The organism is Methylococcus mesophilus (genome assembly GCF_026247885.1).
Classification (GTDB): domain Bacteria; phylum Pseudomonadota; class Gammaproteobacteria; order Methylococcales; family Methylococcaceae; genus Methylococcus; species Methylococcus mesophilus.
On sequence record NZ_CP110921.1, the window covers coordinates 1262760 to 1378102 of the forward strand.

Annotated in this window: 111 protein-coding genes, 1 tRNA gene and 3 pseudogenes (2 of these 115 cut by a window edge); 63 read left to right on the top strand and 52 right to left on the bottom strand. The window is 61.4% G+C overall.

The features are described 5' to 3' along the window. The 12 genes from hslU to OOT43_RS05745 form a co-directional block, all read left to right on the top strand. Positions 1-1192, top strand: the 3' portion of a protein-coding gene (gene hslU / locus OOT43_RS05690) for an ATP-dependent protease ATPase subunit HslU (protein WP_266023840.1). The gene continues 131 nt to the left of window position 1, outside the view; the window shows 1192 of its 1323 coding nt (coding positions 132-1323); the start codon falls outside the window, past its left edge; its stop codon occupies positions 1190-1192. Between the two features lie 2 nt (positions 1193-1194). Next, the gene (locus OOT43_RS05695) at positions 1195-1560 is read left to right on the top strand and encodes a DUF971 domain-containing protein (RefSeq protein ID WP_266023841.1); all 366 of its coding nucleotides are present in this window, start codon (positions 1195-1197) and stop codon (positions 1558-1560) included. 32 nt (positions 1561-1592) lie between these two features. After that, on the top strand, positions 1593-2339 hold the full coding sequence (ubiE, locus tag OOT43_RS05700; RefSeq protein ID WP_266023842.1) for a bifunctional demethylmenaquinone methyltransferase/2-methoxy-6-polyprenyl-1,4-benzoquinol methylase UbiE: 747 nt from the start codon (positions 1593-1595) through the stop codon (positions 2337-2339). 2 nt (positions 2340-2341) lie between these two features. Further along, positions 2342-3004 carry a ubiquinone biosynthesis accessory factor UbiJ gene (locus tag OOT43_RS05705; protein WP_266023843.1) on the top strand — a complete coding sequence of 221 codons (663 nt, stop codon included), beginning with the start codon at positions 2342-2344 and terminating at the stop codon, positions 3002-3004. Continuing rightward, on the top strand, positions 3001-4629 hold the full coding sequence (ubiB, locus tag OOT43_RS05710; RefSeq protein ID WP_266023844.1) for a ubiquinone biosynthesis regulatory protein kinase UbiB: 1629 nt from the start codon (positions 3001-3003) through the stop codon (positions 4627-4629). Before OOT43_RS05705 ends, ubiB begins: the two co-directional genes overlap by 4 nt. A gap of 66 nt (positions 4630-4695) precedes the next feature. Continuing rightward, positions 4696-5253 (top strand): thioredoxin family protein, encoded by a 558-nt coding sequence (locus OOT43_RS05715; protein ID WP_266023846.1) that lies wholly within the window; start codon positions 4696-4698, stop codon positions 5251-5253. A gap of 37 nt (positions 5254-5290) precedes the next feature. Beyond that, positions 5291-6466, top strand: coding sequence for a phosphoglycerate kinase (locus OOT43_RS05720; protein ID WP_266023847.1), 1176 nt, complete (start codon positions 5291-5293; stop codon positions 6464-6466). 135 nt (positions 6467-6601) lie between these two features. Beyond that, complete coding sequence (gene rpoZ, locus OOT43_RS05725) at positions 6602-6883, top strand: DNA-directed RNA polymerase subunit omega (protein WP_266023848.1); 282 nt, start codon at positions 6602-6604, stop codon at positions 6881-6883. A 30-nt stretch (positions 6884-6913) separates the two neighbouring features. Continuing rightward, positions 6914-9130 carry a RelA/SpoT family protein gene (locus OOT43_RS05730; RefSeq protein ID WP_266023849.1) on the top strand — a complete coding sequence of 739 codons (2217 nt, stop codon included), beginning with the start codon at positions 6914-6916 and terminating at the stop codon, positions 9128-9130. Beyond that, entirely contained in the window at positions 9127-9513 is a 387-nt protein-coding gene (locus OOT43_RS05735; RefSeq protein ID WP_266023850.1) for a RidA family protein, read from the top strand. Before OOT43_RS05730 ends, OOT43_RS05735 begins: the two co-directional genes overlap by 4 nt. 12 nt (positions 9514-9525) lie before the next feature. After that, a complete protein-coding gene (gene recG / locus OOT43_RS05740; RefSeq protein ID WP_266023852.1) occupies positions 9526-11601 on the top strand; it encodes an ATP-dependent DNA helicase RecG in 2076 nt (691 codons plus the stop codon). A gap of 79 nt (positions 11602-11680) precedes the next feature. Next, positions 11681-12028: a YMGG-like glycine zipper-containing protein gene (locus OOT43_RS05745; protein WP_266023853.1), complete on the top strand. Its 348-nt coding sequence runs from the start codon at positions 11681-11683 to the stop codon at positions 12026-12028. A 29-nt stretch (positions 12029-12057) separates the two neighbouring features. Here the strand turns inward: OOT43_RS05745 and rsfS are convergent, their stop codons facing one another. Further along, entirely contained in the window at positions 12058-12402 is a 345-nt protein-coding gene (gene rsfS, locus OOT43_RS05750) for a ribosome silencing factor (RefSeq protein WP_266023854.1), read from the bottom strand. A 267-nt stretch (positions 12403-12669) separates the two neighbouring features. After that, positions 12670-14352 carry a lytic transglycosylase gene (locus tag OOT43_RS05755; RefSeq protein ID WP_266023856.1) on the bottom strand — a complete coding sequence of 561 codons (1683 nt, stop codon included), beginning with the start codon at positions 14350-14352 and terminating at the stop codon, positions 12670-12672. A 59-nt stretch (positions 14353-14411) separates the two neighbouring features. On the opposite strand from OOT43_RS05755, the gene OOT43_RS05760 reads away from it, so the two are divergent. Next, a complete protein-coding gene (locus OOT43_RS05760; RefSeq protein ID WP_266023857.1) occupies positions 14412-15200 on the top strand; it encodes a methyltransferase domain-containing protein in 789 nt (262 codons plus the stop codon). Between the two features lie 257 nt (positions 15201-15457). On the opposite strand, the gene OOT43_RS05765 is transcribed toward OOT43_RS05760, so the two are convergent. The 8 genes from OOT43_RS05765 to rpsF form a co-directional block, all read right to left on the bottom strand. Further along, a complete protein-coding gene (locus OOT43_RS05765; RefSeq protein ID WP_266023858.1) occupies positions 15458-15637 on the bottom strand; it encodes a hypothetical protein in 180 nt (59 codons plus the stop codon). A 330-nt stretch (positions 15638-15967) separates the two neighbouring features. Beyond that, complete coding sequence (ychF, locus tag OOT43_RS05770) at positions 15968-17059, bottom strand: redox-regulated ATPase YchF (protein WP_266023860.1); 1092 nt, start codon at positions 17057-17059, stop codon at positions 15968-15970. 12 nt (positions 17060-17071) lie between these two features. Continuing rightward, positions 17072-18529, bottom strand: coding sequence for a mannose-1-phosphate guanylyltransferase/mannose-6-phosphate isomerase (locus OOT43_RS05775; protein ID WP_266023862.1), 1458 nt, complete (start codon positions 18527-18529; stop codon positions 17072-17074). Positions 18530-18549: 20 nt separating this feature from the next. Continuing rightward, positions 18550-19827, bottom strand: a complete 1278-nt coding sequence (waaA, locus tag OOT43_RS05780) for a lipid IV(A) 3-deoxy-D-manno-octulosonic acid transferase (RefSeq protein WP_266023863.1) — start codon at positions 19825-19827, stop codon at positions 18550-18552. A gap of 25 nt (positions 19828-19852) precedes the next feature. Then, positions 19853-20299: a 50S ribosomal protein L9 gene (gene rplI, locus OOT43_RS05785; RefSeq protein ID WP_266023865.1), complete on the bottom strand. Its 447-nt coding sequence runs from the start codon at positions 20297-20299 to the stop codon at positions 19853-19855. A 58-nt stretch (positions 20300-20357) separates the two neighbouring features. Continuing rightward, a complete protein-coding gene (locus tag OOT43_RS05790; RefSeq protein ID WP_266023866.1) occupies positions 20358-21245 on the bottom strand; it encodes a YybS family protein in 888 nt (295 codons plus the stop codon). A 62-nt stretch (positions 21246-21307) separates the two neighbouring features. After that, positions 21308-21538 (bottom strand): 30S ribosomal protein S18, encoded by a 231-nt coding sequence (rpsR, locus tag OOT43_RS05795; protein ID WP_266023867.1) that lies wholly within the window; start codon positions 21536-21538, stop codon positions 21308-21310. Positions 21539-21594: 56 nt separating this feature from the next. Then, positions 21595-22008 (bottom strand): 30S ribosomal protein S6, encoded by a 414-nt coding sequence (rpsF, locus tag OOT43_RS05800; RefSeq protein WP_266023868.1) that lies wholly within the window; start codon positions 22006-22008, stop codon positions 21595-21597. Between the two features lie 382 nt (positions 22009-22390). Here rpsF and gltB point away from each other — a divergent pair, with 382 nt between their 5' ends. The 3 genes from gltB to OOT43_RS05815 all read left to right on the top strand — a co-directional run bounded on the left by gltB (position 22391) and on the right by OOT43_RS05815 (position 30122). Further along, the gene (gene gltB / locus OOT43_RS05805; RefSeq protein WP_266023870.1) at positions 22391-27019 is read left to right on the top strand and encodes a glutamate synthase large subunit; all 4629 of its coding nucleotides are present in this window, start codon (positions 22391-22393) and stop codon (positions 27017-27019) included. A gap of 37 nt (positions 27020-27056) precedes the next feature. Further along, positions 27057-28496, top strand: a complete 1440-nt coding sequence (locus tag OOT43_RS05810) for a glutamate synthase subunit beta (RefSeq protein ID WP_266023871.1) — start codon at positions 27057-27059, stop codon at positions 28494-28496. Between the two features lie 168 nt (positions 28497-28664). Continuing rightward, the gene (locus OOT43_RS05815; RefSeq protein ID WP_266024839.1) at positions 28665-30122 is read left to right on the top strand and encodes a TrkH family potassium uptake protein; all 1458 of its coding nucleotides are present in this window, start codon (positions 28665-28667) and stop codon (positions 30120-30122) included. Between the two features lie 82 nt (positions 30123-30204). On the opposite strand, the gene OOT43_RS05820 is transcribed toward OOT43_RS05815, so the two are convergent. Together OOT43_RS05820 and rpoS are read right to left on the bottom strand one after the other, a co-directional pair. Beyond that, positions 30205-30594 carry a hypothetical protein gene (locus OOT43_RS05820; protein WP_266023873.1) on the bottom strand — a complete coding sequence of 130 codons (390 nt, stop codon included), beginning with the start codon at positions 30592-30594 and terminating at the stop codon, positions 30205-30207. Between the two features lie 68 nt (positions 30595-30662). Further along, on the bottom strand, positions 30663-31571 hold the full coding sequence (gene rpoS, locus OOT43_RS05825; protein WP_266023874.1) for an RNA polymerase sigma factor RpoS: 909 nt from the start codon (positions 31569-31571) through the stop codon (positions 30663-30665). 543 nt (positions 31572-32114) lie between these two features. Here rpoS and acs point away from each other — a divergent pair. Together acs and glnK are read left to right on the top strand one after the other, a co-directional pair. Next, the gene (gene acs, locus OOT43_RS05830) at positions 32115-34049 is read left to right on the top strand and encodes an acetate--CoA ligase (protein ID WP_266023875.1); all 1935 of its coding nucleotides are present in this window, start codon (positions 32115-32117) and stop codon (positions 34047-34049) included. A gap of 54 nt (positions 34050-34103) precedes the next feature. Continuing rightward, positions 34104-34442, top strand: coding sequence for a P-II family nitrogen regulator (gene glnK / locus OOT43_RS05835; RefSeq protein ID WP_169603010.1), 339 nt, complete (start codon positions 34104-34106; stop codon positions 34440-34442). A gap of 41 nt (positions 34443-34483) precedes the next feature. On the opposite strand, the gene OOT43_RS05840 is transcribed toward glnK, so the two are convergent. Both OOT43_RS05840 and speE read right to left on the bottom strand, forming a co-directional pair. Then, a complete protein-coding gene (locus tag OOT43_RS05840; protein ID WP_266023876.1) occupies positions 34484-35056 on the bottom strand; it encodes a MarR family winged helix-turn-helix transcriptional regulator in 573 nt (190 codons plus the stop codon). Between the two features lie 56 nt (positions 35057-35112). Further along, entirely contained in the window at positions 35113-35970 is an 858-nt protein-coding gene (speE, locus tag OOT43_RS05845; protein WP_266023877.1) for a polyamine aminopropyltransferase, read from the bottom strand. 69 nt (positions 35971-36039) lie between these two features. On the opposite strand from speE, the gene speA reads away from it, so the two are divergent. Genes speA through OOT43_RS05875 form a run of 6 tightly spaced genes read left to right on the top strand, consistent with a single transcriptional unit; the run spans position 36040 to position 43105 of the window. Further along, on the top strand, positions 36040-37917 hold the full coding sequence (gene speA / locus OOT43_RS05850) for a biosynthetic arginine decarboxylase (protein ID WP_266023878.1): 1878 nt from the start codon (positions 36040-36042) through the stop codon (positions 37915-37917). Between the two features lie 2 nt (positions 37918-37919). After that, positions 37920-38789 carry an NAD(P)-dependent oxidoreductase gene (locus OOT43_RS05855; protein ID WP_266023879.1) on the top strand — a complete coding sequence of 290 codons (870 nt, stop codon included), beginning with the start codon at positions 37920-37922 and terminating at the stop codon, positions 38787-38789. 53 nt (positions 38790-38842) lie between these two features. Further along, positions 38843-39778 carry a glycine--tRNA ligase subunit alpha gene (gene glyQ / locus OOT43_RS05860; protein ID WP_266023880.1) on the top strand — a complete coding sequence of 312 codons (936 nt, stop codon included), beginning with the start codon at positions 38843-38845 and terminating at the stop codon, positions 39776-39778. After that, positions 39771-41852, top strand: coding sequence for a glycine--tRNA ligase subunit beta (gene glyS, locus OOT43_RS05865; RefSeq protein ID WP_266023881.1), 2082 nt, complete (start codon positions 39771-39773; stop codon positions 41850-41852). Before glyQ ends, glyS begins: the two co-directional genes overlap by 8 nt. Position 41853: 1 nt before the next feature. Beyond that, on the top strand, positions 41854-42393 hold the full coding sequence (gene gmhB, locus OOT43_RS05870; protein ID WP_266023882.1) for a D-glycero-beta-D-manno-heptose 1,7-bisphosphate 7-phosphatase: 540 nt from the start codon (positions 41854-41856) through the stop codon (positions 42391-42393). Then, positions 42356-43105 (top strand): lysophospholipid acyltransferase family protein, encoded by a 750-nt coding sequence (locus OOT43_RS05875; protein ID WP_266023883.1) that lies wholly within the window; start codon positions 42356-42358, stop codon positions 43103-43105. The genes gmhB and OOT43_RS05875 overlap by 38 nt, the downstream gene beginning before the upstream one ends. Here the strand turns inward: OOT43_RS05875 and OOT43_RS05880 are convergent. After that, complete coding sequence (locus OOT43_RS05880) at positions 43089-44318, bottom strand: aminotransferase class I/II-fold pyridoxal phosphate-dependent enzyme (RefSeq protein WP_266023884.1); 1230 nt, start codon at positions 44316-44318, stop codon at positions 43089-43091. The genes OOT43_RS05875 and OOT43_RS05880 overlap by 17 nt on opposite strands. Before the next feature lie 138 nt (positions 44319-44456). Here OOT43_RS05880 and OOT43_RS05885 point away from each other — a divergent pair, with 138 nt between their 5' ends. Further along, positions 44457-44852 (top strand): hypothetical protein, encoded by a 396-nt coding sequence (locus OOT43_RS05885; protein WP_266023885.1) that lies wholly within the window; start codon positions 44457-44459, stop codon positions 44850-44852. On the opposite strand, the gene OOT43_RS05890 is transcribed toward OOT43_RS05885, so the two are convergent. Then, complete coding sequence (locus OOT43_RS05890; RefSeq protein ID WP_266023886.1) at positions 44835-45599, bottom strand: proteasome-type protease; 765 nt, start codon at positions 45597-45599, stop codon at positions 44835-44837. The genes OOT43_RS05885 and OOT43_RS05890 overlap by 18 nt on opposite strands. Positions 45600-45917: 318 nt before the next feature. On the opposite strand from OOT43_RS05890, the gene OOT43_RS05895 reads away from it, so the two are divergent. Together OOT43_RS05895 and OOT43_RS05900 are read left to right on the top strand one after the other, a co-directional pair. Further along, positions 45918-47366, top strand: a complete 1449-nt coding sequence (locus OOT43_RS05895; protein WP_266023887.1) for a circularly permuted type 2 ATP-grasp protein — start codon at positions 45918-45920, stop codon at positions 47364-47366. A gap of 1 nt (position 47367) precedes the next feature. Continuing rightward, the gene (locus OOT43_RS05900) at positions 47368-48339 is read left to right on the top strand and encodes an alpha-E domain-containing protein (RefSeq protein WP_266023888.1); all 972 of its coding nucleotides are present in this window, start codon (positions 47368-47370) and stop codon (positions 48337-48339) included. 99 nt (positions 48340-48438) lie between these two features. Here the strand turns inward: OOT43_RS05900 and nhaD are convergent, their stop codons facing one another. Continuing rightward, positions 48439-49806, bottom strand: a complete 1368-nt coding sequence (nhaD, locus tag OOT43_RS05905) for a sodium:proton antiporter NhaD (protein WP_266023889.1) — start codon at positions 49804-49806, stop codon at positions 48439-48441. A gap of 277 nt (positions 49807-50083) precedes the next feature. Here nhaD and OOT43_RS05910 point away from each other — a divergent pair, with 277 nt between their 5' ends. Continuing rightward, positions 50084-51730 carry a nitrite/sulfite reductase gene (locus OOT43_RS05910; protein WP_266023890.1) on the top strand — a complete coding sequence of 549 codons (1647 nt, stop codon included), beginning with the start codon at positions 50084-50086 and terminating at the stop codon, positions 51728-51730. After that, positions 51717-52202, top strand: a complete 486-nt coding sequence (locus OOT43_RS05915; protein ID WP_266023892.1) for a DUF934 domain-containing protein — start codon at positions 51717-51719, stop codon at positions 52200-52202. Before OOT43_RS05910 ends, OOT43_RS05915 begins: the two co-directional genes overlap by 14 nt. A 65-nt stretch (positions 52203-52267) precedes the next feature. Here the strand turns inward: OOT43_RS05915 and OOT43_RS05920 are convergent, their stop codons facing one another. From OOT43_RS05920 to OOT43_RS05960, 9 genes and pseudogenes are all read right to left on the bottom strand, one after another. Further along, the gene (locus OOT43_RS05920; protein ID WP_266023893.1) at positions 52268-54805 is read right to left on the bottom strand and encodes a FimV/HubP family polar landmark protein; all 2538 of its coding nucleotides are present in this window, start codon (positions 54803-54805) and stop codon (positions 52268-52270) included. Between the two features lie 36 nt (positions 54806-54841). Next, complete coding sequence (locus tag OOT43_RS05925) at positions 54842-55864, bottom strand: aspartate-semialdehyde dehydrogenase (RefSeq protein WP_266023894.1); 1023 nt, start codon at positions 55862-55864, stop codon at positions 54842-54844. Between the two features lie 29 nt (positions 55865-55893). After that, complete coding sequence (leuB, locus tag OOT43_RS05930; RefSeq protein ID WP_266023897.1) at positions 55894-56976, bottom strand: 3-isopropylmalate dehydrogenase; 1083 nt, start codon at positions 56974-56976, stop codon at positions 55894-55896. 29 nt (positions 56977-57005) lie between these two features. Beyond that, positions 57006-57644 carry a 3-isopropylmalate dehydratase small subunit gene (leuD, locus tag OOT43_RS05935; protein WP_266023898.1) on the bottom strand — a complete coding sequence of 213 codons (639 nt, stop codon included), beginning with the start codon at positions 57642-57644 and terminating at the stop codon, positions 57006-57008. Then, on the bottom strand, positions 57641-59047 hold the full coding sequence (gene leuC / locus OOT43_RS05940) for a 3-isopropylmalate dehydratase large subunit (protein WP_266023899.1): 1407 nt from the start codon (positions 59045-59047) through the stop codon (positions 57641-57643). Before leuC ends, leuD begins: the two co-directional genes overlap by 4 nt. Before the next feature lie 34 nt (positions 59048-59081). After that, on the bottom strand, positions 59082-59726 hold the full coding sequence (adk, locus tag OOT43_RS05945) for an adenylate kinase (RefSeq protein WP_266023900.1): 645 nt from the start codon (positions 59724-59726) through the stop codon (positions 59082-59084). A gap of 346 nt (positions 59727-60072) precedes the next feature. Continuing rightward, positions 60073-60699 (bottom strand): superoxide dismutase, encoded by a 627-nt coding sequence (locus tag OOT43_RS05950; RefSeq protein WP_266024840.1) that lies wholly within the window; start codon positions 60697-60699, stop codon positions 60073-60075. 147 nt (positions 60700-60846) lie between these two features. Beyond that, entirely contained in the window at positions 60847-61188 is a 342-nt protein-coding gene (locus OOT43_RS05955) for a zinc ribbon domain-containing protein YjdM (protein ID WP_266023901.1), read from the bottom strand. A gap of 272 nt (positions 61189-61460) precedes the next feature. Then, positions 61461-61835 (bottom strand): annotated as a pseudogene (locus OOT43_RS05960) (transposase); the annotation flags it as partial. Positions 61836-62105: 270 nt separating this feature from the next. Here OOT43_RS05960 and OOT43_RS05965 point away from each other — a divergent pair. Beyond that, the gene (locus OOT43_RS05965; protein ID WP_266023903.1) at positions 62106-62807 is read left to right on the top strand and encodes a hypothetical protein; all 702 of its coding nucleotides are present in this window, start codon (positions 62106-62108) and stop codon (positions 62805-62807) included. 17 nt (positions 62808-62824) lie between these two features. Here the strand turns inward: OOT43_RS05965 and OOT43_RS05970 are convergent, their stop codons facing one another. Next, entirely contained in the window at positions 62825-63283 is a 459-nt protein-coding gene (locus OOT43_RS05970; RefSeq protein WP_266023904.1) for a hypothetical protein, read from the bottom strand. A gap of 224 nt (positions 63284-63507) precedes the next feature. After that, a protein-coding gene (locus tag OOT43_RS05975; protein WP_394358008.1) for an IS3 family transposase occupies positions 63508-64613 on the bottom strand; the annotation gives its coding sequence in 2 pieces (ribosomal slippage) (positions 63508-64355 and positions 64355-64613; 1107 coding nt in all). Between the two features lie 107 nt (positions 64614-64720). Between OOT43_RS05975 and OOT43_RS05980 the strand changes: the two are divergent. Continuing rightward, positions 64721-64834, top strand: a pseudogene (locus tag OOT43_RS05980) (IS5/IS1182 family transposase); the annotation flags it as partial. Between the two features lie 425 nt (positions 64835-65259). Here the strand turns inward: OOT43_RS05980 and OOT43_RS05985 are convergent. From OOT43_RS05985 to OOT43_RS05995, 3 genes are all read right to left on the bottom strand, one after another. Then, positions 65260-65523: a Txe/YoeB family addiction module toxin gene (locus OOT43_RS05985; RefSeq protein WP_266023905.1), complete on the bottom strand. Its 264-nt coding sequence runs from the start codon at positions 65521-65523 to the stop codon at positions 65260-65262. Further along, on the bottom strand, positions 65520-65762 hold the full coding sequence (locus tag OOT43_RS05990; protein ID WP_266023906.1) for a type II toxin-antitoxin system Phd/YefM family antitoxin: 243 nt from the start codon (positions 65760-65762) through the stop codon (positions 65520-65522). The genes OOT43_RS05985 and OOT43_RS05990 overlap by 4 nt, the downstream gene beginning before the upstream one ends. Positions 65763-65828: 66 nt before the next feature. After that, the gene (locus OOT43_RS05995; RefSeq protein WP_266023908.1) at positions 65829-65999 is read right to left on the bottom strand and encodes a type II toxin-antitoxin system HicB family antitoxin; all 171 of its coding nucleotides are present in this window, start codon (positions 65997-65999) and stop codon (positions 65829-65831) included. A 326-nt stretch (positions 66000-66325) separates the two neighbouring features. Between OOT43_RS05995 and OOT43_RS06000 the strand changes: the two genes are divergently transcribed. Next, complete coding sequence (locus tag OOT43_RS06000) at positions 66326-67267, top strand: pentapeptide repeat-containing protein (RefSeq protein WP_266023910.1); 942 nt, start codon at positions 66326-66328, stop codon at positions 67265-67267. Positions 67268-67545: 278 nt separating this feature from the next. On the opposite strand, the gene OOT43_RS06005 is transcribed toward OOT43_RS06000, so the two are convergent. Next, on the bottom strand, positions 67546-68085 hold the full coding sequence (locus OOT43_RS06005) for a class I SAM-dependent methyltransferase (RefSeq protein ID WP_266023911.1): 540 nt from the start codon (positions 68083-68085) through the stop codon (positions 67546-67548). A gap of 337 nt (positions 68086-68422) precedes the next feature. Here OOT43_RS06005 and OOT43_RS06010 point away from each other — a divergent pair, with 337 nt between their 5' ends. From OOT43_RS06010 to OOT43_RS06030, 5 genes are all read left to right on the top strand, one after another. Beyond that, positions 68423-69142, top strand: a complete 720-nt coding sequence (locus OOT43_RS06010; protein ID WP_266023914.1) for an alpha/beta hydrolase — start codon at positions 68423-68425, stop codon at positions 69140-69142. A gap of 113 nt (positions 69143-69255) precedes the next feature. Further along, positions 69256-69507 (top strand): type II toxin-antitoxin system Phd/YefM family antitoxin, encoded by a 252-nt coding sequence (locus tag OOT43_RS06015; protein ID WP_266023915.1) that lies wholly within the window; start codon positions 69256-69258, stop codon positions 69505-69507. After that, complete coding sequence (locus OOT43_RS06020) at positions 69504-69758, top strand: Txe/YoeB family addiction module toxin (protein WP_266023917.1); 255 nt, start codon at positions 69504-69506, stop codon at positions 69756-69758. The genes OOT43_RS06015 and OOT43_RS06020 overlap by 4 nt, the downstream gene beginning before the upstream one ends. Before the next feature lie 904 nt (positions 69759-70662). Beyond that, positions 70663-71229: a CHRD domain-containing protein gene (locus OOT43_RS06025; protein WP_266023919.1), complete on the top strand. Its 567-nt coding sequence runs from the start codon at positions 70663-70665 to the stop codon at positions 71227-71229. Positions 71230-71404: 175 nt separating this feature from the next. Continuing rightward, positions 71405-72529 (top strand): hypothetical protein, encoded by a 1125-nt coding sequence (locus OOT43_RS06030; protein ID WP_266023920.1) that lies wholly within the window; start codon positions 71405-71407, stop codon positions 72527-72529. A 93-nt stretch (positions 72530-72622) separates the two neighbouring features. On the opposite strand, the gene OOT43_RS06035 is transcribed toward OOT43_RS06030, so the two are convergent. The 4 genes from OOT43_RS06035 to OOT43_RS06050 form a co-directional block, all read right to left on the bottom strand. After that, positions 72623-72763 (bottom strand): hypothetical protein, encoded by a 141-nt coding sequence (locus OOT43_RS06035; RefSeq protein WP_266023921.1) that lies wholly within the window; start codon positions 72761-72763, stop codon positions 72623-72625. 64 nt (positions 72764-72827) lie between these two features. Continuing rightward, a complete protein-coding gene (locus tag OOT43_RS06040; RefSeq protein WP_266023923.1) occupies positions 72828-73088 on the bottom strand; it encodes a DUF2442 domain-containing protein in 261 nt (86 codons plus the stop codon). A 63-nt stretch (positions 73089-73151) separates the two neighbouring features. Next, positions 73152-73805: a nuclease-related domain-containing protein gene (locus tag OOT43_RS06045; RefSeq protein ID WP_266023925.1), complete on the bottom strand. Its 654-nt coding sequence runs from the start codon at positions 73803-73805 to the stop codon at positions 73152-73154. A 115-nt stretch (positions 73806-73920) separates the two neighbouring features. Next, complete coding sequence (locus OOT43_RS06050) at positions 73921-76035, bottom strand: molybdopterin-containing oxidoreductase family protein (RefSeq protein WP_266023926.1); 2115 nt, start codon at positions 76033-76035, stop codon at positions 73921-73923. A gap of 878 nt (positions 76036-76913) precedes the next feature. Here OOT43_RS06050 and OOT43_RS06055 point away from each other — a divergent pair. From OOT43_RS06055 to OOT43_RS06065, 3 genes are read left to right on the top strand one after another with little or no spacing between them, the layout of a single operon-like run. Then, positions 76914-77138 (top strand): hypothetical protein, encoded by a 225-nt coding sequence (locus tag OOT43_RS06055; protein ID WP_266023927.1) that lies wholly within the window; start codon positions 76914-76916, stop codon positions 77136-77138. Next, positions 77135-77590, top strand: coding sequence for a hypothetical protein (locus tag OOT43_RS06060; protein WP_266023929.1), 456 nt, complete (start codon positions 77135-77137; stop codon positions 77588-77590). Before OOT43_RS06055 ends, OOT43_RS06060 begins: the two co-directional genes overlap by 4 nt. A gap of 1 nt (position 77591) precedes the next feature. After that, positions 77592-77903 (top strand): hypothetical protein, encoded by a 312-nt coding sequence (locus OOT43_RS06065; RefSeq protein WP_266023930.1) that lies wholly within the window; start codon positions 77592-77594, stop codon positions 77901-77903. Positions 77904-78171: 268 nt separating this feature from the next. Here the strand turns inward: OOT43_RS06065 and OOT43_RS06070 are convergent, their stop codons facing one another. After that, positions 78172-78357 carry a hypothetical protein gene (locus tag OOT43_RS06070; RefSeq protein WP_266023931.1) on the bottom strand — a complete coding sequence of 62 codons (186 nt, stop codon included), beginning with the start codon at positions 78355-78357 and terminating at the stop codon, positions 78172-78174. Between the two features lie 1373 nt (positions 78358-79730). On the opposite strand from OOT43_RS06070, the gene OOT43_RS06075 reads away from it, so the two are divergent. From OOT43_RS06075 to OOT43_RS06120, 10 genes are all read left to right on the top strand, one after another. Then, on the top strand, positions 79731-79919 hold the full coding sequence (locus tag OOT43_RS06075; protein ID WP_266023932.1) for a hypothetical protein: 189 nt from the start codon (positions 79731-79733) through the stop codon (positions 79917-79919). Continuing rightward, positions 79909-80601, top strand: a complete 693-nt coding sequence (locus tag OOT43_RS06080; RefSeq protein ID WP_266023933.1) for a hypothetical protein — start codon at positions 79909-79911, stop codon at positions 80599-80601. Before OOT43_RS06075 ends, OOT43_RS06080 begins: the two co-directional genes overlap by 11 nt. A 20-nt stretch (positions 80602-80621) precedes the next feature. After that, positions 80622-81479, top strand: a complete 858-nt coding sequence (locus tag OOT43_RS06085; protein ID WP_266023934.1) for a hypothetical protein — start codon at positions 80622-80624, stop codon at positions 81477-81479. 56 nt (positions 81480-81535) lie between these two features. Beyond that, the gene (locus tag OOT43_RS06090) at positions 81536-81808 is read left to right on the top strand and encodes a hypothetical protein (protein WP_266023935.1); all 273 of its coding nucleotides are present in this window, start codon (positions 81536-81538) and stop codon (positions 81806-81808) included. A 57-nt stretch (positions 81809-81865) separates the two neighbouring features. Continuing rightward, positions 81866-82138: a hypothetical protein gene (locus OOT43_RS06095; protein WP_266023936.1), complete on the top strand. Its 273-nt coding sequence runs from the start codon at positions 81866-81868 to the stop codon at positions 82136-82138. Positions 82139-82689: 551 nt separating this feature from the next. Next, entirely contained in the window at positions 82690-83964 is a 1275-nt protein-coding gene (locus tag OOT43_RS06100; protein WP_266023937.1) for a hypothetical protein, read from the top strand. Continuing rightward, positions 83961-84317 (top strand): DUF2523 family protein, encoded by a 357-nt coding sequence (locus OOT43_RS06105; protein ID WP_266023938.1) that lies wholly within the window; start codon positions 83961-83963, stop codon positions 84315-84317. Before OOT43_RS06100 ends, OOT43_RS06105 begins: the two co-directional genes overlap by 4 nt. Continuing rightward, entirely contained in the window at positions 84314-85573 is a 1260-nt protein-coding gene (locus OOT43_RS06110) for a zonular occludens toxin family protein (RefSeq protein ID WP_266023939.1), read from the top strand. The genes OOT43_RS06105 and OOT43_RS06110 overlap by 4 nt, the downstream gene beginning before the upstream one ends. Before the next feature lie 133 nt (positions 85574-85706). Next, positions 85707-86996 (top strand): hypothetical protein, encoded by a 1290-nt coding sequence (locus OOT43_RS06115; protein ID WP_266023940.1) that lies wholly within the window; start codon positions 85707-85709, stop codon positions 86994-86996. A 9-nt stretch (positions 86997-87005) separates the two neighbouring features. Next, complete coding sequence (locus OOT43_RS06120) at positions 87006-88004, top strand: phage integrase (RefSeq protein ID WP_266023941.1); 999 nt, start codon at positions 87006-87008, stop codon at positions 88002-88004. A 50-nt stretch (positions 88005-88054) separates the two neighbouring features. On the opposite strand, the gene OOT43_RS06125 is transcribed toward OOT43_RS06120, so the two are convergent. From OOT43_RS06125 to OOT43_RS06145, 5 genes are all read right to left on the bottom strand, one after another. Continuing rightward, positions 88055-88128 (bottom strand) — tRNA-Gln (locus tag OOT43_RS06125). 11 nt (positions 88129-88139) lie between these two features. Continuing rightward, complete coding sequence (gene rpsI, locus OOT43_RS06130) at positions 88140-88532, bottom strand: 30S ribosomal protein S9 (RefSeq protein WP_266023942.1); 393 nt, start codon at positions 88530-88532, stop codon at positions 88140-88142. A gap of 16 nt (positions 88533-88548) precedes the next feature. After that, positions 88549-88977 (bottom strand): 50S ribosomal protein L13, encoded by a 429-nt coding sequence (gene rplM / locus OOT43_RS06135; protein ID WP_266023943.1) that lies wholly within the window; start codon positions 88975-88977, stop codon positions 88549-88551. 77 nt (positions 88978-89054) lie between these two features. After that, the gene (locus OOT43_RS06140; protein WP_266023945.1) at positions 89055-90902 is read right to left on the bottom strand and encodes a polysaccharide biosynthesis protein; all 1848 of its coding nucleotides are present in this window, start codon (positions 90900-90902) and stop codon (positions 89055-89057) included. A 3-nt stretch (positions 90903-90905) separates the two neighbouring features. Continuing rightward, positions 90906-91928 (bottom strand): MraY family glycosyltransferase, encoded by a 1023-nt coding sequence (locus OOT43_RS06145; protein ID WP_266023947.1) that lies wholly within the window; start codon positions 91926-91928, stop codon positions 90906-90908. Between the two features lie 163 nt (positions 91929-92091). Between OOT43_RS06145 and OOT43_RS06150 the strand changes: the two genes are divergently transcribed. The 3 genes from OOT43_RS06150 (at position 92092) to OOT43_RS06160 (ending at position 95553) form a co-directional block, all read left to right on the top strand. Beyond that, a complete protein-coding gene (locus tag OOT43_RS06150; RefSeq protein WP_266023948.1) occupies positions 92092-92277 on the top strand; it encodes a YezD family protein in 186 nt (61 codons plus the stop codon). A 407-nt stretch (positions 92278-92684) separates the two neighbouring features. Then, complete coding sequence (locus OOT43_RS06155) at positions 92685-93956, top strand: PKD domain-containing protein (RefSeq protein ID WP_266023949.1); 1272 nt, start codon at positions 92685-92687, stop codon at positions 93954-93956. Positions 93957-94056: 100 nt separating this feature from the next. Beyond that, entirely contained in the window at positions 94057-95553 is a 1497-nt protein-coding gene (locus OOT43_RS06160; RefSeq protein ID WP_266023950.1) for a hypothetical protein, read from the top strand. Here the strand turns inward: OOT43_RS06160 and OOT43_RS06165 are convergent. Continuing rightward, a complete protein-coding gene (locus tag OOT43_RS06165; protein WP_266024983.1) occupies positions 95550-95780 on the bottom strand; it encodes a hypothetical protein in 231 nt (76 codons plus the stop codon). The genes OOT43_RS06160 and OOT43_RS06165 overlap by 4 nt on opposite strands. On the opposite strand from OOT43_RS06165, the pseudogene OOT43_RS20530 reads away from it, so the two are divergent. The 7 genes and pseudogenes from OOT43_RS20530 to cysN all read left to right on the top strand — a co-directional run. After that, positions 95766-95972, top strand: a pseudogene (locus OOT43_RS20530) (hypothetical protein); the annotation flags it as partial. The gene OOT43_RS06165 and the pseudogene OOT43_RS20530 overlap by 15 nt on opposite strands. 186 nt (positions 95973-96158) lie before the next feature. Next, the gene (locus OOT43_RS06175; RefSeq protein WP_266023951.1) at positions 96159-96368 is read left to right on the top strand and encodes a YezD family protein; all 210 of its coding nucleotides are present in this window, start codon (positions 96159-96161) and stop codon (positions 96366-96368) included. Positions 96369-96484: 116 nt separating this feature from the next. Then, positions 96485-98119 (top strand): OprO/OprP family phosphate-selective porin, encoded by a 1635-nt coding sequence (locus OOT43_RS06180; protein ID WP_266023952.1) that lies wholly within the window; start codon positions 96485-96487, stop codon positions 98117-98119. Positions 98120-98180: 61 nt separating this feature from the next. Further along, the gene (locus OOT43_RS06185; RefSeq protein WP_266023953.1) at positions 98181-99197 is read left to right on the top strand and encodes a sulfate ABC transporter substrate-binding protein; all 1017 of its coding nucleotides are present in this window, start codon (positions 98181-98183) and stop codon (positions 99195-99197) included. A gap of 221 nt (positions 99198-99418) precedes the next feature. After that, positions 99419-100273: an EAL domain-containing protein gene (locus OOT43_RS06190; RefSeq protein ID WP_266023954.1), complete on the top strand. Its 855-nt coding sequence runs from the start codon at positions 99419-99421 to the stop codon at positions 100271-100273. A gap of 33 nt (positions 100274-100306) precedes the next feature. Further along, positions 100307-101302 carry a sulfate adenylyltransferase subunit CysD gene (cysD, locus tag OOT43_RS06195; protein ID WP_266023956.1) on the top strand — a complete coding sequence of 332 codons (996 nt, stop codon included), beginning with the start codon at positions 100307-100309 and terminating at the stop codon, positions 101300-101302. A gap of 3 nt (positions 101303-101305) precedes the next feature. Next, complete coding sequence (gene cysN / locus OOT43_RS06200; protein WP_266023957.1) at positions 101306-102964, top strand: sulfate adenylyltransferase subunit CysN; 1659 nt, start codon at positions 101306-101308, stop codon at positions 102962-102964. A 188-nt stretch (positions 102965-103152) separates the two neighbouring features. Here the strand turns inward: cysN and OOT43_RS06205 are convergent, their stop codons facing one another. The 5 genes from OOT43_RS06205 to OOT43_RS06225 all read right to left on the bottom strand — a co-directional run bounded on the left by OOT43_RS06205 (position 103153) and on the right by OOT43_RS06225 (position 108067). After that, positions 103153-104019: a cytochrome c oxidase subunit 3 gene (locus tag OOT43_RS06205; protein ID WP_266023958.1), complete on the bottom strand. Its 867-nt coding sequence runs from the start codon at positions 104017-104019 to the stop codon at positions 103153-103155. 36 nt (positions 104020-104055) lie between these two features. Continuing rightward, positions 104056-104604 (bottom strand): cytochrome c oxidase assembly protein, encoded by a 549-nt coding sequence (locus tag OOT43_RS06210; protein ID WP_266023959.1) that lies wholly within the window; start codon positions 104602-104604, stop codon positions 104056-104058. Positions 104605-104762: 158 nt separating this feature from the next. After that, on the bottom strand, positions 104763-106388 hold the full coding sequence (gene ctaD / locus OOT43_RS06215; RefSeq protein WP_266023960.1) for a cytochrome c oxidase subunit I: 1626 nt from the start codon (positions 106386-106388) through the stop codon (positions 104763-104765). A gap of 32 nt (positions 106389-106420) precedes the next feature. Further along, entirely contained in the window at positions 106421-107542 is a 1122-nt protein-coding gene (gene coxB, locus OOT43_RS06220) for a cytochrome c oxidase subunit II (RefSeq protein ID WP_266023961.1), read from the bottom strand. 48 nt (positions 107543-107590) lie between these two features. Beyond that, on the bottom strand, positions 107591-108067 hold the full coding sequence (locus OOT43_RS06225) for a DUF2244 domain-containing protein (protein ID WP_266023962.1): 477 nt from the start codon (positions 108065-108067) through the stop codon (positions 107591-107593). A gap of 238 nt (positions 108068-108305) precedes the next feature. On the opposite strand from OOT43_RS06225, the gene OOT43_RS06230 reads away from it, so the two are divergent. Further along, positions 108306-108884 carry an exonuclease domain-containing protein gene (locus OOT43_RS06230; RefSeq protein ID WP_266023964.1) on the top strand — a complete coding sequence of 193 codons (579 nt, stop codon included), beginning with the start codon at positions 108306-108308 and terminating at the stop codon, positions 108882-108884. A 17-nt stretch (positions 108885-108901) separates the two neighbouring features. Here OOT43_RS06230 and OOT43_RS06235 read toward each other — a convergent pair whose 3' ends face one another. The 4 genes from OOT43_RS06235 to OOT43_RS06255 all read right to left on the bottom strand — a co-directional run bounded on the left by OOT43_RS06235 (position 108902) and on the right by OOT43_RS06255 (position 113444). Then, the gene (locus OOT43_RS06235) at positions 108902-109378 is read right to left on the bottom strand and encodes a protease complex subunit PrcB family protein (protein WP_266023966.1); all 477 of its coding nucleotides are present in this window, start codon (positions 109376-109378) and stop codon (positions 108902-108904) included. 61 nt (positions 109379-109439) lie between these two features. Continuing rightward, positions 109440-111431 carry a S8 family serine peptidase gene (locus OOT43_RS06240; protein WP_266023967.1) on the bottom strand — a complete coding sequence of 664 codons (1992 nt, stop codon included), beginning with the start codon at positions 111429-111431 and terminating at the stop codon, positions 109440-109442. A gap of 135 nt (positions 111432-111566) precedes the next feature. Further along, a complete protein-coding gene (locus OOT43_RS06250; protein ID WP_317134052.1) occupies positions 111567-112697 on the bottom strand; it encodes an SEL1-like repeat protein in 1131 nt (376 codons plus the stop codon). Between the two features lie 87 nt (positions 112698-112784). Further along, on the bottom strand, positions 112785-113444 hold the full coding sequence (locus OOT43_RS06255; RefSeq protein ID WP_266023968.1) for an LON peptidase substrate-binding domain-containing protein: 660 nt from the start codon (positions 113442-113444) through the stop codon (positions 112785-112787). 152 nt (positions 113445-113596) lie between these two features. Between OOT43_RS06255 and potA the strand changes: the two genes are divergently transcribed. Further along, on the top strand, positions 113597-114694 hold the full coding sequence (gene potA, locus OOT43_RS06260) for a spermidine/putrescine ABC transporter ATP-binding protein PotA (RefSeq protein ID WP_266023969.1): 1098 nt from the start codon (positions 113597-113599) through the stop codon (positions 114692-114694). Beyond that, a protein-coding gene (potB, locus tag OOT43_RS06265; protein ID WP_266023971.1) for a spermidine/putrescine ABC transporter permease PotB crosses the window boundary here: on the top strand, positions 114678-115343 show its 5' portion. 186 nt of this gene lie beyond the right edge of the window; the window shows 666 of its 852 coding nt (coding positions 1-666); it begins with the start codon at positions 114678-114680; its stop codon lies beyond the right edge, outside the window. The genes potA and potB overlap by 17 nt, the downstream gene beginning before the upstream one ends.

The following is a 115343-nucleotide window of genomic DNA, read 5'->3' on the forward strand; positions in this document are numbered from 1 at the left end:
GAGGGACGAGATCACTCCCAAGAACATCCTGATGATCGGCCCGACCGGCGTCGGCAAGACCGAGATCGCCCGCCGCCTGGCCCGGCTGGCCAACGCGCCGTTCATCAAGATCGAGGCGACCAAGTTCACTGAAGTCGGCTACGTCGGCCGCGACGTCGAGTCCATCATCCGCGACCTGATCGACGCGGCGATCAAGATGACCCGCCAGGCCGAAATGGCGAAGGTGCAGAGCCGGGCCGAGGCCGCCGCCGAAGAGCGCGTGCTCGACGTGCTGGTGCCGCACGCCAGCACCTGGAACGCCGACGAGGAGGGCGATTCGCCGGCGCGGCAGAAATTCCGGCTGAAGCTGCGCAGCGGCGAACTGGACGACAAGGAGATCGAAATCGACGTCTCGGCCGCCCCGATCGGCGTGGAGATCATGGCGCCGCCCGGCCTCGAAGAAATGAGCAGCCAGTTGCAGAACCTGTTCCAGAACATGCAGTCGGGGCGCACGAAGAGCCGCAAGCTGCGGGTCGGGGATGCGCTCAAGCTCCTTAAGGAAGAAGAGGCGGGGAAAATGGTCAACGAGGAGGAGATCAAGCTGCGGGCCGTCCAGGCGGTGGAGCAGAACGGCATCGTCTTCCTCGACGAGTTGGACAAGATCTGCAAGCGCGGCGAATACGGCGGTCCGGACATTTCCCGCGAAGGCGTGCAGCGCGACTTGCTGCCGCTGGTCGAAGGCAGCACCGTCAGCACCAAGTACGGCGCCATCCGCACCGACCATATCCTGTTCATCGCTTCCGGAGCCTTCCATCTGGCCAAGCCGTCCGATCTGATCCCGGAGCTGCAGGGGCGGTTCCCGATCCGGGTGGAGCTGAATCCGCTGTCGGCCGACGACTTCGTGCGCATCCTCACCGAGCCGGACGCCTCGCTGACCGCGCAATACACCGCCTTGCTGGCGACCGAAGGCGTCAACCTGGAATTCGCCGACAGCGCCATCCGCCGTATCGCCCAGATCAGCTGGGAGGTGAACGAGCGCACCGAGAACATCGGCGCCCGCCGGCTGCACACGGTGCTGGAGCGCCTGCTGGAAGAAATCTCCTTCGACGCGCCGGACCGCGCGGGCAACAGCATCACGATCGACGCAGCCTACGTCGACGCCCACCTGGGCTCCCTGGCTCAGGACGAAGACCTCAGCCGCTACATTCTGTGACCATGAGCGATCCGACACCCTTAGCCATCACCCTGCACCGGGAGAGCCGGGTGCTCGAGGTATCCTTCGACGACGGCAGCCGCTTCGAACTGCCTTGCGAATACCTGCGCGTGTATTCGCCCTCGGCGGAAGTGCGCGGCCACGGTCCCGGGCAGGAAACCCTGCAGCTGGACAAGGAAGAAGTGACCATCACGGCCATCGATCCGGTCGGCAACTACGGCATCAAGCCGACCTTCAGCGACGGCCACGACACCGGCATCTATACCTGGAAGCTGCTCTACGACCTCGGCCGGCACTACACCGCCCTATGGCACGAGTACCTCGGCAAAGTCTCGGCGGCGGGTTGCAGCCGCAAAGCCGGCCACTGACCTAACGCCTTCCGCCATTTTCGAGAACACTCATGAGCGACAATACCACCCACTTCGGCTTCCGCACCGTGCCCGAGGGCGACAAAGCGAGCATGGTCCGCGCCGTGTTCGACTCCGTCGCCGGCAAGTACGACGTCATGAACGATCTGATGTCGATGGGCGTCCACCGGATATGGAAACGGATCGCGGTCGATCTGGCACATGTCCGCTACGGCGAGAAGGTGCTGGACCTGGCCGGCGGCACCGGCGACCTGACGGCCCTGTTCCGCAAGCGCGTCGGCGCCAAGGGATTCGTGGTGCTGTCCGACATCAACGCGGAAATGCTGGGGCGCGGCCGCGACCGCATCATCGACGAAGGCATAGCCGAATCGGTGGCTTACGCCCAGATCGACGCGGAAAAACTGCCCTTTCCTGACAACAGCTTCGACTGTATCAGCATCGGCTTCGGCCTGCGCAACGTCACCCACAAGGACGAAGCCTTGAAATCCATGCACCGCGCCCTGAAGCCGGGGGGACGGGTCATCGTGCTGGAATTCTCCGAGGTCCACAACGAACTGCTCAAGAAGGCCTACGACCTGTACTCGTTCAAGGTGCTGCCGTTCCTGGGCAAGCTCGTCGCGAACGACAGCGAGAGCTACCGCTACCTGGCCGAATCGATCCGCATGCACCCCAACCAGGAAAAACTCAAGGCCATGATGCAGCAGGCCGGCTTCGAGCGCTGCGAATACTTCGACCTGATGCAGGGCATCGTCGCCGTGCACCGGGGCTACAAGCTCTGAGCATGGCCCGGACCCTGAAACTCCTGTTCGCGGCCGCCTTGAGCGGCGCCCTGGAGAAGGCCTTGTCGCGCTATGTTGCCTTGGGTACCTCGAGCCGCATGCGGCTGGAGGCACTCGCCGGCAAATCCGTTGCTTTGGTGCTGACGCCCCCCGGCATCGGCCTCTTGTTCTGCCCCACCCCCGACGGCATCCAGGTGCTGCGGGAAAGCACGGCCACGCCCGACGCCGTGATCGCAGGCTCCCCCCTGACTCTGGCGCGGATGGCGTTAAGCCGGGACAAGATCGGCCCCGGCACCGCCGGATCGCTGGTGCTGGAGGGCGATACCGAGACCGCGCGGAAGTTTTCCGAATTATTGAAAGACCTCGATATCCCCTGGGAGGCGATCATCGGACGCTATCTGGGACCACCGGCGGCCAGGGAAATCGCCGGCGCGGGGCAGACGCTCCAGAGCTGGAGCGCCGACGTCGGCACCAGCGTGCGCCTGGACCTCCGCGAACTGCTGCAGGAGGAGACCCGGATCGTACCCGCCGGCCCCGAGGCCGATGCCATGTACACGGCGGTCGACCAGTTGCGCGACGGCATCGCACGGTTGGAAACCCGGCTTGCCCGTCTCGAAAAAACGCTGCCTGCCGCCCCCCGCAACCTTCAGCCGAAAACGCCGTGATCCCGATCCGACTCGTCAGCCGCTTATTGCACATCCAGCAGGTCCTGGTCCGCCATGGGCTCGACGAACTGGTCGAAGCCACCCATCTGTATCGCCCGTTGCGCTACGCCGCCCGGTTCCCCGCGGGGCTGCGCGCTCGCAACCTCGAAGCGCCGCGCGCCGCGCGCATCCGCCAGGCACTGGAGGAACTGGGACCGATTTTCGTCAAGTTCGGCCAGACCCTGTCTACCCGCCGGGACCTGCTGCCCGACGACATAGGCGAGGAACTGGTCAAGCTGCAGGACCGCGTGCCCCCGTTTCCCGGCACCGAGGCCCGCCGGACGGTCGAATCTGCGCTGGGCCAGTCGGTCGGGACGCTGTTCCGGTCCTTCGACGAGGAGCCGCTGGCTTCGGCGTCGGTCGCCCAGGTCCATGCCGCCCGGCTGCACAGCGGCGAAGAGGTCGTGGTCAAGGTGCTGCGGCCCGGCGTCCAGGCACGGATCGAGGCCGACATCGAACTTCTCTATGCCCTGGCAGGCATGGCGCACCGGTTCTGGCCGGATGCCCGGCGGCTCCGCCCGGCGGAAGTGGTGGCCGAATTCGAAAAGACGATCCTCGACGAGCTGGACCTGGTGCGGGAGGCAGCCAATGCCGCCGAGATCCGGCGCCGCTTCGAGACTTCCGAGATTCTCTACATCCCCAAGATCTACTGGGACTACACCCGCCGCGACGTGATGGTGATGGAGCGCATCTCCGGCATTCCCATCGGCGACGTCGCCCAGCTCAGGCGTGAAGGTGTCGACCTCAAGCTGCTGGCCGAACGCGGCGTGGAAATCTTTTTCACCCAGGTGTTCCGCGACAGCTTCTTCCATGCCGACATGCATCCCGGCAACATCTTCGCCACCCCGGACGCCCGCTACATCGCGGTCGACTTCGGCATCGTCGGCAGCATCTCCAAGGCCGACCAGTACTACGTGGCCGAGAATTTCCTGGCTTTTTTCAACCGGGACTACCGCCGCGTCGCCGAGATGCACGTCGAGTCCGGCTGGGTGCCGCGCACCACCCGGGTCGAGGAATTCGAATCGGCCATCCGCAGCGTCAGCGAACCGATCTTCGAAAAGCCGCTGAAGGAAATCTCCTACGGCCAGGTGCTGCTGCGGCTGTTCCAGGTGGCACGGCGCTTCGACATGGAAGTGCAGCCGCAACTGGTGCTGCTGCAGAAGACTCTGCTCAACATCGAAGGCTTAGGACGCGAACTCTACCCCGAACTCGACCTCTGGCAGACCGCCAAGCCTTTCCTCGAACACTGGTTCCAGGAAGACAGGGGACCGAAGTCCGCGGTCAAGAAGCTGGGCGCCAAGCTGCCGGAATGGGCCCAGCAGTGGCCGGAAGTGCCGGGCCTGGGCTACCAGGCGCTGGACCGCGCGGTCAACGGCAGGCTCGAACTCAGCATCCGCTCGGACGAACTGCGCGCCCTGAGCCGGGAAGTCCGCCAGGGGCAGCGCCGCATCCTGGGCGGCATCGGCGGCGGCTCGCTGATCCTGAGCGCCGCCATCCTGGGCACCACCTTCGCCCAATCGGCACTGGTCTGGCTGCTGGCAGCCCTCGGCTTAGGCCTGTTCGCCTACGCCTGGACCCTGCGCTGAAACGGTGCAAGCGACTCGCGCGATGTCTGTTATGATGCGGCAGTCCCCGGCTCTGAGCGCGCAAGCATGGTAAGCACCGAAACCCCTGTATGCGAATTCGGTCTGAAAGCCGTCAATTTCGCCCTGCCAGGCGTCGACGGGAAGACCTGGACGCTGGAGCAATGCCGCGGCCCCAGGGGCCTCCTGGTCATGTTCATCTGCAACCATTGCCCCTACGTCAAGGCCGTGCAGGAGCGCCTGGTGCGCGACGCCAGGGACCTCCAGGCGCTGGGCATCGGCGTGGTGGCGATCCTGTCCAACGATCCGACCGACTATCCGGAGGATTCGTTCGAGAACATGAAGAAGATCGCCTCGGAAGTGGGCTATCCCTTTCCCTATCTGCTGGACGAAACCCAGGCGGTCGCCAAAGCCTATGGCGCCGTGTGCACCCCGGATTTCTTCGGCTACAACGCCGATCTCGAACTGCAGTACCGCGGCCGGCTCGACGCCAGCCGCAGGGAAGCCGCCCCGCCCGACTGCCGCCGGGACCTGTACGAGGCCATGAAACAGGTGGCCGAGACCGGCAAGGGCCCGGCCGAGCAGATTCCCAGCGTGGGCTGTTCGATCAAGTGGCGTGACGCCTGACGGCGATTTCAAGACTATAAGAACCAAGGAGCATCTCATGGCCTTCAAACGCATGACCGACATCGATCTCGCGGGCAAGCGCGTCCTGATCCGGGAAGACTTCAACGTGCCCGTCAAGGACGGCAAGGTCGCCAGCGACGCCCGCATCCGCGCCGCGCTGCCGACCATTCGCCATGCGCTGGACGCCGGCGCCGCACTGATGCTGATGTCGCATCTCGGCCGCCCCACCGAGGGGCAGAACGCCGAAGAATTTTCCATGCGCCCCGTGGCCGACCGGCTGTCCGAACTGCTGGGCCAGCCGGTGGCGCTGGTCAAGGACTACCTTGACGGCGTGGAAGCTGCGCCCGGCTCGGTCGTACTGTTCGAGAACGTCCGCTTCAACAAGGGCGAGAAGAAGGACGACGAGACCCTGTCGCGCAAGCTCGCCGCGCTGTGCGACGTTTACGTGATGGATGCCTTCGGCACGGCGCATCGCGCCGAAGCCTCAACTCACGGCGTCGGTAAGCTCGCTCCCGTCGCCTGCGCCGGCCTGCTGCTGGCGGCGGAATTGGATGCGCTGGGCAAAGCGCTCCATGACCCGGCACGGCCGCTGGTCGCCATCGTCGGCGGCTCGAAAGTGTCGACCAAGCTGACGGTTCTGGACTCCCTTTCTCAGGTGGTCGACCAGCTCATCGTCGGTGGCGGCATCGCCAACACCTTCATCAAGGCCGCCGGGTTCAACATCGGAAAATCGCTGTACGAGGAGGACCTGGTCGCCGAAGCCAAGCGCCTGATGGAAGCCGCGAAAGCCAAGGGTGGCGAGATTCCGGTGCCGGTCGACGTCGTCGTCGGGAAACAGTTCAACGCGGCCGAACCGGCTGTGGTCAAGAACGTTGCGGACGTCGCCGACGACGAGATGATCTTCGACATTGGCCCCGAGACCGCCAGGCGCTATGCCGACTATGTCGGCCGCGCCGGGACGGTGGTCTGGAACGGCCCGGTGGGTGTCTTCGAGTTCGACCAGTTCGGCAACGGCACCCGCGCTTTGGGGCTCGCCATCGCCGACAGCCGCGCGTTTTCTATCGCCGGCGGTGGCGACACGCTGGCCGCCATCGACAAGTACGGCATCGCCGACCGCATCTCCTATGTCTCCACCGGCGGTGGGGCTTTTCTGGAGTTTCTCGAGGGTAAGCCACTGCCGGCGGTCGCCATGCTGGAGGGCCGCGCGGCCTGAATCCCGCTGCGGTGGAAACTCGCTGTTTCTCGCCCGCAACAAATTGCCGCTTCCACAGTCAAACGAACTGTACACGGCCCCAAATTGCGATACATACTATCCATTTTTTCCCAAAACCACCGATCGAGGATTTTAATGGCGCGCATCACCGTCGAAGATTGTCTGGACAAAGTCGAAAACCGTTTTCAGCTCGTGCTGCTTGCCAGCAAACGGGCCCGCGTGCTGGCACGCCATCCCGATGAAGCCAAGGTGGGCTGGAACAACGACAAACCGACGGTGGCGGCGCTGCGCGAAATCGCGGAGGGGCACATTACTCAGGCCTACATGAAGGAGAAGGTGAAAACCGACCGTTATCCGATCGAACGCCCGATGCCAGCCCCCAGAGACGACCTCTCCGACCTGGACGACGAAATCTAGGCGATTCGGAGACATCCTTAAAGAGCCGCAATGAGCCCGTACGCAGTCGCCGATGCCCCCCCGCCGCAAGAGCCGGCGGAACTGCCCCAGGAAAAGCTGGCGCGCCGGCTAGGCAGTCTGGCATCGGGCTACCTTGAGCCGGCCCAGGTTTCGGAAATCCACCAAGCTTACCAAGTCGCCGCCAAAGCGCATGACGGGCAGCTACGCCTCAGCGGCGAGCCTTACGTCTGCCATCCCCTTTCGGTCGCGATCATCCTGGCCGAGATGCGGATGGACGCCAAAGGCATCATGGCTGCTCTGCTCCACGACGTCATCGAAGACACCCCTTTGACCAAGGAAGACCTGAGCGCCCGTTTCGGGGTCGAAGTGGCGGAACTGGTCGATGGCGTCAGCAAGCTGACGCAGCTCGACTGCAAGTCGCGCGCCGAAGCCCAGGCGGAGAACGTGCGCAAAATGGTCCTGGCGATGGTCAAGGACCTGCGCGTCATCATGGTCAAGCTGGCCGACCGCCTGCACAACATGCGCACGCTGGACGTGATGAATCCAGGAAGGCGCTGCCGCATCGCTAAGGAAACCCTGGACATCTACGCCCCCATCGCTCATCGGCTGGGTATGAACGAAGTCCGGCTGGAGTTGGAGAATCTGGGGTTCTCCGCCATGTATCCAATGCGGCACCGGGTGCTCGAACAGTGCGTAAAAAAGGCGCGAGGCAACCGCAAGGAAGTCCTGGCCACCATCGAATCGACTCTCAAGGCACGCCTCAAGGACTGCGGCATACCTGACGCCAGGATCATCGGCCGGGAGAAGCACCTGTACAGCCTTTACCAGAAGATGCGCGGCAAGCGCCTCCCCTTCGCCCAGGTCTACGACGTCTACGCCTTCCGTATCGTGGTCGACTCGCCCGACGAGTGCTACCGCGCGCTGGGCGCAGTGCACAATCTTTACAAGCCGATCCCCGGCCGATTCAAGGACTACATCGCCCTGCCCAAGGCCAACGGCTACCAGTCGCTGCATACCGTGCTGATCGGACCCTTCGGCCTGCCACTGGAAATCCAGATCCGCACCCATGCGATGCACCACATGGCGGAGTCGGGCATCGCCGCCCATTGGCTGTATAAATCGGAAACCGACCCCGCCGCCGGCAGTCAGGCGCGGGCCCGGGAATGGCTGCGAGACCTGCTGGAAATCCAAAAGAGCGCCGGCGACTCCATGGAATTCCTCGATAACCTCAAGGTCGACCTGTTCCAGCACGAATGCTACGTCTTCACGCCCAAGGGCCGCATCATCAAGCTGCCGCGCGGCGCCACCATCGTCGACTTCGCCTATGCCGTGCATACCGACATCGGCAATTCCTGCGTTTCGGCCCGGGTCAACCGCGTCCTGGCGCCTCTGCACAGCGTGCTCGAAAACGGCCAGACGATCGAAATCATAACCGCGCCCTGGGCCCGGCCCAATCCACTTTGGCTGAACTATGTCGTGACAGCCAAGGCGCGGGCTGCGATCCGCAGTCATTTGAGGAATTTCAAGAGGCAGGAGGCGGTCAGCCTGGGCCGGCGCCTGCTGGAGAAGGAACTGGCCAATCACGGCCTGAACCTGGATACGATTCCCCAACACCGCCTGGAAAACTTCACCCGCGCCCTGGATTTATCCTCGTTCGAATCCCTGCTGGAGGATCTCGGACTCGGCAACCGGCTACCCTTCCTCGTGGTTCAGCAAATGCTGCAGGGCGATCAGGAAATAAACAAAGGCGCACCGCCACTGCCCGACGACAAACGCGCCAGAACACCGCTCGTCATCAAAGGAACCGAGGGCGTCGTGGTCAGCCTGGCGAAGTGCTGCCGGCCGATTCCGGGAGACCCCATCGTGGGCTTCTTCAACCCTGGCAAGGGCATCGTGGTGCACGTCACCGACTGCAAGAACGCCGCCGAGTTGCGGCGCAAGCAGATCAACAGCCTGGACGTGGAATGGGATCGCGCGGCGAGCGGGATGTTCCCGGCGATGATCCGCCTTGAACTGATGAACCGTGTCGGCACCCTCGCCCAGATCGCTTCGGCGATCTCGCGCATGGAAGCCGACATCGAAAACGTTCAGATCACCAACCAGGACGATCAGATATCCACCGACATCCTCACCATCGGGGTCAAAGATCGCGTTCACCTCGCACGGGTGATGCGGGAATTGCGGAAATTGAGCATCGTCCTGAAAATATCCAGAGTCAAATCGGAACTGAGAAAGAAAGAATCATGACACGCCAAGTCATCCACACCGATCATGCACCCAGGGCCATCGGCACCTATTCCCAGGCGATCAAGGTAGGCAACACCGTCTACCTGTCCGGCCAGATCCCGCTCGATCCGGCCACCATGACGCTCGTCGACGACAACATGGAAGTCCAGATCCGGCGGGTTTTCGACAATCTCGGCGCGGTTGCCGAAGCCGCCGGGGGCACGCTGGGGGACATCGTGAAACTCAACGTTTTCCTGACCGATCTCGGGCATTTTCCGCTGGTCAACGAAATCATGGCGAACTATTTTTCGGAGCCTTACCCGGCACGCGCTGCCGTCGGCGTCGCCGCCCTACCGCGGGGTGCCGGCGTGGAAATGGACGCAGTCCTCGTGTTGCCGGAATAGCACCATAGAACGATGCCGAAATGGCGGAGACTGGATCAGTTCTCCCTGGACAACCTGCAGGGGGCGGGCGAAAAGACCATAGGCCGCCTCAACAAGCTCGGCATCTTCAACCTGCAGGATATCCTGCTCCACCTGCCGATCCGCTATGAGGACCGGACCCGACTCACGCCGCTGGGCGCACTGCAGCCTGGCCAGTCCGCTCTGGTGGAGGGCGAGGTGGAACTCGCCGATGTCGCTGGATCCGGCCGGCGGTCGCTGATCTGCCGGATCAGCGACGGTACCGGCTTCCTCAATCTTCGTTTCTTCCATTTTCGGCCTGAGCAGCTCCGGGCGCTGAACAACCTTCGGCGGATCCGCTGTTTCGGCGAGGTGCGTCCCGGTATGCATGGGCTGGAAATGGTCCACCCGGAGTATGAGGCACTGCATGGATCTACCCCCCTCCCCCTGGAATCGGGGCTGACGCCGGTCTACCCGACCACGGACGGATTGCGCCAGCAAAGCCTGCGGCGGTTCGTGGCCCAGGCCCTGCGCTCAGCCGACCCGGACCAGGAAGACTCGGTCAGGCTTCCTCCGCGGCTGGCTCCCGAGCTCGACGCGATGTCATGGTGGGATGCCGTGCGCAGCCTGCACCGCCCCCCCGACGCCCACCCGGAAACCCTGGAGCGTGCCCGCCGCCGCCTGGCTTATGAGGAACTGCTCGCCCATCATCTGAGCTTGGCCCGCTTTCGGCAGGAGATCCGCCGGCGATCCGCGCCCGGGCTGTGCGTGGATGAATCTGTCAAGGAGACTTTCCGGGCCGGGCTGCCTTTCTTCCTGACTGGGGCTCAGAGACGGGTGATTGGCGAGATCGAATCGGACCTGCGTAGCGGCCGCCCCATGATGCGGCTGCTGCAAGGTGACGTGGGCTCCGGAAAGACGGTCATTGCGGCACACGCGGCGCTGGCGGCTGCGTCCAATGGCTGGCAGGCGGCCCTTATGGCTCCCACCGAGTTGCTAGCCGAACAGCATTTTCACACCTTCAGCGACTGGCTGGCTTCCTCCGGCGTGCCAACGACGCTGCTTACCGGAAGGCTCAAGGGCCAGAGCCGTAGGGAGGCTTTGGCTGCGATAGCGAGTGGTGATACAGCGCTGGTCATAGGAACCCATGCGCTGTTCCAGGAGACCGTCGAGTTCCACCGGCTCGGCCTTACCATCATCGACGAACAGCATCGCTTCGGCGTCCACCAGCGTCTGGCCTTGCGCGACAAAGCCCACCCGGACGCCGCACTGCCCCATCAACTGGTCATGACCGCCACACCCATTCCCCGCACGCTGGCGATTCTCGGCTACGCCGATCTGGACTGCTCGATCATCGACGAACTTCCGCCAGGGCGAACACCCGTCGTCACCAGCGTGATACCCTCGACCCGCCGCGGGGAAATCATTGACCGGATCGCCAGTTGGGTCGCCAACGGCAGGCAAGCCTACTGGGTCTGCACACTGATCGAAGAATCGGAGGCCCTGCAATGCGAAGCCGCCGCGAATACGGCCGCCAGCCTCGCCCAAGCGCTGCCCGGCCTTCGCGTCCGGCTGCTGCATGGACGCATGTCCGCGCCGGAAAAACATTCCGTCATGCAGGAGTTCAAAGGCAGTGGATCCGATATCCTCGTCGCGACGACGGTGATCGAAGTGGGCGTCGACGTGCCCAACGCCGGCCTGATGATCATCGAGAATCCGGAGCGGCTGGGACTCGCCCAGATCCACCAGCTTCGGGGCCGGGTCGGCCGTGGACCGGGCGACGCCTATTGCATTCTCCTGTACCAACCGCCCTTGTCCGCCAGCGGCAGAGAGCGGCTGAAAATCCTGAAGGAATCCTCGGACGGCTTCGTCATCGCGGAGAAAGACCTCCAGTTGCGGGGACCTGGCGAATTTCTAGGGGTCCGCCAGACTGGGCTGGCCCGATTCCGGATTGCGGATCTGGCCCGCGACGCCGATCTGATCGAACGGGTAGGCGCAAGCACCGAGCACTTGTTTGAGTGCCACACTGAACTGATCACTCCATTGATCGACCGCTGGGTAGGACAAGGGTTTCATTACGCCGGTGCATAACGCATGGATACTGGCGCATCAAGTTGGTAGACTGCAACGCGTCCTTATGACCTGGTAACGAAAAAAGGAGAGGTTCGCCATGACCAGCTACCCCGCCGTTCGCCCATTTCCCCTTTCAGCCAATTTCACTCGCATCTGCGGCGCATTGATCATTACTCTTGGGATGGCCGGGTGCGCCGGGATGACCCCTACCCAGCAGCGTATGACGTCCGGCACGCTGATCGGCGCCGGAGGCGGAGCGGTCATCGGGGCGCTGGCGGGCAATGCCGCTATGGGGGCGGGTATCGGTGCCGCAGCGGGACTCGCCGGCGGATACCTGTATCAGAAATACAAGGAAAACCAAGCCGAGACCTACGCCGAAGGCTACCGGCAAGGCCAAGCCAGCACGCAATCGAAGAAGAAGCAGAAAAATACGCAGCCGCAGTAGTCGCCGCGGTCGGACAACACCGTAGCCGATCAGGCAGCAGCGGGAAACGTCTCGGCCCAGAGCTTCTCGAGCTGGTAAAACTCGCGTACCGGCGGCTTCATCACGTGCACGACTACGTCTCCGAGATCCACCACCACCCACTCGCCGGAATCTTCGCCTTCCAACCCGAAGGGCTGAAGCGCATTCGCTTTGGCGCTGGCTTCAACATTCCCCGCCAGCGACCTGACGTGGCGATCGGAGGTTCCGCTAGCGATCACGAAAAAATCGGCGATCGCCGTTTTTCCGCGCAGATCGATGATTTTGACGTCACGCCCTTTTCCCTCATCCAGCGCCGCGACGACGATTTCGAGCAACGAGTCAATGTGCATAGGCATCTAAGTGGGTAACTCCAAAGAACTTTTGAGAATTAAGCATGGACGAAATCGTACATCTGTCGTCCGACAACCTTCTTCGAATGCGAAGGGCGGGTGAATGCGAAGAAAATTTGAGGAAGGCGGGATGGATCCACTCGGGATCGGAGAATACTGAAGATCAGAACAACCATGTTGTCTGACTTGAGGCCGCCTGGGCCAAATTGCAAGAACCGTTGCAAGGTCAAAGATTATCGTAGCTCCCCACCCGCCAAGCTTGGCACTCTTGACTCAATCTTTCCCGGCCGAAACCTTGATGTTCCTGCCTGCTTCGAGCTTGTTTTCCTTCACTCCGTTCCATTTCCGGAGATCCGCGACACTGACGCCGAACCGTTGGGAAATGGCAAACAGGGTTTCGCCGGGCTTAACGGTATGGCGAATGGATTGCGACGCCTTGATCCCCCCGCCATGCCTTTCATCGGACAATCTCGATACGGCGCGCTTCTCCTTGCTTCGGATGTTCCGTTCGTCATGAGGCGTCTCTGCCCGGGAACGGGCCGAGTCTGCCGCGACATTCCAGTCCTCATCCTTACGTCCATGTTTTCCTTTCTTCGAATGGCCAGAGTCTTCATCACGACCCCGCCTACCCTTTACCGTCTTGTCTTCGTGTTCCCGTCCCAAAGCGTCCCGGAGGCGGGTTCCGTCCCGCAAGTGAGCGACCACCCCGGAACTTTCCCGGCGTCCGAGTTCACCAGGCTGCCAGCGCTCGCTCCGATTCAAATCCTTGCCTGAGCCCCGCTCGCCATAGCTCGACGGATAGGTATCCTCGGACCCGTAACGAAAGGTAGCCGGCTTTCGCTCGGACCCGCCGCGAGCCGAGTCCAAAACATCTTCCGAGACGGCTGCGTCGGGTGAATTCCGATTGCCGAATTCGCGTCGTCCAGTCTCATCATAACCAGAGGGACGGGAATCGAATTGTCCGCCCATAGCCAACCTAGCCAGTTCCTTCTTGAATTTGCGCGATTTGTCCGCGGGCACGAAAAGACGATAGGAGCCTTCGATATCGGTATGCTGATGCTTGAAGCCGGGATTCAATTCGAGCATCCGTTCCAGACTCATGTCAGCCGCATCCGCCGCCAGCGCAAGATCCAGCTGAGAGCTCACTTTCACCGGCTTGAAAATGGCTTCGTTCGGAATGTAATGCAGGTCGACCGCATATCTGTCGGCATTCGCGAAAACCTTCGATACGGCCAACAACCGGGGCACATAGGCCTTCGTCTCTTCCGGCAGGTCCAACGACCAGAAGTCGGTAGGCAGATTCCGTGCCTCGTTGCGCTGTATCGCTTTGGCAACCGCTCCTTCGCCGCAGTTGTAAGCAGCTACCGCCAGAAGCCAGTCGCCATCGAAGTCATTGTTGAGTTTTTTCAAGTACTTGATTGCAGCCCGCGTCGAGGCGTAAACATCGCGGCGTCCATCGTAGGAACGGCTCCGTTTCAAGCCGTACCGGCGTCCGGTTTCCGGGATGAACTGCCATATCCCGGCGGCCCGGGCGGGAGAAACCGCATGCGGCTGAAATGCGCTTTCGACGATGGGCAACAGCGCCAACTCTCCCGGCATCTTGTGTTTCTCGAGCTGCCGAACGATGGTATATAGGAAGGGTTCAGCGCGCCTCTGAGCGCGCTTCAGGTATTCGGGGTGGTTGATGAACCACGACACCTCACGGTCCACGGAACGGTGTTCCACCTTGGGCAAGGCGTAGAGCGAGAACATTCGCTCCCACAAGGTGTCGTACTGGGAACCCGGCGATGCCTGCTTCCCCTTCTTGGGCTTGCCAGGGTCTTCGGAAACGGCCCCAAGGCGGGGCTCCGGAATCGACGCTTTGAGGTTATTCGGCTTACTGGTACAGGCGGGAAGAAGCAGCGCCACCAGGGACATGGTGACAAGTAATCGCGGACGGGGCGGAAAACGCTTCATAAAATACTCCCTCAGTTAGGCAGCTGGCTGAGGCTAGCTACAACAGGCCGCTCAACTCTATGAGTACGAATAAAGGCTTTGCTCAACACCCTCACGAGATATTCTCTGAATGGTATCGAGGCACGACGCCGGGGCAGGCACTCAAGCGATTGGAATTCCATTATTTGTCGAGTGGGCTAAAGCTTACTTACAATCAGATTACATTACAAGTTGGCTGCCCTGGCGACGCCCCCCCGCTCGAAGGCTTGCCGCATGGCACCTCATGCCTCGTCACTGCTGGCCTGAAGGCGGCCAATCGGGCGCCCACCCCGCTTTTTGCCGCGCCTGACGAAATTCCGTTCGGCGCCCAGAGCGTCGACATCGTCTACCTCGTCCACGTCCTCGAGTTTTCGCCGGAGCCGTGTTGGATCTTGAAAGAGTGTGAGCGTATTCTCAAGCCTCAGGGACAACTTCACGTTCTCGCGCTGAACCCATGGAATCCGAAGAACCTGCCGCGTTGTGTCCCCATGCTTCTGAAAAGCGCCGAGATCAGCCTCATCACGCCGGCCCGCGTGATTGCCTGGCTGAAAAACCTCAACCTGGACACCTGTCTGGTCGCCGGCTTCAGCCTGACCCCCGAATGCTGCCTGCCCAACAGCGGTTCTCTATTAAGCCGTTCCCGCGCCCATTTAGCGGCGGCCTATGCGGTTCGAGCGATCAAACGTCGCCAGCGGCTGATTCCAACTGCATCATCCTGGTCTTCGATTCCCGAATTGATCGGCGGCTGCGGCTCAATCGAAACTGCTTTCCGCATGCTTGAAGACTTGAAATCGGGCCACTGGACACTACGCAAGCGAAGCGGTACGTAGATGGCGGCAAGGAAGGTAAAATCTTCGCAAAGATAAGCGGCGCTTCCGAAGGCGGAAGCTGCGATCGGGTGGGATTTGATGCGCAGAAAAGATGAAGTTCCCGGACCTCAGCCTAAGAACTCATCCTTTCTACGCACCAAACAAACAGCGAGCATTTGCTCCTAATAGGCTTTCCTGCCCTCGTTCAAGCGGTCTTAATACCGGGAATGAACGATCCGTATTGTAAAAACAATCCCATTCAAGGAATTGCGAAAGTTCTACTTGCCTTTTTGCTTCGTAATTTGAGCGTCGACTTCCTTATTTGCTTCTTGAGCAGCACCGCTCTGCCAACCACTCACTTCGTTCTCCCTTGCCTTGAACAAGACGACCAGGACAATGGTTCCAACGATCAGCGCACCGATCCACAACCAGAAGTTGTCTTTTTCTTGATTTTCCATTCTATCCTCCTATCGTTGCCGATGTTGCAGGGATTATGCTTCGAGCCTCAGGCTGCCCGCCTCCCCATCGTATAGTTGATTGTTACACTCTGAAGCGGGATTGATCTCGATGTGCCGCTTCATTGATAGCAAGTTTACCTCTACAAAATAATGAAAAACAATAGTTGACCTGGATCAAACTTTAAAAAAATTTTCCGACCCCACGCCTCGCTCCCCTTGCGTTCGCTCCACCTCTATGCAGCGAACCGGACGGCGGCCTTACTGCGGGCAAGCGACCGGCGAGTTCCTTCCGGTATCGCTCGCCCCCAAACTGGTTCGGCAGGCAGACGCTTAGACATTGAAGCGGAAATGCACGACGTCCCCATCGCGCATGACGTAATCCTTGCCTTCCAGACGCCATTTCCCGGCGTCTTTCGCGCCCTGCTCGCCATTGCAGACGACGAAGTCTTCGTAGGCAATCACTTCCGCGCGGATGAACCCTTTTTCGAAGTCGGTATGGATGACGCCGGCCGCCTGGGGAGCGGTCGCGCCCGCGGGAATGGTCCAGGCGCGGACTTCCTTGACGCCGGCGGTAAAGTAAGTGAAGAGGTTCAGCAGGCGGTACCCTGCCCGCACCACCCGGTTGAGTCCCGGTTCGTCGAAGCCGATTTCCGCAAGGAAATCCGCCTTGTCCTCGTCTTCGAGTTGGGATAGTTCGGCCTCGAAGGCGGCACAGACCGGCACGACCACCGAACCTTCATCGCGCGCGAAGGCTTCGACCTGCTCCAATAACGGATTGTTCTCAAAGCCGCCTTCCTGGACGTTGGCGATGTACATCGTCGGCTTGGCGGTAAGCAGGTGCAGTTCCCGCAACAGGGCCACGTCCTCCGGAGGCAGCGGAATCGCCCGCACCGGCGTCCCCGAGTTCAGACCCTTGATGACGAGCTCCAGCACCCGAACCCGCTCGATCTCGTCCTTGTTCCCGGACTTTGCGGCCTTCTGGGCCCGCTGCAGGACTCTCTCAACGGTCGCCATGTCGGCGAGGATGAGTTCCATCCCGATCACTTCGATGTCGGAAAGCGGATCGACCTTTCCGGCGACGTGCACGATGTCGTCATTCTCGAAGCAACGGACGACGTGCGCGATCGCGTCGGTCTCGCGGATGTGGGCGAGAAACTGGTTGCCCAGACCCTCTCCCTTCGACGCACCGGCTACCAGGCCCGCAATGTCGACGAACTCGATAGCAGTCGGGACCACCCGCTCGGGTTTCACGATCCCGGCCAGCACGTCAAGCCGCGGATCGGGCACGGGCACCACGCCCACGTTGGGATCAATGGTGCAGAACGGATAATTCTCGGCCGCAATGGCGGCCTTGGTGAGCGCATTGAAAAGCGTGGACTTGCCGACGTTGGGCAAGCCGACGATGCCGACGTGTAATGCCATGTGGGAATGTTCCTAGCGTTCTTCGGTACGGTGATACTGATCCTGGAAGCGGACGATGTCGTCCTCGCCGAGGTAACTGCCGGATTGCACCTCGATGATTTCCAACGGAATGGTTCCTGGATTTTCCAGGCGATGGTGGACCCCGATGGGGATGTAAGTGGATTGGTTCTCGGTCAGCAGAAACGACTCTTCCCCTCGGACGACACGCGCGGTGCCCCGTACGACGATCCAGTGCTCCGCCCGGTGGTGATGCATCTGCAGCGAAAGGGCCGAGCCCGGCGTCACCGTGATCCGCTTGACCTGATAACGCTGGCCGGTGTCGATCGACTCGTAGGTTCCCCAGGGGCGGTGCACCCGGCGATGGACCTTGTGTTCCGTGCGGTTCGCTGCTTTGAGATGTTCGGCAATCTGCTTGATGTCCTGAGCCTTTGACTTGTGGGCGACCAGCACCGCGTCCGCGGTATCCACCACCAGCAGGTCGCGTACCCCGATGGCCGCGAGGAACCGGCTGTCGGAATACAACAGGGAATTCGCCGTGTCGCGGGCATAAACGTCGCCTTCGACCACGTTGCCGTTGTCGTCCCTCGGCTTGACTTCGGATAGCGATGCCCAGGAACCCAGATCGCACCAGCCCACGTCGATCGGGATGACGGCCGCCTGTCCCGTGCCATTCAGCTTTTCCATCACGGCGTAGTCGATGGAATCGGACGGGCAGCGCAGGAAACCGGTCCGGTCGACCCGGATGAAATTGCCGTCCCTGCAGGATTTTTCGTACGCTGCGGCACAGGACTCCAGGATGTCGGGCCGATACAAACCAATCCGCTCCAGCCAGACGCTTGTACGCAGCACGAACAGCCCGCTGTTCCAAAGGTAGTCGCCGGAACTCAGGTAACGCGAGGCGGTTTCGGCATCCGGCTTTTCAACGAAGGCTTCCAGATCGAAAACCGCGCCGTCCTCCAGAACCCTTCCCTTGCGGATATAGCCGTAACCCGTCTCCGGCCGGTCCGGTACGATGCCGAACGTCCCGATCAGTCCACGCCCCGCAAGCCCCAGCGCCCTCGCCAAGCCGGCACGGAAGCCCTCCACGTCGGCGATGTGGTGATCCGCCGGCATCACCGCCAGAATGCATTCCTCCCCGAGGTGCTCGCGAACGTGCAGCGCCGCAATCGTCAACGCAGGAGCCGTGTTGCGGCCGCTCGGCTCGAGGAGAATATCGGCGTTTTCATACCCCATCTGCCGAAGCTGCTCGGCCACCAGGAAACGATGCTGTTCGTTGCACACGACCAGTGGTGAGCGGATGTCGAAGCGGGGCTCCGTCATTCCGCCGATGCGGTCGGCGGTTTCCTGAAACAAGGTGCGCTCGCCCAGCAACGGAAGAAACTGCTTGGGATAGGCTTCGCGGGAATGGGGCCAGAGGCGGGACCCCACCCCGCCCGAGAGAATGAGCGGCTTGATCGTTACGCTACCCATGGTGCGCGCCTCCCAAAAAATCAATGAGACTGGAGAGATTCCCCAAGATGAGGTGCGACGAGTCGCCAATGGAGCTCCGACGCCCCTCGGTTGCGTTCCACGAAGGCAAGAGCCCGCCGCCCAAGATCACCGCGCATCGTTCCGTCCGCAGCCAGCCGGTCGACCGCAGCGGCCAGTTGCTCGATGCCATGGACCCGAACAGCAGCCTCCCCAAGCTCGAGATCATCACATATCTGCTTGAAATTCCGCGTATGCGGCCCGAACACAATGGCCGTCTCCGCCAAGGCGGGTTCCAATACGTTGTGGCCGCCGACGTCGACCAGGCTGCCGCCGACGAATGCGACGTCGCTCGCGACATAGAAACGCATGAGGTCCCCCAGCGTGTCGAGCAGAAAAACGTCGAAACTCCCGGGCGCAGCCTCCCCGGCTTGCGTTTGCCGTGCGAGACGGTAGCCGCCCCCCAACACCAGGCGCGCGACGTCTTCGAAACGCTCGGGATGACGCGGCGCGATCACCAGCAGCAATTCCGGATGCCGCGATCGGACCCCGGCGAAAGCCTCCAGCACCGCCTTTTCCTCCCCTGAATGGGTGCTCGCCGCCAGCCAAACCGGTCGCTCCTGAAACAAGCGCTGCTTGATGGCATCACCGCCCGCCCGGACCGAAGCGTCCAGTTCCGTATCGAATTTTAGATTGCCGGTGACGGTAATGGCGGAGGCATCTGCGCCGATGGCAAGGAAGCGCTGTGCGTCGGCCTCCGTCTGTGCGGCGATGTCGACCCCGGCCAGGAGGTTTCTCAGCGTACCGCGGACACGGGCGTACCGGCGGGCCGAGCGCTCCGACAAGCGGGCGTTGGCGATGAGAAGCGGAATACCCTGTCTCCGGCAGGCAGTGAACAGATTAGGCCAGATTTCCGTTTCCATGATGATGGCCATACGCGGAGAGAAATGACCCAGAAAACGACCGACACCGTCCGGCAGGTCGTAGGGCAGAAAAACATGCTCGACCGTGTCGCCGAGTAGTTTGCGCACTCGCGCCGAGCCGGTCGGCGTGGTAGTAGTGACCAGAATGGACGCCGGCGCATGCCGCCGGATGGTGGCGACCAACGAAAATGCGGCTTCCGCTTCACCCACGGAAACCGCATGAATCCAGACGTCTACCGGCCTGGGCGGGCCGGGATATAACGCAAACCGCTCGGCTACCCGCTCCCGATAGCCGGGATTCGCCCGGCTGCGCCAGAACAGGCGCGCCAGCACCAAAGGGAGGGACGCGTAAAACAGGCTCGTATAAACGGACCTCACGCTCCGCCCCCGGCGCTTGGTCTGACTACTCCGCGACGACCTTCAGGTTCAGCGTCGCGTTCACGTCGCTGTGCAGATGCAAAGTGACTTCGTAATCTCCGGCGAGACGGATCGGGCCGTGAGGCAGCCGCACTTCGTGCCGTTCGACCGCCACGCCGGCCGCGGTCACCGCTTCGGCGATGTCCTTGGTGCCGACCGAGCCGTACAGCTTGCCTTCCTCGCCGGCCTTCTGAGCGATGGAAACGCTCAGCCCCGAGATGGCCTCGGCGCGGGCCTGCGCGGCTGCAAGCTCATCGGACGCCTTTTTCTCCAACTCCGCCCGGCGCTGCTCGAACTCGGCCAGCTTAACCGCCGTTGCTGCAACCGCCTTCCCTTTCGGAATGAGGAAATTGCGGCCGTATCCCGGACGCACCGAAACCTTGTCACCCAAGTTGCCGAGATTCGGCACCTTTTCAAGAAGAATCACATCCATCTTCCAGACCTCGAAAAAACTGATTTAAGAAATGAATTATTGCCGGCCCATGCGCGATTCAGGCGCCTGCAATCCGCCTGTGGCGCCAGTCCATCCAGACGTCGGTAAACCCCATCAGCACCACGGGGATGGCGACCTGGGGAATTACGAACAGCAGCAGATAAACCCCTACCAGCCAGAACTTTCCGGCGGGACGACGGGACAGCAGCGCGTGGATCACGGCAATTCCCACCATGAGGTACAGCACGAAAAACACGAGCCCGAGATTCCACATCAATTCGGCCAGTGCTGGCGACGGCAATAACATGGCGACGCCAATGCTGGCCAACGCTGCATACGCAAACGCAGGGCTTGGCCGCAGTTCGAGAAACTCGGCACGAAACCCACCGGGGTTATACAACAGGGATTGCCACCATCGCGCCAACACCAGCGTCATGAAAACGCTCAGGGCAGAACCCGCGGTCACGAACCCCGTCGCGTAGTGCGCCGCCACACGCAGTCCCGACCGCGCGCCGTCCGCGTCGAAACCGGCCGGGGCCTGATCCAGCAGCGGCTGAACCATCAGCGTGAGTTTGTCGGTCCAGAACTCCGCCGGATCACCGACCAGACCGTAAACCGCCAGCACCGCCAATAGCGCGGTTACGACGACGGATGCCAGCGCCCAGTCGATCCGGCGGGAAATCCGCAGCACCCACGCCACGGCGGACGTAGGAAGCCAGAGCAGCAGCGCATACATCAAAGGCGCCGCCACACTGCCTAGAACCACGCTGCCAAAAACAGCAACCGCGACCGCCGACAGAACCAGCACCGTGGATGCAGCCGGTAAACCCTGCCGCAACACGACAAGTCCGAGAGCGGCGGAGCTCAGCAAACCGACCAGCGGGATCATGAAAGAGAGACAAACAAGGCCGCCGATGACCAGCACTGCCTGCCATCGGCCCTTCATGGCGAAAGCCGCAAGCCCCTTCACGAACCCTCAGCCCTTCAGCGAGAACGGCCTAAGGACGCTTATTGCTCGTGCGCGTCGCAGAACGGGAGCAGCGCGAGGAAGCGCGCGCGCTTGATGGCCGTAGCCAACTGGCGCTGATACTTCGCGCTGGTCCCTGTAATGCGGCTGGGAACGATCTTTCCCGTCTCCGAAACGTATTCCCGCAGGGTGTCCAAATCCTTGTAATCGATTTCCTTGGTGTCTTCCGCAGTAAAGCGGCAATACCTTCTACGTTTAAATTGACGAACCATCGATGAACTCCAAAATCTGATTGGCGACTATGTCTTTCGGTTGGCCGGCAGCGGGGTCAAGCCTCTGCTTCCGCCTCGTTGCTCGGCTCGGCGCCAGCGGCGGCTTCATCCCCACCGTCCTCCGTCGACGTGCGCTCGGTCTCGGCCTCGCCTCCGGACCTCGCCAGCGCGGACGGCTCGGTCACCGCCTCGTCGCGCTTGATCGTCAGGTTGCGCAAGACAGCGTCGTTGAACCGGAAACCACTTTCCAGTTCCTCCAGGGTCGCCTGATCACATTCGATGTTCATCAACACATAATGTGCCTTATGCAGCTTGGCGATGGGATAGGCCAGTTGACGGCGCCCCCAGTCTTCCAGGCGATGGATGCTCCCAGCCGCGCCCTCGATGATGGAACGATACCGTTCGATCATCGCCGGCACCTGTCCGCTCTGGTCCGGATGGACCATGAACACTATTTCGTAATGTCGCATAGCAATGCTCCTTTCGGTTTGAGTCAGCTTTCCGCCAAGCGGTAAAGCAAGGAGAAGGGACCGATGCCCCGCCAAAAAACGGTGCACTATACCCCTTTAGCGGGTCCCGAACAATATGACGCCCTGTCGCCGATCGGCCCTGCCGGGTGGCGAGGGGCGTATGATGTTGCAAATACATGCCCGATTCCATATAGTGTCCAGCCATTTTTTTGCGGGCGGACCCACGTCCCTATGCGATGAAACTGTCCCCATCCGTCGATCACCGAGCCCCGGCAAACCGCGACCGTCCGATGCGGGAGGGAATCAGGTATCGCAACGGATGGGGCGCCAATCCAGACGCGTTCGCTCGTTGACCCGGCGCGCTCCCCAAGAGGTAACCCCAATGAGCCACCATACATTGCCCCACAAGCAGGGTTTGTACGATCCACGCCACGAACACGACGCCTGCGGCGTCGGCTTCATCGCCCACATCAAGGGCAGGAAAAGCCACGACATCGTTCTCCAGGGGCTGGAAATACTGAAAAACCTCACGCATCGGGGCGCGGTGGGGGCCGATCCTCTGGCAGGCGACGGCGCCGGCCTCCTGCTGCAGCTGCCCGATGCATTCCTGCGCAGACAGTGTGCGGGACTCGGCATCACGCTTCCCGAACCTGGACACTATGGGGTGGGAATGCTGTTCATGCCGCGCGATGCGGAAAAGCGGCGCCGCTGCGAAGAGATACTGACCCGCCATGTGACTGCCGAGGGACAGACGGTCCTCGGCTGGCGCGACGTCCCCGTGGATAACACAGGCATCGGCGAAACGGTCAAGGCCGTGGAACCGGTCGTCCGCCAGGTGTTTATCGGCCGCGGCACCGGCTGCGCCGACCAAAACGCCTTCGAGCGCAAGCTGTTCATCATCCGCAAACAGGCCGAAAACACCGTCCGCGATGGGAGAATCGCCGCCGGTGAGATGTTCTATCTGCCCTCCCTGTCGTCGCGCACCATCGTCTATAAAGGTATGCTGCTGGCCGACCAGGTTGGCTCGTATTACCTCGACCTCCGCGACGAGAGCCTGGTTTCGGCCCTGGCCCTGGTTCACCAGCGCTTTTCGACCAACACCTTCCCGACTTGGGACCTCGCCCACCCGTTCCGGATGATCGCCCATAACGGCGAGATCAACACGATTCGCGGCAACATCAACTGGATGGCCGCGCGCCGCCAGTCGATGAAGTCCGCGCTGCTGGGCGAAGACCTGGACAAAATCTGGCCACTGATCGCCGAAGGCCAGTCCGACTCGGCCTGCTTCGACAATGCGCTGGAGCTGCTGGTAGCCGGGGGCTACTCGCTGGTCCATGCCATGATGCTGCTGATTCCCGAAGCCTGGGCCGGCAACCCGCTGATGGACCCCAAGCGCCGCGCGTTCTACGAGTATTACTCAGCGCTGATGGAACCCTGGGACGGCCCCGCCGCCGTGGCGTTCACCGACGGACGCCAGATCGGCGCGACGCTCGACCGCAACGGATTGCGCCCGGCACGCTACCTGATCACCGACGACGACTACGTCATCATGGGCTCGGAAATGGGCGTCCTGAACGTCCCGCAGCACAAGATCGTCAAGAAGTGGCGCCTGCAGCCCGGCAGGATGTTCCTGATCGACCTGGAGCAAGGCCGCATCATCGAGGACCAGGAAATCAAGGACGAACTGGCCCGGCGCAATCCGTACCAGGAATGGCTGGACAAGACTCAGATCAACGTCGAGAACCTGCCTCCGGAAGTCGCCGCGATGGCGCCGGATCACGGCACCCTGCTCGACCGGCAGCAGGCGTTCGGCTACACCCAGGAAGACATCAAGGTCTTCTTCAAGCCGATCGCCCTGAGCGGGCAGGAACCGGTGGGTTCCATGGGGACCGACGCCGCCCTGGCCGTGCTGTCGAACCGGCCGCGGATGCTTTACGACTACTTCAAGCAGGGTTTCGCCCAGGTGACCAACCCGGCGATCGACCCGATCCGCGAAGAGCTGGTGATGTCGCTGGTGTCGCACATCGGTCCGCGCCCCAACCTGCTGGCGCTGGACAACGGCGGCAACAACAAGCGGCTCGAGGTGCACCAGCCGATCCTCAGCAACAGCGATCTTGAAAAAATCCGCCGCATCGAGGCACGGACCCAGGGCGCGTTCAAGACCAAGACCCTGAGCATCTGCTTTCCGGCCGATGCCGGCGCACCGGGGATGGAGCCGGCGCTCGACGCCGTGTGCCGCCGCGCCGAACAGGCGGTGCTGGAAGGCAACAACATTCTGATCCTGTCCGACCGCGGCATGGATGCGGGCCATATCGCCATCCCCGCCCTGCTCGCCACCTCGGCGGTTCATCACCACCTGATCCGCGCCGGCCTGCGCACGCATTCGGGCCTGGTGGTGGAAACCGGCGAAGCGCGCGAGGTTCATCATTTCGCCCTGCTCGCCGGCTACGGCGCCGAGGCCGTCAACCCCTACCTCGCCTTCGACACCTTGTCGGACCTGCTCGACTCGCTGCCGGAAAAGCTCGGCGAAGAGGAAGCCCATAAGCGCTACATCAAGGCCGTGGGCAAGGCCTTGCTCAAGATCATGTCGAAGATGGGCATCTCCACCTACCAGTCCTATTGCGGCGCACAGATATTCAATGCCGTGGGGCTGGGCGAGAGCTTCCTCGACCGCTATTTCCACGGCACCGAATGCACCACGGGCGGCATCGAACTCAAGGAAGTCGCGGAGGAAACCGTCCGCCGCCACCGCCAGGCCTTCGGCAATGCGCCGCTGTACCGGAGTGCGCTCGACGTCGGCGGCGAATACGCCTTCCGGGTGCGCGGCGAGGATCACATGTGGACGCCGGAAACGATCTCCAAGCTGCAGCACGCGACCCGCGCGAACGACGCCAAGACCTATGCCGAATACGCCAGGCTGGTCAACGAGCAGAACGAGCACCTGCTGACCCTGCGCGGCCTGATGGATTTCCGCTTCGCCGCCGAGCCGGTGCCGCTGGACGAGGTCGAGCCGGCGAAGGACATCGTCAAGCGCTTCGTCACCGGCGCCATGTCGTTCGGATCGATCTCCTACGAGGCGCACACCACCCTGGCGATCGCCATGAACCGGATCGGCGGCAAGTCGAACACCGGCGAAGGCGGCGAGCTGCCGGAGCGCTTCGTGCCGCTGGCGAACGGCGACTCCCTGCGCTCGGCGATCAAACAGGTCGCGTCCGGGCGCTTCGGCGTCACCGCCGAATACCTGGTCAACGCCGACGACATCCAGATCAAAATCTCACAGGGTGCCAAGCCCGGCGAGGGCGGCCAGCTGCCCGGCCACAAGGTCGACGCGGTCATCGCCAAGGTGCGCCATTCGACTCCCGGCGTCGGCCTGATTTCGCCGCCGCCGCATCACGACATCTATTCGATCGAAGATTTGGCCCAGCTGATCCACGACCTGAAGAACGTGAATCCGGCGGCCCGCATCAGCGTCAAGCTGGTGTCGGAAGTCGGCGTCGGCACGGTGGCGGCGGGCGTCGCCAAAGCCCACGCAGACCACGTCACCATCTCCGGCTACGACGGCGGCACCGGCGCCAGCCCAATCACTTCGATCAAGCACGCCGGCCTGCCTTGGGAAATCGGCCTGGCTGAAACCCACCAGACCCTGGTGCTGAACCGCCTGCGCGGACGCATCTGTGTCCAGGCCGACGGCGGCATGCGCACCGGCCGCGACGTGGTGATCGCCGCCCTGCTCGGTGCGGACGAGGTCGGCTTCGCCACTGCTCCGCTGATCGTCGAGGGCTGCATCATGATGCGCAAATGCCACCTCAACACCTGCCCGGTGGGCGTGGCGACGCAGGATCCGGAGTTGCGCAAGCGCTTCACCGGCCAGCCGGAACACGTGGTGAACTATTTCTTCTTCGTCGCCGAGGAAGTCCGCCAGCTCATGGCCCGGCTCGGCTTCCGGCGCTACGAGGACATGGTCGGCCGCTCCGAACGGCTCGACATGCGCAAGGCCGTCGACCACTGGAAAGCCTCCCGAATCGACCTGTCGAAGATCCTGTACAAGCCGCAAGCCGGCCCCGGCGTCGCCATCTCCAACTGCGAGCAGCAGGACCACGGCCTGGACAAGGCACTGGACCGCAAGCTGATCGAATTCGCCCGGCCTGCGCTGGAAGAGAAGAAGCCGGTCCATATCGACATCGGCGTGCGCAACTACAACCGCACCCTGGGCGCCATGCTCTCGGGCGAGGTTGCCAAACGCTACGGCCATGCCGGCCTGCCGGAAGACACGATCTACATCAAGGCCCACGGCACCGCCGGCCAAAGCTTCGGCGCCTTCCTCGCGGCAGGCGTGACGCTGGAACTGGAAGGCGAGGCCAACGACTATGTCGGCAAGGGGCTGTCCGGCGGCCGTCTGGCGATCTACCCGCCGGCCGACTGCCCCATCACGCCGGAACAGAACATCATCGTCGGCAACACCGTGCTGTACGGCGCCATCAGCGGCGAATGCTATTTCCGCGGCGTGGCCGGGGAGCGCTTCGCGGTCCGCAACTCCGGCGCGATCGCGGTGGTGGAAGGCGTCGGCGATCACGGCTGCGAGTACATGACCGGCGGCGTGGTGGTGGTGCTGGGCGCGACCGGACGCAACTTCGCGGCCGGCATGTCCGGCGGCGTCGCCTATGTGCTGGACGAATCCGGCGACTTCGACCAGCGCTGCAACCTGGCCATGGTGGAACTCGAGCCGGTGCCGGCGGAAGACGATGCGCTGGAGCATTTCGAGCACCAGGGTGGCGATCTGGAGACCCACGGCAGGGTCGACATCATGCACGACATGACCCGCAACGATATGCGCCGCCTGCGTTTCCTGATCGAGAAGCACCGCCGCTATACCGGCAGCGAGCGCGCCGGGCTGATCCTGGATAACTGGGCGGTTTACGCACCCAAGTTCGTCAAGATCATGCCGGTCGATTACCGCAAGGCGCTGGAAAAGATGCAGCAGACCCGGACCGGTGCGGCCGCGCATCATTGAACCCGGCCCACAAAACAAGAACGAGGTATTGAGAAAGATGGGAAAACCCACCGGTTTCATGGAGATTGCGCGGCAGGACCGGCGCTACACCCTGGTCGCCGACCGGATCCAGCACTACCGCGAATTCGTCGTACCGCTCAGCGAGGACGAAATCAGCCGCCAGGGCGCTCGCTGCATGGATTGCGGAATTCCCTATTGCCACCAAGGCTGCCCGATCAACAATATCATTCCGGACTGGAACGATCTGGTGTACCAGGGCAACTGGGAGGAAGCGATCGAGGTGCTCCACAGCACCAACAACTTCCCGGAATTCACCGGCCGTATCTGCCCGGCCCCTTGCGAGGCGGCATGCACACTGAATCTGAACGACGAGCCGGTCACCATCAAGACCATCGAATGCTCGATCGTGGACAAAGCGTGGGAGGAGCACCGGATCCGGCCGCAGATTCCGCTCAAGCGGACCGACAAGCGGGTCGCGGTCGTCGGCTCCGGGCCAGCCGGTCTGGCCTGTGCCCAGCAACTGGCGCGCGCCGGTCATGGGGTGGTGGTCTATGAGAAGGCCGACCGCATCGGCGGCCTGCTACGCTATGGCATTCCCGATTTCAAGATGGAGAAACACCTGATCGACCGCCGCATCGCACAGATGCAGGCCGAAGGCGTGATCTTCCGTCCCAACAGCCACATCGGAGCCAATATTCCGATAAGCCGGCTGATGGCCGATTTCGACGCCATCGTGCTGGCGGGCGGATCGGAAAAGCCGCGCGACCTGCCCGTCCCCGGCCGCGAATTGGGCGGCATCCATTTCGCCATGGCATTCCTGAAGCAGCAGAACCAGCGCGTCGCCGGCGATCCGCTCGACGAAGCGGAAGGCATCCTGGCAACGGATAAGCACGTCATCGTCATCGGCGGCGGCGATACCGGTTCCGACTGCATCGGTACCTCGATTCGCCAGGGAGCCGCCTCAGTGGTGCAGTTGGAAATCCTGCCCCGGCCTCCGGCCAAGGAAGACAAAGGCCTCACCTGGCCGAACTGGCCCAACCGGTTGCGCACCTCCTCGTCGCAGGAGGAAGGCTGCGAACGGCGCTGGAGCGTCGCGACCAAGAGTTTCAGCGGCGAAAACGGCGCTGTGACCGAGATCCATTGCATCGAAGTGAGCTGGAAGCAGGAAGGCGGGCGCTGGGTCATGGAGGAAATCCCCGGAAGCGAATTCACACTCAAGGCGGATCTGGTCCTCCTCGCCATGGGCTTCGTACACCCGGTGCAGGAAGGGCTGCTGCAAGAAGCCGGCGTGCGGCTGGACGAGCGCGGCAATGTCCAGGCGGATATCCAGAGCTACCGGACTTCCGTGGACAAGATATTCGCGGCCGGAGACATGAGGCGGGGACAATCGCTGGTCGTCTGGGCCATACGCGAGGGACGCCAGGCGGCTCGCGCCGTCGACGAGTTCCTGATGGGCCGCTCCGACTTGCCGCGGTAACCGCGGCGACGCCATGAATCGCCCAACATCGTCGGCGAATCGGGGCTGGGTGCCCGATACCGTCTGGTGGCACGTCTGCCGGCGCCGGCAGATGCGGCGCCCCCCTTCGATGCCCGGCGTCCACCACCTCCGCCGCTGACCATGCCCCAGTTTGCGTCCCGCAGCACCGTGAAGCGCCTGCTGTCTCTTGCCCGCGTATTCGGGCTGATGCTGGTAGTCTTCAGTCTGACCTACCTGCTACCGATCACGACTTCACTGCTAGCAGCCGACGGCACCGCGCTCCTTTTCATCGAAGACATGCTCTTCACCGTCGGCGCCGGCGCACTACTCTGGATCGCGACCAGACAGTACCGGTACGACCTGAAGTCCAAAGACGGCTTCATCCTCGTGGTGCTGGCCTGGACCGGGATGGCCGCCTTCGCTACGTTCCCGCTGATGTCGTACATCGACGGACTGTCGTTCACCGATGCCTATTTCGAAGCCATGTCGGGGCTGACGACTACAGGATCCACCGTCCTGGCAGGTCTGGATCAGTTGCCGCCCGCAATCAACCTTTGGCGTCACGAGTTGAACTGGCTGGGCGGCATGGGAATCATCGTATTGGCGGTGGCTATTCTTCCCGTCCTCGGCATCGGCGGACGCCAGCTGTTCATGGCGGAAACACCCGGCCCCATGAAGGAAAATAAGCTGACGCCGCGGATCACCGAAACCGCAAAAAATCTTTGGCTGGTTTACGCCTATATCACGCTGGCCTGCATTCTGTGTCTCAAGGCGGCCGGCATGAGTTGGCTTGACGCCGTCTGTCATGCTTTCGCCGCCATGAGCCTGGGCGGGTTTTCAACCCATGACGCCAGTGTCGGTTATTTCGACTCGCCGGTGATAGAAGCGATTCTGATGGTCTTCATGCTGATCGCTGGAATGAACTTCGCCACCCATTTCCTGGCAATCCGCACCAGGAGCCTCAAGGCATACCAGCACGACGTCGAGGCAATTCCCTACCTGGTTCTGGCGCTCGGAAGCAGCGTGGGCATCGCCCTGTTCCTGGTCGCGCACCGCACTTATCCGGATCTCTGGACCGCTTTGCGGCATGCGAGCTTCAACTTGGTGTCGATCGCCACCGACTGTGGTTTCGCCTCCGTGGACTATAATCAGTGGCCCTTGTTCGCACCGCTGTGGATGCTGTTCCTGAGTAGCGTCCTGGTGTGCACGGGTTCGACCGGCGGCGGTATCAAGATGATGCGCACCCTGATCCTGATGAAGCAGAGTCAATTGCAGATGCTGCTGCTGACCCATCCGACAGCGGTCAATCCGCTCAAGATCGGACACATGGTGATTCCGTCGAACATCATCCTGTCGGTGCTCGGATTTATCTTCGTCTACTTCATGAGCATCGTCATCCTGACGATGCTGTTGGTGGTCAGCGGGCTGGACATGGTGTCCTCGTTCTCTGCCATCATCGCCAGCATCAACAATGCAGGCCCCGGTCTCAACGTGGTGGGACCTGCCGGCAATTACGCGTCCCTTTCCGATTTCCAGACCTGGACGTGCACCATTGCGATGTTCCTGGGCCGCATTGAGGTCTTCACCGCCCTGATCATCTTCACGCCTGCATTCTGGCGCAAGTGACTTGCACAAAAAAGCGCCCCGAAAAAGGGCGCTTCGTAATACCAATTAGTGCGAGGAAACGGCTACTACAAGCGGTAGCCGGTCAGGGCCACCATAATCCAGGCCCCCACATGCCCCAGTTCATGGTGGCGTCGAGGTTGGTCTCCGCCGCCTGCCTCTGCTCGTCGGCGATTTCTTTTTCAACGGCGAGCTTCTGGAAACGGGCGTAGGCATCCGCATCGCCTACGTAAACGCACTGACAGATGTTGGCATCCGCATAGACGTACATCACTTTGTCGCCCTTCGGGTGTGCCACAAGCTTCTGCTGCGTCATCCCCTTGACGTTGGCCTGCTGCTCCGCGGTCTGGGCATAGTTGATCTTGAATCCGGCAGCCGCCAGCAATTGTTCCGTATCCTGAACCTTCTCCTCCAGAGAAGCACACGCCGCCACTTGGGAAGCGAGCCACAGGATTCCGAGTCTACGAAGCGTCATGATTCTCTCTTGAGTCCGTTGCGTTCCGGTTAATTTAACGCGGATCGGACGGGGCGTCGACAGGGAGCTCAATTCAGCAAGACAGCGTCTGCGGTGTAACCTTCCGCCTCCAGGATACAACGGAGCTTGAGCTGCGCCTCCCGTTGAATCTGACGCACCCTTTCCCGTGTCACACCCATATCCGCGGCTACCTCCTCGAGCGTCGCAACCTCATGCCCGCCGAGCCCGAAGCGGCGCTGGAGAACCTCCCGCTGGCGCGAGTTCAGCCGGCCCAGCCATTCATCGATTCTCTGCTCGATCCGTTCGGTAAGCAGCACATCCGTGACCGGACTCTGACCGTCATCCGGCGCCATATCGAGCAGGGACTTGGAGGAGTCGGCGGTCATCGGCGCATCGGCCGACAAATCCTTTTCGCTCAGCCGCAGAAGTTGCTCGACTCGCTCGGACGATTTATCGAGCAACCGAGCCACGTCCTGGGCCGTTGGCGTTCCCTGCATTTTTACCGAAAGGCTCCGATAGGCTTTCAATACGGCGTTCATTTCCTTGGCGACATGGACCGGCAGCCGGATGGTCCGGACCTGGCTCATCAGAGCCCGCTCGATCGTCTGCCTTATCCACCACGTTGCATAGGTGGAGAATCGGAATCCGCGCTCCGGTTCGAACTTCTCGACGGCCCGGATCAGACCGAGATTCCCCTCCTCGATCAGGTCGAGCAAAGGCAGGCCGCGGTTCAGATAGCGGCGCGCGATCTTGACGACAAGGCGCAGATTGCTTTCGATCATGATGCGGCGGGCATCATCGTCGCCTTCGAGGGCGAGACGCCCGAAATGCTTTTCCTCTTCAGCCGTCAGCAGCCTCCATCTTCCCAATTGGTTCAGATAGATGCGTGTCGCATCGAGCTCTGAGCCAACCTCGGCCCTTTCTCTGCCTTCTTCGGGAACTTCATCGCACCAGACTTGGGGACCGCAGCCATCCATGGCATCTCCTTCGATATCACAACCGGCGTTTATTTCGATCGCCGCTGTCTCATCGACGCAACCCAAACCTTCAACGAGGCCCCCGTCCAACTCAAAAACGACTTCAGACGACATCAGTTTCACCCTCAACAGACACGCCGCCAGCGGCCTTTTGAGCCGGAGGCAGCATTCGCACTCCACGTTATTGCGACTTTCGCAATAACGCCCCTTCCGTAAACCTTGGACCTAATTGTATACCTTTCCGGCAAAGAAAAACCCTATTCTTTCGAAGGAAACAAGCAGATCATTTGTGTCGGTCCAGGCCTTGGCGCGCGCGGGCGCCCCGCCCGCTGAAGAAGCGGTCAAGTTGGCCGCGATCCCAGCACCAAAGCAGGGGTATCGACAGTTACGATCATGCTTATGCTCGTACCGCATCTGGAATGGTCCAGATACCTGAGTCTTCTGGTTTCATTGTCGCCGAAGCCGTCCTAAAATTCACCAGATTCGATTACCGTTTCATGAGTATAATTCTCAATTCGGAGCCGACGGACAAGCGACAATTAAATGAAAACAGAACATGTCTACCCCGTGCCTGCGGATATCGCGGCATCCGCCACAATAACCGACGGAAATTATCGGGAAATGTATGACAGGTCCATAAAGGACCCGGAAGGGTTCTGGGCCCGCTTAGCTCAGGAATTCGTCAGTTGGAGCGCTCCGTGGAACCGGGTGGCGCGATGGAACTTCGATACGCCAGCCATCGAATGGTTCTCCGGCGCCCGCTTGAACGTGTCTTACAACTGTCTGGACCGCCATCTGGACCATCGGGGCACTCAGACGGCCATTCTGTGGGAAGGCGACCAGCCCGGCGATCAGCGCAGCCTGACCTACAGGGAGTTGCACGACCGGGTCTGCCGGTTTGCCAATGTGCTCAAATCCCACGGCGTAGGCAAAGGCGACCGGGTCTGCATCTATCTGCCGATGATCCCCGAAGCCGCCGTGGCCATGCTGGCCTGTGCCCGCATAGGCGCCATACATTCGATAGTATTCGGCGGATTCTCCTCCGAGGCGTTGAAGGACCGCATCCTGGACGCCGACTGCCACGTCGTCGTCTGCGCCGACGAGGGCCGGCGGGGCGGCAAGTTCGTGCCGCTCAAGCATAACGTCGACGTTGCGCTGACCGAATGCCCCAATGTCGAAACCGTGCTTGTGGTGCGCCATACTGCCCGCCCGGTAGACTGGACCGAAGGACGCGACCACTGGTTTCACGAGGCCTTGGAATCCGCATCGCCCGCCTGCCCCCCCGAAGACATGGACGCGGAAGACCCGCTGTTCATTCTCTATACCTCCGGTTCGACCGGCAAACCGAAAGGTGTGGTCCACACGACCGGCGGCTATCTGCTGTACGCCGCGGTCACGCATAAGTACGTGTTCGACTACCGCGATGGTGAAGTGTACTGGTGCACCGCGGACATCGGCTGGATCACCGGCCACAGCTACGTGGTCTACGGCCCCTTGTGCAACGGCGCAACCACCCTGATGTTCGAGGGCGTGCCGACCTACCCCACGCCGGCGCGGCTCTGGCAGGTCATCGACAAGTACAAAGTCAGCATTTTTTACACGGCGCCCACCGTCATCCGGGCACTCATGGGGCTGGGCGAAGACTGGGTGAAGCAGGCCGAACGGAGCAGCCTGCGAATACTGGGCTCGGTCGGCGAACCCATCAATCCGGAAGCCTGGGAGTGGTACTACCAGGAAATCGGCGAAAAGCGCTGCCCGGTGCTCGACACTTGGTGGCAAACCGAGACCGGAGGCATCATGATCACGCCGCTTCCAGGCGCCACGCCGCTCAAACCCGGGTCCGCCACCCGTCCCTTCTTCGGCATCGTCCCCGCGATCCTGGACGCCCAGGGCAACGAACTGGCCGGCCCGGCCGAAGGCGTCCTCGCCATCACCGCTTCCTGGCCGGGCCAGGCGCGCACCGTATTCCGCAATCACGACCGTTTCCGCGAGACTTATTTCGCCCTCTATCCGGGGAAATACTTCACGGGCGACGGGGCGCGCCGGGACACGGACGGCTTTTACTGGATCACCGGCCGGGTAGACGACGTCATCAACGTCTCGGGGCACCGGATGGGGACCGCCGAGATCGAGAGCGCACTGGTGCTGCACGACAGCGTGGCGGAAGCTGCGGTGGTCGGCTACCCGCACAACATCAAGGGCCAGGGCATCTATGCCTATGTCACCCTGGTTGCCGATGCGGCTCCGAGCGAAGCGCTGAAGCGCGAACTGATCGACTTGGTCAAGCAGGAAATCGGCGCGATTGCGACCCCGGACATCATCCAGTGGACACCGGCCCTGCCGAAGACGAGATCGGGTAAAATCATGCGGCGAATCCTGAGGAAAATCGCCGCCAACGACCTGGATCAACTGGGGGATACCTCGACGCTGGCCGACCCTGCGGTCGTCGACGACATCATCCGGAACAAACCGGCCTAGTGGCTGTTATCACGCTTCACCCACTTGAAAAAACAACGATCCGCGGAGACGATCATGAAACTCATCACTGCAATCATCAAACCCTTCAAGCTCGACGATGTGCGCGAAGCGCTTTCCGATATCGGCGTGAGTGGACTGACGGTCACCGAAGTCAAGGGGTTTGGGCGGCAAAAAGGCCATACCGAACTCTATCGCGGAGCCGAATACGTCGTGGATTTCCTGCCGAAAGTGAAGTTGGAAATCGCAGTCGCCGACAATCTGGTGGACACGGCGGTCGATGCGATCGTCAAAGCGGCCAATACCGGAAAGATCGGCGACGGCAAGATCTTCATCACCGCCATCGACCAGGCGATCCGCATTCGCACGGGGGAAACCGGAGACCAGGCGCTGTAATGGCGCACTCCCGCGGACGAGTTCCCCGGCTGTCCGCCCCCTCAATCCCCGGCGGGCAGCTGATGTTCTCGGCAGATCATCTCGGCGTCCTTCTCGAACAATTGTTCGCCGGTCAATCCACATCGGCGGCTGGCGTCTTCCAACACAATGTGATGGCGGCAGCTCTTGCAGGCACCGAAGGTCTTGAGCTGATTGGCGACCTGCATCGCCTGGAGCACATTGGCGAGCACTGATTCCAGCAACGGACGCTGGTCTTTCGGGATCGCGCGCAGCGCGGTGCGCAGCACGCGGGGCGGAATCGACGCATCCAGCAGCCGTCTGCCCGCCTCGGTCAACAGCATGTGCACCACGCGCCGGTCGCGCACATCGCTCTCCTTGACGATCAAGCCGTTGTTTTCAAGGACGGCCAAGGTCTGCGAGACCGTCCCCTTGGTCAAACCGAGATATTCGGCGACGGCCAGCGGCGTGTTGCTGTAACGGTTGCAACTGGCCAGATAATGGAGGGCCTCGAGTTGCACCGGCTGCAACCCTTTGAAGCTTTCGGACCGGCGCGCATCCATGCGGATCAGGTTCGAAATCCGCTCCAGATAGTCGTATACGCGATCAGCTTCCATGGCAATCAATAGTATCGGACCGATGGCATCTTGACAAATCGCCGCCGAGCATCGGTTCAGTCCAGCTGCCGCAGGGCGTTGCGAAAGAACTCAGGCACGGCGAACGCGGCCCGATGGATGTCCGCGTTGTAATACTGTGTAGGGAACGGCTTCGCCGCTGCGGCGTCCGCTCGGAACCGGCTCAGGTCCCCTTTGCCGGCCATCGTGGCGCTCCACCAGCCCGAGGGATAGATGAATTGCGGGAAGAACAGCGTGCGTGTTTGCGAAAAGCCCGCCTGCCGCATGATCCGATGCATCGAGGTGATGAGCGGCAGGTGGAACAGCGGCGATTCGCTCTGTTGCACCAGGATGCCATCGGCACGCAGGCAGCGGTGGCACTCGCGGAAAAACGCCTCGTTGAACAGCCCCTCCGCCGGACCGACCGGGTCGGTGCTGTCGACGATGATGACGTCGACGCACGCATCTGGCGCATCTTTCACCCACCGGATGCCGTCGATGAACAGCAGCTCCGCGCGGGGATCTTCGTTGGATTCGCAGAGTTCGGGAAAATACCGTTCCGCCAGCCGCGTCACCCGCTCGTCGATGTCGATCTGCACCGCCTTCTCGACTTCCGCGTGCCTCAACACCTCCCGCAGGCTACCGCAGTCGCCGCCGCCGATGATCCACACGGTCTTCGGCGCGGGGTGGGTATACAGCACGGGATGCGTCATCATTTCGTGATAGAGGAAGTTGTCGCGGTCGCTCACCATGGTGCAGCCGTCGATCACCATGAGCTTGCCGAACCATTCAGTGTCGTAGATCTCGATGCGCTGGAACGGGGTCTGCTCCTCGTGCAGCTTCGCCGTGATTTTCAGGGACAGCGCACTGCCGTGCTGTGGATAGGATTCGGTAAACCAGTCCTGTGCGTCGCGCATGGAAGTCCTCCTGCGTGGAAAAAATGTTGCATTCTCCCCATAATTGGAAGTTTTTGAAAGACGGGCCCCATGACCAAGGTGAACTGGACGCTGAGCGAAGCGCGCGATACTTACGCGATCGAGCACTGGAGCGACGGCTATTTCAACATCGCACCCGACGGCGAAGCCGTAGTCTGCCCGCTGCGGGGGAGCGTCGAGGGAGGCGTTAGCATCGCCGCCATCGCCCGCAGCGTCCGTGCCGAGGGCCTGTCCCTGCCTGTGCTGATGCGCTTTCCCCATATCCTGCGCGACCGGGTAGGACTCCTGACATCCGCGTTCGGCAGGGCGCGGGCCGCATACCAGTACAAGGCGGGTTACACGCCGGTCTACCCGATCAAGGTCAACCAGCAACGCAACGTCGTCGAGAACATTCTCCGCGCCGGCGGTGTCGGCCTGGAAGCCGGCAGCAAATCGGAGCTGCTCGCCATCCTCGCCCTGGCGGAATCCGGCACCATCGTCTGCAACGGCTACAAGGACCGTGCCTACATCCGGCTGGCCCTGATCGGCAGCCAACTGGGGCTGCGCGTCTTCATCGTGGTCGAAAAGCTGTCCGAGCTCGAACTGGTGCTGAGCGAATCCGACGCCCTCGGCATCGCCCCGCAGCTCGGCGTCCGCGTGCGACTCTCCAGCATCAGCACCGGCAAATGGCAGAACAGCGGGGGCGAGAAATCCAAATTCGGCCTGCATGCGGGCGAAATCCTGAAGTTCCTCAAACGGCTCGAGGGCGCCGGTGGGCTCGGCTGGGTCCGGCTGATGCACTTCCACATGGGATCGCAAGTGGCCAACATCAACGACGTCAAGACCGCCCTGCGCGAAGCCGGCCGCTACTACGCGGAACTGCGGCGGCTGGGCGCGCCGGTGGATCATGTCGACGTCGGTGGGGGCCTCGGCATCGACTACGAGGGCACGCATTCGGTCAGCGACTGCTCGATCAACTACAGCGTGGACGAATACGCTCACAGCATCGTCCGGGCCTTCTCCGAACTCTGTACCGAACAGGGACTGCCCCAGCCCAACCTGATCACCGAAGCCGGGCGGGCGATGAGCGCGCACCATGCCGTGCTGGTGACCAACGTCGTCGATATCGAAGCGGCCACCTATGACGCCAGCCCGGTCTCCGCCTCGGTGGCTCAGCCATTGAAGGATCTGGAAGACCTGCTCCGCCGGGTGGACAGCGAATCGGTACTGGGCATCTACCACGACGCCGAGTTCGACCTGTCCGAAGCCCGGACCATGTACGTCCAGGGCAAGATCGGCCTGGACCAGTTGGCGGAAGCCGAGCGGCTCCACGCCACCCTATGCCACGAAGTGCAGCAGCGTCTCGACATCCGGCTGAGAGCCCACCGTGCCGTGCTGGATGAACTCAACGAACGCCTGGCCGACAAGCTGTTCTGCAACTTCTCGGTCTTCCAGTCGATTCCCGATGCCTGGGCGATCGACCAGATCTTTCCGGTCATGCCGCTGCAACGGCTTGGCGAAGAGCCGACCCGCCGTGCCGTGATCCAGGACATGACCTGCGATTCCGACGGCCGGATCAACGCCTACATCGACCGCCAGAGCATCGAGAACACCCTCCGGATGCACGCGCAGGTACCGGGCGAGCCCTATCTGATCGGCTTCTTCCTGGTCGGCGCCTATCAGGAAATCCTGGGCGACATGCACAACCTGTTCGGGGACACCCACTCGGTGAACGTCGAACTGGACGGGGCGGGCGGCTATACCTTCAGTCAAACCCGTCGCGGTGACGGCGCCGACGACCTGCTGCGCTACGTCCACATCGACCCGGACGAGCTGGAGCGTTCCTACCGCAAGAAGCTGATCGAAGCCGACATCCCGATGCACCAGCGCAAGCAATACGAAAGCGAGCTGATCGCGGGACTCAGCAACTACACCTACCTGGAGGAATGAGCATGAAGACCGGCTTCGTCGGGCTCGGGGCCATGGGACTGGGCATGGCCCGCAACCTCCAGCGTGCGGGCCTGCTGGCCGGCGTCTGGAACCGTACGCCGGAAAAAGCCAGGGCATTCGCCGCCGAAACCGGGACCATGGCCTACACCAGCCTCGCTGACCTGGCCACGGCCTGCGATGTGGTCGTGACATGCGTTTCGGCGGATGCCGATGTGCTGGAGGTCATCGCAGCCCTCACACCCGGACTCCGGCCGGGCGCGGTCATCGTCGACTGCTCGACGGTTGGCGTAGCCACCGCCCGCCGCGCCGCCGAGGTCGTCCGCCAGGCGAGCGGCGATTTTCTCGATGCCCCCGTCAGCGGCGGCGTCGAGGGCGCCCGCAACGGCACCTTGGCCCTGATGATCGGCGGCCGGGCCGAAACCGTGGAAAAAGTCCGGCCGGTGCTGGAAGCAATGGGCAACCGCATCATGCACATGGGCGACACCGGCGCCGGCCAGGCCACCAAGGCGGTGAACCAGGTGATGTGCGCCGGTATCAACCAAGCCGTCACCGAGGCCATGGCATTCGGGCAAGCCTTGGACCTGGACCTGGACAAGGTCATCGACGTGGTTTCCGGCGGCGCCGCCGGAAACTGGTTCCTGGACAAACGCGGCAAAACCATGATCCGCGGCAGCTTCCAGCCCGGCTTCAAGCTGGCCTTGCACCACAAGGACCTGAACATCTGCCTGGAGATGGCGGAAAGATTAGGCATCTCCCTGCCGCTGAGCGCCCAGACCCGGGACGACTATGCCGAACTCATGGCCCGCGACCACGGCGAGGACGACATTTCCGGCCTATTCCGGCTGAAATCGGCCGCTCCCCCCAAGGGCTGACCCTATACTTTCAGATATAATTCCCGCCCGCACGAAAACCTGCCGGATCGCTTGTGCCTACATCGAACTCCCCCGCCGCCGAAACCTTGAGCTTCCAGGATTTGATCCTGACCCTTCAACGCTATTGGGCCGAGCAAGGCTGCGTGATCCTCCAACCGCTGGATCTGGAGGTCGGCGCCGGAACCTTTCACCCGGCGACCTTCCTCCGCGCCATCGGCCCGGAACCGTGGAACACCGCCTACGTTCAGCCCTCGCGCCGCCCCACCGACGGCCGCTATGGCGACAACCCCAACCGGCTGCAGCATTACTACCAGTTCCAGGTGGTGCTGAAACCTTCGCCGCCCGACATCCAGGAACTCTATCTCGGCTCGCTGCGCCTGCTCGGCTTCGACCTCCTCGAACACGACGTCCGCTTCGTCGAGGACAACTGGGAATCGCCCACGCTCGGCGCCTGGGGCCTGGGCTGGGAAGTCTGGCTGAATGGCATGGAAGTGACCCAGTTCACCTATTTCCAGCAGGTCGGCGGCCTCGATTGCCGGCCGGTCAGCGGCGAGATCACCTACGGCCTGGAGCGCATCGCCATGTACGTGCAGGGCGTGGAGAACGTCTACGACCTGGTCTGGACGCGGGGGCCGCAGGGCATTGTCCGTTACGGCGACGTGTTCCATCAGAACGAGGTCGAGATGTCGGCCTTCAACTTCGAGCACGCCAACACCGAATTCCTGTTCGGCGCCTTCGACACCTACGAGCGCGAATGCCGCCAGCTCATCGCGCTGGGACTGCCCCTGCCCGCCTATGAGATGGTGCTGAAAGCCTCGCACGCCTTCAACCTGCTCGATGCCCGCCGAGCCATCTCGGTCACCGAGCGCCAACGCTTCATCCTGCGGGTGCGCGAACTCGCCAAGGCCGTGGCCGAAGCCTATTACCAGCGCCGGGAAGCCTTGGGATTCCCGATGCTCAACGCCAAGGAGGAGCACGTTCATGGCTGAGATCCGCGACCTGCTGTTCGAGCTTGGCACCGAGGAGCTGCCGCCGAAATCCCTGCTCAAGCTGAGCGAAGCGCTCAAAGACAACATGGCTGCCGGACTGGAAAAAACCGGCCTGTCGTATGCCGCCATCGAAGCCTACGCCACGCCGCGCCGGCTCGCCCTGCTGGTCCGCGGACTGGCGGCGGCCCAGCCGGACCAGACCGTCGAGCGGCGCGGCCCGGCGCTGAACGCCGCCTACGACGCCAACGGCGCCCCTACCAAAGCCACCGAGGGCTTCGCCCGCAGCTGCGGCGTCACGGCCGACCAGCTCATCACGCTGAAGACTGACAAGGGCGAATGGGTGGGCCTGATACAGGAGGTTCGCGGCAAACCCACCGAAGCCCTGATCCCGGACATCATCCGCCAAAGCCTGGCCGCCCTGCCGATCGCCAAGCGCATGCGCTGGGGCGCGGGACTGGCCGAATTCGTCCGGCCGGTGCAGTGGGTGGTGGTGATATACGGCAATGGCGTGATCGAATGCGAAATCCTCGGCGTCGCCGCCGGCCGGACCACCCGAGGCCACCGCTGCCATGCGCCCGATCCGATCGAGGTCACGAACCCTGGCGAATACGCCAGCCTGCTGACGACCCAGGGCCACGTGCTGCCGGACTTCGCCGAACGCCGCGCCCGGATCGAACGGCTCGCCGTGGAAGCGGCCGCGACGGTGAATGGCAAGCCGCTGATCGACCCCGATCTCTTGGACGAAATCACCGCCCTGGTCGAGTGGCCGGTGCCGGTGCTGGGCGGCTTCGAGGCGCGCTATCTGAGCCTTCCGCCGGAAGTCCTGATCACCACCATGCAGGACAACCAGAAGTATTTCCCGGTGGTCGACGCGGACCGCAAGCTGCTCCCCCATTTCATCACCTTCAGCAACATCGACAGCCGCCGGCCCGAGTTCGTGCGCGAGGGCAACGAGCGCGTGGTCCGGCCGCGTCTGGCCGACGCCGAATTCTTCTGGAACCAGGACCGCAAGCGCACGCTGGAAGAGCGGGTGGAAGAGCTGGGCCAGGTGACTTTCCAGAACAAGCTCGGCTCTGTGCTCGACAAGACCCGGCGGGTGCAGCACCTGGCCGCTTTCGTCGCCGAATCATTGAACCTGGACCCGAGCTTCGCCGAACGCGCCGCCCTGCTGGCGAAGGCCGACCTCCTGACCCACATGGTCGGAGAATTCACCGAACTGCAGGGCTTGATGGGCCGTTATTACGCCCTGGCCGAAGGCGAGCCCGAGGAAGTCGCCCGGGCCATCGAGGAGCAGTACCTGCCCAAAGTGTCCGGGGGCCCGCTGCCCGTATCTCGTACAGGAGAGATTGTGGCGCTGGCGGAAAAGATCGACACCCTGGCCGGCATCTTCAGCATCGGCCTGGTCCCCAGCGGCGACCGCGATCCTTATGCGCTGCGCCGCGCCGCGCTGGGCGTCATCCGCATCCTCATCGAAAAAAATCTCGACCTGGATATCGAAGTCCTGCTGGAAAAGGCCTTAGGGCGCCTCCCCCACGGCTTCGATCCGGACGCGACCCGGTCGGCGCTGCTCGATTTCCTCTATGAGCGCCTGCGCGGCTACTGCCTCGAGCAGGGCTACCGCCACGACGAGTTCGAGGCGGTCCTGGCGATACGTCCGACCAGTCTGGTGGATTTCCTGGGCCGGCTCGCCGCGGTACGCGAATTCCGCGGCCTCACCGCCGCCGAAAGCCTTGCGGCGGCCAACAAGCGCATCCGCAACATCCTGCGCAAGTCCGGCGAAACGGTGGTTGCGAACGCCGACGAGCAAATCCTGGTCGAACCCTCGGAGAAAGCACTGCTGGCAGCGGCCCGGCAGGCCCATGCCGACATCCTGCCGCTGCTGCACGCCCGCGACTACACCACGGCGCTGTGTCGGCTGGCGCAGCTGCGCGACAGCGTCGACACCTTCTTCGACAAGGTGATGGTGATGAGCGAGGACGAATCCCTGCGCCTCAACCGGCTCGGCCTGCTGGCCCTGGTGGAAGGATTGTTCCTGAACATCGCCGACATCTCCGCCCTGCAGCCGGCCCAGTGACATGCGCTATGTGATCCTGGACCGGGACGGCGTCATCAACGAAGACTCCGACAACTACATCAAGTCGCCGGAAGAATGGCGCCCGATCCCCGGCAGCCTCGACGCCATCGCGCTGCTGACCCGCCACGGCTTCCGGGTGGTGGTGCTGACCAACCAGTCAGGCATTGCACGCCGATTGTTCAGCCCCGCCATGCTGGAAGCGATCCACGACAAGATGCGGACGGCGGTCCGGGAGGCCGGCGGCGAAATCTTCGACGTTTTCCTGTGCCCACATGGCCCTGAAGACATGTGTGGCTGCCGCAAGCCCAGGCCCGGCCTGTTCCGCGCCTTCGCCGAAAAATACGGCGTGGAACTCGCCGGCGTGCCTGCCGTCGGCGACTCGCTGCGCGACATCGAAGCGGCGGCGGCGGCGGGCGCGGCACCGATGCTGGTCGAAACCGGCAAGGGCACGCGCACGCTGGAGCGGAATCCCGAACTCGACGTCCCCACCTTCCCCGACCTGTATGCAGCCGCACAAAATATCGTTTTCAGCCAAGCTTGAGATCATCCTGCGTTCGGCGGTGTTCTTCGCCGGCATGACCTTGTCCACCTTCGTGATCAGCCCGTGCATGGTCGCCGCCCGCCCCTTCTCGTTCGGCGTGCGCTGGGCACTGGCCAACCGCTGGGTCCGGTTCAATCTCTGGATGCTGAAAACCGTGTGCCGGCTGGACTTCCAGGTCCAGGGGCGGGAAAACATTCCGGTCCAGCCCGGTGTCATCCTCTGCAAGCACCAGTCGGCCTGGGAGACCATCGCGCTGCAGGTGATCTTCCCGCCCCTGGTCTTCATCCTCAAGCAGGAACTGCTGAGACTGCCGGTCTGGGGTTGGGCGATGGCGACACTCAAGCCCATCGCGATCAACCGCGCGCATAAGACGGCGGCCCTCAAGCAGGTGCTGAACGACGGGGTGAAACGGCTGAGGGAAGGTCTGTGGGTCGTGGTGTTTCCGGAAGGCACCCGCGTCGCTCCCGGCAAGAAGGGGCACTACGGCGCCAGCGGCGCCATGCTGGCGCACCGCGCCGGCTGCCCGGTGGTGCCGGTGGCGCACAACGCCGGCGAGTACTGGAGCCGCCGCGCCTTCCTGAAGTACCCCGGCACCATTCAGGTACGTGTCGGACCGCCGATCGATGCAGCCAAGTTCGACGCGGCAGCAATCACCGCCCAGGCCGAGCGCTGGATCGAAGCCCAGATGCAGGAAATCAGCCGGGCACACTGATACCGGCCTTTCGGCCGGCGACGAAGCGGTGAATCCGCTCGACCGCCTCCCGCAGCACCGGAACGTCGGCCGTGTAGGCAAAGCGCAGGTACCGTTCTGGCGCCTGGACGCCGAAATCCTTGCCCGGTGTTACCGCAACGCCGGCCCGCTCCAGGAGGCTTGCAGCGAACTCTGCGCTGTCTTCGGTAAACGCCGAGCAGTCGGCATAGATGTAGAACGCTCCGGACGGCTGGACCGGCACCCGGAACCCCAGTTTCACCAACTCCCCCCACAGGAAATCCCTGCGCACCTCGAAAGCCCGGCGGCGGCGTTCCAGTTCGGCGAAGCTTTGGTCCGAAAATGCCGCCAAGGCCGCGTACTGCGAGAGCGTGGGCGCCGAGATGAAGATATTCTGGGCCACCCGCTCTGCGGCCGCCGTGTATGCCTCCGGCACGATCAGCCAGCCCAGCCGCCAGCCGGTCATGCCGAAAAATTTCGAAAAGCTGTTGACGACGAAGGCATTCTCGCCGAACGCCAGGGCGCTGACCGAGCGTTGGCCGTATTCCAGCCCATGGTAAATCTCGTCCGAGATGAACATCCCTCCCTCAGCCTCGAACCATTCCACCAGGTCCCGCAAAATCGCGGCGTTCATGACCGTGCCGGTCGGGTTGGAGGGCGAAGCGCTGATCGCCACCGGTACGTCTCCCCTGCGATGCGCCCGGCACAAGGCGGCGTTCAGGTGGAAATCCTGCTCCGGCCCCACCGGCACGGCGTGCGGTTCACCCGAATACAGCCGCACGAAATTGGCATAACAGGGATAGCCGGGATCGGCCAGCATGACACGCCGGCCGGGTGACAAGGCAACGGCCAGTGCCAGGGAAAACGCGCCCGACGCGCCCGGCGTAAGGAAAATCCGCTGCGGCGCGACTGCGACACCGTAGCGTTCGGCGTAGTATCCCGCAAGCCGCTCCCGAAGCTCGGGCAATCCGGCGGCCGGCGTGTAGCGCACCTGCCCGCCGGCCAGGAAGCGGACCGCCGCCGCGCTCACAGGCTCGGGCGTCGGGAAATCCGGCTCACCGATCTCCAGGTGGACAATGGAACGCCCGGATGCCTCCAATTGCCTGGCGCGCGCCAGGATCTCCATGACGTGGAACGGCCGGATGGCGTCGGCAAGACAGCCGCCATCTCCCGCCCTCCTTGTTGCCTGACCAGCCTCATGCGGTCGCCGGTTCATCGAATCCCCCGTAAACCTGAACGGAAAAAATTCCATTTTACGGTTAAAATCCGGGCGTTGTGGATCTACTCGTTTCTGCACGGAGCGGTCGGCCGATTTCCCACTCATCCATCAACCAGACGGCATAAGTTCGGACTCATGCGCGCGGGCAAATTCTATCTCTTCGTCACTTTCGTGGTTCTGCTCGTCATCGCCATAGAAGGCGAACTCGTCGTGGAAATCCTTTCGCATACCGCCGAGCTGCTTCTCGAGGCCCTGGAGATGCTGCTGGACACGGTATTCGAAGCCGTGCTCGGCCTGACCCCGCGCGGCGCGCAGGTCCTGACGGCATGGCTCGCAGTCGGCGTTCTGGTATGGCTCGGGTCCCTGGCAGCCGGCAAGATCGCCCGAGAGTGGGACGATCGCATCCGGCAGATCGAGGATTACTGGCACCAAACGGTCGGCGAGACCAAGGCCTGGTACCTGCGTAACCGCCTGAAAATCATCCTGATCGGTACGGCAATCTGCCTGCTGGCCTTATTGACCCTGTTCTGATGGGGCAAACTCGGTAGGCTCCCATTCGAACCGGGGCAACAGGGTGAACGCATTGCGTATGCCTTCCGCCCATTGCTTCTGGATCGAAGCATAGAGGGGGCTGGAATAATCCAGGTGGAGATAATGGCCGATGGCGAAGGAGTCCCGCCGATATATGGCGATCTCTACGGGCGGACCGACCGAAATATTGCTTCGCATGGTGGAATCGATGGAGACCAGAGCACAGCGCGCCGCGTCCTCGAGCGTCGTGGCCGGGGCGATCATCCGGTCGAGAATCGGCTTGCCGTACTTGGTCTCGCCGACCTGCAGATAGGGATTGTCGGGTGAGGCCGTGATGTAGTTGCCCTGAGGATAGATGAGATAGATTTCGGGCAGCTGACCCTGGATCTGGCCGCCCAGGATGAAGCTCGCCTCGCCGGAGATGCCGCAGCGTTGCATCGCCGCGGCATGTTGCTCCTGAACCCGCACGCTGGTTCCGCCTATGTAGGACGCGGCGTCGTATAAGTAGGCTGCAGTATTCAGATTGTAGAGCGCTCCCGGATTTTCCAGATCGCGTCGTATGAGATTGATCAGCGCCTGCGTAGTCGCCAGATTGCCGGCGGCCAGGATGACCATCATACGGTCGCCGTGCAAATCGAAGCGGTACATCTTGCTGTAAACGCTGGCGTAATCGACGCCGGCATGGGTGCGTGAATCGGAGGCGAATACCAGCCCTTCGTCGACCTTGATGGCAAGGCAGTAAGTCATCGGGTTTCCTTCCGTAGGATCTGCGCGGTAGAGCCAAAGGACTCTAGCTCGAAACGGCCCTCGATCTCAAGCCGTCCGGCAAGAGCCGGGTGGCTTCGGTACTTGCACCGAATCGGCGCATCACGTTTCCGGTGTGCCCCAAACCAGCCCCAGAACCCGTGCCGCCGGAAGTCCGGCTCCGGCAAACGCCAAAAGACGGCACGGCACTTCGGGTGGCCCGGAAATCGCTAGCATCCCCTTGAAGGACACGAGCCTCCGGCATCGCGATGGATAATCCGCGTTCATAACACTTTCGCCTCCAAGGATCGAAGCACGATCATGAGCTTAGCCCTGCAAGACTACCCCAACCCGGACTGTTTCGATGAACTGATCGACGATGACGGCGCCCCCCGGCCCCATGCCCGCGCTCTGTTCGACCATCTCGACAGTTTCTCCGAAACGGACATCCAGGAACGCAAGGCCGCCACCGAAGCCGAAATCCTGAGCATGGGCATCACTTTCACCGTGTACTGCGAGAACGAGGGCTCCATCGATCGCGCCTGGCCGTTCGACGTCATCCCGCGGCTGATTCGAGCCGAGGAGTGGCGGACCGTCGAACGGGGCCTGAAACAGCGTACAAGGGCACTCAACCTGTTCATCGACGACGTTTACCACGGCCAGAACATCGTCCGGGACGGCGTGTTCCCCCGTGAACTACTGGCCGACTCCAGGAATTTCCGGCCGGAATGCGTGGGCATCGACCCGCCGCTCGGCGTATGGGCCCATGTCTGCGGCACCGATCTGGTCAAGGACAAGGACGGCCGGTTCTACGTGCTGGAGGACAATCTGCGGGTGCCATCGGGCGTGTCCTACATGCTGGAGAACCGCCTGGTGATGAAGCGGGTGCTGCCGGAGCTGTTCGAATCCTACGCCATCGCCCCGGTCGACGACTATCCGGCCCAGCTCCGCCAATGCCTGGCGTCACTGGCGCCCGTCGCCAACCCGCAGATCGTGGTGCTGACGCCCGGCATCTACAATTCCGCCTACTTCGAACACGCCTACCTCGCCCAGCAGATGGGCGCCGAACTGGTGGAAGGACGCGACCTGGTGGTCGGCAGCGACGACCGCGTCTACATGCGCACCATCGAAGGCCTGCACAAGGTCGACGTGGTTTACCGGCGGATCGACGACCTGTTTCTCGACCCGGAAGCCTTCCATCCGGAATCGGTACTCGGTGTGCCGGGCCTCATGCGCGCCTGGAAGAAAGGCAATGTGGCGCTTGCCAACGCTCCCGGCGCCGGGGTGGCGGACGACAAAGTGGTTTATACCTATGTTCCCGACATCATCCGCTATTACTTGAACGAGGAGCCCATCCTGCCCAACGTACCTTCCTACCGCTGCGTCGATCCCGAAGAATGCCGCTACGTGCTGGACCACCTCGACCAGCTCGTGGTCAAACCGGCCAACGAATCGGGCGGCTACGGCATGCTGATCGGCCCCAAGGCCAGCGAGGAAGAACGCGCGGAGTTCGCCGAACGCATTCGCCAGGATCCCCGCAACTACATGGCGCAGCCCATGCTAACGCTTTCCACCGCCCCCACCCTGGTCGACCATCGGGCCGAACCGCGCCATCTTGACCTGCGCCCCTTCATCCTGAGCGGCCGGGACACCTACGTGACCAACGGCGGACTGACGCGCGTCGCCCTCAAGAAGGGCTCCACCGTGGTGAACTCGTCCCAGGGCGGCGGCAGCAAGGACACCTGGATCATCGACGGAAAAGGAGCCTGATATGGCGATGCTGTCACGAGTCGCGGAAAGCCTCTACTGGATGTCGCGCTATCTGGAGCGGGCGGAAAACACCGCCCGCATGATCAACGCCAACGCCAACATGATGCTGGACCTGCCCAGGGATATCCGCCCCAGCTGGGATTCTCTGCTTACCATCACCGGCAGCGAGGAAACGTTCGGCACACGTTATTCCAGCCCGAACGAGGGCCAAGTCACCCGTTTCCTGATTTCGGACGCAGGCAACCCCGGCTCCATCCTCAGCTCGCTGCGCGCCGCCCGCGAGAATGCCCGCAGCATCCGGGACATCCTCCAGCGGGAAGGGTGGGAACACATCAACGAGTTGTACCTCAAGGCGATGGCGCGCATCCCGGACAGCGAGTCGCCGAAACGCCGCTTTGCCTACCTCGACGATATCATCCTCAGCGTACAAGGCATCGCCGGGTTGATTGCCGGTACGATGAGCCACGACGAGGCTTATGAATTCGTCCGCCTCGGCTGCGACCTGGAGCGCGCCGACATGACCACACGCATTCTCGACGTCCGCTGGGGCGATCTCTCGCCCGATGCCAAGGAAAGCCTGAAGCCCTTTGAAAACCTCCTGTGGATGAGCGTGCTGAAGTCGATGACCGCCTACCACATGTACCGGCGCCACTGCCAGACCGCGGTCGGACGCGACTCGGTGGTGAAGTTCCTCATGGAAGACAGGCTGTTTCCCCGTTCTTGCCATTACTGCCTGCGCGACATGCAGGATGCGCTCAACCATCTGCCGCAAGGCAACTGCGTCCGTGAGAAGCTGTCGGAAGCCACCGCCCTGGTCCAGGACGAGGAAGCCCGCCGACGCACCGAGTTGCGCCGCTTCATCGACGATCTGCAGGTCAAGCTGGGCGAAATCCACGATGCCTTGTCCGGCTGTTACTTCGACGTCGAGAAAATGTCGCCGCAGCAGAAGCAGCCCGCCTGCTGCAACGCATAACGGACACTGGATTCAGGACACAAAAAAGCCCGGGGCCGAAACCGCGGGCTTTTTGTCCGTCATCCGGACCGACGCTTCGGACGGCCCGAACGGTTGGGATCAGCCGTTGATGAAATAGTGCGTCACGATGCTGGCCACGTAGCCGGCAGCCACCGCGGGCGTCCACTTCAGATGGCTGAAGAAGGTGTACATGCCGCGGGAGGTCCCCATCAGTGCGACACCGGCCGCCGACCCCACCGACAGCATGGAGCCGCCCACGCCCGCGGTCAGGGTGACCAGCATCCACTGGTAGATGTCCATGTCCGGGTTCATGTTCAGCACAGCGAACATCACCGGAATGTTGTCGACCACGGCGGACAGGATACCGACGATGATGTTGGCCGCGGTCGCGCCGAGGCCGTCATACATGGCGACGGAAGCCAGTTCCAGGTAGCCGATGTAACCCAGGCCGCCAACCGCGAACACCACGCCGAAGAAGAACAGCAGCGTGTCCCATTCGGCATCGCGGACGTTGGCGAACACATCGAACTTGTCGCCGTTGACGCCGGGGAAATACAGCTTGAGGCGGTAACCGTAGAACATCAGGATGGACAAGCCCACCATCATGCCCAGAAACGGCGGCAGGTGGAGGAACTGCTTGAAGCTGACTGCGATGCCGATGGTCAGCACGAACAGGCCGCAGATCAGCAGGGCACCGGGCTTCATGGTGACGACTTCTTCCTCGGGGAATTCCGGCAATTCGTTGGGAATGGCGAAGTGCATGAATGCGGCCGGGACGACGAAGTTCACCACTGAAGGAATGAACAGCTCGAAGAAGTCGAAGAACTCCGCCTTGCCGGCCTGCCACACCATCAGGGTGGTGATGTCGCCGAAAGGGCTGAACGCCCCGCCCGCATTGGCCGCGATCACCAGGTTGATGAAACCTAAGCTCACGAACTTGGGGCTCTTGGCGCCGACCGCCATCACCACCGCGCCGACCAGCAGAGCCGAGGTCAGGTTGTCCGCCACCGAGGACAGGAAGAAGGTGATGACTCCGGTGATCCAGAACAGTTTGCGGTAACCGAACTTGCGGGTCACCAGCCAGGAACGCAGTGTCTCGAACACATTACGCTCGGCCATGGCGTTGATGTAGGTCATCGCAACCAGCAGGAACAGCATCAGCTCCGCGTATTCCTTGAGATCGTGCTCGAACGCCCGGTGCACCTCTTCGGCCGCGACGCCGGCAGTGCTGGCCATGTAAGCGACCTGCGCCCAGATGATGCCTGCAGCCAGAATGACCGGCTTGGACTTCCGAAGATGAGTGAATTCTTCGGTCATCACGAAGGCATAGGCCACGATGAAGATCAGAACACAGTATAATCCGCGGTGAGTCGCGGTCAGATCAAGGTTCTGGGTTTCCTCCGCCAGGGCAAGCTCGGGCAGCCCTAAGAAGAGCGACAGTAATGCGAATGCGCGTAACAAGGCCATGTCCTCTCAAATTGTTATGAATTAAATAAAAACGTGGCCGCTACATGAGCGGCCCGCCTGTTCCCAAATCTGACCCGCGATTATATAAGAAGAACATCCGGACTGACGAATCCACCGGGCCCCGGCGCCAAGCGCACCGGCGGCGCGCACGCTGTCCCAGCCCCACCACCACGCACCGGCTGCAGGCGTCGACTCCGACATGCCATGGTGTTATCGTCGATTTCATAGTAAAAAACTCAGGATATCGCCGAAGCGAACACCCGACAGCGAAGACGCCATGTATCAATACGACCAATACGACCAGCGGCTGGTCGACGAACGGGTTGCCCAGTTCCGCAGCCAGACCCGCCGATTCCTCCAGGGCGAACTGACCGAAGACCAGTTCCGACCCTTGCGCCTGATGAACGGGCTGTACATCCAGCGCCACGCCCCGATGCTGCGCGTGGCCATTCCCTACGGCCTGCTCTCGTCCCGGCAGCTGCGCAAGCTGGCCGAGATCGCCCGCCGCTACGACAAATCCGTTGCCCATTTCACCACCCGCCAGAACATCCAGTTCAACTGGCCGCGCCTGGAAGACGTGCCGGATATCCTGGCGGAACTGGCGACGGTTCAGATGCACGCCATCCAAACCAGCGGCGCCTGCATCCGCAACGTGACCAGCGACCCGCTGGCCGGCGTCTGCCCCGACGAGATCGAAGACCCGCGCCCGTACTGCGAGATCGTCCGCCAGTGGTCGACCCTGCACCCGGAATTCAGCTACCTGCCGCGCAAGTTCAAGGTCGCCGTCAGCGGAGCGGCGAAGGACCGCGCCGCGACCCAGGTGCACGACATCGGCCTGCAAATGGTCCGGAATGAGGCAGGCGAAACCGGCTTCGAGGTCCTGGTCGGCGGCGGCCTCGGACGCACGCCGATCATCGGCCAGATCATCCGCCCCTTCCTCGCCAAGGCCGACCTGCTGTCCTACCTGGAGGCCATCCTGCGCGTTTACAACCGCTTCGGGCGGCGCGACAACAAGTACAAGGCCCGGATCAAGATACTGCTCAAGGAAACCGGCATCGAGGATTTCACCCGCCAGGTCGAAGCCGAATGGGCGCATGTCCGCGGCCAATTGGTCCTCGACACGGCTGAGATCGAGCGGGTCAAACGGCATTTCACCGCGCCGGATTACCAACCCGCAAGCGCGGGAACTCTGGACACTCAAGCCGCAGCCGATCCCCGCTTCGATGCCTGGCTCAGGAACAACACCGCTGCCCACAAGAACGCCGGCTACCGTTCGGTTTTCCTATCGCTCAAACCTCGCGGCGTACCGCCGGGCGACGTCACCGACGCGCAGATGGAAGCCATTGCCGACGTCGCCGACCGCTACAGCTTCGGCGAGGTCCGCGCCACTCACACCCAGAACCTGGTGCTCGCAGACGTGAACCAGGACGACCTGTTCGATCTGTGGCGGAGGCTAGCCGCCATCGGACTGGCCACACCCAACATCGGCAAGGCCACCGACATGATCTGCTGCCCCGGCCTGGATTACTGCTCGCTCGCCAACGCCAGTTCGATCCCGGTGGCAGAAGACATCTATTCGCGCATCGACGACATCGACTATCTGCACGACCTCGGCGACCTGCGCATCAACATCTCCGGCTGCATGAACGGCTGCGCCCATCAGAGCGTCGGCCACATCGGCATCCTGGGCGTCGACAAGAAAGGCGAGGAGTGGTACCAGCTCACCCTCGGCGGCAGTTCCAGCAACGACGCATCCCTCGGCGAGCGCCTCGGCCCCGCCATCGACAAGGCCAACGTAGCCCAGGCCGTGGAAACCATCCTGCAAGCCTACATCGAACTCCGCCAGGACGAGGAATCCTTCCTCGACACCGTGCGGCGTCTCGGCATCAACCCGTTTCAGGAGCGCGTCTATGCCCATCATTAAGGACGGATTCATCGTCACCGATACTTGGCACCACTTGGCCGACGACGAGCCGGTGAGTGCAGCCCCGTGCACCGTCTCGCTCGCACGCTGGAACCGGGAGAAAAACGAGCTGGCGGCCCACGGCGGCGCCTTGGGGCTGCGGGTCGGGGGAGACGACCGAGTGGAAGATGTCGCCGGAGAACTCGACCAGTTCCCGTTGGTCGTAGTGGAGTTCCCCAGCATGGTCGACGGGCGCGGCTTTTCCGTCGCCAGGCTGCTGAGGGAGCGCTACGGCTACCGGGGCGAACTCAGGGCGCGCGGGGCCTTCATCCCGGACCAGGTGTTCTATCTCCGGCGCGTGGGATTCAACGCCTTTGAATTCACACACGATGCGAACCTGGAAACCGCACTGCCACTGCTCAGCGAATTCAGCGTGACTTACCAGGCTGCAGTCGACGAACCGCTGCCGATTTATCGGCGTTGCGCCAGATGAGCCGGTAATTCTGAAACCCCGGCTGCGCCTCGCCTCAAACTGGCGCACCGGAGCCGGGACGGGTTTTAAGACGCCGTTCCAGCAGGGTCCTGCGGCCCGGCCACCCGATCCATGAGTACGCGGGCTTCGGCCTTCTGACGGTCGTTCCCTGCTGCGAGGATATCCTCGAGCAGTTCGCGTGCCGAATCGGCATCGCCCATGTCGACGTATGCCTTGCTCAGATCAAGCTTGGTCTCGAGCGGGTCCATGTCGGTAATGTCCGCGTACGGATCCGCATCTTCCCGTACCGGACCCGGTGTGCCGAAACCGGGCTCCCCGGCGGTACCCGCGTTCCGCGCGGTCGGAACCGCTTCGATCTCGATGGTGATCGGCTGCTCGGACACGAGGCCCGAACTTTCCTCGGCCGCCACCGCGGCCCGAGGTTTCCCGGCACTATCGCCGAGGCTTTCGAGTTCCGCCAACAACGACTCGAGAGAATCGCCTGAGGAAGCCGCCGTACCGGCGTACGGCTCCGGTTCGTAAGCGATGAGATTGCCGGCGTCATGGACGACCTTCGGCTCGTCCTTCGCCTTCCCGACCGGCATGGCTGAATCCCGTCCAGCGAAGTCGAACTCGAGGGGGGGCATATCGTCGGCCGCAACGTCCGCCACCTCAGGGTGCGCGGCGCCGTCTGCGGATTCCGCCTCGAATGCATCCGGCGGAGCCTCTTCCACGAACGCGGGTGGTGGCAGTGGCTCAGGAAGCGGCTCGCCCACACCCGGCTGGAGCGGGAATGGCACGGCCGATGCCGCCTCCGGTAGATCGTCCGGAGCATCCGCCTGGGAGGGGGACTTCAGCCGCAGCTTCAAACTCATGCGGGCCACCTCTCCCCAGAGTTCCGGTCGCGTCTCGCGCCATCCCGACACATCTTCCGCCAGATCCTCGAACGCCTGGTATTTCTCACCCAGATACAGGATTTCGAGCAGTTTCAGGTGAAATTCGTCGCTTTCGGGATGTGCCGCAACGGCGGCCCGCATCAATTGTTCGGCCTGAGCATTTTTTCCGTTGGCCAGAAAGGCTTCAGCCTCGGCGATTGGGTCGACGGGCTCCCCGGAATCCACGGCTTCGGCCGCGTTGCGGTACGATTCCAGAGTGCGGACACCGGCGGTGGAAACGCTCCGCGCTCCGGCCGGTTGCTTCTTGCCCGCCTTCAGCATATCGAGACTCGAAGGCAGCACCAGGCCAAGGGTGAACAACCGCCGCTTCCGGTTCGCCCACCAGGCCAGCGCCGCCGCGAGAGTGACGGTGCCAATACCGCCCCCCCAAATCCAAGCGCCGTTCGCAGGCGCTTCCTCCGGCTGCGCAGTCACCCGCGTCGGAGCTTCGATCGCCACGGTCACCGGTGCGCCGGCACCGGTGACCGTGGCAGGAGACGGCTCCGGCGACGGCAGGGTGCTGGCGGCCGGGGAAGCCGCAGCCGGAAAAACTCCAGCGGACGCCGTTCCGGCACCCGGCACTGGGGGCTGCATCGCCGCAATCTGGTGCTCCTTCAGTTCGAGAAGTTTCTGAAGGGTCGAAAGCTGCTGTTCGAGCGCTCCCAGTCTGGCGCGAATTTCCTCATTTTCCTGGCGAAGGCTTTCGGCGACTTCCAGGGCGATGTCCTCCTTGCCGCCGGCACTGCCCGCCTGTCCCTTGCTGCCGGGAGCCAGAAGTCTGAGCCGGGAGCCTCGAACCGCGGCCTCCTCCCCTGCCACTCGCGGGACGGGAGCGGAAGTCTCGGGGGCGCGCTCGGACGCCGCCGCGGCCGCCTCATCCGGACTTTCGCGGCGCACCGCCGCCCGCAGTTCCCGCCACTCCCTGGCTGCTTCTGCCGGCTGCCGTTCCGCCAGCGCCGCGTGCGGAGGGATGTTCAATACGACTCCGCGCTTGAGGGCGTTGACCTTGCCACCCGCGAAGGCGTCAGGGTTGGCGTGGTAGATGCCGACCTTGATTTGCTCCGGCGTGAGATCGCCGTCCGCGTTGACGGCCCTGGCAATGGAAGACAGCGTGTCGCGGCGCCTTATGGGGCCGTATTCCGAGACGTTGTCGGAAGGCTTCGGACGGCGTGCATCGGAGACAGACGGATTGTCCGCAAAATAAGGCGACCGCGGGGCGGAGTCGTACCGGTATTGGGAAGATGGCTCGGACTGGCCGGCGGAACTCAGGCCCGGAAGGACCTGGGCCGGCGGATCGACCAGTACGGTGAATTCCTTGACGACCCGCCCGTCCGGCCAATTCACTTCCATGAGAAAACTCAGGAACGGATCGCGGACGGGTTCGCGGGAACTGATCCGGATCGCATAGCGTCCGTCCGCCTGCCGCTCCGGTTGAAACCGCAGGCTCGACAGGAACTGCTGGCGCTCGATGCCGGCCTGGGCAAAAGCCTCCGGCGGAGCCAAGACTACCTTGATGTCGTCGAGCTTTTCATCCGAAAGGACGAGCGGCACCTCCGCCTTGAGGGTCTGGTTGAGAGCAGACTGCAGCCTGAGCTCCCCGACCCCCAGCGCATGGGAGCCGGGCGAAATGAATATGCCGATGAGCGTCAGGGTCCGACGCGCGAATCTGATCCTTTCCGCTCTGTACACCGCGTGTCTTCAGCAAGAAATGTAAAAAACTCCGCTTCAAAGATAGCTGCCGATCAGCGCCTCCGCGATCTGCACGCTGTTGAGCGCAGCGCCCTTACGGATGTTGTCCGCCACGATCCACAGGTTCAGCCCGCGCGGATGCGAGATGTCCTCACGGATACGGCCGACATAAACGGGATCGTGCCCGGCCGCCTCACTGACGGCGGTGGGGTAGCCGCCCGGCAGGTGTTCGTCGATCACCACCACACCCGGCGCCTGCTGCAGCAGCGCCCTCGCCTTATCCGCTGTGATTTTGTCGCGGGTTTCGATGTGCACCGCTTCGGAATGGCCGAAGAACACCGGCACCCGCACCGCCGTCGGGTTCACTTCGATATGATCATCGCCCATGATCTTGCGGGTTTCCCACACCATCTTCATCTCTTCCTTGGTGTAGCCGTTGTCCAGGAAGACGTCGATCTGAGGCAGCACGTTGAAAGCGATCTGCTTGGGGTAAACCGAAGCCTCGCAGGGCCGGCCGTTGAGCAGCTGCGCGGTCTGCCCCGCCAGCTCCTCGATGGCTTTCTTACCGGTGCCGGACACCGCCTGGTAGGTGCAGACGTTGATGCGCTCGATGCCAACCGCGTCGTAGATTGGCTTCAATGCCACCAGCATCTGGATGGTGGAGCAATTCGGGTTGGCGATGATGCCGCGGTTCCGGTAATCGGCGATCTTTTCCGGATTGACCTCCGGCACCACCAACGGGATGTCGTCCTCGTAGCGGAACCGGGAGGTGTTGTCGATCACCACGCAGCCGGCCGCGGCGGCTTTGGGCGCGTGGATGTCCGACACCGAGGCGCCGGGCGAGAACAGACCGATCTGGGCCTTGGACCAGTCGAACTCCTCGACGTCCAGCACTTTGAGCTGGCTGCCCTGGAACTCCACGCGTTTGCCGGCGGAACGGCTGCTGGCCAAGGCGTACACCTCGCCCACCGGGAAATTGCGCTGCTCCAGGATGGACAGCATGGTTTCGCCGACAGCCCCGGTGGCTCCCAGCACGGCGACGTTAAAGGTTTTGCTCATGGCTTACACTCGAAGGGAAACGTCGGGGTTCAGGCGGCGCGCAGCGCAGCGACGATGGCATCGCCCATCGCGGCGGTGCCGACCTTGGCGGTGCCTTCCGCGGCGATGTCGGCGGTGCGGCAGCCCTGATCCAGCGCCGTCTGCACGGCCTGCTCGATCCTTTCCGCCGCTGCCGCGTCGTCCAAGCTGTAGCGCAGCATCATGGCCAGCGACAGAATGGTGGCGATCGGATTGGCGATACCGCGGCCGGCGATGTCCGGGGCCGAGCCGTGGATGGGCTCGTACATGCCCTTGCCGTCCTTGTCCAGCGAAGCCGAGGGCAGCATGCCGATCGAACCGGTCAGCATCGCGGCGCAGTCCGACAGGATGTCGCCGAACATGTTGTCGGTCAGCATCACGTCGAACTGCTTAGGTGCGCGCACCAGCTGCATGGAGGCGTTGTCGACGTACATGTGGCTCAAGGCGACCTCCGGATACTCCCTGCCGACCTCGATCACCACCTCGCGCCACAGCTCGGTGCACTCCAGCACGTTGGCCTTGTCGATGCTGCACAGGCGCTTGTCGCGCTTCTGGGCAATCTGGAACGCGCTGTGGGCGATGCGGCGGATCTCCGATTCGCTGTATACCAGGGTGTTGTAGCCTTCGCGCTCGCCCTGCTCGTTGATGCGGCGGCCGCGCGGCTTGCCGAAATAGATGCCGCCGGTCAGCTCGCGCACGATCATGATGTCGAGACCGGAGACCACCTCGGGCTTGAGGGTCGATGCCGAGACCAGCTGCGGATAGAGCACCGCGGGGCGCAGATTGGAAAACAGTTCCAGTTCGGAACGCAGGCCCAAGAGGCCGCGCTCGGGCCGCAGCGCGTAGTCCAGCGGCTCCCACTTGGGGCCCCCGACCGCACCGAGCAGGATCGAATCGGCAGCCCGGCACAGGTCCAGGGTTTCCTGAGGGAACGGCGTGCCGTGCGCATCGTAGGCCGCGCCGCCGATCAGGGCGTGTTCGGTTTCGACCGCGAGGCCGAAGTCGGTGCGCAGGCAATCCAGAACCTTCAGGGCCTCGGCGACGATTTCGGGACCGATGCCGTCACCGGGCAAAACAGCAATTTTCACAGTCATTGGAGCGAATTCCTAAATTTACGCAAGAATCAGGGGACGGCAAACAGCCAGGGGGCGGACTCGCGGTGGGCCAATTCGTAGGCGCGAATAGCCTCGGCATGCTGCAGAGTCAGGCCGATGTCGTCCAGGCCGTTGAGCAAGCGATGCTTGCGGGAGGCGTCCACCTCGAAATGGAAGGTTTCGCCGAACGGCGTCGCCACGGTCTGCGCCTCCAGGTCGACGGTCAGCTCGAAACCGGGACCGGCTTCCGCGAACAAGCGGTCCACTTTGGCCTCCTCGAGTACGATGGGCAGGATGCCGTTCTTGAAGCAGTTGTTGTAGAAGATATCGGCGAAGCTCGGCGCGATGACGGCGCGAAAACCGTAATCCTCCAGCGCCCACGGCGCATGCTCGCGCGAGGAGCCGCAGCCGAAGTTCTTGCGGGCCAGCAATATCCTGGCGCCGGCATAGCACGGCAGGTTGAGCACGAAATCCGGATTGAGCGGGCGATTGCTGCAATCCATGTCCGGCTCGCCCCGGTCCAGATAGCGCCATTCGTCGAACAGATACGGGCCGAACCCGCTGCGGCGGATGGATTTCAGGAACTGCTTGGGGATGATGGCGTCGGTGTCGACGTTCGCGCGATCCAGCGGTACGACCTTCGAAATGACTTTCTTGAAAGGCTTCATGCACGCCGTCCTTCGGTGATGTCGACGAAATGGCCGTGAATGGCCGCCGCAGCCGCCATGGCCGGACTCACCAGATGCGTACGGCTCCCATAGCCCTGGCGCCCCTCGAAATTCCGGTTGGAGGTCGAGGCGCAACGCTCACCGGGTTCCAGCCGGTCGGCGTTCATCGCCAGGCACATGGAACAGCCGGGCTCACGCCATTCGAATCCGGCATCGGTGAAAACCTTGTCCAGCCCCTCCTGCTCCGCCTGGCGCTTGACCAGACCGGAACCCGGCACCACCAGCGCCTGCTTGACGGCGACCTTATGGCCACGAGCGACTTCCGCCGCCGCGCGCAGGTCCTCGATCCGCGCGTTGGTGCAGGAGCCGATGAACACCCGGTCGACCCGGATCGCCTCGATCGGCGTGCCCGGCTGGAGATCCATGTACTGCAGCGCCCGCTCCATGCTTTCGCGCCGCACGGGATCCGTTTCCACCGCCGGGTCGGGTACCTTGGCATCCACCGATACGACCTGCTCCGGCGAGGTTCCCCAGGTCACCTGTGGCTTGATGCTGGCCGCGTCGATCTCGACGGTCTTGTCGAACACCGCATCGGGATCGCTGTGCAGTTTGTGCCAGGCATCGACCGCCTGATCCCACAGCGCGCCTGCCGGAGCGAACGGCCGGCCCTTGAGGTAGTCGAACGTCACCTCGTCCACCGCCACCAGGCCGGCGCGTGCGCCCGCCTCGATAGCCATGTTGCAGACCGTCATCCGGCCTTCCATCGACAAGCCGCGGATGGCCTCGCCGGCGAATTCGATGGTATAGCCGGTGCCGCCGGCGGTTCCGATACGCCCGATGACCGCCAGCACGAGGTCTTTCGCCGTCACGCCCGGCGCCAGCTTGCCGTCAACGCGCACCAGCATGTTCTTCGCCTTGCGCTGCACCAGGCATTGTGTGGCCAGCACGTGCTCGACCTCGGAAGTGCCGATCCCGAAGGCGAGCGCCCCGAAGGCACCGTGGGTAGACGTATGCGAATCGCCGCAAACGATGGTCATGCCTGGCAGGGTCGCGCCCTGCTCGGGACCGATCACGTGCACGATGCCCTGGCGCAGGTCGTCCATCGCGAATTCGGTGATGCCGAAATCGGCGCAGTTCTTATCCAGGGTTTCCACCTGCAGACGCGATACCGGATCGGCGATGCCCCGGTCGCGGTCGGCGGTCGGCACGTTGTGGTCGGCCACCGCAAGGTTGGCATCCAGCCGCCACGGTTCGCGCCCCGCCATCCGCAGCCCCTCGAAAGCCTGGGGCGAGGTCACCTCGTGAATCAGATGGCGGTCGATATAGATCAGGCACGATCCGTCCGCATCGGCATGCACGACGTGGTCGTCCCACAGTTTGTCGTAAAGGGTTTTTCCGCTCATGGCTTAAAGATGGAAAGATGGATCCGGTGGCCTCTCAGGCCAAGACGGTCAGCACCGCGTCGCGGATGGCCTCGACGCTGCCCACCCCCGGCAAGGTATGGAATTTCGCCCCGCCCTGTCCTGCTTTGTCCCGGTAGTAATCGACCAGCGGCTTGGTCTGGGCATGGTAGACCTCCAGGCGCTTGCGGACGGTCTCCTCCTTGTCATCCTCGCGCTGGATCAGGGGCTCGCCGGTCTCGTCATCCTTGCCTTCCGCCTTCGGCGGATTGAACACCACATGATAGGTACGGCCGGAAGCCGGATGCACCCGCCGGCCGCTCATGCGCTTGACGATCTCCTCGTCGTCCACCGCAATCTCCACCACATGGTCGAGCGCCACGCCCATCTCGGCCAGCCCATCGGCCTGGGCGATCGTGCGCGGGAAACCATCCAGGAGGAACCCGTTCGCGCAGTCCGGCGCAGCGATCCGCTCCTTGATCAAGCCGAGGATGATCAAATCCGACACCAGTTGCCCGGCATCCATGATCTTCTTTGCCTCCATCCCGAGCGGCGTGCCCTCGCGCACTGCGGCACGCAGCATGTCGCCGGTGGAAATCTGAGGGATGCCGAAACGCTCCGTGATGTACTTGGCTTGCGTACCCTTACCGGACCCAGGGCTTCCCAGCAGCATGATGCGCATGAACGACTCCGACGCTTTTATGTAAGAAACCTTGTATCATGCCATAGATGCGACCGCAGCGCCTACCGGCCAGCCGTGATGGCCGGCAAAACGGTGCCCCGCCACCAGCCCAAACGAACGGGACCGGCAGGCTATCGAGTCGCCCCGACGCGACTCTGTCCGCTCCGCAACATTTGGGAAATACTCCCGATACAACGCCGTGATTTACTTGGCACCGTGGGCCGAAAGCACTCCCTGGCCCACGTCGACAGTTGACCACGGAGCCGGTGACCCGGCGGCCAGCCGCCCTAAGCTGGCCGCTCCCTGCATCGAACGCACCGCCGCGGCGACTTCCGCCGCCGCCTTTCTAGCCGGCGTTTTGCAAAGCAAACTCCCAATTGACCAGCTTGTCGAGAACCGCATTGACATAATCGGCGCGGCGGTTCTGATAGTCCAGATAATAGGCGTGCTCCCACACGTCGATTGCCAGCAGAGGCTTTGTGGCGGACGCCAATGGAGTATCGGCATTGGCCGTCTTGATAATCTCTAGCTTGTCGCCATTGAGAACGAGCCAAGCCCACCCACTTCCGAACTGTGAAACCGCCGCGTTCGCAATTTCCTGCTTGCAGGCAGCGACGCTACCGAAAGAAGTCTCGATTTTCCGTTTAAGCGACGCCGGCGGCTCGCCGCCGCCTTTGGCCCGCAGGCTTTTCCAATAGAACGTATGGTTCCAGACCTGAGCTGCGTTATTGAAAATCAGAGCTTTGTCCGCCTTCCCCGCAGTATCTGTAATAATTTTCTCCAAGGGAACATCAGCATAATCCGTTCCTGCCACAAGCTTGTTCAAATTATCCACATAACCCTTGTGATGTTTCCCATAATGGAACCCGATCGTCTTGGCTGAAATCACCGGTGCCAGGGCATCCTCGGCGTAAGGCAACGGCGGCAAGGAATGGGGAGACGCTGCCTTCGAAGCCCTGGGAAATCCGCCCATTGCCAAGCAGGCGACGGTTCCCGCGGACGCAATGAGAAAGCTGCGACGGCTGTTTACAATCGATGATTCGCGCACATTACTCCCTCTCATATCTGCCTCTCTGGATTTGGTGGAAGAATAGAACCATCCTTGTCACCGAAAACCGATTCAGGCTTTCTTAACAAACTCCGATTTCAGGCCCATAGCGCCAATACCATCGATCTTACAATCGATGTCGTGGTCGCCGTCGACCAAACGAATGTTCTTGACTTTAGTACCAACCTTAACCACCGATGATGAGCCTTTGATTTTCAAATCCTTGATCACCGTCACGCTGTCCCCGTCTTTAAGAATGTTGCCGTAAGCGTCTTTCACCACTTTATCGGCTTCCACATTCTCGGGAACCGCGGACATTCCCCATTCGTAACCGCATTCTGGACAGATGAACATTGCTCCGTCTTCATAGGTGAATTCAGAATTGCATTGTGGGCACGGCGGAAAATTACTCATACTATACCTTTGAAATTGGCTATAAAAAAGTGAGCGGAATCTACACTAACGCCAAGGGCGAAGTCAAAGTCCCTGATGGAATGTGCTGGTCGGCTCCTGAACCAGCGGTCGCGCTCAAGGCGCCATGGCAAAAGGAGGGTGATTCGATCCCGGTCTGACCTTTGTTGCCATCATGGCGTGATTGCCCGAGCAATCGGTGGTTGAAACCCGACAATCCGGGAGTTTTTTGTTCCGCCGCGTTGGCAGTTGCTGCAGCCACATTTCAATCGGATCCGCTCGCCGCTGCCCGAATGCGGGCGCGGCACCGGGCCCAGCCAGGCGGCCAATTGCCGGCCGTTCTCGAAACTTTTGGCATCGTCGATCCAAGGCACCAGCGCGCTCGCTGCGAGGGGACCGATACCGGAAATCTCTGCCAGTTTCCGACTCATGGCCTGTTCACGGTCCCAGGCCTGGATCTGCTGCTCCAACTCATCGACCTGCCGATCCAACGCCTTGAGGTGCTCGCCCAGCCGCTCCACTAAGGCGCGAAAGGTGGCCGGGAGTTCGTTCTCGCAGTCCTCCAGAATCTCGGCGAGCCGCGGGATGATATATCCGATGCCCCGGGGCAACACAAGGCCGAATTCGCCGAGGAATCCCCGAATCTGATTGAGACGTGGATTCGAACCACCGCTGGCGGAGTCGGAGAGCGTTGCAGTGTTGGACATAGCGACTTAAAACGATGCTAAACAGCAGCTTAGCTTCCGCGCCCCAGCAATATACCGGCTATCGCCTGCATTGCAGTAGACGCCACGTGGACATTGGCTGTGTCGTGCGAGGTTTAGCAGGTAGAATGCCCAGAACTCGCATTGGTCAAATTTCGCGCCGCAGCCCCACGGCCACGACAAGAGCAAGGGGAGAACATGGCGGGGAGCGATTCCGTGGTTCACATCAATAATATCGAATTAGCGAAAAGCTACGGCCAGTTCCTCTCAGCACTGGGCGGTGTCAGCATCACCGTTCTAACATTGGTTTTAACGCTTCGTAAGGAAATCGCCGACCAGCGCCTCTTTCTCTTTCTCAACGCAGCATTGACCGTCGCAGCGATCGTTTGCTTCGTAGGCGCACATGGCATGGCCGAGGTCAGCGCCATTCCAGAAGCCGACATGCTCGGCGCCCGACGCCTTTACATGGTGGCTAGCGTCAACGTCTACATGGCCGCGGCATTATTCTTGTTCTCCCTGATGCTCTTGCCCAGAGTCTACGACGGTCACATGCCCGCCGGCCTATTGGCGATCACGTTTTGGTCCTTCATCGGGATCGAGATCGGGGCGATAGCCTGGATGGTTTCCTTCATTGCGCAGCTGGATCATCCCTATTCGGATCACGGACTCATCAGCGCCGGAGTGACAGGGGCGATGATCTTAGGGTACGAACCGAAGGCCGACGCAGCCACCGGCTTCGTTGCATTCCCGTTTTGGGTCAGCATCGCGATCAGTGGAGCATCGCTAGTATTGTTCGCATCGACATTCCAACTGCTGGAGGGACCGCAGTGGTTCGATGTGATGTTCTATTGTGTTGGCATGGCGCTGCCTTCCATGGCATTGATGCGTCTCGGTTGGAAGGAATATCGCAGACAGTAACCCGCAAAAAGAGATTCTTAAGGCAGCAATTCCAAAGCCTTTTTTGTCGCTTCCTCCTTAGCCTTTGCCTTGGCCGCCTTCGTCGCCTCCTCGGCGGACTTCGGTGCCGCCTCCACCTGCTTCTTGATAGACTTGGCCGACTTGGCGGTGCTCTCTACAGCCTTCGCCCCTTCTTTGGCCTCCTCAGGCACCGCTTCCTTAAGCTGTTGCTTGGCCGACTCCTTAGCGGCCGCCTCCACCTGACCCTTGACGGCATCTGGCGCGGCTTTTGCCGTTTCCTTCATCTTCTTAGCCGTGTCGACCGCCTCCCCCGCGGTTTTCGCTCCCTGTACCACCTCGCTGGGAGCCGCTCTGGTGGCAGCATCCTTCAGTAGCTGTTTGCTGACATCATCCAGCGCGTAAAGCTCATTGGATTCTGCCAGAACCTGTCCAGACGTCATCAACACGGAAACGACTACGAACGATAGGGTACGCATGGTCTTTCTCCTTCACTTGTCATGGTGCGTGGCGGTCTTTGTAGCTACCCGATACCGATGGTACTCGAGCCAAAATGGAGATGTACAGCCCAGAGGACGACCAAAGCCCGACAGTTGGCCCTAAGCGGCATATTCTTCGGCGCGGGCGCTTCGGAAACCTGTTTGCCCAGGCCCGGTACCACTACTGAGTGACCTGGGAGGGCTATCCTGACCTGCTCCCCGATTTAGTCCGAAACGGACATAGAGTCTGCGGTTAAAAATGTGTCTGCAAACTGATCTGGCGTCAGGTAAGCCAACGAACTGTGGGGGCGTTGCTCATTGTATTCCCGACGCCACTCCTCAATGACTTGGCGAGCATGGCGCATCGAGACGAACCAATGCTCGTTCAGGCATTCATCCCGGAATTTGCCGTTGAAGCTTTCGATGTAGGCGTTCTGCTGTGGCTTACCTGGCTGGATGAAGCTCAAGCACAGTCCTTGGCTATCGGCCCATTCATCCAAAGCCTTGCCGGCAAACTCGGGGCCGTTGTCGACGGTGACTGATTTGGGCAATCCGCGGATCTCTGCCAGCCGTTGCAGCACACCGACTACACGTCTGCCAGGCAGCGAAGTATCGACTTCGATGGCCAAGCACTGCTTCGTGAAGTCATCGACGATATTCAGGCACCGCAGCCGCCGACCATCGGCCAAACCGTCCGAAACATAGTCCATAGACCAACTCTCGTTAGGCGCCGATGGCGCGACCTTGATTTGGCGCTCCACGCCGGCAATGCGCTTCCGCTTTCGTTTGCGGACCATCAGGCCGGCCTCGTGATACACGCGATAGGTGCGCTTTCGGTTGATTTCCCAACCCTCTCGGCAAAGTAGCACGTGCAGCCGGCGATACCCATAGCGCCGCTTCTGCGCTGCCAATTCGCACAGTCGTTCCTTGAGCTCCTGGTCTACTGGCCGCTTAGCTTCGTAGCGATACAGCGACCGAGAAATACCGATCAGCCCACAAGCCCGCGTGACGCCCATCTGGTGCTTTGTCATCAGATGGGAGACCGCCACCCTCTTGGCTTGTGGGCTTACCACTTTCGGCCTACAACCTCTTTCAACGCAGCATTGTCCAGCATCGCCTCCGCCAGCAGGCGCTTGAGCCGGGCATTCTCGGTCTCCAGTGCCTTGAGCCGCTGCGCATCCGACACTGTCAGGCCGCCGTATTTCGCTTTCCAGTTGTAGTACGTCGCCTCGCTGAGCCCGTGCTTGCGGCACAGCTCCGCTACTTTTAGGCCGGCTTCGGCTTCCTTCAGGATGCCAATGATCTGTTCTTCGGTGAAACGCTTCTTCATGCTGCCTCCTATCGAGGCAGACTCTACATCACGACCGGACTAATCTCGGGGAGCAGGTCACTCCTGTCGAGTTCGACAAACTGCACCGAAAAGCAGCCTGATTTTGTGTCCGGAAAAATTTTGCCAGATCAAAATGTCGCCGATTGAGGAAGAACTGCGAGCGCAAGCTCAACACCAGCTTGCAGTTCATCCACTTGGCACTTCTCGTCCTGCTCATCTGAAGATCGTAAACAGGCTCTTACCGCTTTTTCCCCTCTCTTCCCTGATCGAAATGCCGACAATGCCGGTCGCTGCAGGACATCCTGGCGAAAATCGCAATATTCGATCTTTGGCGCAAAATTTGTTTAACAAGTTACACGACGCGGAAACGTGTCCGCAGGAATACCAATTGTCGCCAATTGTTGCGATCGACTGTGCCGCCAGTGTGCCACGGCCGGAAACGAAAAAGGCCCCCATCGCTGGAGGCCTTGATTTTATTGGCTGGGGGACGTGGATTCGAACCACGGTTAGCGGAGTCAGAGAGCGTTGCAATGCGGTGCATAGCGGCACAAAGCAAGGTTAAACAACAAGTTGGCTCCAAATGGCCCGCTATAAACCGGCTATTTCCTGCAATGCCGTTGACGTTTCGTTGACACCGGCTTGATCGCTATTCGTAGTGCGTCCACATCCGCAACACCTTCACGGTCTTCTCCTCACTCAACACCTGATACACCAATCGATGTTGAATATTGATCCGTCGTGAAAATGCGCCGGCAAGATCACCGACCAGCTTCTCGTACGGCGGCGGATTCTGAAAAGGATTCTCTGCCAGCACATCCAACAGCGCTTGAGCCTTCGGCTTCAAACCCGCAGCCCCCAGCTTCCCCGCATCCTTCTGGGCCTGCTTCGTAAACACCAGACGCCACGTCACCAATCGAGGTCCTGGCTGCACTCCTTCACGGGCGTCCTCATGCCCTCCTTGATCGACTCCCTCATCCCTGGAACCGACAACAGGAAAAGCGTCTCCTGAATAGCCGACCAATCCTCCTCCGAAACCAGCACCGCATTGTTCCGCTTCCCCGTAATCAGTACAGGTGAATGCGACACAGCCGCCTCATCGATCAAGCGGTAAAGGTTAGCGCGGGCTTCGCTCACTGACACGGTAGACACGAACAACCTCCGACAACTGCAGACCTGAATAGTACGTGAAATCGTACGCCACAAACGGCAACACCGCTAGGTTTCATTGTTCTCGATGCGCTCCGCGATCACCCTCAGCGCCAGGATTTTCGCCTTGATTGTCGCTTCTTCCCGGCTCATCCCATAGGCCAGGACTCCGGGTAGCTCAGGAACCTCAGCCACCCATCGGCCGTCTGCCTCCTGTTCCTGATGAATGCTATAGCTCATCGGACTGCCTTATCCTTCCAGTAGGTTATTGATTTCATAAACCTCACAAACCCAAGTACCGAAATAGTCCCAGGAACCATTTCCCTATTTCACGTAAGGGATTGCAACCCCTTCCGTGCTGATCATGATATAAAAGAAGCCGAGTCCAAGAACATGAGGAAGCTACTCGACTGTAATATCACCATGTAAACGAAGTGAGCATATACCAAGATGCTCGGCCTATTAGGGATACAACAGGCGCGTAATTAAATCTTTATTACAGTTGGCGCCGTTCCCTTTTGGCGACGATATATATTAGAGAGCACATAAAACAGAGGGAACAAGTCATGGCTAATCCATACTTTGTTGATTTGCTGAAAAAGGGGCCAGACATCTGGAATAAGACGAGAGAAAGCAACCCCCAGGATTTCGTAGACATCGACCTGGCGGAAGCCCACTTCGAAAGGGCCGACCTCCGCGGGGTACAACTTCAAGGGGCCAACCTCGCAAGAGCCTACCTCGAAGGCGCGAATCTCCAGGGCGCCAAACTCCAAGGAGCCAACCTTGCGGGGGTACACCTTGAAGATGCCAACCTCAAGAACGCCAGCTTCTATGACCCGGGAGTGCACGAAACCAACCTTGAAGGCGCTCACCTCGAAGGAGCCAACCTTTGCGGAGCCAACCTCAAAGAAGCGCATCTCGTAAAAGCCCACCTCACCGAAGCAAACCTGGCAGACGCCCACCTTCGGAGAGCCGACCTTACCCACGCGGACCTCGAAGGCGCCAACCTTGAAGGGGCGCACCTCCGAGAAGCCCATCTCGCGGAAACACAGCTAAGAGAAGCAAATCTTACCGAGGCTCATCTCAGGAAAGCCGACTTGGCACATGCCTATCTCAGAGAAGCCGACCTCACGCACGCGCATCTCACGGGAGCCAACCTCGAGGGCGCCAATCTGCGGGAGGCCGATCTAACGCATGCCCATCTCACAGGAGCCCACCTTGAGCGAGCCAACCTAAGGGAAACCGACCTGACCCACACCCACCTCTCGCACGCCTCCGCCGTGAGCGCCAACTTCGACGGAGCCTACCTCGAGGGAGCCCAACTCGAAGGAGCCTGCTTACGGGGAGCAAACAACCTAACCATTAGCCAGCTTCGCACGGTGAAGACGCTCCACGGCATCGTCGACTTGGACCCGGCATTGAAGGAACAGCTTCGCGCAAGCCATCCCCAGCTTTTTGAAAAGCAGGGCGTTGCCAACTCCAACGATGACGGAGCCGCGATAGCTTGAAATGCTCCACTTAAGCCCCAGATTCCGGCGTCACGCCGACGGCTGCACGGAGAAAATGGGAGCTTACAAAACACTGACATTCGGAACATATTCCAGATACAACCAGGTGTTCAACTACTCACCGTGGATGAGTCACCTTACCCTTGACGCTGGTGACTATTCACGGTTCATCATCTCCCCATTCTCCGGCGACCGGCACCCTCCCTCTCTCCCTTCAAAGCTGGTCGCCATCTTTTTCCCGCCAAGGGCTGCCGACTGGAAGCCACTCGGCCAAACAATCACACCGGCTTACGCGCCGACACCACTGGTGCTAGATCACCTCTCGTCTGCTGAGCGACATCCACGAAACCCGCTTTCGTCAGCTCCTCGGCGACCTCCGCACCGCCATCGACCACGATGCCCGCGCCCGGCTTCAAAAAGCCAATCAGCTCATTCAGCGCGAAAGCCCGTTCTTCCGCCTTCAGCCGATGGAGTGAAAATATCGCGACCGCAGCGTCAATTACATCTCTATCCGTTCCGGGCAGATATTCCATAATATCCAAAGGTGCCGGACAGCAACGATTCGATTCCGCGTAAGGGTTCAGCAACGCATAAACCAGCGGTACTGCCTCCTCAGGCATCACACTGATAACGAACACTTGCGGTGATGCCTCGATGAGCGCGACCGTAACCAGCCCATCACCGCAGCCGATATCCAAAATTCGAATTTTCTCTTTCTTCTTCCGCTTCCCCACCAACTGCAAAACCAACTCCGCAACCCAAGCCGCCTGCATCCGCTCCCGTTCCGTGCTGCCCTCCGGCAATCCTGAAAGTGTCAACTCCTATTCTCCTATCCTTACCTTTATTACTCGTACAAAGGACGATGCGCTTCCGTCATCAGCGCATCGATGCGCGCTGAACTACCCGCTATAAACCGGCTATTTCCTGCATTGCCGTTGACGCTTCGTGACGGCTGAGCTTAAGCCGCCTCCTCCTCAGCCCCCTTGATAATCTCCTCCGGCACCCCCGTTTCCTCAGCGCCTCGATCAACCGCGCCGTGTGTCCAAACAGATATTCCGCCTCATCCTTCCTACCACAGGTCGGTGACAGACCGTTTGTCCCGAGTGCGACGTACACGTAATATCCGCTCCGATTGTCAATTAAGAAAGGGCAGGCATGACGACCTTCGTTCTGGTACACGGCGCTATGCACGGTGGCTGGGTATGGAATTTGGTGCGCGACCAATTGCAAAGTGCCGGACATCAGGTGTTCACGCCCACGCTTACAGGGCAAGGGGAGCGCCTGCATTCGTTGACGCGCTCAATAGGCGTCGCGACGCACGTCAAGGACATTGCCGCTCTTCTCTGGTTTGAAAATCTTCGTGACGTCATACTCGTTCTGCATTCCTACGCTGGGGTTCTTGCCGGGCCGATAGCGGAAGCTTCTGCTGATCGGCTGAGTTGCATCGTCCTGGCGGGTGGATTTCACGTGCAATCGGGACAGTGTTTGCTGGATGTAGAGCCAGCGGACACGGCCTATTACTACCGGGAATTGGTGGCACAGCGAGGACAAGGATGGTTCGTTCCTCCCAGCCCGGACCTCCTTGTCCGTTGGGCGATCACCGATCGGACGCTGCAAGCTTACGTTGGCGCTCGCCTTACCCCTTTTCCGTTCAAATGTCAGACCGATCCCGTATCCTATGATGTCTCCAGGCTCCGGTCCGTTAGGCGAGTTTACATTGAACATACCGAACCGCGATTACCCGCGCTGCGGCAGTCTTTAGTAACGGCTCTTGCCGAAGGTTTCGAACATCTTCGAATTGCCACCGGGCATGACATGATGCTTACCGACGCCACAACAGTGGCCGCTCTGCTGGCAGGGCTGGCGAATCACTGAGCATTGTCTTTAATCGGTCGCCCGAGTTGTCCGGCAGCTTGCGCTGGCGTCGTGGAGCAAGCGTTGTGAGAAAGATGTACAATAACGCGTACATATTGCAAAGGCTCAAGATCATGGACGCCATTACCTACACCGCAGCTCGTGCCAACTTGGCAAAGACCATGGATCGCGTATGCAATGACCATGAACCGTTGATCATCACCCGCAACGGCGAACAATCGGTTGTGATGCTCTCGCTTGAAGACTTCAAGTCGCTGGAAGAAACGGCGTACCTGCTGCGCAGCCCCGCCAATGCAAAGCGCCTGCTGGCTGCCATAGAGGCCTTGCAGGCCGGCAAGGGCCAGGAACGAAAGCTCGCCGAGTGAAACTGATCTTTGCCGAGCAAGCCTGGGAAGACTACGTCTACTGGCAGCAGCAAGACAAGCGCATGGTGAAGCGTATCAATGAACTCATCGAGCACACCATGCGAGACCCCTTCACGGGAATAGGAAAGCCCGAGCCGTTGAAGCATGCGTTGTCGGGTTTCTGGTCTCGGCGCATCACGGACGAGCATCGAATGGTCTACAAACCGGAGGAGGACGCACTCCTGATTGCCCAGCTTCGGTACCACTACTGAGCGCTCTAACGATGACGCGCATTGACGAAGCGGAGTCCGGCCCAGCGCCCCGTTAGGACAAGCCCGGCCGGAGGGAAACCCGCAAGTTCCGGGTTTTATTCCTCCGATTACGCTTCGCTAATCGGAGCTACGCGGGCTCTGGATGGACCCCAAAGAGACCGACCCCTCCAAGCTAACCCACCTCTACCAGCCTTACCCCGCCTTCCTCATGCAAGCCTGGCCGGTGAGCAAAGCGGTCAACGATCCAAAGAACAACGCCCCCAGCCTTCTACAGCCAGTGGATGACAACGAAGGCCCTTGAGAGATTGCGGAGATCTCCGTAATACCGCGAGAATCTGCCGAATCACCGCATCCCCTTCCAGCGCACTCGCGAACCGTCGCCATCGGCCCAAGAGAAAGCCGGTCGCGGCCGTCATTCCTAGCGCGATCACTGCGCTTCCCACCGTGTGTCGCCCTGTTCCGAGACAACGCGCTTCCGTCGTCAGCATATCCTCGTGGGCCAAACAGAGTGTTGAAAGCCTATCGTCACTTTTCCATGTACCACGATAGAACCAATCTTGAGCTCTGTAGTAGGATAAGGGCCGTTAGCAAGAGCAAAGAATAACCTTAACGCATTTTGCTAATGTAACAAAAATAATTATGCGTTCAATTGAGTGTTTGCGTTGCTCCCTTGTGTTGACCGGCCCGCCCTAATGAGGGCGTCCTATTCGGTTGACATCGGCAAGCATGCACGCCGAGGTTATGCAAAATCCGGTAGCCATCGGAAAACCCCTCGGCAAAGAGAGGTCGAGATGATTCTTCGAATGCCGCAAGGCATGAAGAGTGAAAGATTTGATCTGCATTGAGTGCTTTGCGCTGAAGGCATCTTGGCGAATTTCTACATCATCTAGAAAGGAGTTTGCTCGTGATCAAGAATCTTGCGGTTTCCCTATTGGCATTAACCCTCCTGCCCCTCCAGGCTGCTCAGGCAGGACCGCTCCTAAAGAGCACCTTAAGCGGCGCCCAGACCGTTACCGACACCACAGTTGGAACCGCCACACTTCCGGTAACCGGACTCGTAACCGGCTCATTGGGAACAGCCGAATTTCTGCTTTCACCTGACCGCCGCGCATTGGCATATACCCTGAAGGTTTCGGTCATGCCAGCAACCGCGATCTTCATGGCGCATATCCATTTGGGTCCGGTAGGGGCAAATGGTCCGGTTCTGTTCTGGCTTTACGGTGACCCTAATCTCGATCCGCCAAATAGCCCCGTTCCTCCCAACCAATTTCCGCGGAACGATGGCCCGTTTACAGGCCAGATATCCGGTGTATTGACTGCTGCCGACTTCGACCCCGATCCGAGCCAGGGGGTAAGAAACTTTGAAGAGGCAGTAAAGAACATCCTTGCCGGTAACGCCTATACGAATGTTCACACAGTGCAGTATCCGGCCGGTGAAACCCGTGGGCAAATTGAAACGATCAAAAAGTAGTCCACCGGCATCAGCCTAAAAATCCAGTGACAATGGACACGATCGAAAAACGTAGCCTATAGCTACCTATATCTCTAGCCGCACCTGCTGTTTTTCGTATCCATCGACAAGGAAGTCGTCACGCGACAAAGAGCGCGGATTCCGGAACCAAGTTTGTCACCTAAAGGATAAACTCATGAAACTAATAAAAATCATCACCGTTGCCACATTAGCCTTTATGCTGGGGGCATGGTCTAGCGCATCGCGGTCCGAAGATTACAGCAAGCAGGATGAATCAGCCAATAGCTCACCTGCCAGCCTGTTTTACGCGACAGCCACATTTACGGACGGATCAGGAAACAATCAGAACGATTTCGCTCAACCAATCGGCATATCTCCCGGCTCCAATACACCCGCTGACGGGTACATCGTGGATCCAGTCAATAACCAAGTCAACCTGAAGTTCACCATATATAACGGTCAATCTTCCTTTGGATATAAATCTGGAAACATTCAGATTTACTGGAGTACAATCCCTGCAGGTTACGCGAGCACTTCCGCCTTTATGAAGGCAGTAAAAGTGAGCGGCACAAAGGGAAGCGGAAAAATCAATAATAACGGTCTTTATGTCTGGACGTCAAAAAAAGCCCTCAAGCCCGGAAAAATAGCCACAGTCATGTTTCAGTTCCCACTATATACGTCTAACGGGACTACGATTAAAACGACTGGCACATATGGCCAAGGCCCAAATTCACCCCCAATACCGCTATTGAACCAAGGATGGAGCTTTACCACCAGCATTCAAAAGCAGGCAGAAAATATTTCGTCGTCCGTCTATTTATCCGGAACCGTCAATTTAGAGCAGGTTCTGGTTTCTTTTCAATCGTCGGGCTGTATCCCGCCCAATCCAAGCTCATCGCCTGACCCGGTTGGCGGACCAGTATCACTAAGCTACCTTATCTTCCCGACGTATACCAACTCAAAAAATACGAAAGATGCCTTTGTGAGCTATACTTGGTCGGAACAGAACGGTCAAAATCCGCTATGCGCCCCCAACTATGCAATAGGCATAATCAACGCCAACTACACCTTCGGCGCGGTTTACCAATGTAAGTTTTGCGAATGCCCAAATTGTGGCGTCGTATGTAACGGCCCCGAACCGCCTGTAAGCTGTTGGTCAGCGGCTACTGTTTACAAAAATACGCAATGCACGTTCCAAAAATATAGCAATACGCTACCCGGCACCTTCACGTTCAGCGGGCCATCTAGTAGTGGAAATCCAACTACGAGCGCATATTGCTGTCCGACTATGCAGAATTAACCCATTCAGTCCAGGTTAATTGCCTCTTTAATGCCGCGCCGCTATTGGGTCCAACATCTTGTAACTCCCTGGAGGCGCGGAGATTTTAGGGAATCACCACGGACATCCCGAATCATCACCCTCGGTGATGTAGCTCTTCAGCAAAGGCTGATAGCCGGAAAAACCCTTCCGCGGCGCAATCTCTTTCAAGGACTCCACCACGTCCACCGGAATCCGCAGCGTAATCGAAGTCATCGGCCGGTCTTTGGCCAGACGTTTCTTTAAACGTTCTCGGATCATAGCAGCCGTGTCTGCCGGTTCAGGATGTCATCCCAGAGACCAAAGGAAACCGCTCCGGATGACGGATCGAATCCACGTGCAAATCGACGTCCAAATCCGGCCAGTAAAGATGATGCGGTTGCGGCCGTTCGACACGAAACAACTGCTCCACCGGCGCCTTGGAAAACCACGGAAAATCCGCGAACGCCACGAACAGCTCCTCCTCATCGTCAAGGAGTAGCCAAAAGCCATGCTTCCAAATGCGAGAAACCTCAACCGCCGAAATGTCTGTGCCAAGCATCCCGAATCTCCTGCTCATGTGACCGCGCCAAGCGTCCCGCCTTACGCAACTTAATCATCGCTGTCATCGATCATTCTTGTACAGCTTCCCGAACTTCCGGTTCAGGTAAGCCACATGCTCCACATCCGTCTTCTTCGAGATCGCCAACCGCTGGCATTCCAGACGGCCCACGCACTGCTCTAGCTGCGACTGCGAAAGCCGCTCCCGGCTGTGAGCCTGAATCTTCCGCGCCAATTGAAATGCATGCGTCACATTCTCCGGAACCTTCGTCTTGAACTCCGCGCTTCCGGTGAACGTGACGAATGAATGCAGGTGCTCCGGTGGCAGGATATCTTTCAGCAGCTCTGTTAGCGTCTTTTCGTGTTTGTAGTTCTGCCGTAGAGGGTTCTGGAAAGAGTGCTTGCGCTTGAAGTAAACCGCCGTCCAGGTGGGTGACTTTTCGTCCCCGTAAATCCAGCACTTTTGATAATGCTTCGACTCGATCACGAACACTCCGAACCGCGACACCACCACATGATCCACCTGTGTCGTCCCGTCGCCGCTCCGCAGCGTCAGGTTATTCATCACGTGGTAGTGGGGCGGCTTCAGGTTGGCGGTGAGAATCTGCCGAACCGCCGCTTCCCCTTCCAGCTCATGCTCGATCCGCCGCCACCGGCCCAAGAAAAAGCCGGTCGCGGCTGCCATCCCCATTGCGATCAATCCGCTTGCCGCTGGCATAGGTTCTCCTAGTTATTGACGATGCGCTTCCTTCGTCAGCGCATCCTACGCGGGCTCACGTTGATCGCGATATTAGGCATTTAACGTTACCCCGCCCCCCAGGAATTTCATAATTTTAGGCGTGCGCGGCCACCACTTGTACCAAATTGTCCGAAAACGACGGCGCGTTGCCCATGCCGGCGAACTCCGATGAACTGATACTGTTGACCGTGCCAGTATTCAGTTGCCGCCAATAGCCTAGTGTGGCGACAACTAAGCCCGCATTAACATCAGCGGTGATACGGGCATCGCCTTCAAATGCCCCCCGATCATTGAATACTCTCACTTTATCGCCATCTTTAATGCCGCGTTCCTCAGCATCAACTGCATTTATCAACACAAACTGTTCGCCTTGGCCTTTTATTTTCTGTTCCATGTTCGCGTAACAGGAATTCAGGAAACCGTGGCTTTTGGGCGAGATAATGCTTAATGGGTATTTTTTCCCCAGTTCAGGGTTGGTCGCGGTAGATTCCCTGGATGGCACATAATCTGGCAAGGGATCAAGCAGCTCGCCAGATTGGAAGTCGCCATACATCTGCCGGAATGGCCCAGGTACAAAATTAATCGCGCCCTCGGATTTCAATTGACATTTGCCGGACGGGGTAAGGAAATCCCCTTGTTTATGCGGCGCGCGGTCGTCCTTTGTGCCGACTTTCAGCCGAGCAAAACCATGTGTGCGAAGATACGCCAGATCAATGCCTTCACATGCCGGAGCGTCCCAATCGACATAGTGCTCGAGACATTCGCCGTCCGACCACTGGAAATTTTCCTCCTGAAAACCCAGCCGTGCCGCCAAACGGCGGAAAATTTCGTTATTGGGTATCGCTTCGCCAGGAGCATTCACGCATTTGGCATTGTAAGTCAGATATAAATGTCCCCACGATAAAATTATGTCTTCCTGTTCCGCGCCCATCGCGGCGGGAAGCAGGATGTCAGCATACACGGCGGTGTCGGAAATGAAATGCTCCGCCGATATCATGAACAAACTTTCGTTAAGCAAGCCTTGAACTATTTTCTCGGTTTCCGGTGCTTGGGTGACGGGGTTAGCGTTCCAGCACATTAGCGATTTGATCGGCGTGCCGGCGGGAGGCTCATCAGTAAGGACGCGGCCTAGTTGTAAGGCATTGATGACGCGAGTGCCTTCGGGAATCAAATCAGGGCGGCAGATCACGTCAAATCTATATGGATGCTCCCAAACCGGGAACTGCAACGCGCCGCCGCCAACATATCGCCACGCACCCGTCAACGCTGGCAGGCAACTGACGGCACGAATGGCTTGCCCTCCGCCTTTATGGCGTTCCAATGCTACCCCTAGCCGGATTGCTGCTGGCTGGGTCGTGGCATATTCACGCGCTAAAGTGCGGATGATGTCGGCGGGGATACCGGTGATAGCTTCTGCCCATTCAGGATTGCGGGTTTTGGCGCGGTCTTTCAACTCGTCAAACCCGACGGTGTAATTATCGATATAGTCCTGATCGACCAAACCTTCTTCTATAATGGTATGGATCATCGCCATTGCCAATGCGCCGTCGGTGCCGGGTTTGGGGGCGATATGCCAATCTGCCTCTTTCGCGGTTTTGGAGGCATATGCATCAATTACCACCAGTTTCGCACCTTTCTTCTGTGCTTCTTTAACGATATGCCAATGATGTAAGTTGGTGCTGACAGAATTGCAAGCCCAAATGATGATGTAGTTGGCATGGATGAAGCTTTCGGGATCAACGCCGGCAGTCGGCCCCACGGTTAACAACCACGCGGTGCTAGAGCCTTCGCCGCAAAAGGTGCGTTCGGTGACGGTCGCCCCCAAGCGGTTGAAAAATGCATCGCCGCCATTCAGGCCATGCACCAAACCTTGGTTGCCCAAATAGCTATACGGCACAATCGCTTGTGGCCCGTGTTCAGCAATAATAGCTTGCCAGCGGCTGACGATTTCATCCAAAGCCTCATCCCAACTGATGCGGGTAAACTGTTTACTTCCTTTCGGGCCGCTACGACGCATCGGGTATAAGAGGCGGTCCGGGTGATAATGGCGTTTTTCATAATCCTTCAATTTGACGCAAAGCCCACCGCGTGTCATGGGATGATCGGGATTGCCTTTGACTCCGGTTAACTTATCGTCTTCCACTTGATAAATCATAGAGCAAGTGTCGGGACAATCGTGGGGGCAGCCACCGTGATGCGTGGTCTTCATTGTTTTATTTTTTCCAGGTTAAAAATCTTACAGGGTTGGTGGGCGAAACAGTCTGCCTACTTACATGGCTGGCACAATATTAAAAGTTACGATTTCTAATAGATATTGTGTAAAGAAGCCTAATTGTTACTAGACACAACCCCTAATTTGCATACTAGATGTAATCTATTAAGCATCTGAGCTGAATGCTTCGGTGACGTGGAGTGCGGAAAAGGTTCCAAAGCCAGAAGCTCATGCCTCCTAGGATCACCGTGGCTAGGACGCTGGGCCAGATGGGCATTTGATGGCCGGCGACGAGGATTTCGGGGCGGATCACCAGTCGCATGAATTGAGCGACGGCCATGAGGGCAAACACCGCGCTGGCGACGCGTAGTCCTCGGATTTGAGCGTTCATGTTGCCTACCCCTGTGGTGGGTTGATGGGTGGCTTGCGCTTTCGCCCCGCTTTGTCCGTCTGCGTCCCTTCGCTCTCTGCTCCGTCGCCCGACGGCGCTAGGGGGTGCCGTTGACGACTTTTCTTTCTTCTACCCGTTCCATGTCCGGGCTGATCTGCCCGGCTTCCGGGATCGTGTTCCCCGTGGTTAGCCAATAGGCGTATTGGGGCCATATTTTCGCTACCGCTTCGATCTCCGGCGCTCCTGCTCGTACTGACCTTCGCTTGATATTCGACCAGCGCATTCGGTCGATCCCGCTTTCCCGTTCCAAGTCGGTTGGGGAAAGCTTGGTCGTTTGTATAAGCAAATTCAGTCTGTCCTGAAGGTCCATATCAATAAATCTGATGCTTGCGATTATTGCACTTGCTATAGACGCTTGCGATAATAGCATTGCAGCAAAGAAGTAATGCCCCAACAAAGCGGCTTATAGCTGGAGTTCGAGACTATGACGGACGACCAAAGCAGTCAAGCGGTGTTGCCTTTCCCGTTTGTGTACCCGGTGCCCTACATGACGCGCGAGCTGTATGCGCAATACGTCGGCTTGCCTATCGGGGTGGTGGATGCCTGGGTGGAGCGGGGCCATGTCCCTTCGGAAAAGATCGGCAAGTACCTGCTCGTCAACATCGCCGCGCAATGGCGCGACGCCGTGCAGAAGGACACCTTTCGATGAACACGCAAACCGTTCCCCAGTCTCTCGCCGGGCCGACGACCGGTTATCGCCGCAGAGTGTTCGACTGCATCCTGTCGGAAGTGGCCGACACCGAGCGTTATTGCCGCTCCGGGCACTGCGTCGGCCCGTCGGACGGGTTTTCCCGAGCTTTGCAAGCCTGCGATCACAGCGCCACCCTGATCCACGGCATGGTGTTGCCTTATCTTCGCGAAGCCAACGACCCGGACCGGCAGCTGTATGCGTTCGCGGAACTCGCCAGCGGCTATGTCCGAACCCTTTGGAAGGAGCTTTGTGGCGTTGTCGGGCCGAGCCCGGAAGACTTCGCCACGCGCCAGCGCTACCGCGCCGAAGTCGAGCGCCTTACCGGCGCCAGCGCCCCGGAAGCCGCGCCGGCCGAAGCGCCCGCGCCGAATGCCAATGGCCGGCAAGTCGACGACTACGAGGCGGCCTGACATGACCCCGCACCCGCCGCCCCTGTTGCCCCTGTCGCCCATGGGTCACGACATCCCCGAGACCCCGAACCGCGAGACCGTCGGCGGCCTGGTCGACCGTGTCGACCTCATCAGCCAAGACCTCGCCGGTGTGCTGCAGCGGGTCACCCAGCTCGCCACGGAATTCCCGCTGGAAACCACGCTGCTGATCAGCCAAGTGCACCTGAAAGGCACCCTGCGCCGCCTGACCCACGTCCGCGACCGCTTCCAGTTCCTGGTGGATGACCACGCCGAAGCTCAAGCCCAGGCATTCAACCCGCGAGAGGAAACCTGACATGCGCACCGACCACCGCACGCTGCAATGCGAATGCCTCACCCGAGAAGGCACGCGCTGCGCCATGCCCGGTACCTCGTCTCGGGAAATCGCGGACGGTCGCCGGGTGCAAATTTGCGATCTCCATGTTTGGCGCTCGGGGCGGGGCTTCGATCTTCGATTCATCCCCGCGCCAAGGCAGGCTGCGGCTGGAACTGAATCGGTTAAACCCCAGGAGGCACCCTGACATGCGTGGCTTGCGCCCCGATCGAACCGCCAAAGTCCTCCGCTACGCCTCGGCGGCCTTGTGTGAAAGGTGAGCATAGATGCAATCGAAAATGTCGATGACAGACGCATCGTCCGGCAATGACGACTTCACGATCAGCCGCTCCGTGTGGCCGTTCCGCTCCTGGATCAAAGCCCCCGTCAGCTTCGCCGCGGTCTTGATTAGTTCGAGTTTGGTTTCGTTATTCATGAAAGTGACCCCGCTCCGGTCAAGTGGAATGGCGCAACTAAAAAGTGTAGTCGCCCGCGCCACCGCTCACCGGCGGCACGAACGGTACAGCGCCTTCGTCTACCCGTCGGCCCTCAACCTGGTTGAGGTCGTCTAGCCATGTTCCTCAAATCCCCCAGGACGCGCCCTCCCTTCGCGTCTCCCACCTGCAACCTTTCCGGTCCCCTCGGCTGGGGGCGAGGCCCGGACTCTATGAGCAGCGGAGCTGAAACCTATGTCTTTGCGTTGAGCGTGTTGAACGCCTCTCGCGCTGTCGGCTCGGAACGGCTTATCGCCGGCCGGTTCAAGCCCGCCCCGCCTGCCCGCCGGCTCGCCCTCACAGTTCCCGGCCCTAGGAAAAACCGGGAACCCGACTACACTGAAACTGACCCGCAACGTCAAGCAGCGTTGCGAGTTGGTGTTTCGATTGTCATCTCCCTACTTCGGTCCGGCGCGTTCTTCTTTCGCGCCGGGTCTTCTTCCGCCCCTGAGGCCAAGCCGTCCGGCTCCTTCCGCCTCAGTGCCCGCGAAGACCGAATACCATCCTGCGAATACGCTTGTGAGCGACGCGCAGTCCTACCCGCCCACGGAATCGGGCGGGTTTCTTTCTGCGCAGAATTCTCCCGCGATCGTCGAAACCGGCCCGGCTTGGGAGTTCCCAAGCCGGTTGTGCCGTGCGCAGCGGCGATGCCCAATGGCCTCGGCCTTGTAGGTTCCGCTGAAGCCGACACGGCAGCTCAAGTTTCGGTTTGCCGGAATTTGGCTCTCGGCGACCTTGCCGGTTTATCTGAGGTCAAGCAGTCGGATCGGGCAGTTATCCATAGGGGGGACCCGCCGGGGGTTGCGCAGCGTATCCCCCAGAGGCGGGGGGTGCCTGTGGAGAACTGCCCGGTCCGGCTGCCGGGAAATCCGCGGCCCCGGATGCAATGGGCGTTCCGGGGGGTTGCCGGCCTGATCGTCGGCCTAAATAACCCGCCACCCGATATCGGGAAATATTCCCTTTGTAGCGTACTCGGGTTCTCCTGCAACCCCCAAGCCCAGTACACTCCCAGGCACGCGCCAGACGCTTTGCCCTGGCCCGTAGTCCGTGTCATTCCGGAAAGGCTGTACTTGCATGGTCAGTCTTCCCGGCCCGGTGTGACCGCTTTCACCGGGACCTTGTTCGCCCGCTCGGTAGATTCGTCCGTTAGTTCTCATCCCCTTGCTACCGGGCGGGCACCTTTTCCCAGCGCACGGCCCGAATTCTCCCGCAGCCCTCGACGTCACCCCGGCTTGGGAATGCCCAAGCCGGTTGTGCCCGACGCCTTCACCGCCGCACGCCTCGCCCTCCCCCTGATCCACGTCGAGGTCCTGGCATGAGACCCACCCTCGACGCCAGCTACGCCACCCGCAGCCAGCACCGCCTTGCGGCCGAACGCACTGCCCTCCTGGCCAGCCTGGCCGGCCTCGCCCTCCTGGCCGTCTGCCTCTACGCCGTCGCCGAAGTCCTCGCCAGCGCCCTCTGGCTCTGGCGTCTCAACCGGGAGCTCGCCTGTGCGTACTAACCTCCGCCACTGCCCCGACTGCGACTACCTCCAAGCCTTACCCAACGGCTGGACCGTCTGCGGCTTCCGCCTCACCGGCCCCGCGCTCGAGCTGCTCAACAGCGCCGCCCGCTTCGACTACCGCACCCCGCCCGCCGCCTGCGCCTACCCCATCGGCGGCGGCCGCTACTCCACCGAAAGCGAACAGATCGCCCCCGAAACCGCCGGCCTCCCGGCCAGCGACAGACCCCGCCGCGTAGCCTTCACCCGCACCCCGCCGCAATGCTGGGACTGCCCCTACTACCGTGGCGAAGTCGAAAAGAACCCCGCCCACAGCTGCCGGCTTAAGCGTCGCCAGCGCTGGTACTGGGGACCGGGCGAAAACCTCGTCATCCAGGCCGACAGCGACCGCTGCGAACCGCTGTTCCCGCACATCGACGCCCTGCGCGACGGGATCGACCGCGACACCGGCGAACTCCGCCCCGACTACGTCGAAGCCCTCGCCTGGTTCCAGGACTACGACCGCAGTCTCCAGGCCCAGGCCGAAGCCAAAGGCGCCATGCCGCTCCCGGCTTCAGCTTCAGCTTCAGCTTCAGCGCCCGCGCCGGTAGCAGCGCCGGCCTCGATGAACCGCCACCCCTTCCGCCGGCCCGGTGCCCCTACGCGCACACCGGACAGACCGGCTGTACCCCCAAGCGCGTGAACCCCAAACGGAGAAAACCCATGCAAATCGTCATCAGCGCCCCCGTCATCGGCGCCAACCGCTACCACATCGACGGCAGCAAAGGCGGCAGCGTCTACGTCCTCCAGCCCGCCCAGGACGACGCCCAGAATCACTTAGGCCTGCAGGTCCAGAAGTTCAACGCCCCTTACGACCTGGTCGAACAGCTCAGCCAAAAGCCCCTGCCCGGCCATTACGACCTGCTGGTCGACATCGAACGCGGCAGCCAGGACAGCGACAAAGAAAGCGTCCTCTCCCTCGCCGGCAGCGGCCAATTCGAAGTCCCCGCGCTCTACGAACTGTTCCACCTCGACCCCCAAGCCCCGGTCAGCAAACCCCACCCCGACAGCCAGCGCCCCCTGGCCGGGGCACTGCGCGGCCTCGTCGTCAGCGCCACCCGCTACGACATGACCGACGACGGCGGCGGCAAAGGCGGAAGGCTCTACATCCTCCAGCCCACCAGTGGCCGCAACCCCAACCAGTTCGGCCTCGAACTCATCCGGCTGCGCATGCCCTACGAGATATTCGCCCAGCTCCAAGCCCTCCAGGTCCCCGGCGAATACCTCATCGACGTCCAGCTCGGCCGCGGCGCCGGCGACAAAGCCCAACTGCGGGTCACCGGCCTGCGTCCCGACAACCTGCTCGACAAAGCCCGGCTGCATGAACTGTTCAAGCTCGGCAAGGACGGCCAGCCGCTCCAGCCCGGCCAGGCCGGGAACGTCAGCAGCAGCGGTTCCGGTTCGGCTTCCGGCTCCGCTTCAGTTTCCGGTTCCGCTTCGGCTTCCGCCGCCTCGGCCAAACCCGCCCCGGTCATGGCCCCGCCCGGCCTCGACCCGCTCGCCGCGGCGGCCAAAGCCTGAAGGCCGGGACGGCAAACCCTGAACGAACTCCAACCCAGCCCAGGAGCTGAGTTCCCATGATCTCCCAGTCCGTCACCCTGCCGTATTGCGACGGCGTGCTGTCGCAAGACCCCCAGACCAACGCCCCGGTCTGCAGCGGCGTGTGGCGGACGATCCAGACTCTCGCCCTCGATCCGGCCAACCAAGCCACGCTTGGCGCCGTGCTGGATACGGGCGGAGTGGATTGGACCACCGTCGAATGGATCTTCGGCAGCGGTCTGATCCTGTTCGCCACCGGTGCAGGCATCGGTGGCGTCATCCACACGGTGAGGAAAGCCCGCAACCCCTAAGGGCCTCCCGCCGCAATCCCAACAGTAACCAAAGAGGTATTCATCATGATACGTGCAATGAAGCAAGCCGCAGGCGCCACCTACGAGTTCGTCCAGGGCGCCTGGGAAAAGGTCGGCGACCTGGCGCAGAGCCACGGCGGCAAAGCCCTGGCAGCCGGTGCCGGCACCCTGGCGGTCTCCGGCAATGCGTTCGCCGGCATGGGGGCCGATGCCGCTGCGGCGCTCACCAGCGCTCAAACCGAAGGCATCACCGCCGGCACCGGCGTGGTCGCCATGGTCGCCGCCCTGGTCGTGGTCGGTGTCGTCATCGCCCTCATCAAGAAAGCGTAAAGCGGGACTCGAGACGGAAGCCATGGTCACCGCCGTCTCTTGTCTGATTGGCGTCTGCTGGATCCTGGTCTTCGTGGCCGGCATCCGCACCACCGCCATCTAAGCCGCTTGGCGCTTACGCTGGAATGAACGTGCTAGCCGTTCCTTCTGACCTTCGACACCCGGGCACCGTGACGACGGCGGCCCGGGTTTCCCCGGTTTCTTCTCTGGCTCGGGTAGGCCTGTGGCCTCTACCGGCTCGGGCGCTATCCCTGTATCTCGTCACGCTTATCGTCATCGGCCTTCTCCGCCCCTGCGCCTTCGCGTTGAACTGTGCCGCGAACCAACCCAGGGACGTCATCTTTTTACAAAACAAGGTTCCTCGTGTGTGTTATGGCAGCGGCTGCGATTCCAGCTATGACGCATGCAAAATCACGGCTTGCGCCTCTTATGGCGGGGTCCGTGCGTCGAATGACGGGCCGATGATCGTTTATTGCAACATTGACAATAAAGCCGTTGATTGCTCGTCGCGTAACACCTGCGATGCGGGTTATCACTTGGAAGGCAGCCCAGTGGAATGCCGCCCGGATGATCCGGGCTACCAATGCCCCGACGGTTATAACCTGATCGCCGGTAGCAATCCGCCTAAATGTTCGCCTGGGTCTTCCTGCCCGAATGGCGGCACCTACGACAACACCACCAGCTACTGCTACAACGTCCCCGACTGCCCCGCCGGCCAGAACCGCCAGGCCGATTGTTCCTGTGCCGCGGCCGGGCTGTGCGAAGCCGGCGCCCCCATCGGCGAGGGTTCGGTCTGGCAGGCCGCCAGCTATTCCGGGCTGTTGTGCGTCAACGGCTGCGCGATCCGCTCCAGCGACAAGGACCAGCTGATCCTGATCGGCGTCTCCGCCACCAAGAACAACCAGCCCGGCACGACCTACACCGGCAGCTTCGTCCAGACCGGCGGCCTGTGTTCGGCCCCGGCCGGCGCCGTGATCGCCTCGGTGAGTAAAGAGGTCGATCCCCCCAAGCCCGGCACCAATCCCCCGGTCAACTGCGTCAACGATGCGACCGGTAAATCCATGTGCATCGACCGCCAGCGCCCCGGCTGCGGCGTCTATAACGGCAACAAGTTCTGCGGCGATCAGCTGCCGACCAACGGGGAGTGTTTCTTCATCGGCAAGTCCGGCTATGTCTGCGGCGGCAACCAGACCCCGCCGCCCCCGCCCAATCCTTCCGATCCGCCGGCGCAGAAAGGCGGCGACATCAAGCTGCCCGGCAACAACACCGGCCAGCCCGGCGGCGGCGATGCCGACGGCGACGGCAACCCGGTCGGCGACGGTCCCGGCGGCGACGGCGACCAGGACGGCAACTTCGGCAACTACCCCGGCGGCGATAACGGCTCCGGTCAGCCCGATGGGAATGGGGGCGGAAACTGTACCGGGTCGAACTGTCTGGACACGTCCGGGCTGGCCAAGGAGACCACCCTGTCCGGTATCCTCGGCTCGCTCAACACCATCAAGGACGGCATCGGCGGCAGTCTCACCGGCAACGGGTTTACGGCCGCCCCCGCCGAGCCGCCGTCGTCCGGCGGCAAGCAAGCCGAAATCGAACAGCTGCGGTCCGATCTGTCTGCCCGCATTGCCGCCATCAAGGCCGAATTGAACGCCATGGTGACTTTCGGCAACGGGAGTGGCGCCTTGGTCTGCGGCGCCGACTGGGGATTCTCGTTCCTGGGTTCGTACGTGAGCCTGTGCAATGACTCGGTGATTGCCGCCCTCAACCTGCTCGGGCCGGGCCTGTTGTTCATCGCCGTGGTCTACGCCTTCTACGTGCTGTTCTCATGATTGAAGCCATTCAGCGGGTCTACGATGCGGTCCTGACCTTCTTCCAGGGTATCTGGGACTGGATCACGACCGGCATTTATGACTTCGGGGTCTGGGCGTTCGCTAAGCTGGTGGAGTACCTGGTCTGGAAGAGCCTGGAGTTCAAGCTCTGGGCCTTGGATTTCGGCTGGGATGCGGCCAAGGTGATGCTCGCGGACCTGGATTTCGCCAACCGCATGCAATCCGCCTTCGATCTGTTGCCGGCGTCCTCGGTGGCGATTCTCAACGCCTTGGGGGTGCCGCAGTGCATCACCTTGGTGGTGACGGCGGCACTCACCCGGTTCCTGCTGCGCTTCATTCCGGGGGCGACATGAGCATCAAAATTCATCACGGCCCACCGGGCAGCTACAAGACCTCGGGCGCGGTCATGGACGACTTCATCCCGGCCGCCCGCGCCGGCCGGGTGGTGGTCACCAATGTCCGGGGGCTGGATTCGGTCGAGCGGGTCCGGGACGCCTTGGGCGATGACACCGTCCCCGACAGCTTCGAGCTGATCCACCTCCCCACCACCGAACACCCGGACGCGGCGAAGAACCGCCAACTGCTGTCGCGCTGGTGGCACTGGCTCCCGCACGGGGCCTTCATGCTGCTGGACGAAGCCCAGATGATCTGGCCCAAGACCTGGAAGGACGGGGACTTAAGGGAACTCGACTACCCCGGCGGGCTGGACGCCGCCAATGCCGCCAACCGCCCCTTCAACTGGCAGACCGCCTTCGAGATGCACCGGCATTACGGCTGGGACATGGTCCTGACCACGCCCAACATCGACCGGCTGCGGCCGGATGTCCGCCAATGCGCCGAAGGGGCTTACAAGCACAAGAACCAGGCCATCATCGGCCTTAAGGGCTTCTACCTCGAAGCCTTCCACATGGCCGACGACAACGGTAAGGCGGCGTCGGATTTCCTGATTCTGCGCAACCGCCGCATCAAACCCGAGGTCTGGAAACTCTATGACAGCACCGCCACCGGCACCGTCCGTGACACTATCGCGGGCTTGTCTCTCCTTGCGAGCCCTCGCGTTCTCTTTCTGGTGGGCGTGCTCGCCGGTTGCCTGTACTGGTTTTTCTCGGGTGATCGGCCCGCTGTACTGGGCGGCCCGATTAAGTCTTCCGTACCTGGTGCTGCTGGACCAGGGCCTGGTGTTCCTGGGCCGGCACCTGGGCCGGGCGGCGGGATCATTGCTGCTATGGGTCCTGCACCGGGTGGTGCTGCGCCTGGCGGCCCTGCTGCTGGTGGGGATGGCGCTCTTGCGGCTGCTCGGGCTGCTGACCCGTTAGACGGAAGAAGGCTCTACATCGCCGGCCGTTATGGCCCCATCGAGGATCTGCGTTACCTGTTCGTGGCCGAGTCGGAGCAGGACACGATCCACCTCACCGACCGCGAACTGGTCCAGATCGGCGCCAAGGTCGACCTGGTCACCACCTGCTTCGCACGGGTCGCCTTCGGCGCCCTGGTCCGCACCGCCTCCTGCGTGCCGCACAGCAAACGTAAACCGAAGCTCACGGCCGAGCCGGCCAGCCGCGACGACGTAGGCGGAGCGGCGCCGCCGGGAAGGCCGGCAGCGCCGTGAGCAGACGTCCTTGTAACACGTCTGATCTAGGGGGATACAAAGCCGCTATACCGGAGCATTAAACGGTGAAAGTGAAAGTGGTTGTGTTGTTTGGATTTCGTTGAAAGTTTGATTTGAAAAGGGAGTCAATGCGATGGCTGATCTGAAAACGTTCGAACGCTACTCGGTGTCGAGTCTGTCCAAGGGCACCGACCAGGACCCCAAGGGGCGTATCTTCAAAACCCCCCGCATCACCTGGGACCTGTCCCATATCCTGATCTGCGGCACCTTCGTGGACACCGTGCGGCAGAACTACCACGGCCAATTGAAACCCGACCTTTACCGGGCAGTGAAGGAAGCGGCCGAAGGCACCGGGGAATTTCGCTTCCTCGAGGGGCAACATCCCTGGGCGGCCCGAAGAATGGGCAAGGTCTGCGGTTACCGCTACGCCCTCCAGGACAACACCCGCGGTGTCATCCTGCTGATCGGCAGCTATTACCAGGCCGAAGCCGATCTGCTCGAGGGCAAGCCCGGCCATCATCTGAAGATTGAACTCTCGCCCCATCTCTTGGCGGCCTGCAACGTCCACGCGATCCAGACCGAACTCGACAGCTTCGCCCATCACCTGATGACCGCCCCCGAACCCGCCGGGGTTGCCATTCATCTGGCGGTGGACGTCCAGCACTGGTCCCCCGATCCGCACTTCCAGGACAGGTTCATCACCCGTGCCCGTATCGCAAGGCGCTATGACGGCATCTCGGACGCCGAGTTCGAGGGCCTGTCCGATGTCTCCGTCTGCTACGGCAAGCAGGCCGCCGAAAGCCTCACCTTCGGCAAAGCCGCTTCCCTCCAGCTCTGCCTCTACGACAAGTCCAAGCAGATCGTCCACGCCGACAAGGTGGACTTCATGCAGGGGCAATGGGGCGAGTTCACCGAAGGGGAGTTCGATCCGACCCAGCCGGTCTGGCGGGTGGAAGCCAGGTTCCATCACTCGGTGGTGAACGAGATCGGCGAAGGCCTGGGCAAAACCCTCAAGCGCTGGCTGGACGTCGTGCCGCACCTCACCGACATGTGGCGCTATGCCCTGACCATCAACCGCGCCAAGGACGGCACCTACATCGATCCCATCTGGCAGTTGCTCCGCGACGATCCCGAGTTCCGGGTCCCGGCCCAGGGCTACAAGATCGTGCGTAAAAAAAAAGAGGACGTGTCCGCAGTCGCCCGCAACTTCGGCAACGTGCTCGGCAATCTCATTTCGCTCTATGCCCGTGAGGGCAGGAATGCCGATTACATCCTGATCCAGATTAAGCGGCTGTCGATCTACCCCAAGCTGCTGGAACACCTCGCCCGCCGGGGCCAGGCCAAGGACCAGGTGGAGCAGGATCTGATGGACTTTATCCGCGAAGGGCTATGGAAGCGGCGAACCTTGGGGAGAGCCGCGTAGTGGGCAGCCATGGCGATCAAGAAGGTGCCGGACGGCTGGCAGGCGGACGTTCAACCGGGCGGAAGGGGATGCAAGCGCTACCGCAAGACATTCAGGCGTAAAGTGGATGCCGAGCGGTGGGAACAAACGCTGAAGGCGAAGGTGGCGGCTGATCCGCAATTCGTCGTTCCGCAAAAGGACACCCGCAAGCTCTCCGAGCTGGTCAAGCTCTGGTTCGACCTGCACGGCGTCAATCTGAAAAGCGCTGTGGACACCTACCGGCGGCTGATTGCCCTGTGTGACGCGGTCGGCGACCCTTACGCCTATCGTTTCAGCGCCCAGGTTTTCGCCGACTACCGGGCCGAGCGGCTGAAAGCCGGCGTGTCAGCCTCGACGCTTAACCGGGAACGCTCTTATCTTGCCGGCGTTTTCGGCGAACTCAAGCGGCTTGGCCATTGGAAAGGGGAGAATCCGCTATCTCGAGTCCGCCCGATCCGCATTAACCAGCCGGAACTGTCGTTCCTTACAGCCGAACAGATCGAGCGGCTTCTGTCCGCCCTCCGCGAATCCAGGAACGCCGACGTCTACTTGGTGGCCGTTCTGGCGTTGTCGACCGGGGCCAGGTGGTCGGAAGCTGAGGGGCTGCGGTTCGACAATGTACGGGAGAAACCCGGCCTCGTGACGTTTACCGACACCAAAAGCCGAAAAAACCGCTCAGTGCCCCTCGAAGATTCGCTAGCCGCGTTGTTGGCGTCGCGGCTCCGTTCAGGACCTTTTCGTCCTTGTTACGGAGCATTCCGAAAAGCGGTTGAGCGCTCCGGCATCGAGTTGCCTGACGGCCAGTTGGCGCATGTCCTCCGTCATACCTTCGCCTCCCACTTCGTAATGAAAGGCGGAGACATTCTGACGCTGCAACGCATACTCGGGCATCACAGCATTACCGTCACGATGCGCTATGCCCACCTTGCGCCCGAATATCTGGAACAGGCCAAGCGGTTCAATCCTTTAAGTGCGTTGACACTTGGTTGACACCGGGCAATAAAAAAGCCCTTCGCGTTTGCGTAAGGGCTTGATTTTATTGGCTGGGGGACGTGGATTCGAACCACGGTTGGCGGAGTCAGAGTCCGCTGTCCTACCGCTAGACGATCCCCCAGCAGAACTCGGTTAACGCTTGGAGTACTGCGGACGACGGCGCGCCTTATGGAGGCCAACCTTCTTACGTTCGACCTCACGAGCGTCGCGGGTCACGTAGCCGGCTTTGCGCAGCACGGGACGCATGGTCTCGTCCAGCTCGATGAGCGCGCGTGACAGGCCATGGCGGATGGCGCCCGCCTGACCGGAAGGTCCACCGCCGACGACTTTGACGTTGACATCAAGCTTGTCAGTCATTTCGACCGCTTCCAGCGCCTGCATGACTATCATGCGATCGGTCTTACGGCCGAAGTATTCTTCCAGCGACTTGTCGTTGATACGGATCTGACCGGTGCCGGTCCGGGTATAGACGCGGGCGATCGCGCTCTTGCGGCGGCCCGTGCCGTAGTACTGCGTCTGTGCCATGTGCCTGATTTATTCGTTAGATTTCGAGAGGTTTCGGTTGCTGCGCCTGGTGCTGATGGCTCGGCCCCGCGTAGACCTTGAGTTTGCGGAACATGGCCCGGCCCAGAGGGTTCTTCGGCAGCATGCCCTTCACCGCGGTCTCGATGATGAGCTCAGGACAACGATCACGCAGCTTGCCCAGGCTGATCGACTTCATGTTGCCGATGTAGCCGGTGTGCTTGTAGTAAATCTTATCCTGTTCCTTGTTGCCGGTCACGCGCACTTTCTCGGCATTGACGACGACGATGTAGTCGCCGGTATCGACGTGCGGCGTATACTCGGGTTTATGCTTGCCACGCAGGCGGCGTGCGATTTCCGTGCTCAGACGACCCAGCGTCTTGCCTTCGGCATCGACGACATACCAGTCGCGTTTAACCTCAGCCGGCTTTGCGCTAAAGGTTTTCATTCTTGTACGCTCCGTTCTGGCGTCCCAATTCAAAGCGCGGAAGTCTACCGAAATGGCCGGCCGAATACAAGCTTATTTCAGCTTGCGATCCCTGCATCACGGTATTCCGGCACCAGATGGCACAGCTCCTGAGAAACCGTGTTCTGGTCGAAACTGCGGCAAGCGGCATCCATCGCGGCGATCCGGGCGGCGACGAGAGAACGGTCGCAAGGGGTCGCCTGGGCCAGCATCAGCTTGGCGTAGCCAGTCGGCTGGAGCTGCTCCGTACTCAGAAACAGTTCCTCGTGCATTTTCTCACCGGGCCGGAGACCAATATGTTCGATGGCAATATCTTCGCCAGGGCGCTTGCCGCTGAGGCGGATCATCTGTTCGGCCAGATAGCCGATGCGGATGGGCTCCCCCATGTCCAGCACGAACACTTCCCCGCCCTGCCCGGTCGCCGCCGCCTTCATGATGAGCTGGCAGGCTTCGGGAATGGTCATGAAAAACCGCGTGACTTCCGGATGCGTCACAGTGACCGGTCCACCGTTGCGGATCTGTTCGCGGAACAGCGGCACGACGCTGCCGGCGGAGCCGAGCACATTGCCGAACCGCACGGTGATGAACCGCGTCGCCGCCTCGCCGTTGTAGCTCTGAACCACCAATTCGGCGGCGCGCTTGGTGGCGCCCATCACGTTGGTGGGATTGACGGCCTTGTCCGTGGAGATCAGTACGAATTCGCCGACCCCGCGCTCGACGGCAGCCTCCGCCACCGTGCGGGTGCCAATGACGTTGTTGAAGACGGCTTCCCGGACCTGCTGTTGTAGCAAGGGCACATGCTTGTAGGCCGCGGCATGGAAGATGACCGCCGGCTTGTGGGCATCGATCGCCCTTCTCACCGAAGCGGCATCGGTGACATCTCCCAATACGGCGTGGATCTCCATGTCGGGAAAGGCTTGCCGCAATTCGAGTTCGATACGATAGAGGTTGAATTCACTGTGTTCGAAGACTACGAGACTTCCCAATGAGAATTGCGCAATCTGCTTGCACAGTTCCGACCCGATGGAGCCCCCTCCGCCCGTCACCATGATGCACTTGCCGTCGAGGTAACCGGCCAGTTCGGTGGAGTCCAGCCGCACCGGCGCCCGCCCGAGCAGGTCTTCGATGGACACGTCACGCAGGGCGTCGGACAGGCGCCCGCTCCACATGTCCCGCACCGACGGCAGGGTCAGGAACGGCAGACCTGTGGTCTCGCAGATTTCCACGATGCGGCGCATTTCCTGGTCGCCGGCCGATGGCATCGCGATCAGGATAGCCTCGATATCGAGCTTCTCGACCAGCGGGGGGATGCGGTCGCAGGCGCCGCACACGCGCAGGCTGTGAATTTCCCAGCCGCGCTTGTGAGGATCGTCGTCGACGAAGGCCACCGGCGCGAACGCCGATTCGTTGCTGCGCAACAGGTCCCTCACCAGGGTTTCACCGGCCTTGCCGGCGCCGACGATCAAGGCCCGCCGACCGTTCATCAGCTGCACCGAGCGATCCTTCCATATCCGGTACAAGGCCCGTGGCGCAGACAGAAACAGCACCAGCAACAGGGTATAGAGCGGGATGACCGAGCGCGGCACGGCGTCCAGCCGGTCGAGGAAGAATAACGCTGCGACGATCAGGATGATCCCGCTGGCCGATGCCTTGGCGATCCGCAGGAGGTCCGGCATGGAGGCGAAGCGCCAGATACCCCGGTACAGGCCGAACAGCCGGAACACCACACCTTGAATCACCACCACCAGCGGCAGCCATTTGATGGCGACGCTGAGGTGCGGCTCCGGCACTTCCGACAGATTGAAGCGCAGCCAATAGGCGCCGAACCATGCCAGAGGCACCATCAGCAGATCATGCAGAAAAATGACGGTGCGCGAACGCAGCTTGTCGAAGTGTGCTCGAATCACGGACTAAAGCTCGGGTTGGCCGGCTCGCAGGCGGATCGCCAGATAGAGCAGCGGCAGATAAGCCAGCATCAGCAAGGGCAGTTCCCAGGCCGGTTTCCAGGCCGCCAGGCCGGCCAGCGGAAAAAGCCACAGCAGGTTGAGCGCAAGGACGTGATGGTCGACCGGCGCGTGACCGCCCAGCCGCCGCGCCGCGTGCTGATAAGCATGCGAGTTGTGCGCCTCGTACCAGCGTTCGCCGCCGGCAATGCGGCGGGCCAAGGTGAAGCTCGCATCCACCACAAATACCCCGGCCAGAATCAACCAGACCGTGAGGCTCAGCATCCCGGCCTTGGCCGTCGCGATCGCCTCGCAGCCCAGTAGATAGCCCACGAAGCCGCTGCCGACGTCGCCCATGAAAATCTTCGCCGGCGGCCAGTTCCAGACCAGAAAGCCCAGCGTTGCGGCGGCCAGCAGTCCGGGCGCGAGAGGCGGAGAAACGCTTGGCGGCAATGATAACAAAAGCAGGAGGGAGCCACCGGCCCCCACGCTGACCACTTCCAGCCCAGCCAGACCGTCGATGCCGTCCATGAAATTGAAAAGGTTCAGCATCCAGGCGATGACCAGCACGCCGATGAAATCGGCGAAGGCTCCGGATCCGAACGAAACGGCCCCCAACCGCAAAGGCATGTCGCCCGGCAGGTTCGCCACCGCCAAGGCAGCCGCCGCCAGATGGGCGAGCAGGCGCCAGCGGGCGGACAAATGGCCATGGTCGTCCCAGAACCCGACCGCCGCGACCAACACACCCCCGGCCAAGACGGCGAAGCCGGCGACGACGTCGCCGACGACGCAGCGCCAGTAGACCTCCCCCGCCAACAACGCGACCACGATGGCGAGACCGCCGCCCCGCGGCGTCGGCACCCGGTGGGAGCTGCGGGCGTTCGGAACATCCAGCAGGCGCCGTCGCGCATAACGCCGAACGGCGCCCGTAAGACCCATAGACAAGGCGAATACGCCCAAGAAACCGGCGATAGAAGACAGGACAAGCATTGAAAGACGAATCAAACGAGAGTCGGAAGAACAGCGGCCGCCAAATTTACGGATATATATCTATTTCTTTTTATTCTTTCTCGTCATGTTTTGGCGTGCGTACACTTGTAGGCGTTCAAGCAACAAGCGTTTGCGCCTGCACAAGCAACGGGGGGGATCCACAATGACGCAGCATTCGCAGAAAACACCGCCATCCGAACCGGCCGCCGCAACGCCGGAGGCTCAGGCCGCCCGGATCATTGAGGCGCTGACCGGCATACGGTTCGGCTCCGTCGAGATCACCGTGCATGAAGGACGCATCGTGCAAATCGAAAGGCGGGAAAAATTCCGCCCCCAAACCGCAACCTGAGCGAACCGCGGACGTTCCCTCGATCGCCAAGCCAACCGGCCTTCCGGAGGCGTATCAGTATAACTAAAACATGAATTCGCTACGGAACTGACCGGAACACCGGAAGTTCTCCGAACCGACGAACGGAGAGACTTCCCATGTCCAAGAAGAAAGCCCCGAGGCTTGCAAAGACGACGTTGACCAGCCTCAACGCTCCGAATCTCCCTCCCCACCACGGCCTCGTGGAAGCGCACCCGCGCAAGTTCGAGTCGGCAAAACACCTTCCAAAAAACCGGGGCCACCGCCCGCCGCACTCCCCGCCTTGCTAAACCGGAACGATTCGTCCGAGGTAAGGCGCGATCTTAGCGCGCTCCTGATAAGGGGCGCGGCAGAACAACGATTTCTCCACTTTCGAGAACAATACCACTATGAAGAAACTGCAAGCGATTTTTCTCGGTACTTTCCTGGCCGGAAGCTACCAGGCGCACGCACTGATAAACGACGGCAAGTTCGGCGCACCGGGTGAAGTGTTCGTCTCGGTTTTCGACGAGGCTGGCGAGAAGTCCTACTACAAGGACCTGGGCCGGACCCTAGTGCAATTCGTGAATAACCAGGGCTGCGTCAATACCAACCTTAGCCAGGATCCGAACTACGCCGGATTCGCCGGCAAGCCCGGCTTGGTCTACAACGTCGCCGCGGTCAATCCGCTGGCCAAGGATTCCGGCAATGTGACGGCCTGGGGTTATGTGGCGACATCCGGCCAGGGGGCTGGGATCTTCAACACGGGCTGGAATTTCATCGACAACACCCTGCAAAAGATCCAGGTCTACATCGGGGCGCTCAACGTCGTCCCCTTCACGAACGCGTCGGGACAGGAGGCTAAAAATCTATCCGGCGTATTCGGGCCAAGTGACGCGGGCTACCACGGCAAGGGTACCTGGGGGCCGAGCATCGGCCAAACCGTCAGGGGCAGCACCCAGGGTAAGCCCGGGGCGGAACTGGAGTTCTATTTCGTGAACAACCCCACGGGCGCCGATGATGCGGGTAAAGCTACCAAGCTCGGCACGTGGCTGCTGACGGAGAGTGGGCAGCTGACCTATTCCGCACCGGGAGAGTCCTGCCCCCAAAACGGCCCGCCGATAGCCAACGCGGGCACTGACCGGACGGCGGGCGTCAACGCGCCGGTCACCCTCGACGGTTCCGCCAGCAGCGATCCGGAAAACGACCAGTTGACCTATACCTGGACCCAGATATCCGGGCCTCCAGTGACTTTGGCCGGTGCCAAAGGGTCAATCGCCACCTTCACCCCGACCGAGCCGGGCGTTTACGTCTTTAAGCTCACTGTCAGCGACGGTCAGGCCAGCGCCGAGGCTCAGGTCAGCATCACCGTCCAGGCGGGGGGGACGACGGGTGCGCTCATCAAACTCAGCGCGCCTGCGGCCTGGAGGGTGAAGGAGAAACAGGCGATCGCCTGGTCCTCCACCGGCATCCCTGCCAAGAAGCTCGTCAACATCGACTTTTCGAAGGATGGCGGCTCCAACTTCAAGCGATTGGGGAGCGTCGCCAACAAGAAGGGGCAGGCGCTGTGGAAACCCACCAAGAAGCACGTCACTGAGCAAGGCGTACTCCGGATCTGCGCGAAGCCGGACAAGAAGTCCGCATTCGTCTGCGATCAGATCGACGTCATAGTGTCGCCCTGAATCCGGCACGAAACCGCGAGGCGGCCCGCCCGCTCAGGCCGGGCCGCCAGACATAACCACCCAATTTCTCTCAAGTAGACATACAGATAGGAGTTAACTCATGCAACTCAAAAAAATCGCTGCGGCAATCACGGCCGGCGCGTTGATACACTGGGGACAGGCACAGGCCCATGAGCCGTCGGTCACCCCGGATATCCGGATCTACGTGTCCGGCGCCGGGGCGCAGGATAACAACCTGCGCCGGTTGTTCGAGGAACTTTGCGTCGCCGGTACCCTGGACACGTACTTCGACAATGCGAGTCCCGCCAGTCCCGGCGCCCTCTATACCGCCATCTTCTGCACCCTGGACTCCGCGAAGGTTCCGGGCCTGTCCGTGAACAATCCGAAAGTGCTCTTCCACAAGCGCACCGCCGGCGCTGCCGCCATGGGCGTCAACCCGGTTCTCGACGCGCAGCCCATCGACCAGTTGGTCATCAACAACGGCAATTGCGCAAAGGAAGGCAGCGACGGCTTCTACCGCTGCCGGATTTCGCAGCCCGGCGATTTGGCCCCGGTGGTTTCCGATGCCGGAATATCCAATCCCGGCCCGGAAATTTTCTGGGGGACCAACACGCCGGATGGCGTTGCCCCGGTGAATCCAGGGAAGGTAATAGAGCGCATGGAGGTCAAATCCGGCGGCTCCATCCTGTTCAATGTGCCGGTGACCAAATCTCTGCGCGACGCCTTGCAACGCGCCCAGATCGACAGCGGCGAACTGGCGCCGGAGTGCGAGACCCAGGATACCGAGCCTTGCATGCCCAGCCTGAGCAAGCAGCAGATCGCAAGCCTGTTTACCGGCAGCATCGGCAAATGGAGCGAGTTCCAGGTGGTCTCCAAGAACGGCGGCTCGGCTCCCCTGACCACATACGCGGGAGCAGGGGACCTATCCGACGACAAGGTGCACATCTGCCGGCGCGCCGACGGCGCCGGTGTTCAGGCCCAGGCCAATGTTACGTTTCTCAACTATCCCTGTGCCGACGGTGCGCCCACTCCCGCGCGGACGTCCAATCCGCTCCTGGGTCCCGTGGTGCTGCATGCCCCAAGCCCAGGCAGTATGGATCTGTGCCTGAAGGACTTCAACGACGGCAGTAACGACAGCACCTTCAATCCGACGAGCACCAAAGCCTGGGCCATCGGCATACAGAGCACCGAGCGCAACGCCAACCTGAAATGGAATTACCGCTCGATAAAAATCGACGGCGTGGCGCCGACCTTGGGAAACGCCGCCCGCGGTCATTACCAGTTTTGGGCGGACGTCACCTACCAGTGGCTTAAAGCCGCCTTCAACGGTCCCACCGGCGACAAGCTCAAGATCATCGAAAGGCTTGCCGCCGACGCCGGCAAGCCCAGCATCCTCGCCAAGAACAATGCGGCGTTCGTGCATCCCTTCGGTCCGGCCGGCTATCTCGCGACAAGCGTCGCGGGCCACCCCGTGCCGCCCGATGGAGTTTTCGATCCGAACGTCCCGGTTAGCCCGTACACCCGAGGCCCGGGTGGTCTGTCCTTGGACACCTGCCGGGTGCCGGTGATCGACGGCAGAAAGCCCAACCGCCTCTAAAAGCCACGAGATGAGGGCGAAGCCTGCAGGTCGAGGAACCGCAGGCTCCGCTTTTTTTCAGCCGTGAACACTTGCATGTTCGTAAGAATCAGCCCGGATTCCGGTGGATTTCTCCGACCGGGCAAGTCGATCGACGACGTCGAAAGCCCGAGCGACTCGGCGACGACGGCTCGCTGGAGTTCTACCGCCCGGGCCTCGGCAAGGACAAGCTCGGCGCGACGTTCCATGCGGCCAAACGCGACCCACCGCACAGGTTCGTCGCGTTGCCAGAGCGCTGGGTCCCTTCGACTGCGCTCAGGGCAAGCGTAGAGCGCAGCTTCGACTGGCTGGAGACGTGTCACCGACTATGGAAGAACTGCGAACGCAAGCTCGACACCCGTTTGCAGTTCGTCCACTTGCCGTTTCTCGTCCTGCTCATCAATACATCGCGAACCGGCTCTGAGAAACCAACGACCTCAGACAGGATCGGAAGAACAGCAGCCTTCAAAACTAATAGACATATGTCTATTTCTTTTTATTCTTTCTCGTCATAGTTCGGCATGCGTACACTTGTAGGCGTTCAAGCAACAAGCGCTTGCGCCTATATAAGCAACCGGGAATCCATCATGACGCTGCACTCGCAGAAAACGCCACCATCCGAACCCGCACTGACGACACCCGAGACACCGGCAGCTCGGATCATGGAGGCACTGACCGGCATCCGCTTCGGCTCCGTGGAGATCACCGTGCATGAAGGGCGCGTCGTGCAAATCGAAAGGCGGGAGAAATTCCGTCCCCAAGCCACAAACCTGAATGAACCGCCGGCGGTCGGCTGATCGCCGTGCCAACCGGCCCTCCGGAGGCGCATCCGTATAACTAAAACATGAATTCGTGACGGAACCGACCGGTACACCGAAAGCTCTCCGGACCGACTAACCGAAAAATTTCACTTATGTACAAGAAGAAAGCCCTGACGCTTGCAGTGACGACGCTGACAAGCCTCAACGCTCCGAATCTGAATGCCAAAACCCAACACGACCGCGTGGACGTTCTGGAGGCGCGTGTCCACGAACTGGAATCGAAACTGGAAAAGGCTTTGAATGCGCTGGAAGCGGCGACGGCCAAACAGACGACCGCAGCGGCAGCCGCAGCCCCTGCCCCGGACATCAGGAAAATCGACCAGAAGGTAAAGCTCATCGAGCGCAAACTGGAAGTGGACAAGGAAGTATCCGACGGCAAATGGGCCAAGCTGCCCAAAGTCGAGGTCGGCGGACAAGGCTTGAAGGTAGAAAGCCAGGACGGCGATTTCAACCTGTCGGTACGCGGCACCATCCAGCAAGACAGCGACTTCTTCATCTACGACAACAACGGCAATCCGGCCAATACCAACGGCGACGATCTCAACAACAATTTCTATATGCGCCGGGTCCGTCCCACTTTCACCGGCACCGTATGGAAGTATGTGGACTGGCGCATCATGCCGGATTTCGCCATGGGCAATACCCGATTGTTCGACGCCTATACGGATCTGCGCTATTTCCGGTCGGCGAGCCTCGCGGCCGGCAAATTCAAAGCGCCGGTCAGCCTCGAACGCCTCCAGAGCGCGTCGGCATTGACATTCACCGAACGCGGCTTTCCGACCCAACTCGCGCCCAACCGCGACATCGGCTTCATGCTGCATGGCGAATTCGACCGCCCGGGCGGTCCTGAAACCACCCGCAGCTCCAACTTGTACCTGTTTCCGGAATTCTTCGCCTACCAAGTCGGTGTGTTCGACGGCACGGTCAACAACGGCAATATCGACAGCGCGAACAATGACTCCAAACAGGTGGAGGCCCGCATCTTCGCGCACCCGTTCCAAGGCAGCGGCTATGACGCGGTCGAAGGGCTGGGTGTCGGCATCGCCGGCTCCTGGGGAAATCCGAACGACGCTTCAACGCCGACCTATGCCACACCCGGCCAGCAAACCATGTTCAGATACGTGTCCGCCGCCCGCATCGACGGCACCCAGTATCGAGTCTATCCGCAGATGTACTGGAACTGGGGTCCGTTCGGACTGATCGGTGAATATGCGGTTTCTCAGCAAGGTGTCGCCAATCAGACCACGACGAGCGGCCAGATAGGCCCGCGAACCAAGAACGCCAGCCAGATCATCGAAAACGACTACGCCTGGAACGTCACCGCGTCCTATGTGCTGACCGGGGAAGACAACGTGTTCCAAGGCCAGGGCATCCGGCCACGGCACGCCTTCAATCCCTTCGAAGGGAATTGGGGTGCGTTTCAGGTCGCGGCGCGCTGGACCGATATCAGCTTCAGCGACAACGTCTTCCAAAACGTCGCGAAAGCGGGTTCTAAGACCCCTGTATATGCCTACGCCGACCCACGCCAAGCCGTGCAGAACGCTACGAACTGGTCGCTGGGCGTGAACTGGTGGCTGAATCAGAACGTGAAGCTCATGGCCGACTACTCGCAGACATCCTTCCAGGGTGGTGGTGGCGTTTATGACAGTGCCGGCAAACTGACCGATGAGGTCGTCGATCGCGAAACGGAGAAAGCCTTCATCACTCGGGTACAGGTTGCCTTTTGATGAATGCGATAGCAGCAACCCCACAAACAACGTTTTACCGACCTAACGAACGGAGTAAATCATGAAATTATCGATCCGGGGTGGCACCATCGCGTCCCTGTTTTCCATCGCGGCCCTGCTCGGCTTCGGCACCGCCCGAGCCGCGGATCTGACTCTGCTCAACGTGTCGTACGACCCGACCCGCGAGTTCTACCAGGAATACAATGCCGCCTTCGCCAAGCACTGGAAGGAAAAAACCGGCCAGACGCTCGAGATCCGCCAGTCGCACGGCGGCTCGGGCAAGCAGGCCCGTGCGGTGATCGACGGCCTGGACGCCGATGTCGTCACCCTCGCTCTGGCCTACGACGTGCACCAGTTGCACGAGAAGCGCAAGCTGATCTCCGCGGACTGGCAGGCCAAGCTGCCCCACAACAGCGCACCCTACACCTCCACCATGGTGTTCCTGGTGCGCAAGGGCAACCCTCTGGGCATCAAAGACTGGGACGATCTGGCCAAGACCGGCGTATCGGTAGTGACGCCCAACCCGAAGACCTCGGGCGGCGCGCGCTGGAACTACCTGGCCGCGTGGGGCTACGCCCTGAAGAAATACGGCAACGAGCAGGCGGCGCGGGACCTGGTCGCGAAGATCTACAAGAACGCCGCCGTGCTCGACACCGGCGCCCGCGGCTCGACCATCACCTTCGCCGAACGGGAAATCGGCGACGTGCTGATCACCTGGGAAAACGAGGCTTACCTCATCCTGAAAGAGTACGGCGCCGACAACTTCGAGATCGTCGCGCCCTCGATCAGCATCCTGGCCGAACCCACGGTGACTGTGGTCGACGACATCGCCCGCCAGCGCGGCACCGGCGACGTCGCCAAAGCCTACCTGGACTACCTTTACAGCCCGGAAGGCCAGGAACTGGCGGCCAAGCACCACTACCGGCCACGCGACCAGGCGGTACTGGCCAAACATGCCAAAGAATTCGCCCCGATCCAGTTGTTCACCATCGACGAAGTCTTCGGCGGCTGGGACAAGGCACAGAAAACCCATTTCGCCGACGGCGGCGTCTTCGACCAGATTTATAGCAGCAAGTGACAGCAGTGGTACTGGGCGCTCCGGAGTTCGACACCCGTCACCGGAGCGCACTTTTCTCCCGCCGCTCATTCAACCCCGGACAAGAGCCAACACGATGAACCGCACAACCCGATGTCAGATCCAGATGAAGCCCGCATTCGCGCCTCGAATGCGGCTCCCCCCATCGGAACGATACGAACCACCGGACACCGGCCAGACACTGCCTATCGAGGACACCGACCATGCCACTTTTCGAACTCGTCAATTGCTTCAACCAAAAACTTAAGGAAGAGCAACTGCTCTCCGAAAATCCCCTGGAACTCCGCGGCGACCGCGTCGAAGGCCGCTTCGGCGACGCCCGGCTGAGCACGGAACTGCACCCCATCCGGTTGACCCACGCGCCTTCCATGGTCGTAGGCTACGATGCGTCGCTCAAGGCCGCCCAAACCGCAGCATCCGGCGACAGCACCGAACAGGTCTACGCCCTCGCCGACGACGGTCCGCCGGTAGTCAACCTGGACCGGCTCTGCCGCACCATTCACATGCTGAATTTCCTGCCTATCGCCCATGACGACGGCAGTCTGTTCCTGCATGTCCACCCGCGCCATATCCTCGGCGTAAAACGCAACCATGGCGCCTATTTCGAAGACGTGATCTTCCGCTGCGGGTTGTCGCCACGCCGGGTGGTCATCACCGTACAGGTGACGCCCGTCTATGACCGCCAGTTCGTCCGCCTGCTGGAAGGCGTGAAGAGCTACCGCGATCACGGCTACGGCACGGCTATCAAGTTCGACGAGCACTCCGACCACGCCTTCCTCGAGCGCTACTGCATCGAGTTCCTTTACCGCTTCGCGCCGGATTTCGTGCGGCTCGACACCGCCTTCTTCGCACGCTTGAAAACGCGGCCGGAATGGGCGAAAAGGAGCCAGAGCCTGCCCGCCGTCATGCGCGGACTGGATACCCAGTTCCTGCTGGAAGGCGTCGAAAAGGAAGCCGACGCCGCACTGGCCCGGATCGTAGGCGCCGACCTAGTCAAGGGTGGCTATTACGAACGGCTGGGATCCGGGGAACGCGAACCCGATCGCGCCATCGCTTGATCTACCCTCAAACCCTAAGGTATACGTCACAATATGGCTTGCAGCGCTCAACTCACTTCGCCGGCTTTCCGCGAATATTCCGTTCCCGGAAAGCCATTCGCCCCGTCCTTCGTTCGGCCGCCGCGCGAATGCAGGCTGACCCACCTGAAGCACCTGGAATCCGAGAGCATCCACATACTGCGCGAAGTGGTGAGCGAATTCGAGCGGCCGGTGATGCTGTATTCGATTGGGAAGGACTCGGCGGTGATGCTGCATTTGGCGATGAAGGCGTTCCATCCGGGCAAGCCGCCGTTTCCCCTGATGCACGTGGACACCACCTGGAAGTTCCGCGACATGATCGCCTTCCGCGACCGGCGGGCGCAGGAACTGGGGCTGGACCTCATCATCCACGTCAACGAAGACGGGGTGCGCCAGGGCATCAATCCCTTCGTCCACGGCAGCAAGAAGCACACCGACATCATGAAGACCGAAGGGCTCAAGCAGGCCCTGGACAAGTACCGCTTCGACGCCGCCTTCGGCGGGGCCCGCCGGGACGAGGAGAAATCCCGCGCCAAGGAACGGGTGTACTCGTTCCGCGACAAGCACCACCGCTGGGACCCCAAGAACCAGCGTCCCGAACTGTGGAATTTGTACAACGGCAAGATCAACAAGGGCGAGAGCATCCGCGTGTTCCCCCTGTCCAACTGGACCGAGCTCGACGTCTGGCAGTACATCTATCTCGAGAATATCCCCATCGTCCCGCTCTACTACGCCGCCGAGCGGCCGGTGGTCGAAAGGGACGGCATGCTCATCATGGTCGACGACGAGCGCATGCCGCTCGAGCCGGGCGAGGTGCCGATGCTGAAGAAGGTGCGGTTCCGCACCCTGGGCTGCTATCCCCTCACCGGCGCCGTCGAATCCGACGCCGCCACCCTGCCCGAGATCATCCAGGAAATGCTGCTGACCAAGACCTCCGAACGCCAGGGCCGGCTCATCGACCACGACCAGGCCGGCTCCATGGAAGAAAAGAAGAAGGAAGGGTATTTCTAAGCCATGTCACACCAATCCGACCTCATCGGCACCGACATCCACGCCTACCTGGCCCAGCACGAGAAGAAGGAACTGCTGCGGCTGCTGACCTGCGGCAGCGTCGACGACGGCAAGAGCACCCTGATCGGGCGGCTGCTGCATGACTCCAAGATGATCTACGAGGACCAGCTCAGCGCGGTCCGGCGCGACAGCCTCAAATCCGGCACCACCGGCGGCGAGCTGGATCTCGCCCTGCTGGTCGACGGCCTCCAGGCCGAGCGCGAGCAGGGCATCACCATCGACGTCGCCTACCGCTACTTCTCCACGGCCCAGCGCAAGTTCATCATCGCCGACACCCCCGGCCACGAGCAGTACACCCGCAACATGGCCACCGGCGCCTCCACCTGCGACTTGGCCATCATCCTGATCGACGCCCGCCACGGGGTGCAGGTGCAGACCCGGCGCCACAGCTACATCGTCTCGCTCCTGGGGATCAAGCACGTCCTGGTCGCCATCAACAAGATGGACCTGATGGACCACAGCGAAGCCGTATTCGACCGCATCCGCGCCGACTATCTCGCCTTCGCCGACAAGCTCGAGCTGCACGACGTGCGCTTCATCCCGATCTCCGCCTTGAACGGCGACAACGTGGTGCACAAGAGCGCGGCCATGCCCTGGTACGGCGGGCCGTCCCTGATCGCGCTGCTCAACACCCTCGAGATCGCCCAGGACCGGAACTTCGACGACCCGCGCTTCCCGGTGCAGTACGTCAACCGGCCCCACCTCGACTTCCGCGGCTACAGCGGCACCGTCGCCGCCGGGGTGTTCAAACCGGGCGACCCGGTCCTGGTGCTGCCGGCCAGGACGACCAGCCGGATCCAGTCCATCGTCACCTACGACGGCGAACTGGAGGCAGCCTTCCCGCCCCAGGCCGTCACCCTCACCCTGGAGGACGAGATCGACGTCAGCCGCGGCGACCTCCTGGTGCACCCCGACCGCCTGCCGCACCTCGACAGCCGCTTCGAGGCGCATCTGGTGTGGATGACCGAAGCCCCGCTGATTCCGGGGAAGCAATACCTCCTCAAGCACGCCACCCGGACCCTCACCGGCTCGGTGGCCGCCATCCGCCACCGGATCGACGTCAACACCTTGGAACAGCACCCGGCCGGTCAGCTCAATCTCAACGAGATCGGTTTGTGCGAGCTGGCATTGAGCGCTCCGCTGGCATTTGACGCCTATGCCCGCTGCAAGGATACCGGCGCCTTCATCGTCATCGACCGGCTGACCAACGTCACCGTCGGCGCCGGCATGATTTCAGGTCCGGTCCAGGGCGAAACCGGCTTCCGCAAGGTCACCGCCGAGGAGCGCGCCGCCCGCTTCGGCCAGAAGGCCCTCACCGTCTGGCTCACCGGACCCCAGCGTCATGAGATGGCTTATCGGCTCGAGCGGCAGTTGTTCGAACGAGGCTTCGTTTGTGCGGTGGTCGAAGCCGATCGGCTCGGCGCTCAAGCCGCCCTGGTGGCGGAGAACATCGTGCGGGCCGGCATCGTCTGCCTCTGCGCGTCCGACACGGCTCCGGAGGCGGACGGTGCCAATCGTGTAATCACGGAAGGCTCCCTGGACCTCGAAGAACTGCTCGCTCTGTTGGTTCCGGCCGCCGCCGCGCCGGATTTCGTGATCTGAGCCAACGCCATCAGCCATTCCGGCCGGCAACGGATTGCCGGGTGGAACGGCCTTGCTCAAAGCCCGGCCAATTCACTCCTGTGAGTGCAAATGGCGATACAAAGCTGAGTCGCCGACATGGCGACGCCTCGATTCAAGCCCCGAAAAAAAACGCTGCCGAAGCAGCGTTTTTTTAGGGTCGGCTCGTATCAGAGCCAGTACACGAAGATGAACAGTCCGAGCCAGACGACGTCGACGAAGTGCCAATACCACGCAGCGGCTTCGAAAGCGAAATGGTGCTCTGCGCTGAAGTGGCCGCGGATGCTGCGGAACAGCACGACCGTCAGGATGATCGCGCCGATCGTCACGTGCAAGCCGTGGAAACCGGTCAGCATGAAGAACGTAGAGCCATAAATGCCGGAGCCCAGGGTCAGCCCCATCTCCGAGTAGGCCTCATGATATTCGAAGCCCTGCAGGATCACGAACAGGAAACCCAGTGCTACCGTGGCGATCAGTCCCTTGATGAGTTGGCCGCGGTTGTCGGCCAGCAAGCCCCAGTGCGCCCACGTGACGGTGACGCCGCTGGAAAGAAGGATCAGGGTATTCAGCGCGGGAATGCCCCAGGCCGCCATCGGCTCGAATTCGCCGCCAACTTTGCCCGGCCCGTTGGTCGGCCAAACCGCGTCGAATCCCTTCCAGAGAATCTCATTGGTCACGCCCAGTTCGCCCTCGCCACCGAGCCAGGGCAGTGCGTAGATACGGGCGTAGTACAGCGCGCCGAAGAAGGCGGAGAAGAAGAACACTTCCGAGGTGATGAACCAGATCATCCCCCAGCGGAAGGAATGGTCAACCTGGTCGCTGTAGATTCCGGCGACGCTTTCGTGAATCACCGTACCGAACCAGCCTACCAGCATGGTCACGAGAATGCCGGCGCCGAGAATCATCATGGTCGGCCCGATGGAGAGACCGTTCAGGTAGTTCGCAAAGCCCGCCAGCAGGCTGGTCAAACCGATGGAACCGACGATAGGCCAGGTCGCCTTGTGCGGAATGTAGTAGGAAGCTGCGCTAGTCGCCATGTAAATCCCCTGATGAAATTCGAAGAAGGTTCAGCTTTAGTCTTTTTGAGAACTGGAAATATCGAAAAAGGTGTACGAAAGCGCCATTTCCTTGATGTCCTTGGGCAGACCCGGTTCGATGACGAAACGGACCGGCATCTCCCGGCGCTGGTGCGGCTCAAACTTCTGTTCCGAAAAGCAGAAGCACTCGGTCTTTTTCAGGTACGCCGTGGCAGTCCCCGGCGTGATGCTCGGTATGGCCCGACCCAACATCGGCCTGTCCGTCAGGTTCTCGCCGTAAAACTTCACGGTGTAATACTGCCCCGGATGAATCTTCATCTTGGGCGTCTCCACGCTGAAGGCCAACGGCATACGTTCGTTCAGCTCGGTGATGAATTCGATCGTAATCTCGCGTGAAGCATCGACGTCATAGGCAACCTCCTCGACCGCTTCGGTGCGCACCTTTCCATTCAGGCCGGTGATTTCACAGAACAGGCTGTAAAAAGGGGCCAAGGCAAATCCGAAACCGAACATCGCCAGCGCGACGAAGACGATGCTCCAGACGAGACGCCCGTGTTTCTTGCTCTCGGTATCCTGATGGCTCACGACGGCGAAGACGACGAAATCACTTTATAGATGGAGAAGACATACAGCCCGACCACGACGGCGACGATGACCCCGGTCAGGATCAAATTCTTCTTGCGTAAATCCATGGACCTTGCCGTTGAGGGCCCGCCCGAAGGCGAGCCCGTGTTTCATACCGGTTATTTAATGTCCGGCGCGGTCGTCCAGGTGTGGTACGGCGGCGGCGAAGGCAGGGTCCATTCCAGACCGTGCTCGCTCGCACCCTCCCAAACCTCGTCCGTCGCCTTCTCGCCGCCGCGGATCGCCTTGATGACGACCCATACGAAGATCAGCTGGGAGAAGCCGAAGATGAAGGCTCCCACGCTTGACATCGCGTTGAACTCGGCGAACTGTACGGCGTAGTCCGGAATACGGCGCGGCATGCCGGCCAGTCCCAGGAAATGCTGCGGGAAGAACAGGACGTTGACCGAGACCGTCGACAGCCAGAAATGCAGCTTGCCGAGCTTTTCGTCATACATGTGGCCGGTCCACTTCGGCAGCCAGTAGTAGGCTCCCGCGAACAGCGCGAACACGGCTCCCGGCACCAGCACATAGTGGAAATGGGCCACGATGAAATAGGTATCGTGATACTGCAGGTCGGCCGGCGAAATCGACATCATCAGGCCGGTGAACCCGCCCATGGTGAACAGAACCACGAACGCGATAGCGAACAGCATCGGTGTCTCGAAGGTCATCGCGCCCTTCCACATGGTGGCGACCCAGTTGAACACCTTCACGCCGGTCGGCACGGCGATCAGCATGGTGGCGTAGGTGAAGTAGAGTTCGCCCGCCAGCGGCATGCCCACCGTGTACTGGTGGTGCGCCCAAACGATGAAAGACAGGAAGCCGATCGACGCGGTCGCATATACCATCGAGGAATAGCCGAACAATGGCTTCCGCGCGAAGGTCGGAATGATGGTCGAGATCACCCCGAAGGACGGCAGGATCATGATGTAGACTTCCGGATGGCCGAAGAACCAGAACAGATGCTGGTACAGGACGGGATCGCCGCCGCCGGCCGCATTGAAGAAGCTGGTGCCGAAGAACTTGTCGGTGAGGAGCATGGTCACCGCGCCTGCGAACACCGGCATGACGGTGATCAGCAGGAAAGCCGTGATGACCCAGGTCCACACGAACAGCGGCAGCTTCATCAGGGTCATGCCCGGAGCGCGCATGTTGAAGACGGTCACGATGATGTTGATCGCGCCCATGATCGACGACATGCCCAGAAGATGAACCGTGAAGATGGCGAACGGGAGATGCGCGCCGCCCTGCAGCACCAGCGGCGGATACAGTGTCCAGCCCGCAGCTGGGGCGCCGCCGTCCATGAACAAGGTGCTGGCCAGCATTACGAAGGCAAACGGCAGGATCCAGAAGCTCCAGTTGTTCATGCGCGGCAGAGCCATATCCGGCGCGCCGATCATCATCGGGATCATCCAGTTGGCGAAACCGACGAATGCCGGCATGACGGCGCCGAACACCATGATCAGCGCGTGCAACGTGGTCATCTGGTTGAAGAAGTTCGGGTCGACGTACTGCATGCCCGGCTCGAACAGTTCGGCCCGGATCACCAGCGCCATGGCGCCGCCGACCATGAACATGATCAGCGCGGTCACCAGGTATAGGGTGCCGATATCCTTGTGGTTGGTCGTGAACACCCAGCGCATGATGCCTTTGGCCGGACCGTGATGATCGTGTTCATCGTGATGGCCGTGGGCGATATGCTCGTCATGGATGGCGTGTTCTTCGTGAGTTGCCTCTGTCATGGCTCTATGACCTCATCGAAAGCGTTGAAAAATCAGTTCCGCGCGGAAACATCCGACGGTTGAACCAGATCGCCCTTGTTATTTCCGAAGCCGTTGCGCTGGTAAGTCACGACGGCTGCGATCTCCACGGGGCTCAGGGAGTCGCCGAAGGCGGGCATCATCTGGCCCTTACCCTTTACGACCACGTCGAGATGGGTATTCAAATCGCCTGTGGCCACCGAACTGCCCTTGATGGCCGGGAACATTCCCTGCATGCCTTCGCCGTTGACCATGTGGCAACCCGCGCAGCTCGCGTTGTAGACCTCTTCGCCCTTGGCCATCAGCTCCGCCATCGAGTAGGTCTTGGCGGCATCGGCAACGGCCTTTTGAGCCTGAGCCTTCTGCGCTTCCACCCATTTGCCGTAGTCGGCTTCACTCTTGACGTCGACGACGATCGGCATGAAGCCGTGGTCGCGGCCGCACAACTCGGCGCACTGGCCGCGATAGATTCCCGGCTCCTCGACCTTGGTCCACGCATCGGTCACATAACCGGGGATGGCATCCTTCTTCCAGCCGAACTTCGGCACCCACCAGGAGTGGATCACATCGGCGGCGGTAAACAGAAAGCGGACCTTTTTGCCAGCAGGGATCACCAGCGGCTTGTCGACCTCCAGCAGATAGTTCGGCACCGCTTCCGGGTTCGACCGGACGCCCAGCTGACGCGCCTCGTTGCTCTTCGCGTCGAGCGTGCTGAAGAAGTCGATGCCGTTGTCGAGGTAGGTATAGCGCCACTTCCACTGGTAGCCGGTGACCTTGACGGTCATATCGGAGGCGCTCGTGTCGTAAGCCTCGATCATCACCTTGGTCGCCGGAACCGCCATGGCCAGCAGGATGACGAAGGGGATGATCGTCCAGACGACTTCCAACTTGGTGTTCTCGTGGAAATGCGCTGGCACCGCACCCTTGGACTTACGATGGTGCATGATGGAATAGACCATCATGCCGTATACACCCACACCGATCGCCACGCAGATCCACAGGATATACATATGAAGGTCATAGATATCCCGACTCAACTGGGTGACGCCCGGCGAGAGATTCAACGCATAGTCGGCATTCGCCTCCCCGAACGTTGCGATCCCCAGCCCGGTGATCAGTAGCTTAAGTTTTTTCACGGAGCCCTCTCCTCGGTATCTCAGGTCAATATCTTGCGGATCGAACCACTAGCCATTCGTCAATTCTTCTTTCAATTCCCGGTACAGCGCCTCGCGCTCCGACTCCACCAGGAAACGACCGATCTCTATCTTCCTGCCGTGGCGCTTCAGGCACAGCCGGCTCGGATGCCCCGCCGCCGGCCCCTCTAGACTGACACCGAGCCAGGCGCGGCGGAACCGGTAAGTCTGTTCGGGCCCCCGGATGCCGCGCTCCAGCAGGACATCAGTGTCGGTCACCGTGATCACTTCGCGCACCGCAGACTGCCTGAAAGCCAGACTGAAACAGTAGGCCAATACCAGCCATTCGGCGCCAGCAAACGGTAGGACGAACCAGCAGCCGATGAATGCGAACGCCGATCCGATGGAAGCCAGCACCAGGGCGAACCCGCCCAGCAGCAAATACGCCTGCCATCGTGTCAGCGACGCGTTGGGCTTCAGGACGATTCGCTTGCCGCCTGTCTGTGGATCCCGCTCGGACTCAACCATGGAACCGGCCCGTTCCCTGTTTCAAGCGCCCGCAGGAAACCCCGTTTCAACGCCCCGCTCAGGCATCATTCGGCCATTACCCCCAGTTTTCTGTGGGAATTCACTCACGACACAAAATCCGCAGAACTTTAACGTAACAGTCTGGGCAACGCAAGGAAGGAATGGACCTGACATTTTCCCGATGTTTGACGGAGCAACCCGGATTTGTGGATAGTGACTTTTGTTCAGGAGCAAGCATATGACCAAGATCAAACCGGAGGAAATTTACGTCAGCGTGGACATCGAAGCGGACGGCCCAATACCCGGCCCTCATTCGATGCTCAGCATAGGAGCCGTGGCCTACGGTCCCCACGGCAGCCCGCTTGGTGAATTCACTGTCAACCTGGAAACCCTTCCAGAGGCGACTCCTCATCCGACCATGACGGAATGGTGGCAGCAGTTCCCGGACGCCTGGAACGCTCACCGCCGGAACACGCAGCCGCCGGCCGAAGCCATGAACGCCTTCGCCGACTGGCTGGAAGGCCTGCCGGGCAAGCCGATATTTCTCGCCTGGCCCGCAACCTGGGACTTCATGTGGATCTATTGGTATCTGATCCGTTTCACCGGACGCCGGCCATTTTCAGAGCACGGCATCGACGTCAGATCGTACGCCATGGGAATGCGCCGCCAGACCTTCGGGCGCTCAAGCAAGAATTATCTGCCCAAACGCTGGTCTTCACCCAATCCACACACGCATGTCGCCGTCGACGACGCCCGCGAGCAGGGCGACCTCTTCATCGCCATGTTGCGGGAAAACCTGGGAATCAGGAACGAGTGAACGATTGCGAAAACGGTTTATTCGCCCTCGTCGCACGACATATCGACAGTGGATGTCCTGAATTCCACCGGCAGAGAGCTGCGCCGGATTTTCGCCCAGACGTGTGGCTGGGTCAGAACCTGCGCCGTCATGCAGCCCGCTCCCGGCCGGCTGAGTACAAGGCTCACCTGGATACGCCGGTCCTTCTCTTCGATGCCGGCAATACCGAGACGGTAGCCCCCGCTGTTCTTGGCGCCGGCGAAAGCGGCAATCACCATCTCGCCGGAAAAATCCAATTGCGGCAGGGAGGGCGCTGGAATGGAACCCGCGCCATGCGAGGCCCACAGCGACCGGAACGCTGCTTCGTCGAGGATCACCGCCGTCCGCTCGTCCTCGATGCCGCTTTGCGTACCCTGCACCAGCACCGTGAACGGAATCGGGCCGGCTATCGCGCCGGACGATGCGGTCATCACCGCCGCAAATGCCAGCCCCCGCCGCGTCAATGGGTATGTCATCGCCAACCTCGCTCGGGGGCGGGGCTGAAATGTCCGCCCCGAGCCCCTTGCCGAAACAACGCTATTGGGTAACCGTCAGCTCCACGTCATCGACCAGAAAGCTCGTGGCCCTGGACGAATTCTCCACTCCGCGGAACTGGAGACGGATGGTTTGTCCCTTGTACGCGGACAGATCGAAGCTCCTCTGTACATATCCCGACGAACGGTTCCTGTTGGAATACGTCGCCAGGGTCTGCAATACGGTACCGGCGGTATTGCGCACCGTCACGGTCAGCGTGTCACGCGCCGGCGCGCTGGTGGTTTCGCTGGTGGCGATCCGCAACCAGAAACTGAAGCTCGTGGCGCAGGCGTCGACCGGCACCGTGACCTGCTGATACAGGTCGTCGGTATGAGCCGTGCCATAGCCGTTCATCCACGCTTTCCAGTTCCCGCTGCGGGCTGCCGCGGAGCTGGAATTGTCTATGACGCCCGCGGAAGAGGTCCATGCCGTCGCACCGCTTTCGAATCCGGGATTTGCCAACAGCTGTGCGGTCGTGGAACACGCGGGCGAAGGTTCCCCGCTGTTTGCCGTCTCGGCGCTGACCGAATTGGAAACGGCTGAATTCCCGGCGCTGTCAGTGGCGATCGCGTTGAAGACGTGCGAGCCGTCCTCAACCGACGCGGACTCCCACGCCACGCCATACGGCGACGAGGTGTCGGTCCCCACGATGTTGCCATCGACGCGGAATTCGACCTTGGCGATACCGCTCCCGCCGTTCTCGTCCGCGGCAACGGCGGCAAGGTTCACCGCCCCAGTCAATGTGGCCGATGCCACCGGCGCCGTGAGAGTCACCTGCGGCGGCGTGGTGTCGACGGCAGAGGCCCCGACGAAACCCGTGTACAGCAGACGATTGGGAGACCCCGTGCCCGCCCCGGTGACCTTGCTGGCAGTTGCATTGGAAGTCAAAGCCGACGCGACCTGAGCCGGCGTCGCGCCCGGGAAGGCGGACAGATACAAGGCTGCTGCCCCGGCGACATGCGGCGTCGCCATCGACGTGCCGCTCATCACCAGGGTGGCACTGTCGCCAGCGTTGCTCGCCGAAGTGATGTTGCTGCCCGGCGCAAAGACATCCAGGCAGGTTCCGTAGTTGGAGTAGCTCGCGCGAGCGTCGGAAGAAGTCGTGGCGCCCACGGTCAGTGCAGCCGCGGTCCGGCCGGGCGACTCGTTGCAGGCATTTCTGTTGGAATTGCCTGCGGCGATCGCATAGGTCACGCCCGCATTGATCGAATTCTGCACCGCGGTGTCAAGCGCCTGCGAGGCGCCTCCGCCCAGGCTCATGTTGGCGACGGCAGGAAGCTGCCTGTTCGCGGTCACCCAGTTCACGCCGGCGATCACGCCGGACGTCGTTCCCGAACCATCGCAATCGAGAACCCTCACCGAAACCAGCTTGACGCCCTTGGCGACGCCGTAAGTCGAGCCGCCGATGGTTCCGGCGACATGCGTACCGTGGCCGTCGCAGTCGCGGGCGCCCCAGCCGTCGCTGACCGCCGTGTACCCTTCGCTGGCCCGTCCACCGAACTGTGAATGGCTGGTCCGGATGCCGGTGTCGATCACGTAGGCCGTGACGCCCTGACCCGTGGTGTTGTACGTGTAAATGCCATTCAGCGGGAGACCTGCCTGGTCGATCCGGTCCAGTCCCCAGGTTGCGCCGGACTGGGTAGCGTGGATCGAAATGATGCCGTCTTCCTCTACCAGAGCGACCGACGGATCCTTCGCCAGTGCCGCGGCTTCCACCGGCGACATCCTGGCCAGAAAACCCTTGACCGCATGCCGCCAGACGTCCGCCGGCGCCGCATTGTATAACTGCCCCAACCGGCTCAGCAGGCCGTCGAAGCCGGAGGCGCTCTCGGCTTCACTCCGGAAAATCACGATGTATTGCCCCGGAATGGGTCTGGCGGCGTGCCGGAACGTGCCGGCCTGAGCCTCTCCGGACCACGCCGCCGACAGTCCGGCAACAGCAATCAAAGGTATCGCGAAATGCCGGTTCGCAGATAGTTCCCATTCCTTGCTCATTTCCCCCCCTCCTCGCTATTTTGTCCCTTTCGGGAATCGAGTCCCGGCAGTCCGCCGGGACAGCTTTCGGCGTCCGTGCATCCATCTGACGATGTGACACTTCGAGCGTTCAAAAATCCCAGGGACTTCGTACGGCTACCACGCGCCAACGCCGCTTCCTTCCGGCATCTCGCCCGCCGAGGGAGCGATGCGGTGGAACGCGTCCCAGCGCCTGACCGGCCCTTCATCCGCGGCCTGGTCATACCAGCGGAACGCCTCTTCGAAATTGCGTGTTACGCCGCGGCCCTGCTCGTACATCAGACCCAAGTGGAACTGCGCGTCCGCGTGGCCTCGCTCGGCTGCAAGCCGGAACCAGTCCACCGCTTCGGCGTCGTTCCGCTCCACACCCAGGCCTTCCATGCACAACCGCCCGAGTTCGAACTGGGCCAGCGGATTACCCAACCCAGCGGCCCGCCGGTACCAGCGGGCCGCCTCGGCGTAGTCCTTGACCACGCCATGGCCCGCTTCATACATGGCCGCAAGCGCAGTCTGGGCGGTGGAATCGCCGTGCTCCGCCCGCCGCCTCCAGTCTTCCAGTGCTTTGCCGTACCAGCGTAGGGAGCCGTCCGCGTCGCGCGCCATGCCCAGACCCAACTCGGCCATCAGGCCCAGGTTGAAACAGGCGCGGGCATGTCCCTGGAATGCGCCGGCCCGATAGCAACGAACCGCTTCGGCATAATCGCGGACGACGCCCAGGCCATCCTCGTATAAGCGCCCCATCGCCCACTGGGCATGCGCACAACCTCGTTCCGCCGAACGGCCGTACCATTTCAGAGCCTCGCGGTATCCGGCTGCGACGCCTGCTCCGGCCTCATGGCAAAGACCGAAGACGAGTTGCGCCAAGGCATCGCCACCTTCTGCGCGCTCCCGCCACCGGTCCAGCGCCACGCGATACCATTTTCCCGCCTCGCCGAGGTCGGAAGGGAACCCGAGACCGGCCTCGAGAATCAAGCCCAGTTCGAGCGCCGCCGCCGGCTCGCCTTGTGCGGCGGAGCACCGGTACCAGTAGATCGCTTGCTGGATGTCCCTGACCGTGCCGAGGCCATCGCGGAAACAGAGGCCAACACGCCGCTGCGCCGAAGCGTCGCCCGCCTCGGCCTTCGTCACCCACGCCGTGAAGGCCGCCGCATCGTCGCCGCTCTCTAACTCGGGCGAGACCGGACCGGCAACCGTGGGGGAAGGACCGGTTAGGTTCCCTCCCGAATCCCGTTTTCCGCCCAACCCCATTCGCATCTCCTCGCTGCGCGCTGACGCCGATCTTGCCCGACACCGACGCATCGCACAAGTGCCTCGCGCTCGGCGCCTGCGGTACCGTCAGTGGCGTCTCACGGAACCCTGGGCTTGCGGCTCCGCAAGTTTGAATTCGAGCAGCTGCGCCAGGTGGTCCAGCCGCTCAGCGACGGACACGGCCTCCACCAACGCCTGCCTCTCGGCCATTTCGAAAGGCAGTTGGCCGATCATGAGGTTGACCAGAGACGTGGTCGGCATTTTCTCCAACAGCAGATCGTCGACTTCCATCGACTTGCGGGAAAAGTAAGTCCTGAGCAGCGGATAAAGGCGGTGGCGTTCTTCGCATTCACCCTCGTCGGCTTCGTAGTCGACGGAAAAACGCCCCCACCGGGCCATCACGCGCCGATAGCCGCGCGTGACCGCCAGTTCCTCGCCCACGTCGAAACGGCATATGCCGGTGAGCACGATGATCAGGCGGCCGTCCTGAGTCTCGCTGAAGGAAGTGATGCGTCCGGCGGTACCCGTCCGGCAAACCGCCGCGTCCTCCTCCGACGCGGAAGGATCGGGCTGCACCATGCCGATCATCCGGTCCGCCCCCAGGGCATCGAACACCATGTTGAGGTAGCGGGGTTCGAAGATATTGAGGGGCAGCTGGCAGCCCGGCATCACCACCGCACCGGGCAGCGGAAACATCGGCAGGCTTTCGGGAAGGCGGGAGAACGGCGGTGTGAATGAGTGGCTCATGCGTTTTTCACGTTTCGGCACCACCGCGGCAAGCCGGGTGGGAAAAGCCTATGGTCCGGTCGGATACCCTATTATGACAGCCCTCCCTGCGGATGTGCGCTTCTCGCAGGCCGAGGTTCCGGAGCGTCAACGAAAGTCGGACAATAGCGGCCATGACGAAACCGCCCATCGCCAGTTTCCGCTCCGTTTCCAAGCACTACGGCACCCACTACGCGCTCTGCGCCTTCGATCTCGACCTGAGAGAAGGCGAGCTGCTCACCCTGCTCGGCCCGTCTGGCTGCGGCAAGACGACGGTGCTGCGCCTGCTGGCCGGTTTCGAAACGCCGGATTCGGGCGAAATCCTCCTGGATGGGCGGACGCTCGCCGGCGTGCCGCCGGAAGCGCGCAACGTTAACACCGTATTCCAGAGCTATGCCCTGTTTCCGCATCTGAGCGTGTTCGAGAACGTCGCCTTCGGGCTGAGGATGCGGAAGCTCGGCGGCGCCGAAATCCGGGACAGGACCGAATCGGCGTTGCGCATGGTGCGGCTGGAAGGGCTCGGGGGACGCCGGCCGCTGCAACTGTCCGGCGGACAGCAGCAGCGCGTGGCGCTGGCCCGGGCCCTGGTCAACCGCCCGCGGGTGCTGCTGCTGGACGAATGCTTGAGCGCTCTGGACTACCGGCTGCGGCACGACATGCAACTCGAACTCAAGGAACTGCAACGGCAGACCGGCATCACCTTCGTCTTCGTGACGCACGACCGTGAGGAGGCGCTGTCGATCTCGGACCGCGTCGCCGTCATGCGTGACGGGCGGATCGAGCAGTTGGGGCGGCCCCGCGACATCTACGAGCGTCCTGCGAACCTGTTCGTAGCGCAGTTCGCCGGCGAGAGCAACGTGCTGGAAGCGACCGTCACGGCTAAGCCCGGCCCGGATGCCTTAACCGTAAGCGTGGCTGGGACGCCTGTCACCGTGCAGACCGACCGGAATTTCGTCATCGGCGAGAAGATCGCCCTCGTCCTGCGGCCGGAGGACCTCCATGCGCACGACGACGCCACCGGCCGCGGCGGCCTTGCCGGACGGGTGCTGGAACGCACGTACCGCGGCGTGACCCTGGATACCCTGATCGCCCTGGACGCCGGGCCGCGCATCAAGGCCTGCGAATTCTTCCGCGAGGACGCGCCGACGCTGGACCATCCGCCGGGTCAGCGGGTTCGTGTGGGCTGGACGCCCGGCTGGGAAATCGTTCTCCCCCATGATGCCGAAACTTGAAGCCTTCAAGACTGCATCCGTCGGCCTGCTTTCCGGCTGGCTGCTGCTGTTCGTGCTGGCGCCCAACCTGCTGGTGGCAGGGCTGAGCCTCCTCAGCCGGAGCCCGGCGGGCTTCGCCGGCGGGCCCGCGACGCTCGACAACTACCGCCGGCTGACCGACCCGATCTATCTGCACGTCTTCGCCGAGTCTTTCGCCACGGCGTTCATCGCCACCCTGCTCTGCCTGCTGCTGGGCTATCCCTTCGCCTATGGCCTGGCCCGCGCCCGGCCAAGGCTGCGCCCGCTGCTGCTGACCCTGGTGATCGTCCCTTTCTGGACCAACTCACTGGTGCGCATCTACGCCATCCGCGGCCTGCTCGCGGCCAAGGGAGCGGCGAACCACCTGCTGCTGGCCGCGGGGCTGATCGACCAGCCGGTACGGCTGCTGTACACGCAGACCGCCGAGATCATCGGCCTGGTCTACGTACTGCTGCCGTTCATGATCCTGCCGCTGTACGGCAGCCTGGAAAAGCTCGATTCCCGCCTGCTGGAAGCGGCCCGGGACCTCGGCGCCGGCCCCTTCCGGAGATTCCGGCACGTGGTCCTGCCGCTGACCCTGCCCGGCATCGTCGCCGGCTGCCTCCTGGTTTTCCTGCCGGCGCTGGGCCTG

Coding starts and splice junctions, on each gene's coding strand:
- OOT43_RS05695 (WP_266023841.1), top strand. CDS start 1,195: ATGAGCGATCCGACACCCTTAGCCATCACCCTGCACCGGGAGAGCCGG.
- ubiE (WP_266023842.1), top strand. CDS start 1,593: ATGAGCGACAATACCACCCACTTCGGCTTCCGCACCGTGCCCGAGGGC.
- OOT43_RS05705 (WP_266023843.1), top strand. CDS start 2,342: ATGGCCCGGACCCTGAAACTCCTGTTCGCGGCCGCCTTGAGCGGCGCC.
- OOT43_RS05715 (WP_266023846.1), top strand. CDS start 4,696: ATGGTAAGCACCGAAACCCCTGTATGCGAATTCGGTCTGAAAGCCGTC.
- OOT43_RS05720 (WP_266023847.1), top strand. CDS start 5,291: ATGGCCTTCAAACGCATGACCGACATCGATCTCGCGGGCAAGCGCGTC.
- rpoZ (WP_266023848.1), top strand. CDS start 6,602: ATGGCGCGCATCACCGTCGAAGATTGTCTGGACAAAGTCGAAAACCGT.
- OOT43_RS05730 (WP_266023849.1), top strand. CDS start 6,914: ATGAGCCCGTACGCAGTCGCCGATGCCCCCCCGCCGCAAGAGCCGGCG.
- OOT43_RS05735 (WP_266023850.1), top strand. CDS start 9,127: ATGACACGCCAAGTCATCCACACCGATCATGCACCCAGGGCCATCGGC.
- recG (WP_266023852.1), top strand. CDS start 9,526: ATGCCGAAATGGCGGAGACTGGATCAGTTCTCCCTGGACAACCTGCAG.
- OOT43_RS05745 (WP_266023853.1), top strand. CDS start 11,681: ATGACCAGCTACCCCGCCGTTCGCCCATTTCCCCTTTCAGCCAATTTC.
- rsfS (WP_266023854.1), bottom strand. CDS start 12,402: ATGCCTATGCACATTGACTCGTTGCTCGAAATCGTCGTCGCGGCGCTG.
- OOT43_RS05755 (WP_266023856.1), bottom strand. CDS start 14,352: ATGAAGCGTTTTCCGCCCCGTCCGCGATTACTTGTCACCATGTCCCTG.
- OOT43_RS05760 (WP_266023857.1), top strand. CDS start 14,412: ATGAGTACGAATAAAGGCTTTGCTCAACACCCTCACGAGATATTCTCT.
- OOT43_RS05765 (WP_266023858.1), bottom strand. CDS start 15,637: ATGGAAAATCAAGAAAAAGACAACTTCTGGTTGTGGATCGGTGCGCTG.
- ychF (WP_266023860.1), bottom strand. CDS start 17,059: ATGGCATTACACGTCGGCATCGTCGGCTTGCCCAACGTCGGCAAGTCC.
- OOT43_RS05775 (WP_266023862.1), bottom strand. CDS start 18,529: ATGGGTAGCGTAACGATCAAGCCGCTCATTCTCTCGGGCGGGGTGGGG.
- rplI (WP_266023865.1), bottom strand. CDS start 20,299: ATGGATGTGATTCTTCTTGAAAAGGTGCCGAATCTCGGCAACTTGGGT.
- OOT43_RS05790 (WP_266023866.1), bottom strand. CDS start 21,245: ATGAAGGGCCGATGGCAGGCAGTGCTGGTCATCGGCGGCCTTGTTTGT.
- rpsR (WP_266023867.1), bottom strand. CDS start 21,538: ATGGTTCGTCAATTTAAACGTAGAAGGTATTGCCGCTTTACTGCGGAA.
- rpsF (WP_266023868.1), bottom strand. CDS start 22,008: ATGCGACATTACGAAATAGTGTTCATGGTCCATCCGGACCAGAGCGGA.
- gltB (WP_266023870.1), top strand. CDS start 22,391: ATGAGCCACCATACATTGCCCCACAAGCAGGGTTTGTACGATCCACGC.
- OOT43_RS05810 (WP_266023871.1), top strand. CDS start 27,057: ATGGGAAAACCCACCGGTTTCATGGAGATTGCGCGGCAGGACCGGCGC.
- OOT43_RS05820 (WP_266023873.1), bottom strand. CDS start 30,594: ATGACGCTTCGTAGACTCGGAATCCTGTGGCTCGCTTCCCAAGTGGCG.
- rpoS (WP_266023874.1), bottom strand. CDS start 31,571: ATGGATGGCTGCGGTCCCCAAGTCTGGTGCGATGAAGTTCCCGAAGAA.
- acs (WP_266023875.1), top strand. CDS start 32,115: ATGAAAACAGAACATGTCTACCCCGTGCCTGCGGATATCGCGGCATCC.
- glnK (WP_169603010.1), top strand. CDS start 34,104: ATGAAACTCATCACTGCAATCATCAAACCCTTCAAGCTCGACGATGTG.
- OOT43_RS05840 (WP_266023876.1), bottom strand. CDS start 35,056: ATGGAAGCTGATCGCGTATACGACTATCTGGAGCGGATTTCGAACCTG.
- speE (WP_266023877.1), bottom strand. CDS start 35,970: ATGCGCGACGCACAGGACTGGTTTACCGAATCCTATCCACAGCACGGC.
- speA (WP_266023878.1), top strand. CDS start 36,040: ATGACCAAGGTGAACTGGACGCTGAGCGAAGCGCGCGATACTTACGCG.
- OOT43_RS05855 (WP_266023879.1), top strand. CDS start 37,920: ATGAAGACCGGCTTCGTCGGGCTCGGGGCCATGGGACTGGGCATGGCC.
- glyS (WP_266023881.1), top strand. CDS start 39,771: ATGGCTGAGATCCGCGACCTGCTGTTCGAGCTTGGCACCGAGGAGCTG.
- gmhB (WP_266023882.1), top strand. CDS start 41,854: ATGCGCTATGTGATCCTGGACCGGGACGGCGTCATCAACGAAGACTCC.
- OOT43_RS05875 (WP_266023883.1), top strand. CDS start 42,356: ATGCAGCCGCACAAAATATCGTTTTCAGCCAAGCTTGAGATCATCCTG.
- OOT43_RS05880 (WP_266023884.1), bottom strand. CDS start 44,318: ATGAACCGGCGACCGCATGAGGCTGGTCAGGCAACAAGGAGGGCGGGA.
- OOT43_RS05885 (WP_266023885.1), top strand. CDS start 44,457: ATGCGCGCGGGCAAATTCTATCTCTTCGTCACTTTCGTGGTTCTGCTC.
- OOT43_RS05890 (WP_266023886.1), bottom strand. CDS start 45,599: ATGACTTACTGCCTTGCCATCAAGGTCGACGAAGGGCTGGTATTCGCC.
- OOT43_RS05895 (WP_266023887.1), top strand. CDS start 45,918: ATGAGCTTAGCCCTGCAAGACTACCCCAACCCGGACTGTTTCGATGAA.
- OOT43_RS05900 (WP_266023888.1), top strand. CDS start 47,368: ATGGCGATGCTGTCACGAGTCGCGGAAAGCCTCTACTGGATGTCGCGC.
- nhaD (WP_266023889.1), bottom strand. CDS start 49,806: ATGGCCTTGTTACGCGCATTCGCATTACTGTCGCTCTTCTTAGGGCTG.
- OOT43_RS05910 (WP_266023890.1), top strand. CDS start 50,084: ATGTATCAATACGACCAATACGACCAGCGGCTGGTCGACGAACGGGTT.
- OOT43_RS05915 (WP_266023892.1), top strand. CDS start 51,717: ATGCCCATCATTAAGGACGGATTCATCGTCACCGATACTTGGCACCAC.
- OOT43_RS05925 (WP_266023894.1), bottom strand. CDS start 55,864: ATGAGCAAAACCTTTAACGTCGCCGTGCTGGGAGCCACCGGGGCTGTC.
- leuB (WP_266023897.1), bottom strand. CDS start 56,976: ATGACTGTGAAAATTGCTGTTTTGCCCGGTGACGGCATCGGTCCCGAA.
- leuD (WP_266023898.1), bottom strand. CDS start 57,644: ATGAAGCCTTTCAAGAAAGTCATTTCGAAGGTCGTACCGCTGGATCGC.
- leuC (WP_266023899.1), bottom strand. CDS start 59,047: ATGAGCGGAAAAACCCTTTACGACAAACTGTGGGACGACCACGTCGTG.
- adk (WP_266023900.1), bottom strand. CDS start 59,726: ATGCGCATCATGCTGCTGGGAAGCCCTGGGTCCGGTAAGGGTACGCAA.
- OOT43_RS05950 (WP_266024840.1), bottom strand. CDS start 60,699: ATGGGCGGATTTCCCAGGGCTTCGAAGGCAGCGTCTCCCCATTCCTTG.
- OOT43_RS05955 (WP_266023901.1), bottom strand. CDS start 61,188: ATGAGTAATTTTCCGCCGTGCCCACAATGCAATTCTGAATTCACCTAT.
- OOT43_RS05970 (WP_266023904.1), bottom strand. CDS start 63,283: ATGCGTACCCTATCGTTCGTAGTCGTTTCCGTGTTGATGACGTCTGGA.
- OOT43_RS05995 (WP_266023908.1), bottom strand. CDS start 65,999: ATGAGCTATAGCATTCATCAGGAACAGGAGGCAGACGGCCGATGGGTG.
- OOT43_RS06000 (WP_266023910.1), top strand. CDS start 66,326: ATGGCTAATCCATACTTTGTTGATTTGCTGAAAAAGGGGCCAGACATC.
- OOT43_RS06010 (WP_266023914.1), top strand. CDS start 68,423: ATGACGACCTTCGTTCTGGTACACGGCGCTATGCACGGTGGCTGGGTA.
- OOT43_RS06015 (WP_266023915.1), top strand. CDS start 69,256: ATGGACGCCATTACCTACACCGCAGCTCGTGCCAACTTGGCAAAGACC.
- OOT43_RS06030 (WP_266023920.1), top strand. CDS start 71,405: ATGAAACTAATAAAAATCATCACCGTTGCCACATTAGCCTTTATGCTG.
- OOT43_RS06035 (WP_266023921.1), bottom strand. CDS start 72,763: ATGACTTCGATTACGCTGCGGATTCCGGTGGACGTGGTGGAGTCCTTG.
- OOT43_RS06040 (WP_266023923.1), bottom strand. CDS start 73,088: ATGCTTGGCACAGACATTTCGGCGGTTGAGGTTTCTCGCATTTGGAAG.
- OOT43_RS06045 (WP_266023925.1), bottom strand. CDS start 73,805: ATGCCAGCGGCAAGCGGATTGATCGCAATGGGGATGGCAGCCGCGACC.
- OOT43_RS06050 (WP_266023926.1), bottom strand. CDS start 76,035: ATGAAGACCACGCATCACGGTGGCTGCCCCCACGATTGTCCCGACACT.
- OOT43_RS06055 (WP_266023927.1), top strand. CDS start 76,914: ATGACGGACGACCAAAGCAGTCAAGCGGTGTTGCCTTTCCCGTTTGTG.
- OOT43_RS06060 (WP_266023929.1), top strand. CDS start 77,135: ATGAACACGCAAACCGTTCCCCAGTCTCTCGCCGGGCCGACGACCGGT.
- OOT43_RS06065 (WP_266023930.1), top strand. CDS start 77,592: ATGACCCCGCACCCGCCGCCCCTGTTGCCCCTGTCGCCCATGGGTCAC.
- OOT43_RS06070 (WP_266023931.1), bottom strand. CDS start 78,357: ATGAATAACGAAACCAAACTCGAACTAATCAAGACCGCGGCGAAGCTG.
- OOT43_RS06075 (WP_266023932.1), top strand. CDS start 79,731: ATGAGACCCACCCTCGACGCCAGCTACGCCACCCGCAGCCAGCACCGC.
- OOT43_RS06085 (WP_266023934.1), top strand. CDS start 80,622: ATGCAAATCGTCATCAGCGCCCCCGTCATCGGCGCCAACCGCTACCAC.
- OOT43_RS06090 (WP_266023935.1), top strand. CDS start 81,536: ATGATCTCCCAGTCCGTCACCCTGCCGTATTGCGACGGCGTGCTGTCG.
- OOT43_RS06095 (WP_266023936.1), top strand. CDS start 81,866: ATGAAGCAAGCCGCAGGCGCCACCTACGAGTTCGTCCAGGGCGCCTGG.
- OOT43_RS06105 (WP_266023938.1), top strand. CDS start 83,961: ATGATTGAAGCCATTCAGCGGGTCTACGATGCGGTCCTGACCTTCTTC.
- OOT43_RS06110 (WP_266023939.1), top strand. CDS start 84,314: ATGAGCATCAAAATTCATCACGGCCCACCGGGCAGCTACAAGACCTCG.
- OOT43_RS06115 (WP_266023940.1), top strand. CDS start 85,707: ATGGCTGATCTGAAAACGTTCGAACGCTACTCGGTGTCGAGTCTGTCC.
- OOT43_RS06120 (WP_266023941.1), top strand. CDS start 87,006: ATGGCGATCAAGAAGGTGCCGGACGGCTGGCAGGCGGACGTTCAACCG.
- rpsI (WP_266023942.1), bottom strand. CDS start 88,532: ATGGCACAGACGCAGTACTACGGCACGGGCCGCCGCAAGAGCGCGATC.
- rplM (WP_266023943.1), bottom strand. CDS start 88,977: ATGAAAACCTTTAGCGCAAAGCCGGCTGAGGTTAAACGCGACTGGTAT.
- OOT43_RS06145 (WP_266023947.1), bottom strand. CDS start 91,928: ATGCTTGTCCTGTCTTCTATCGCCGGTTTCTTGGGCGTATTCGCCTTG.
- OOT43_RS06150 (WP_266023948.1), top strand. CDS start 92,092: ATGACGCAGCATTCGCAGAAAACACCGCCATCCGAACCGGCCGCCGCA.
- OOT43_RS06155 (WP_266023949.1), top strand. CDS start 92,685: ATGAAGAAACTGCAAGCGATTTTTCTCGGTACTTTCCTGGCCGGAAGC.
- OOT43_RS06160 (WP_266023950.1), top strand. CDS start 94,057: ATGCAACTCAAAAAAATCGCTGCGGCAATCACGGCCGGCGCGTTGATA.
- OOT43_RS06165 (WP_266024983.1), bottom strand. CDS start 95,780: ATGGAACGTCGCGCCGAGCTTGTCCTTGCCGAGGCCCGGGCGGTAGAA.
- OOT43_RS06175 (WP_266023951.1), top strand. CDS start 96,159: ATGACGCTGCACTCGCAGAAAACGCCACCATCCGAACCCGCACTGACG.
- OOT43_RS06180 (WP_266023952.1), top strand. CDS start 96,485: ATGTACAAGAAGAAAGCCCTGACGCTTGCAGTGACGACGCTGACAAGC.
- OOT43_RS06185 (WP_266023953.1), top strand. CDS start 98,181: ATGAAATTATCGATCCGGGGTGGCACCATCGCGTCCCTGTTTTCCATC.
- OOT43_RS06190 (WP_266023954.1), top strand. CDS start 99,419: ATGCCACTTTTCGAACTCGTCAATTGCTTCAACCAAAAACTTAAGGAA.
- cysD (WP_266023956.1), top strand. CDS start 100,307: ATGGCTTGCAGCGCTCAACTCACTTCGCCGGCTTTCCGCGAATATTCC.
- cysN (WP_266023957.1), top strand. CDS start 101,306: ATGTCACACCAATCCGACCTCATCGGCACCGACATCCACGCCTACCTG.
- OOT43_RS06205 (WP_266023958.1), bottom strand. CDS start 104,019: ATGGCGACTAGCGCAGCTTCCTACTACATTCCGCACAAGGCGACCTGG.
- ctaD (WP_266023960.1), bottom strand. CDS start 106,388: ATGACAGAGGCAACTCACGAAGAACACGCCATCCATGACGAGCATATC.
- OOT43_RS06225 (WP_266023962.1), bottom strand. CDS start 108,067: ATGGTTGAGTCCGAGCGGGATCCACAGACAGGCGGCAAGCGAATCGTC.
- OOT43_RS06230 (WP_266023964.1), top strand. CDS start 108,306: ATGACCAAGATCAAACCGGAGGAAATTTACGTCAGCGTGGACATCGAA.
- OOT43_RS06235 (WP_266023966.1), bottom strand. CDS start 109,378: ATGACATACCCATTGACGCGGCGGGGGCTGGCATTTGCGGCGGTGATG.
- OOT43_RS06240 (WP_266023967.1), bottom strand. CDS start 111,431: ATGAGCAAGGAATGGGAACTATCTGCGAACCGGCATTTCGCGATACCT.
- OOT43_RS06250 (WP_317134052.1), bottom strand. CDS start 112,697: ATGGGGTTGGGCGGAAAACGGGATTCGGGAGGGAACCTAACCGGTCCT.
- OOT43_RS06255 (WP_266023968.1), bottom strand. CDS start 113,444: ATGAGCCACTCATTCACACCGCCGTTCTCCCGCCTTCCCGAAAGCCTG.
- potA (WP_266023969.1), top strand. CDS start 113,597: ATGACGAAACCGCCCATCGCCAGTTTCCGCTCCGTTTCCAAGCACTAC.